This window comes from Kribbella speibonae (genome assembly GCF_004331375.1).
GTDB lineage: Bacteria > Actinomycetota > Actinomycetes > Propionibacteriales > Kribbellaceae > Kribbella > Kribbella sindirgiensis.
Map to the genome: position 1 here is coordinate 282,132 of NZ_SJKC01000005.1, position 109,071 is coordinate 391,202.

At 68.5% G+C, this 109,071-nt stretch carries 118 protein-coding genes (2 of these 118 running past the window's edge); 55 read left to right on the forward strand and 63 right to left on the reverse strand.

Annotation, left to right across the window (positions count from 1 at the left end; genetic code table 11):
- The 4 genes in view from E0H92_RS32565 to E0H92_RS32580 are tightly spaced (at most 10 nt apart) and all read right to left on the reverse strand, a layout consistent with a single transcriptional unit that may run on beyond the window.
- Nucleotides 1–668 carry the 5' portion of an AraC family transcriptional regulator gene (locus E0H92_RS32565; RefSeq protein ID WP_131498950.1) on the reverse strand. 199 nt of this gene lie to the left of the window's left edge, so only the first 668 of its 867 coding nucleotides appear in the window; the start codon lies at nt 666–668; the stop codon falls past the left edge of the window.
- 9 nt (nt 669–677) lie between these two features.
- Nucleotides 678–1,469 carry an alpha/beta fold hydrolase gene (locus E0H92_RS32570; protein ID WP_238152641.1) on the reverse strand — a complete coding sequence of 264 codons (792 nt, stop codon included), beginning with the start codon at nt 1,467–1,469 and terminating at the stop codon, nt 678–680.
- Nucleotides 1,466–1,885 (reverse strand): VOC family protein, encoded by a 420-nt coding sequence (locus E0H92_RS32575; protein ID WP_131461553.1) that lies wholly within the window; start codon nt 1,883–1,885, stop codon nt 1,466–1,468. Before E0H92_RS32575 ends, E0H92_RS32570 begins: the two co-directional genes overlap by 4 nt.
- Before the next feature lie 10 nt (nt 1,886–1,895).
- Nucleotides 1,896–2,852, reverse strand: a complete 957-nt coding sequence (locus E0H92_RS32580) for a helix-turn-helix domain-containing protein (protein WP_131498951.1) — start codon at nt 2,850–2,852, stop codon at nt 1,896–1,898.
- Between the two features lie 71 nt (nt 2,853–2,923).
- Between E0H92_RS32580 and E0H92_RS32585 the strand changes: the two genes are divergently transcribed.
- Nucleotides 2,924–3,910: a saccharopine dehydrogenase NADP-binding domain-containing protein gene (locus E0H92_RS32585; protein WP_131498952.1), complete on the forward strand. Its 987-nt coding sequence runs from the start codon at nt 2,924–2,926 to the stop codon at nt 3,908–3,910.
- A gap of 60 nt (nt 3,911–3,970) precedes the next feature.
- On the forward strand, nt 3,971–5,557 hold the full coding sequence (locus E0H92_RS32590) for a hypothetical protein (protein WP_131498953.1): 1,587 nt from the start codon (nt 3,971–3,973) through the stop codon (nt 5,555–5,557).
- A gap of 9 nt (nt 5,558–5,566) precedes the next feature.
- On the opposite strand, the gene E0H92_RS32595 is transcribed toward E0H92_RS32590, so the two are convergent.
- Nucleotides 5,567–7,018, reverse strand: a complete 1,452-nt coding sequence (locus E0H92_RS32595) for an amidase (protein ID WP_131498954.1) — start codon at nt 7,016–7,018, stop codon at nt 5,567–5,569.
- 60 nt (nt 7,019–7,078) lie between these two features.
- Between E0H92_RS32595 and E0H92_RS32600 the strand changes: the two genes are divergently transcribed.
- Genes E0H92_RS32600 through E0H92_RS32615 form a run of 4 tightly spaced genes read left to right on the forward strand, consistent with a single transcriptional unit; the run spans nt 7,079 to nt 10,816 of the window.
- Nucleotides 7,079–7,528, forward strand: a complete 450-nt coding sequence (locus E0H92_RS32600; RefSeq protein WP_131498955.1) for a DinB family protein — start codon at nt 7,079–7,081, stop codon at nt 7,526–7,528.
- Nucleotides 7,529–7,567: 39 nt separating this feature from the next.
- A complete protein-coding gene (locus E0H92_RS32605; RefSeq protein WP_131498956.1) occupies nt 7,568–8,011 on the forward strand; it encodes a helix-turn-helix transcriptional regulator in 444 nt (147 codons plus the stop codon).
- Nucleotides 8,012–8,021: 10 nt separating this feature from the next.
- Entirely contained in the window at nt 8,022–8,432 is a 411-nt protein-coding gene (locus tag E0H92_RS32610) for a VOC family protein (RefSeq protein WP_131498957.1), read from the forward strand.
- A 23-nt stretch (nt 8,433–8,455) separates the two neighbouring features.
- A complete protein-coding gene (locus E0H92_RS32615) occupies nt 8,456–10,816 on the forward strand; it encodes an ATP-binding cassette domain-containing protein (RefSeq protein WP_131498958.1) in 2,361 nt (786 codons plus the stop codon).
- Nucleotides 10,817–10,822: 6 nt separating this feature from the next.
- Here E0H92_RS32615 and E0H92_RS32620 read toward each other — a convergent pair whose 3' ends face one another.
- On the reverse strand, nt 10,823–11,386 hold the full coding sequence (locus E0H92_RS32620; protein ID WP_202873945.1) for an HD domain-containing protein: 564 nt from the start codon (nt 11,384–11,386) through the stop codon (nt 10,823–10,825).
- A 138-nt stretch (nt 11,387–11,524) separates the two neighbouring features.
- Here E0H92_RS32620 and E0H92_RS32625 point away from each other — a divergent pair, with 138 nt between their 5' ends.
- Nucleotides 11,525–11,869, forward strand: coding sequence for a VOC family protein (locus E0H92_RS32625; RefSeq protein WP_131461563.1), 345 nt, complete (start codon nt 11,525–11,527; stop codon nt 11,867–11,869).
- A 126-nt stretch (nt 11,870–11,995) separates the two neighbouring features.
- Nucleotides 11,996–12,613: an HAD family hydrolase gene (locus E0H92_RS32630; RefSeq protein ID WP_131498960.1), complete on the forward strand. Its 618-nt coding sequence runs from the start codon at nt 11,996–11,998 to the stop codon at nt 12,611–12,613.
- A gap of 1 nt (nt 12,614) precedes the next feature.
- On the opposite strand, the gene E0H92_RS32635 is transcribed toward E0H92_RS32630, so the two are convergent.
- Nucleotides 12,615–13,025 (reverse strand): Ohr family peroxiredoxin, encoded by a 411-nt coding sequence (locus E0H92_RS32635; RefSeq protein ID WP_131461565.1) that lies wholly within the window; start codon nt 13,023–13,025, stop codon nt 12,615–12,617.
- Between the two features lie 88 nt (nt 13,026–13,113).
- Here E0H92_RS32635 and E0H92_RS32640 point away from each other — a divergent pair, with 88 nt between their 5' ends.
- Nucleotides 13,114–13,905, forward strand: a complete 792-nt coding sequence (locus E0H92_RS32640) for a helix-turn-helix domain-containing protein (RefSeq protein ID WP_238173694.1) — start codon at nt 13,114–13,116, stop codon at nt 13,903–13,905.
- Here the strand turns inward: E0H92_RS32640 and E0H92_RS32645 are convergent.
- The 3 genes from E0H92_RS32645 to E0H92_RS32655 are packed head-to-tail and all read right to left on the reverse strand — an operon-like array spanning nt 13,902 to nt 16,390.
- Complete coding sequence (locus E0H92_RS32645) at nt 13,902–14,351, reverse strand: GNAT family N-acetyltransferase (protein WP_165550133.1); 450 nt, start codon at nt 14,349–14,351, stop codon at nt 13,902–13,904. The two genes, E0H92_RS32640 and E0H92_RS32645, sit on opposite strands and share 4 nt — an antisense overlap.
- 13 nt (nt 14,352–14,364) lie before the next feature.
- Nucleotides 14,365–15,813 carry a dihydrolipoyl dehydrogenase family protein gene (locus tag E0H92_RS32650; protein WP_131498963.1) on the reverse strand — a complete coding sequence of 483 codons (1,449 nt, stop codon included), beginning with the start codon at nt 15,811–15,813 and terminating at the stop codon, nt 14,365–14,367.
- Nucleotide 15,814: 1 nt separating this feature from the next.
- Complete coding sequence (locus E0H92_RS32655; protein ID WP_131498964.1) at nt 15,815–16,390, reverse strand: hypothetical protein; 576 nt, start codon at nt 16,388–16,390, stop codon at nt 15,815–15,817.
- A gap of 139 nt (nt 16,391–16,529) precedes the next feature.
- On the opposite strand from E0H92_RS32655, the gene E0H92_RS32660 reads away from it, so the two are divergent.
- Entirely contained in the window at nt 16,530–17,093 is a 564-nt protein-coding gene (locus E0H92_RS32660) for a TetR/AcrR family transcriptional regulator (protein WP_131498965.1), read from the forward strand.
- A gap of 38 nt (nt 17,094–17,131) precedes the next feature.
- On the opposite strand, the gene E0H92_RS32665 is transcribed toward E0H92_RS32660, so the two are convergent.
- Nucleotides 17,132–18,208, reverse strand: a complete 1,077-nt coding sequence (locus E0H92_RS32665; RefSeq protein ID WP_131498966.1) for an NAD(P)/FAD-dependent oxidoreductase — start codon at nt 18,206–18,208, stop codon at nt 17,132–17,134.
- Nucleotides 18,195–18,335: a hypothetical protein gene (locus tag E0H92_RS44400; protein ID WP_165550134.1), complete on the reverse strand. Its 141-nt coding sequence runs from the start codon at nt 18,333–18,335 to the stop codon at nt 18,195–18,197. Before E0H92_RS44400 ends, E0H92_RS32665 begins: the two co-directional genes overlap by 14 nt.
- A gap of 71 nt (nt 18,336–18,406) precedes the next feature.
- On the opposite strand from E0H92_RS44400, the gene E0H92_RS32670 reads away from it, so the two are divergent.
- From E0H92_RS32670 to E0H92_RS32680, 3 genes are all read left to right on the forward strand, one after another.
- Complete coding sequence (locus E0H92_RS32670; RefSeq protein ID WP_131498967.1) at nt 18,407–19,396, forward strand: GlxA family transcriptional regulator; 990 nt, start codon at nt 18,407–18,409, stop codon at nt 19,394–19,396.
- Between the two features lie 67 nt (nt 19,397–19,463).
- On the forward strand, nt 19,464–20,162 hold the full coding sequence (locus tag E0H92_RS32675) for a class I SAM-dependent methyltransferase (protein ID WP_238173695.1): 699 nt from the start codon (nt 19,464–19,466) through the stop codon (nt 20,160–20,162).
- A gap of 53 nt (nt 20,163–20,215) precedes the next feature.
- On the forward strand, nt 20,216–20,803 hold the full coding sequence (locus E0H92_RS32680) for a hypothetical protein (RefSeq protein ID WP_131498969.1): 588 nt from the start codon (nt 20,216–20,218) through the stop codon (nt 20,801–20,803).
- Here E0H92_RS32680 and E0H92_RS32685 read toward each other — a convergent pair.
- The gene (locus E0H92_RS32685) at nt 20,757–21,194 is read right to left on the reverse strand and encodes an NUDIX domain-containing protein (protein ID WP_131498970.1); all 438 of its coding nucleotides are present in this window, start codon (nt 21,192–21,194) and stop codon (nt 20,757–20,759) included. The two genes, E0H92_RS32680 and E0H92_RS32685, sit on opposite strands and share 47 nt — an antisense overlap.
- On the opposite strand from E0H92_RS32685, the gene E0H92_RS32690 reads away from it, so the two are divergent.
- Nucleotides 21,129–21,758: a DinB family protein gene (locus E0H92_RS32690; protein WP_238173696.1), complete on the forward strand. Its 630-nt coding sequence runs from the start codon at nt 21,129–21,131 to the stop codon at nt 21,756–21,758. The genes E0H92_RS32685 and E0H92_RS32690 overlap by 66 nt on opposite strands.
- A 222-nt stretch (nt 21,759–21,980) precedes the next feature.
- On the opposite strand, the gene E0H92_RS32695 is transcribed toward E0H92_RS32690, so the two are convergent.
- The 3 genes from E0H92_RS32695 to E0H92_RS32705 form a co-directional block, all read right to left on the reverse strand.
- Nucleotides 21,981–22,376: a DUF3592 domain-containing protein gene (locus tag E0H92_RS32695; protein ID WP_165550135.1), complete on the reverse strand. Its 396-nt coding sequence runs from the start codon at nt 22,374–22,376 to the stop codon at nt 21,981–21,983.
- Between the two features lie 87 nt (nt 22,377–22,463).
- The gene (locus E0H92_RS32700) at nt 22,464–23,606 is read right to left on the reverse strand and encodes an endonuclease/exonuclease/phosphatase family protein (protein ID WP_131461580.1); all 1,143 of its coding nucleotides are present in this window, start codon (nt 23,604–23,606) and stop codon (nt 22,464–22,466) included.
- Between the two features lie 158 nt (nt 23,607–23,764).
- Entirely contained in the window at nt 23,765–24,655 is an 891-nt protein-coding gene (locus tag E0H92_RS32705; protein ID WP_131498973.1) for an acetamidase/formamidase family protein, read from the reverse strand.
- A gap of 188 nt (nt 24,656–24,843) precedes the next feature.
- On the opposite strand from E0H92_RS32705, the gene E0H92_RS32710 reads away from it, so the two are divergent.
- Nucleotides 24,844–25,332 carry a GNAT family N-acetyltransferase gene (locus E0H92_RS32710; RefSeq protein ID WP_131498974.1) on the forward strand — a complete coding sequence of 163 codons (489 nt, stop codon included), beginning with the start codon at nt 24,844–24,846 and terminating at the stop codon, nt 25,330–25,332.
- A 138-nt stretch (nt 25,333–25,470) separates the two neighbouring features.
- Here E0H92_RS32710 and E0H92_RS32715 read toward each other — a convergent pair whose 3' ends face one another.
- Together E0H92_RS32715 and E0H92_RS32720 are read right to left on the reverse strand one after the other, a co-directional pair.
- A complete protein-coding gene (locus E0H92_RS32715; RefSeq protein WP_131461581.1) occupies nt 25,471–26,205 on the reverse strand; it encodes a class I SAM-dependent methyltransferase in 735 nt (244 codons plus the stop codon).
- An 89-nt stretch (nt 26,206–26,294) separates the two neighbouring features.
- On the reverse strand, nt 26,295–27,101 hold the full coding sequence (locus E0H92_RS32720) for an aminoglycoside phosphotransferase family protein (protein WP_131498975.1): 807 nt from the start codon (nt 27,099–27,101) through the stop codon (nt 26,295–26,297).
- Nucleotides 27,102–27,155: 54 nt separating this feature from the next.
- Between E0H92_RS32720 and E0H92_RS32725 the strand changes: the two genes are divergently transcribed.
- On the forward strand, nt 27,156–28,079 hold the full coding sequence (locus E0H92_RS32725; RefSeq protein WP_131498976.1) for a phosphotransferase family protein: 924 nt from the start codon (nt 27,156–27,158) through the stop codon (nt 28,077–28,079).
- On the forward strand, nt 28,076–29,002 hold the full coding sequence (locus E0H92_RS32730; protein WP_238173697.1) for a phosphotransferase family protein: 927 nt from the start codon (nt 28,076–28,078) through the stop codon (nt 29,000–29,002). The genes E0H92_RS32725 and E0H92_RS32730 overlap by 4 nt, the downstream gene beginning before the upstream one ends.
- Here E0H92_RS32730 and E0H92_RS32735 read toward each other — a convergent pair.
- Nucleotides 28,974–29,750: a phosphotransferase gene (locus E0H92_RS32735; RefSeq protein ID WP_131498977.1), complete on the reverse strand. Its 777-nt coding sequence runs from the start codon at nt 29,748–29,750 to the stop codon at nt 28,974–28,976. The two genes, E0H92_RS32730 and E0H92_RS32735, sit on opposite strands and share 29 nt — an antisense overlap.
- A gap of 3 nt (nt 29,751–29,753) precedes the next feature.
- Nucleotides 29,754–30,527 (reverse strand): class I SAM-dependent methyltransferase, encoded by a 774-nt coding sequence (locus tag E0H92_RS32740; RefSeq protein WP_165550137.1) that lies wholly within the window; start codon nt 30,525–30,527, stop codon nt 29,754–29,756.
- A 63-nt stretch (nt 30,528–30,590) separates the two neighbouring features.
- On the opposite strand from E0H92_RS32740, the gene E0H92_RS32745 reads away from it, so the two are divergent.
- Nucleotides 30,591–31,313, forward strand: coding sequence for a class I SAM-dependent methyltransferase (locus E0H92_RS32745; RefSeq protein ID WP_131498979.1), 723 nt, complete (start codon nt 30,591–30,593; stop codon nt 31,311–31,313).
- A 5-nt stretch (nt 31,314–31,318) separates the two neighbouring features.
- Here E0H92_RS32745 and E0H92_RS32750 read toward each other — a convergent pair whose 3' ends face one another.
- Complete coding sequence (locus E0H92_RS32750) at nt 31,319–31,654, reverse strand: HIT domain-containing protein (RefSeq protein ID WP_131498980.1); 336 nt, start codon at nt 31,652–31,654, stop codon at nt 31,319–31,321.
- A gap of 60 nt (nt 31,655–31,714) precedes the next feature.
- Here E0H92_RS32750 and E0H92_RS32755 point away from each other — a divergent pair, with 60 nt between their 5' ends.
- From E0H92_RS32755 to E0H92_RS32780, 6 genes are all read left to right on the forward strand, one after another.
- The gene (locus E0H92_RS32755; RefSeq protein ID WP_131498981.1) at nt 31,715–33,469 is read left to right on the forward strand and encodes an ABC transporter transmembrane domain-containing protein; all 1,755 of its coding nucleotides are present in this window, start codon (nt 31,715–31,717) and stop codon (nt 33,467–33,469) included.
- Entirely contained in the window at nt 33,462–35,195 is a 1,734-nt protein-coding gene (locus tag E0H92_RS32760) for an ABC transporter ATP-binding protein (RefSeq protein ID WP_131498982.1), read from the forward strand. The genes E0H92_RS32755 and E0H92_RS32760 overlap by 8 nt, the downstream gene beginning before the upstream one ends.
- Nucleotides 35,196–35,222: 27 nt before the next feature.
- Nucleotides 35,223–36,734, forward strand: coding sequence for a serine hydrolase domain-containing protein (locus tag E0H92_RS32765; protein ID WP_131498983.1), 1,512 nt, complete (start codon nt 35,223–35,225; stop codon nt 36,732–36,734).
- A 13-nt stretch (nt 36,735–36,747) separates the two neighbouring features.
- Nucleotides 36,748–37,071 carry a MazG nucleotide pyrophosphohydrolase domain-containing protein gene (locus E0H92_RS32770; RefSeq protein WP_165550138.1) on the forward strand — a complete coding sequence of 108 codons (324 nt, stop codon included), beginning with the start codon at nt 36,748–36,750 and terminating at the stop codon, nt 37,069–37,071.
- An 84-nt stretch (nt 37,072–37,155) separates the two neighbouring features.
- Complete coding sequence (locus E0H92_RS32775; RefSeq protein ID WP_131461593.1) at nt 37,156–37,482, forward strand: YciI family protein; 327 nt, start codon at nt 37,156–37,158, stop codon at nt 37,480–37,482.
- On the forward strand, nt 37,479–38,705 hold the full coding sequence (locus E0H92_RS32780) for an RNA polymerase sigma factor (protein WP_131498984.1): 1,227 nt from the start codon (nt 37,479–37,481) through the stop codon (nt 38,703–38,705). The genes E0H92_RS32775 and E0H92_RS32780 overlap by 4 nt, the downstream gene beginning before the upstream one ends.
- On the opposite strand, the gene E0H92_RS32785 is transcribed toward E0H92_RS32780, so the two are convergent.
- From E0H92_RS32785 to E0H92_RS32795, 3 genes are read right to left on the reverse strand one after another with little or no spacing between them, the layout of a single operon-like run.
- On the reverse strand, nt 38,690–39,430 hold the full coding sequence (locus E0H92_RS32785; RefSeq protein ID WP_131498985.1) for a DUF3626 domain-containing protein: 741 nt from the start codon (nt 39,428–39,430) through the stop codon (nt 38,690–38,692). The genes E0H92_RS32780 and E0H92_RS32785 overlap by 16 nt on opposite strands.
- Complete coding sequence (locus E0H92_RS32790) at nt 39,430–39,909, reverse strand: NUDIX domain-containing protein (RefSeq protein WP_131498986.1); 480 nt, start codon at nt 39,907–39,909, stop codon at nt 39,430–39,432. The genes E0H92_RS32785 and E0H92_RS32790 overlap by 1 nt, the downstream gene beginning before the upstream one ends.
- Before the next feature lies 1 nt (nt 39,910).
- Nucleotides 39,911–40,306: a tautomerase family protein gene (locus tag E0H92_RS32795; RefSeq protein WP_131498987.1), complete on the reverse strand. Its 396-nt coding sequence runs from the start codon at nt 40,304–40,306 to the stop codon at nt 39,911–39,913.
- Between the two features lie 104 nt (nt 40,307–40,410).
- Between E0H92_RS32795 and E0H92_RS32800 the strand changes: the two genes are divergently transcribed.
- Complete coding sequence (locus E0H92_RS32800; protein ID WP_131498988.1) at nt 40,411–40,875, forward strand: NUDIX domain-containing protein; 465 nt, start codon at nt 40,411–40,413, stop codon at nt 40,873–40,875.
- Here E0H92_RS32800 and E0H92_RS32805 read toward each other — a convergent pair.
- Nucleotides 40,864–41,694 carry a phosphotransferase gene (locus E0H92_RS32805; RefSeq protein ID WP_238173699.1) on the reverse strand — a complete coding sequence of 277 codons (831 nt, stop codon included), beginning with the start codon at nt 41,692–41,694 and terminating at the stop codon, nt 40,864–40,866. The two genes, E0H92_RS32800 and E0H92_RS32805, sit on opposite strands and share 12 nt — an antisense overlap.
- A gap of 72 nt (nt 41,695–41,766) precedes the next feature.
- Here E0H92_RS32805 and E0H92_RS32810 point away from each other — a divergent pair, with 72 nt between their 5' ends.
- Nucleotides 41,767–42,699, forward strand: a complete 933-nt coding sequence (locus tag E0H92_RS32810) for an aldo/keto reductase (protein WP_131498989.1) — start codon at nt 41,767–41,769, stop codon at nt 42,697–42,699.
- A 17-nt stretch (nt 42,700–42,716) separates the two neighbouring features.
- Here the strand turns inward: E0H92_RS32810 and E0H92_RS32815 are convergent, their stop codons facing one another.
- Nucleotides 42,717–43,226 (reverse strand): cysteine dioxygenase family protein, encoded by a 510-nt coding sequence (locus E0H92_RS32815; protein WP_131461600.1) that lies wholly within the window; start codon nt 43,224–43,226, stop codon nt 42,717–42,719.
- Nucleotides 43,227–43,300: 74 nt separating this feature from the next.
- Between E0H92_RS32815 and E0H92_RS32820 the strand changes: the two genes are divergently transcribed.
- Complete coding sequence (locus E0H92_RS32820) at nt 43,301–44,179, forward strand: LysR family transcriptional regulator (RefSeq protein ID WP_131461601.1); 879 nt, start codon at nt 43,301–43,303, stop codon at nt 44,177–44,179.
- Nucleotides 44,180–44,216: 37 nt separating this feature from the next.
- Nucleotides 44,217–44,858: an HAD family hydrolase gene (locus E0H92_RS32825; RefSeq protein WP_131461602.1), complete on the forward strand. Its 642-nt coding sequence runs from the start codon at nt 44,217–44,219 to the stop codon at nt 44,856–44,858.
- 32 nt (nt 44,859–44,890) lie between these two features.
- Here E0H92_RS32825 and E0H92_RS32830 read toward each other — a convergent pair whose 3' ends face one another.
- The 5 genes from E0H92_RS32830 to E0H92_RS32850 form a co-directional block, all read right to left on the reverse strand.
- Nucleotides 44,891–45,760: a metallophosphoesterase family protein gene (locus E0H92_RS32830; protein ID WP_131498990.1), complete on the reverse strand. Its 870-nt coding sequence runs from the start codon at nt 45,758–45,760 to the stop codon at nt 44,891–44,893.
- Nucleotides 45,761–45,764: 4 nt separating this feature from the next.
- On the reverse strand, nt 45,765–46,316 hold the full coding sequence (locus E0H92_RS32835; RefSeq protein WP_131498991.1) for a cysteine hydrolase family protein: 552 nt from the start codon (nt 46,314–46,316) through the stop codon (nt 45,765–45,767).
- 64 nt (nt 46,317–46,380) lie between these two features.
- Nucleotides 46,381–46,692 (reverse strand): DUF1905 domain-containing protein, encoded by a 312-nt coding sequence (locus E0H92_RS32840; protein WP_202873946.1) that lies wholly within the window; start codon nt 46,690–46,692, stop codon nt 46,381–46,383.
- On the reverse strand, nt 46,674–47,378 hold the full coding sequence (locus tag E0H92_RS32845) for an alpha/beta fold hydrolase (protein ID WP_131498992.1): 705 nt from the start codon (nt 47,376–47,378) through the stop codon (nt 46,674–46,676). Before E0H92_RS32845 ends, E0H92_RS32840 begins: the two co-directional genes overlap by 19 nt.
- Nucleotides 47,378–48,331, reverse strand: a complete 954-nt coding sequence (locus tag E0H92_RS32850; RefSeq protein ID WP_131498993.1) for a helix-turn-helix transcriptional regulator — start codon at nt 48,329–48,331, stop codon at nt 47,378–47,380. The genes E0H92_RS32845 and E0H92_RS32850 overlap by 1 nt, the downstream gene beginning before the upstream one ends.
- A gap of 93 nt (nt 48,332–48,424) precedes the next feature.
- On the opposite strand from E0H92_RS32850, the gene E0H92_RS32855 reads away from it, so the two are divergent.
- On the forward strand, nt 48,425–49,384 hold the full coding sequence (locus tag E0H92_RS32855; RefSeq protein ID WP_131294551.1) for a helix-turn-helix transcriptional regulator: 960 nt from the start codon (nt 48,425–48,427) through the stop codon (nt 49,382–49,384).
- A gap of 96 nt (nt 49,385–49,480) precedes the next feature.
- Here E0H92_RS32855 and E0H92_RS45300 read toward each other — a convergent pair whose 3' ends face one another.
- On the reverse strand, nt 49,481–49,783 hold the full coding sequence (locus tag E0H92_RS45300; RefSeq protein WP_238173700.1) for a hypothetical protein: 303 nt from the start codon (nt 49,781–49,783) through the stop codon (nt 49,481–49,483).
- Between the two features lie 15 nt (nt 49,784–49,798).
- Between E0H92_RS45300 and E0H92_RS45305 the strand changes: the two genes are divergently transcribed.
- Nucleotides 49,799–50,398, forward strand: a complete 600-nt coding sequence (locus E0H92_RS45305; protein WP_238173701.1) for an LppU/SCO3897 family protein — start codon at nt 49,799–49,801, stop codon at nt 50,396–50,398.
- A gap of 34 nt (nt 50,399–50,432) precedes the next feature.
- Here the strand turns inward: E0H92_RS45305 and E0H92_RS32865 are convergent, their stop codons facing one another.
- Nucleotides 50,433–50,867: a nucleoside deaminase gene (locus E0H92_RS32865; protein ID WP_238173702.1), complete on the reverse strand. Its 435-nt coding sequence runs from the start codon at nt 50,865–50,867 to the stop codon at nt 50,433–50,435.
- Nucleotides 50,864–51,715: an LLM class flavin-dependent oxidoreductase gene (locus E0H92_RS32870; protein WP_131498995.1), complete on the reverse strand. Its 852-nt coding sequence runs from the start codon at nt 51,713–51,715 to the stop codon at nt 50,864–50,866. The genes E0H92_RS32865 and E0H92_RS32870 overlap by 4 nt, the downstream gene beginning before the upstream one ends.
- A gap of 93 nt (nt 51,716–51,808) precedes the next feature.
- On the opposite strand from E0H92_RS32870, the gene E0H92_RS32875 reads away from it, so the two are divergent.
- The 3 genes from E0H92_RS32875 to E0H92_RS32885 are packed head-to-tail and all read left to right on the forward strand — an operon-like array spanning nt 51,809 to nt 53,901.
- The gene (locus tag E0H92_RS32875; protein WP_131498996.1) at nt 51,809–52,270 is read left to right on the forward strand and encodes an Lrp/AsnC family transcriptional regulator; all 462 of its coding nucleotides are present in this window, start codon (nt 51,809–51,811) and stop codon (nt 52,268–52,270) included.
- An 18-nt stretch (nt 52,271–52,288) separates the two neighbouring features.
- Complete coding sequence (locus tag E0H92_RS32880) at nt 52,289–53,128, forward strand: hypothetical protein (protein ID WP_238173703.1); 840 nt, start codon at nt 52,289–52,291, stop codon at nt 53,126–53,128.
- The gene (locus E0H92_RS32885) at nt 53,125–53,901 is read left to right on the forward strand and encodes an SDR family oxidoreductase (RefSeq protein WP_131498997.1); all 777 of its coding nucleotides are present in this window, start codon (nt 53,125–53,127) and stop codon (nt 53,899–53,901) included. Before E0H92_RS32880 ends, E0H92_RS32885 begins: the two co-directional genes overlap by 4 nt.
- Here the strand turns inward: E0H92_RS32885 and E0H92_RS32890 are convergent.
- Nucleotides 53,890–54,333, reverse strand: a complete 444-nt coding sequence (locus E0H92_RS32890; protein WP_131498998.1) for a MarR family transcriptional regulator — start codon at nt 54,331–54,333, stop codon at nt 53,890–53,892. The two genes, E0H92_RS32885 and E0H92_RS32890, sit on opposite strands and share 12 nt — an antisense overlap.
- Nucleotides 54,334–54,401: 68 nt before the next feature.
- On the opposite strand from E0H92_RS32890, the gene E0H92_RS32895 reads away from it, so the two are divergent.
- On the forward strand, nt 54,402–55,217 hold the full coding sequence (locus tag E0H92_RS32895; RefSeq protein WP_131498999.1) for an alpha/beta fold hydrolase: 816 nt from the start codon (nt 54,402–54,404) through the stop codon (nt 55,215–55,217).
- Here the strand turns inward: E0H92_RS32895 and E0H92_RS32900 are convergent.
- A complete protein-coding gene (locus tag E0H92_RS32900) occupies nt 55,204–55,635 on the reverse strand; it encodes an OsmC family protein (protein WP_131499000.1) in 432 nt (143 codons plus the stop codon). The genes E0H92_RS32895 and E0H92_RS32900 overlap by 14 nt on opposite strands.
- 40 nt (nt 55,636–55,675) lie before the next feature.
- A complete protein-coding gene (locus E0H92_RS32905) occupies nt 55,676–56,326 on the reverse strand; it encodes an SDR family oxidoreductase (protein ID WP_131499001.1) in 651 nt (216 codons plus the stop codon).
- Between the two features lie 17 nt (nt 56,327–56,343).
- Here E0H92_RS32905 and E0H92_RS32910 point away from each other — a divergent pair, with 17 nt between their 5' ends.
- On the forward strand, nt 56,344–57,123 hold the full coding sequence (locus E0H92_RS32910; protein ID WP_131499002.1) for an alpha/beta fold hydrolase: 780 nt from the start codon (nt 56,344–56,346) through the stop codon (nt 57,121–57,123).
- Here the strand turns inward: E0H92_RS32910 and E0H92_RS32915 are convergent.
- Nucleotides 57,088–58,974 carry a propionyl-CoA synthetase gene (locus E0H92_RS32915; RefSeq protein WP_131499003.1) on the reverse strand — a complete coding sequence of 629 codons (1,887 nt, stop codon included), beginning with the start codon at nt 58,972–58,974 and terminating at the stop codon, nt 57,088–57,090. The genes E0H92_RS32910 and E0H92_RS32915 overlap by 36 nt on opposite strands.
- A gap of 49 nt (nt 58,975–59,023) precedes the next feature.
- On the opposite strand from E0H92_RS32915, the gene E0H92_RS32920 reads away from it, so the two are divergent.
- Nucleotides 59,024–59,944: a threonine/serine dehydratase gene (locus tag E0H92_RS32920; RefSeq protein WP_131499004.1), complete on the forward strand. Its 921-nt coding sequence runs from the start codon at nt 59,024–59,026 to the stop codon at nt 59,942–59,944.
- Here E0H92_RS32920 and E0H92_RS32925 read toward each other — a convergent pair.
- On the reverse strand, nt 59,937–60,545 hold the full coding sequence (locus E0H92_RS32925) for a rhomboid family intramembrane serine protease (protein ID WP_131499005.1): 609 nt from the start codon (nt 60,543–60,545) through the stop codon (nt 59,937–59,939). The genes E0H92_RS32920 and E0H92_RS32925 overlap by 8 nt on opposite strands.
- A gap of 110 nt (nt 60,546–60,655) precedes the next feature.
- Between E0H92_RS32925 and E0H92_RS32930 the strand changes: the two genes are divergently transcribed.
- Nucleotides 60,656–61,855 (forward strand): Cmx/CmrA family chloramphenicol efflux MFS transporter, encoded by a 1,200-nt coding sequence (locus E0H92_RS32930; protein WP_131499006.1) that lies wholly within the window; start codon nt 60,656–60,658, stop codon nt 61,853–61,855.
- Here the strand turns inward: E0H92_RS32930 and E0H92_RS32935 are convergent.
- A complete protein-coding gene (locus tag E0H92_RS32935) occupies nt 61,797–63,206 on the reverse strand; it encodes an APC family permease (protein WP_131499007.1) in 1,410 nt (469 codons plus the stop codon). The two genes, E0H92_RS32930 and E0H92_RS32935, sit on opposite strands and share 59 nt — an antisense overlap.
- Nucleotides 63,207–63,246: 40 nt before the next feature.
- Here E0H92_RS32935 and E0H92_RS32940 point away from each other — a divergent pair, with 40 nt between their 5' ends.
- Both E0H92_RS32940 and E0H92_RS32945 read left to right on the forward strand, forming a co-directional pair.
- Nucleotides 63,247–64,200, forward strand: a complete 954-nt coding sequence (locus tag E0H92_RS32940) for a DUF389 domain-containing protein (protein ID WP_131499196.1) — start codon at nt 63,247–63,249, stop codon at nt 64,198–64,200.
- A gap of 166 nt (nt 64,201–64,366) precedes the next feature.
- Nucleotides 64,367–65,314 (forward strand): MarR family transcriptional regulator, encoded by a 948-nt coding sequence (locus E0H92_RS32945; protein ID WP_131461623.1) that lies wholly within the window; start codon nt 64,367–64,369, stop codon nt 65,312–65,314.
- On the opposite strand, the gene E0H92_RS32950 is transcribed toward E0H92_RS32945, so the two are convergent.
- Nucleotides 65,311–65,919: an HNH endonuclease family protein gene (locus tag E0H92_RS32950; protein WP_238173704.1), complete on the reverse strand. Its 609-nt coding sequence runs from the start codon at nt 65,917–65,919 to the stop codon at nt 65,311–65,313. The two genes, E0H92_RS32945 and E0H92_RS32950, sit on opposite strands and share 4 nt — an antisense overlap.
- Nucleotides 65,920–66,144: 225 nt before the next feature.
- Between E0H92_RS32950 and E0H92_RS32955 the strand changes: the two genes are divergently transcribed.
- A complete protein-coding gene (locus tag E0H92_RS32955) occupies nt 66,145–67,455 on the forward strand; it encodes an acetamidase/formamidase family protein (protein WP_131499009.1) in 1,311 nt (436 codons plus the stop codon).
- 108 nt (nt 67,456–67,563) lie between these two features.
- Here E0H92_RS32955 and E0H92_RS32960 read toward each other — a convergent pair whose 3' ends face one another.
- Nucleotides 67,564–68,325 carry a YaaA family protein gene (locus tag E0H92_RS32960; protein WP_131499010.1) on the reverse strand — a complete coding sequence of 254 codons (762 nt, stop codon included), beginning with the start codon at nt 68,323–68,325 and terminating at the stop codon, nt 67,564–67,566.
- A gap of 115 nt (nt 68,326–68,440) precedes the next feature.
- Entirely contained in the window at nt 68,441–69,385 is a 945-nt protein-coding gene (locus E0H92_RS32965; protein ID WP_202873947.1) for an aldo/keto reductase, read from the reverse strand.
- A gap of 34 nt (nt 69,386–69,419) precedes the next feature.
- Between E0H92_RS32965 and pepN the strand changes: the two genes are divergently transcribed.
- From pepN to E0H92_RS32980, 3 genes are all read left to right on the forward strand, one after another.
- A complete protein-coding gene (pepN, locus tag E0H92_RS32970; RefSeq protein ID WP_131499011.1) occupies nt 69,420–71,870 on the forward strand; it encodes an aminopeptidase N in 2,451 nt (816 codons plus the stop codon).
- Between the two features lie 205 nt (nt 71,871–72,075).
- Nucleotides 72,076–73,479 carry a septation protein SepH gene (gene sepH, locus E0H92_RS32975; protein ID WP_131499012.1) on the forward strand — a complete coding sequence of 468 codons (1,404 nt, stop codon included), beginning with the start codon at nt 72,076–72,078 and terminating at the stop codon, nt 73,477–73,479.
- Between the two features lie 27 nt (nt 73,480–73,506).
- Nucleotides 73,507–74,694, forward strand: a complete 1,188-nt coding sequence (locus E0H92_RS32980; RefSeq protein ID WP_131499013.1) for a hypothetical protein — start codon at nt 73,507–73,509, stop codon at nt 74,692–74,694.
- Here E0H92_RS32980 and E0H92_RS32985 read toward each other — a convergent pair.
- On the reverse strand, nt 74,691–75,644 hold the full coding sequence (locus E0H92_RS32985; RefSeq protein ID WP_131499014.1) for a BtrH N-terminal domain-containing protein: 954 nt from the start codon (nt 75,642–75,644) through the stop codon (nt 74,691–74,693). The two genes, E0H92_RS32980 and E0H92_RS32985, sit on opposite strands and share 4 nt — an antisense overlap.
- Before the next feature lie 234 nt (nt 75,645–75,878).
- Here E0H92_RS32985 and E0H92_RS32990 point away from each other — a divergent pair, with 234 nt between their 5' ends.
- Complete coding sequence (locus E0H92_RS32990; protein WP_131499015.1) at nt 75,879–76,286, forward strand: hypothetical protein; 408 nt, start codon at nt 75,879–75,881, stop codon at nt 76,284–76,286.
- 432 nt (nt 76,287–76,718) lie between these two features.
- On the opposite strand, the gene E0H92_RS32995 is transcribed toward E0H92_RS32990, so the two are convergent.
- On the reverse strand, nt 76,719–77,075 hold the full coding sequence (locus E0H92_RS32995) for a winged helix-turn-helix transcriptional regulator (RefSeq protein ID WP_131461631.1): 357 nt from the start codon (nt 77,073–77,075) through the stop codon (nt 76,719–76,721).
- 107 nt (nt 77,076–77,182) lie between these two features.
- Here E0H92_RS32995 and E0H92_RS33000 point away from each other — a divergent pair, with 107 nt between their 5' ends.
- Nucleotides 77,183–77,992, forward strand: a complete 810-nt coding sequence (locus tag E0H92_RS33000; RefSeq protein WP_131499016.1) for an NAD(P)H-binding protein — start codon at nt 77,183–77,185, stop codon at nt 77,990–77,992.
- Nucleotides 77,993–78,011: 19 nt separating this feature from the next.
- Here E0H92_RS33000 and E0H92_RS33005 read toward each other — a convergent pair whose 3' ends face one another.
- Entirely contained in the window at nt 78,012–79,166 is a 1,155-nt protein-coding gene (locus tag E0H92_RS33005) for a coiled-coil domain-containing protein (RefSeq protein WP_131499017.1), read from the reverse strand.
- 126 nt (nt 79,167–79,292) lie between these two features.
- On the opposite strand from E0H92_RS33005, the gene E0H92_RS33010 reads away from it, so the two are divergent.
- Nucleotides 79,293–80,411, forward strand: a complete 1,119-nt coding sequence (locus E0H92_RS33010) for a tyrosine-type recombinase/integrase (protein WP_165550140.1) — start codon at nt 79,293–79,295, stop codon at nt 80,409–80,411.
- Here the strand turns inward: E0H92_RS33010 and E0H92_RS33015 are convergent.
- Nucleotides 80,404–80,949, reverse strand: a complete 546-nt coding sequence (locus tag E0H92_RS33015) for a TetR/AcrR family transcriptional regulator (RefSeq protein WP_131461635.1) — start codon at nt 80,947–80,949, stop codon at nt 80,404–80,406. The two genes, E0H92_RS33010 and E0H92_RS33015, sit on opposite strands and share 8 nt — an antisense overlap.
- Before the next feature lie 91 nt (nt 80,950–81,040).
- Here E0H92_RS33015 and E0H92_RS33020 point away from each other — a divergent pair, with 91 nt between their 5' ends.
- The 3 genes from E0H92_RS33020 (at nt 81,041) to E0H92_RS33030 (ending at nt 87,361) form a co-directional block, all read left to right on the forward strand.
- Entirely contained in the window at nt 81,041–82,405 is a 1,365-nt protein-coding gene (locus E0H92_RS33020; RefSeq protein ID WP_131499019.1) for an MDR family MFS transporter, read from the forward strand.
- Between the two features lie 65 nt (nt 82,406–82,470).
- Nucleotides 82,471–86,265 (forward strand): glycosyl hydrolase family 28-related protein, encoded by a 3,795-nt coding sequence (locus E0H92_RS33025; RefSeq protein WP_131499020.1) that lies wholly within the window; start codon nt 82,471–82,473, stop codon nt 86,263–86,265.
- 7 nt (nt 86,266–86,272) lie between these two features.
- On the forward strand, nt 86,273–87,361 hold the full coding sequence (locus E0H92_RS33030; protein ID WP_131499021.1) for a Gfo/Idh/MocA family protein: 1,089 nt from the start codon (nt 86,273–86,275) through the stop codon (nt 87,359–87,361).
- Here the strand turns inward: E0H92_RS33030 and E0H92_RS33035 are convergent.
- From E0H92_RS33035 to E0H92_RS33075, 9 genes are all read right to left on the reverse strand, one after another.
- Nucleotides 87,347–88,657 carry a hypothetical protein gene (locus E0H92_RS33035; protein ID WP_131461639.1) on the reverse strand — a complete coding sequence of 437 codons (1,311 nt, stop codon included), beginning with the start codon at nt 88,655–88,657 and terminating at the stop codon, nt 87,347–87,349. The genes E0H92_RS33030 and E0H92_RS33035 overlap by 15 nt on opposite strands.
- A gap of 83 nt (nt 88,658–88,740) precedes the next feature.
- The gene (locus tag E0H92_RS33040; RefSeq protein ID WP_131461640.1) at nt 88,741–89,298 is read right to left on the reverse strand and encodes a GNAT family N-acetyltransferase; all 558 of its coding nucleotides are present in this window, start codon (nt 89,296–89,298) and stop codon (nt 88,741–88,743) included.
- Nucleotides 89,295–90,560, reverse strand: coding sequence for an ROK family protein (locus tag E0H92_RS33045; RefSeq protein ID WP_131461641.1), 1,266 nt, complete (start codon nt 90,558–90,560; stop codon nt 89,295–89,297). The genes E0H92_RS33040 and E0H92_RS33045 overlap by 4 nt, the downstream gene beginning before the upstream one ends.
- Before the next feature lie 56 nt (nt 90,561–90,616).
- Nucleotides 90,617–91,882, reverse strand: a complete 1,266-nt coding sequence (locus E0H92_RS33050) for an enolase C-terminal domain-like protein (RefSeq protein WP_131461642.1) — start codon at nt 91,880–91,882, stop codon at nt 90,617–90,619.
- Nucleotides 91,883–92,758, reverse strand: coding sequence for an NAD-dependent epimerase/dehydratase family protein (locus E0H92_RS33055; RefSeq protein ID WP_238173705.1), 876 nt, complete (start codon nt 92,756–92,758; stop codon nt 91,883–91,885).
- Nucleotides 92,755–93,636 carry a carbohydrate ABC transporter permease gene (locus E0H92_RS33060; RefSeq protein WP_131499022.1) on the reverse strand — a complete coding sequence of 294 codons (882 nt, stop codon included), beginning with the start codon at nt 93,634–93,636 and terminating at the stop codon, nt 92,755–92,757. Before E0H92_RS33060 ends, E0H92_RS33055 begins: the two co-directional genes overlap by 4 nt.
- Entirely contained in the window at nt 93,633–94,547 is a 915-nt protein-coding gene (locus E0H92_RS33065) for a carbohydrate ABC transporter permease (RefSeq protein WP_131461644.1), read from the reverse strand. The genes E0H92_RS33060 and E0H92_RS33065 overlap by 4 nt, the downstream gene beginning before the upstream one ends.
- 4 nt (nt 94,548–94,551) lie before the next feature.
- Nucleotides 94,552–95,949 (reverse strand): ABC transporter substrate-binding protein, encoded by a 1,398-nt coding sequence (locus E0H92_RS33070; protein ID WP_238152649.1) that lies wholly within the window; start codon nt 95,947–95,949, stop codon nt 94,552–94,554.
- Nucleotides 95,950–96,079: 130 nt separating this feature from the next.
- Nucleotides 96,080–96,853, reverse strand: a complete 774-nt coding sequence (locus E0H92_RS33075; RefSeq protein WP_131499023.1) for an alpha/beta fold hydrolase — start codon at nt 96,851–96,853, stop codon at nt 96,080–96,082.
- Nucleotides 96,854–96,934: 81 nt separating this feature from the next.
- On the opposite strand from E0H92_RS33075, the gene E0H92_RS33080 reads away from it, so the two are divergent.
- From E0H92_RS33080 to E0H92_RS33090, 3 genes are all read left to right on the forward strand, one after another.
- Nucleotides 96,935–97,414, forward strand: coding sequence for a GNAT family N-acetyltransferase (locus E0H92_RS33080; RefSeq protein WP_131461646.1), 480 nt, complete (start codon nt 96,935–96,937; stop codon nt 97,412–97,414).
- A 69-nt stretch (nt 97,415–97,483) separates the two neighbouring features.
- Nucleotides 97,484–98,515 carry a zinc-binding dehydrogenase gene (locus tag E0H92_RS33085; RefSeq protein WP_131461647.1) on the forward strand — a complete coding sequence of 344 codons (1,032 nt, stop codon included), beginning with the start codon at nt 97,484–97,486 and terminating at the stop codon, nt 98,513–98,515.
- Nucleotides 98,516–98,524: 9 nt separating this feature from the next.
- Complete coding sequence (locus E0H92_RS33090; protein ID WP_131499024.1) at nt 98,525–99,508, forward strand: sigma-70 family RNA polymerase sigma factor; 984 nt, start codon at nt 98,525–98,527, stop codon at nt 99,506–99,508.
- Here E0H92_RS33090 and E0H92_RS33095 read toward each other — a convergent pair.
- On the reverse strand, nt 99,505–100,560 hold the full coding sequence (locus E0H92_RS33095) for a DUF4185 domain-containing protein (RefSeq protein WP_202873949.1): 1,056 nt from the start codon (nt 100,558–100,560) through the stop codon (nt 99,505–99,507). The two genes, E0H92_RS33090 and E0H92_RS33095, sit on opposite strands and share 4 nt — an antisense overlap.
- A gap of 80 nt (nt 100,561–100,640) precedes the next feature.
- Nucleotides 100,641–101,039, reverse strand: a complete 399-nt coding sequence (locus E0H92_RS33100; protein ID WP_131499026.1) for a MarR family winged helix-turn-helix transcriptional regulator — start codon at nt 101,037–101,039, stop codon at nt 100,641–100,643.
- Between the two features lie 87 nt (nt 101,040–101,126).
- Here E0H92_RS33100 and E0H92_RS33105 point away from each other — a divergent pair, with 87 nt between their 5' ends.
- Both E0H92_RS33105 and E0H92_RS33110 read left to right on the forward strand, forming a co-directional pair.
- Nucleotides 101,127–102,062 carry a quinone oxidoreductase family protein gene (locus E0H92_RS33105; protein WP_131499027.1) on the forward strand — a complete coding sequence of 312 codons (936 nt, stop codon included), beginning with the start codon at nt 101,127–101,129 and terminating at the stop codon, nt 102,060–102,062.
- Nucleotides 102,063–102,152: 90 nt separating this feature from the next.
- Nucleotides 102,153–102,890 carry an SDR family NAD(P)-dependent oxidoreductase gene (locus E0H92_RS33110; RefSeq protein WP_238173706.1) on the forward strand — a complete coding sequence of 246 codons (738 nt, stop codon included), beginning with the start codon at nt 102,153–102,155 and terminating at the stop codon, nt 102,888–102,890.
- A 5-nt stretch (nt 102,891–102,895) separates the two neighbouring features.
- Here E0H92_RS33110 and E0H92_RS33115 read toward each other — a convergent pair whose 3' ends face one another.
- Complete coding sequence (locus tag E0H92_RS33115; protein WP_131461652.1) at nt 102,896–103,777, reverse strand: sulfurtransferase; 882 nt, start codon at nt 103,775–103,777, stop codon at nt 102,896–102,898.
- The gene (locus E0H92_RS33120) at nt 103,774–104,427 is read right to left on the reverse strand and encodes a thymidine kinase (protein WP_131461653.1); all 654 of its coding nucleotides are present in this window, start codon (nt 104,425–104,427) and stop codon (nt 103,774–103,776) included. The genes E0H92_RS33115 and E0H92_RS33120 overlap by 4 nt, the downstream gene beginning before the upstream one ends.
- Nucleotides 104,428–104,536: 109 nt before the next feature.
- Between E0H92_RS33120 and E0H92_RS33125 the strand changes: the two genes are divergently transcribed.
- Entirely contained in the window at nt 104,537–106,180 is a 1,644-nt protein-coding gene (locus E0H92_RS33125) for a S8 family peptidase (RefSeq protein WP_238152651.1), read from the forward strand.
- Here the strand turns inward: E0H92_RS33125 and E0H92_RS33130 are convergent.
- The 3 genes from E0H92_RS33130 to E0H92_RS33140 form a co-directional block, all read right to left on the reverse strand.
- Entirely contained in the window at nt 106,177–107,304 is a 1,128-nt protein-coding gene (locus E0H92_RS33130) for an alkaline phosphatase family protein (RefSeq protein WP_131461655.1), read from the reverse strand. The two genes, E0H92_RS33125 and E0H92_RS33130, sit on opposite strands and share 4 nt — an antisense overlap.
- 4 nt (nt 107,305–107,308) lie before the next feature.
- Nucleotides 107,309–107,923 (reverse strand): DUF5998 family protein, encoded by a 615-nt coding sequence (locus E0H92_RS33135; protein ID WP_131294470.1) that lies wholly within the window; start codon nt 107,921–107,923, stop codon nt 107,309–107,311.
- 68 nt (nt 107,924–107,991) lie between these two features.
- A protein-coding gene (locus E0H92_RS33140) for an FtsX-like permease family protein (protein ID WP_131499029.1) crosses the window boundary here: on the reverse strand, nt 107,992–109,071 show its 3' portion. The gene runs 570 nt beyond the window's last position; only the last 1,080 of its 1,650 coding nucleotides appear in the window; its start codon lies off the right edge, out of view — the gene reads right to left on this strand; the stop codon is at nt 107,992–107,994.

Here is a 109,071-nt window from a genome sequence, read left to right on the forward strand (position 1 = left end):
GGGGTCAGCTCGGTCACCGTGCGGAAGTGCCGGTGGAACGCCGACGTACTCATGCCGGCCATCGCCGCGAGCTCCTCGACCCGGAACGGCTCGGTGTAGTGGTCGCGGATCCAGCGGATGACGCGCGCGACGTGCGACAGGCTGCTGTCGGCGAGACCGATGTCGCGGACGGCGGCGCCTTGGGGACTGCGGAGCAGCCGCCAGAGGATCTCGCGTTGGACGAGCGGCGCCAGGACGGGCGCGTCCTCGGGTTCGTCGACCAGGCGGAGCAGGCGGATGACCGCGTCGACCAGCTCTGTCGACGCGCGACTCACGCTCAGGCCGCGGACCGGTGCGCCCGGTTTCTCGGCAGCGTCGAGCAGAAGCTCGGCGATGACGTCCGGTCTCAGTTCGAGACCGACGCCGAGGCACGGTACGGCGGGCGACGCCTCGACGAAGTGGCCTGTGACGGGTAGGTCGACCGATACGACGAGGTAGTCGCCGGCGCCGTACTCGAAGACCTGCTCGCCGAGCGCCAGCCGTTTGCGCCCTTGTGCGACCAGCGCGAACGTCGGCGAGGCGAGGCTGGACGTCGGTGGGGTCGGCGCCGTGACCACCGACAGCAGCAGTCCGTCGATGGCACCTTCACGGCCAACTGCTTTGAGGATCAGTTCAGCCAGTGGTTCCATCGCGCGTGGTCAGGCGTCGAGGAAGGTGGTGACGGTGTCGAGGACCAGGGGAGTGCGGGCGAGGCCGGTGAAGTGCGTCGTACCGGGGAAGATCGCCAGCTGCGAGGCGGGGACACCGACGAAGTCGCCGTTGACGTCGCCGCCGCGGAGCTGGTGGAAGCGGACGACGTGCTCGAGCTTCACCGCGTCCGCGTCGCCGAACGTCAGCAGCGTGGGCGCCTCGATACCGCGGATGTCGTCGTCGCTCCAGCCGCTGGTGCCGCGGTCGTAGCCGCCGAGCTTGTCGAGCAGCGTCTGCAGGTGCTCGTGATCGGGGTGCGGCGACTTCGCCAGGTAGTCGGCCTCCATCGGCGTACCGGCGATCATCTCCACCTTCATGTCGCCGACCGCCGCGGCGTTCTCGTCACGGTCGCCGGACGGGTTGAACGAGACCGACGAGATGACCGCCTTCCGGACCAGCTCCGGGTACTCGATCGCGAGGTACAGCGCGACCGCGCCGCCGACGCTGAACCCGAACAGGTCGGCCTTCGGTACGTCGAGGCGCGCGAGCAGCGCCACCACGTCGGAGGCGAGTTCCGCCGTACCGAGGGGACGGTCGATGTCGTTCGTGTACCCGTGTCCCTGGAAGTCGGCGGCGATGACCTTCCGCCCCGCCGACAAGCCTTCGAGCAGCTCGCCGAACTGCAGGTCGATGTTGAACAGTCCGCCGTGCAGCAGCACCAACGGCGTACCGCCCTCACCGTGCACCTCGTAGTACATGCGCAGCCCGTTGACGTCGGCGTACCCAGTCTGCTTGCTCACGGCTCTCCCACCAGTAGACAAAACGGATGTCCCGCCGGATCCGCCAGGACGAACAACGGCTCGCCTTCGTCGCCGGTCCGGTCGTACAGCAACCTCGCACCGAGCTCCTCGGCGCGCCGCCGATGCCGATGAAGCTCGTCCACCGACGGTACGGCGTAGTCGAGGTGCATCTGCTTAGGCACGTCGTCCGAAGGCCACGTGGCCGGCGTCAGCTCATGAACCGCATTGATCGCCAGCTGACGATTCCCTTCCTCGTCAACGAGCACCAGCCAACCGGCATCATCCACACTCCCGTCCGCCGGCGGCTCGTCACCCGCCCGATACCGCAACCCAAGCAACACCCGATAAAACTCAGCCAGCCCACGCCAATCCACAGCATCAAGCGCGGTATGCATCCGTCGCGGGTAGGTGTCCATGGCGGTAACCCTAGTCAGTCTCCGGTTGAGGGGAAGCTGTTCGGAACGAGCGTCGGTAGGTGTTTGGGGGTACGCCGACGACGCGTTGGAAGTGGCGGCGGAGGGTGGTGGCGGTGCCGAGGCCGGTCGTGGTGGCGATCTTTTCGATGCTGGTGTCGGTGGACTCGAGGAGTTGCTGGGCTCGGCGGACGCGTTGGGTGAGGAGCCACTGGAGGGGCGTCTGGCCGGTGACCGAGCGGAACTGCCGGCCGAGGTGCCGCGGGCTGGTACTTGCGCGTTTGGCCAGGTCTGTGACGGTCAACGGCTGGTCCAGGCGCTCCTGCGCCCAGGCAAGCAACTGCGCGAGCGAGTGATCGCCGTTGACCTGCACCGGCGTCGCCACGAACTGCGCCTGCCCACCAGTCCGATGCGGCGGTACGACGAGCCGCCGCGCGACCGTGTTCGCGATCGTCGCGCCGTGGTCGAGATGGATCAGATGCAGACACAGATCGACCGCCGCCGCCTTGCCCGCCGCCGTCAGCACGTTCCCGTTGTCGGTGTAGAGCACGTCCGGATCCACAACAGCCTCGGGATAGCGAGCGCTCAGTACGTCGGCGTGCGCCCAGTGCGTGGTGGCTCGGCGTCCGTCGAGCAGCCCGGCCGCTCCGAGCACGAACGCGCCGGTGCACAACGACGCGATCCGCGCCCCGGCCTCGTACGCCGCCCGCACCGCCTCGGGCAGTTCCCCCGGCACCGGCTCGTCGACATCCGCGAGCGCCGGCACGAGCACGGTGTCCGCCCGCGCGATCGCGTCGAGCGGCTCGGTCGGTTCGACCATGAACGGCCCGACCTGGACCGGCCCGGGTCCGCACAGGCGTACGTCGTACCACTCGTCGACCCCGAGCGGAGGGTTGCCGAAGATCTCGTACGCGATCCCGAGCTCGAAATGGAGCAGGTGCCCGACGGTGGCGACGGCTACGGTGTGCATGTCCGAAAGTGTACGGATGGTGTCGTTCCGGACTCTCACGCCGGTCGGTCGAGTCCGGCGAGACTCGTCCCATGAACGCAATCGTGGTGTACGGCGCCACCGGTCACACCGGCCGCTTCGTCGTCGAGGAACTCCTCCGGCAGAACCTTCCCACCGCCGTCTCCGGCCGCAACGCTGCCGCCCTGGCGACTCAGTGGGGTGACCTCGACGTCCGCCCGGCCGCGGTCGACGACCCGCGCGCACTCGACCTGGCCCTGAAGAACGCGGCGGCCGTGATCAACTGCGCCGGACCGTTCGCGAGCACCGCCGACCCGGTCATCGACGCGGCCGCCCGAGCAGGCATCCCGTACGTCGATGTCGCGGCCGAACTCGAGGCGAACCTGTCGACGTTCGCCCGAGAGAGTGCTGTCCCGGTCGTCCCGGCGATGGCGTTCTACGGCGGGCTCGGGGACCTGCTGACGACCGCGGCGCTGGGGGAGCGGACCGGCGCCGACGAGGTGCATGTGGCGTATGGGCTGAGCAGTTGGCACCCCACGCCGGGCACACGCGCCGCCGGTCAGGTCTCGCACGACCGGCGGAACGGGCAGCGGGTCCGCTTCAGCGGCGGCAGGCTGCAGTACCACCAGGACCAGCCGGTCCAGGAGGATTGGACGTTCCCGGATCCGCTCGGCCGGCGCCGCGTGATCGCGGAGTTCACGATGGCCGACGTGATCACGATCCCGACGCATATCGCCGTACCCGAGGTCCGCACGTACATGACGCTCGAAGCCGCCGGTGATCTCGCGGACTCGGATACGCCGGCACCCGCCGCGGTCGACGAGCTCGGGCGGTCGGACCAGACGTTCGTGGTGGATGTTCGGGTCCGGACCGGTAGCGAGGAGCGGCGGGCGACGGCGACCGGGCAGGACATCTACGCGATCTCGGCGCCGCTGGCGGTCGGCGCGGTCCGACGGATTCTCGCGGGGGAGACGCGCTCGTCCGGGGTGGCTTCCGCGGGGGCGATGTTCGACGCCGTCGAGTTCCTCAAGGATTTACCACTGACGCTCGACCTGCCGTAAAACGTTTTCCTGCGGGAGAATCGTGCTCCGGTGTCACCAACGAGCTGGAGGCCGCCCGCCATGCCCGACATCCGCCCGTCCCGCCGTGATCTCCTCCGTCTGACCGCTGCCGGTGCTGTCGCCGGAACTGTTGGGAGTGCTGTCGGCAGCGCGCGTCCCGCGTACGCCGACGGCATCGACTACACGGCCCGGAAAACGTTTGACGACTGGGATCGGCTGTTCCAGGAGGGCGGGCCCGGGCAGCCGGATCAGCCGAACGACAACACGAACCGGGACGGCCGGTCGGGCATGCTCGCCTGGAGCCAGTCGTACGTGCTGCTCGGCCTGGTCCGGATGTACGAGAAGTACCGCGACACCTACTACCTGGATCGCCTGATCGACAACGTCGACCAGGTGCTCGCGGTCCGTGACAGCGAACGTGGCGTCACGGACTACCGCGGTCTCTCGCTCCCCGCCTGGCGTGCCGACCACCCGTACACCACCGGCTACGCGACCCTTGCCGACAGCAACGGTCAGCCGCTGCTCGACCTCCGCGAGGCACTCCCGTACGCCGAGGACACGACAGTCACCGTCACCGCCGGTACCCGTCCGGACACGTTCACCGTCCAACTCGTCAACACCTTCGTGAACCGCACGGTCACGCTCACCGACCTCTCTCTGGACCCGGCCAGTCCTGACTACGCCGTGAGCCGGATCTATGCGGCCGCCCCTGGACCGCTGCAGCTCACCGCTGTCGATCGACGGCCGACGCCGCGCGCGGGCGACGTACCGCGGCTCGGCACGTACGAGATGCAGTGCAAGCCGGTGATCTTCGCCGTTCACACCGGGATGATCACGTACCCGATCGCGAGCTTCGTCCGGCTCGTCGCCGGCTCGCCGGTACTGCGTCGGCGCTACAAGCGGAAGGCAGCCGAGTACCTCATGGCCTGCCGCGAGGCGGTCGCCGTACACGACTGGGAGTACGAGGACGGCGGTCACCTGATCTGGCCGAAGGGGCAGCCGCTCGCGTACGACGGGTGCGAGCAGCCGATCAACCAGTCGGTGGGCCTCGGGCAGACGCTGGTCGAGCTCGCGCTGGCCACTGGAGACAGCGGCTACCGGCGGAAGGTCGCCGCGATGGGACGGATGCTCGCCGGCCAGCTCACCGTGGACGCTGCGGACGCCTATCTGTGGCATTACTGGCCGGCCGGCGGCCGCATCTACGAGGGGTTCATGAAGACGGGAAACCCGGAGACCGATGTCTCGATCTTCACGCCGTCGGGTGGGCCGGCGCGGCAGTTCGAGGACATCAGCCACGGCGCGATCGACGTCGAGTTCGCCGTCCGGGCGTTCCGTGCGCGGCTCGCGTTCACCGGCCGCGACATGGAGCGGATCGCGCGCACGTTCACCCAGAACGTCGCGACGACCGACGCCAACGGACTCCCCGCCGTACACACAACCGTCGCCGGCACCACGATCGGCGCGGCCTCGGTCGCACACCAGGCCCCGCGCTGGATGCAGATCAGCCCCTGGGACCCCAAGGTCCACGCACACTGCCTCGCCCTCTACAACCGCTACCAGCCAACCCCGGAACGCGACGGCCAGCAGGCAATCGGCTTCGGCTGGCTCCTGGCCAACGTCGCGTACCTCAACTGGGGAGCTCGATGACCTAGGTGTCTACCTTGGCGCCTGGAAACCTCCGAGCTTCTGTTCGAGTAGTTCGGCCAGGCGTAGTGGGGTGCGGTCCTCGAACATCGGGCCGATGAGTTGCACGCCTACCGGCAGGCCCTCGGGTGAGGGGCCTGTTGGGATCGCGGTGGAGGGCAGGCCGGGCATGGTGGCCAGGCCGGCCCAGACGAGTTGGTCGAAGTACGGGTGTTCGACGCCGTCGATGTCGATCCGGCGTTCCAGCACATTCGGGTTGTGGTCGTGCGGGAACGCGGGGGTCGGCGTGATCGGACACACCACCGCGTCGAACTCGGCGAAGAACTGCCGCCAGCCGTGACGGTGGAGCTCGCGACGGGTGGTGATTTCGATCCAGTCGCGGTGACTGAACACCATCGCGCGCAGCTGCGCCGCGGCGAGACTCTGGTCGTCCGCGTTCAGCCCGGCGGCGCGGAGCCGCAGCTGTTCGTACTCCTCGACAGGGAATCGCGCAACGGAGCCCGAGAACAGGAACTGCATGTAGAGGATCGCGGCCTCGGTCAGATCGGGCAGCAGGGAACTGTGCCGTTCGACGCGGGCGCCGCCGTCGGACAGCGCGTCGGCGACCCGGTTCACGCCAGCTCGTACCGCGGACCCGGTCGGAAGGAGCGGGTGGTCCTCGAGCACCAGGACCCGGAAGTCAGACAGCCGCTCGTGGCGCGCGGGCGGGAGCGTCACGTCGTACGCCACGCCCTGCGTCAGCGGATCCGGTCCGGCCATCACGTCGAGCAGAAGCGTGAGGTCGCGCGCAGAACGCGCCATCGGGCCGGCGACGGCCAGGTCGAGATCGACCGGCAGCGCCGGTTCCGGCGGCACGACCATGCCGCGAGTCGCCGTCAGCCCGACCGTCGGCTTGTGCGCGTAGACGCCGCAGAAATGCGCCGGGGTTCGCAACGAACCGGCGAGGTCGGAGCCGATCGACAATGCGCCGAATCCGGACGCCAGCGCCGCCGCTGATCCGCCGGAGGATCCGCCCGGCGTACGGCCGTGGTCCCACGGATTGTTGGTGGTGCCGTAGATCTCGTTGAAAGTCTGGATATCTTGCAGCCCCAACGGGACATTCGTCTGACCGAGCACCACCGCGCCCGCGGCCTTGAGCCGCGACACCTGTACGGCGTCCTCGGCGGGCCGGAAGTCCCGGTGCTGCGGAATGCCCCAGGTCGTGGGTAGCCCGGCCAGGTTGTACGACTCCTTGACCGTGACCGGGATGCCAAGCAGCGGCCGGTCCTCGCCCCGCGAACGCGCCTGATCGGCATCGCGTGCGGCGGCCCGCGCACGGTCGAAGTCCGGCTCACAGATCGCGTTGATCGCCTTGTCGTCCCGCTCGATCCGGGTGATCGCCTCGTCGGTCAGTTCCGCCGACGTCACGTCACCGGCACGCAAAGCAGTTGTGAGTTCTTCGGCCGTCTGAAAAGTCCACTCCATGAATCGGACCGTACCGACCCCCTGACGAGGACATAAAACGCGAATTCGCACAATGTCACCATGGCGACCGAACTCGAGCAATTGGTGGCGACCCTCGACGCCCTGCGCGCGGGCGTACTGAAGAAGCTGGCCGGCCTCAGCGAGACCGACGCGCGCCGCAGCACCGTCGATTCCGGCACGAACGTCGCCGGCCTGATCCAGCACCTGACCTTCGCCGAGTCCCTGTGGTTCGAAGAAGTCGTCGCAGGCGGTAAGGCGGCCCGGGGCAAACGCACCATGCTCGTCGAACCGGACCTGTCACTCCGGACGCTCCGCGCCGAGTACAAGGCCGCCTGCGCCGCGTCCAACGAGATCATCGCGAGGCTCGGCGACCCGGAAGCCCCGGTGACCCGCAACGGCAAGACGCACAATCTCCGCTGGGCGATCCTGGCCGTGATCGGCGAGACGTCCCGGCACGCCGGCCACGCCGACATCATCCGCGAACAACTCGACGGCACCACCGGACGCTGAGGAATGACTTCAGCCTGCTGACATGGCAGGATTCCTACGGTGAGTAGCGGAACGACGGACGAACAGCGCCTGCAGGACCTGGCGCGGCTGCGGCGGGTGAAGGACCGGATCGACCGGGAGTACGCGCAGCCGCTGGACGTCGACGCGCTCGCACGCGGCGCACATATGTCGTCCGGGCACCTGAGCCGCGAGTTCAAGCGCGCTTACGGAGAGTCGCCGTACGGGTATCTGATGACCCGCCGGATCGAACGCGCGATGATGCTGCTGCGGCGCGGCGGCATGAGCGTCACCGATGTCTGCTTCGCGGTCGGCTGCCAGTCGCTGGGCACCTTCAGCACCCGGTTCACCGAGCTGGTCGGGATGCCGCCGAGCGTCTACAAGGAGCACGCCGGCGACGCCACGCTCGGCATCCCGTCGTGTGTCGCGAAACAGGTCACACGACCGATCAGGAATCGAGAAGCATCTCCGACCTCCGGCAGCTAGGTTGACGCCCATGGAGATCAAGATTCTCGCCAGCTTCCTGCCGCACACCGACCCCGAGGAGTCGCTGAAGTTCTACCGCGACATCCTCGGCTTCGAGGTCCGTACCGATGTCGGGTACGGCGGCATGCGCTGGATCACCGTCGGCCCGGCCGGCCAGCCGGACACCGGGATCGTGCTCTGCCCGCCGTTCGCCGACCCCGGGATCACCGAGGACGAGCGCCGGACCATCGGCGAGATGATGGCCAAGGGCACCTACGCCACCGTGGTGCTGCAGACCGACGACATCGACGGCCTGTTCGAGCGGCTGCAGGCGACCGACGCCGAGGTGATCCAGGAACCGGTCGACCAGCCGTACGGCGTCCGCGACTGCGCGTTCCGCGACCCGGCCGGCAACCACGTCCGAATCAACCAGGCATCCTGAGCCCCTTCGCCGAGAGGTAGAGCATGAGCCGCGACGAGCATGTTGCCGACAGCCACGACCTGATCCGGGTGACCGGAGCCCGGGTGAACAACCTGAAGGACGTCAGCGTCGAGATCCCGAAGCGCCGGCTGACCGCGTTCACCGGGGTGTCCGGGTCGGGGAAGAGCTCGCTCGTGTTCGGCACCATCGCGGCGGAGTCGCAGCGGCTGATCAACGAGACGTACAGCGCGTTCGTCCAGGGCTTCATGCCGAACCAGGCCCGCCCGGAGGTCGACGTACTCGACGGCCTGACCACCGCGATCATCGTCGACCAGGAGCGGATGGGCGCCAACCCGCGCTCCACGGTCGGTACGGCGACCGACGCGAACGCGATGCTCCGGATCCTGTTCAGCCGGATCGCGAAACCGCATGCCGGTCCGCCGACGGCGTACTCGTTCAACGTCCCGAAGCGGACCGCGACCGGGTCGATGACCGCCGACAAGGGCGCCGGGGAGAAGAAGGTCGTCCGGGAGGCCGTGTACGCCGGCGGCATGTGCCCGCGCTGTGAGGGCATGGGCTCGGTGACGGACTTCGACCTGACCGCGCTGTACGACGAGAACAAGTCGCTGAACGAGGGCGCGCTGACGATCCCCGGCTACAGCATGGACGGCTGGTACGGCCGGATCTTCCGCGGCGCCGGGTACTTCAACCCGGACAAGCCGATCAAGAAGTACACCAAGAAGGAACTGCACGACCTGCTGCACCGGGAAGCGACCAAGATCAAGGTCGAGGGCATCAACCTCACGTACGCGGGTCTCATCCCCTCGATCCAGCGGTCGTTCCTGTCCAAGGACGTCGAGGCGATGCAGCCGCACATCCGCGCGTTCGTCGAGCGGGCGGTGACGTTCACGATCTGCCCGGACTGCGAGGGGACCCGGCTCAGCGCCGAGGCGCGGGCATCGAAGATCAAGGGCAAGAACATCGCGGACCTGTGCGCGATGCAGATCACCGACCTGGCCGCCTGGATCCGCGCGCTGAAGGAGCCGTCGGTCGCGCCGCTGCTGAAGGCGCTGGGCGACGCGCTCGACTCGTTCGTCGACATCGGCCTGGGCTACCTGTCGCTGGAGCGGCCGGCCGGCACGCTGTCCGGCGGCGAGGCGCAACGGACGAAGATGATCCGCCACCTTGGGTCGTCGCTGACCGACGTGACGTACGTGTTCGACGAGCCGACGATCGGCCTGCACCCGCACGACATCCAGCGGATGAACGAGCTCCTGCTGCAGCTGCGCGACAAGGGCAACACCGTGCTCGTCGTCGAGCACAAGCCGGAGACGATCGCGATCGCGGACCATGTGATCGACCTCGGTCCCGGCGCGGGCTCCGGCGGCGGCGAGGTGGTGTTCGAGGGCACGCTCGCCAAGCTGCGTACCAGCGGGACCCTGACCGGGCGGCACCTGGACGACAAGGCCTCGGTCAAGTCCTCGGTGCGGTCCGCCTCGGGTGCGCTGGAGGTCCGCGGCGCCTCGACCAACAACCTGCAGGACGTCGATGTCGACGTACCGCTCGGGGTGCTGGTGGTCGTGACCGGGGTCGCCGGGTCGGGGAAGAGTTCGCTGATCCAGGGGTCGGTCGCCGATCGTGAAGGCGTGGTGGCGATCGATCAAGGCGCGATTCGCGGGTCGCGGCGGAGCAACCCGGCGACGTACACGGGGCTGCTGGACCCGATCCGGAAGGCGTTCGCGAAGGCGAACGGCGTGAAGCCAGCACTGTTCAGCGCGAACTCCGAGGGCGCCTGCCCGGCGTGCAAGGGCGCGGGCGTGATCTACACCGAGCTCGGCGTGATGGCGACCGTCGAGGCCCCGTGCGAGGAGTGCGAGGGTCGTCGCTTCCAGGCGGCGGTGCTGGAGTACACGTTCGGCGGGAAGAACATCGCCGACGTACTCGCGATGCCGGTCTCGGAGGCGCTGACGTACTTCGCCGAGGGCGAGGCGCGGACACCGGCCGCGGAGAAGATCCTGGAGCGCCTGGCCGACGTCGGACTCGGGTACCTGTCGCTCGGGCAGCCGTTGACGACCCTGTCCGGCGGTGAGCGGCAGCGGTTGAAGCTGGCGACGCACATGGGCGAGCCGGGCGGCATCCTCGTCCTCGACGAGCCGACCACCGGCCTGCACCTGGCCGACGTCGAACAGCTCCTCGCCCTGCTGGACCGCCTGGTCGACTCCGGCAAGTCGGTCATCGTCATCGAGCACCACCAGGCCGTCATGGCCCACGCCGACTGGATCATCGACCTCGGCCCCGGCGCCGGCCACGACGGCGGCAAGATCGTCTTCGAAGGCACCCCAGCCAACCTGATCAAAAAGCCGAAGACGCTGACCGGAAAACACCTCGCGGAGTACGTCGCCTGACGCCTGTCATTCACCCCAAGCGCCGGCGGCCGCGGCTTGTTCTATGCGGGTGATGCCGTTGGTCTGACGTTCGCGGAGCAGCTCGGCCCCGAGTGTGTACGGCGGTGACGCGGCGGCACGCTCCACGATCGCGTCGACGAGTACCCGAGCCATCCCCAGCCTCGGGTACTCCGCGTGGATCTCCTCGTGCCATTCGGCGGCGACGTCCACACTTCCACCGAAGTCGACGCCGACCCCTGCCCGGGTCAGATACGCCAGCAGCCCCCGGCGCTCCGCAATGCCCGCCGAGGTGTGCAGCGCGATCGCCTCCCACACCAGGTCAACGTCCGCCTCATCGACCCCGTGTTCGCGGAGCAGCCCCGCCGCGAGATCAGCACCCTCCACCTCGAACCGCGCCTTACCCTCCGCGAGGTCCCCAGCTCCCAGATCATGCAGCACTGTCGCGGCGTACAGCAGCTCCCGGTCGTACGCCGGATCCTCCAGGCATCCTTCGCGGGCGGCGACGAGCTGAGCGAAGAAGAAGCTCCGAAGACTGTGGTTGGCGATCGCCGGCGGCTCGGAGCTGCGCACCGTGAACAGGATCGCTTCCGCTTATCGCCATGATCTCGCCAACCGATCAGGAATCGAGAAGCACCTGGAGGGCGTGCGAAATAGCGTTGGTGTCAGTCAACCAAACGGGGCTTGAGCCTCACGACACTGGAGATTGCAATGACCACCACGCTAGGCGTCAACACGATCCTGCACCCCGTCACGGACCTCGAGAAGGCGAAGCCGGTGTATGCCGCTCTGCTCGGTGTCGAGCCGATGGCCGACTCGCCGTACTACGTGGGTTTCGAGGCCGAGGGCCAGCAGATCGGGCTGGTCCCGAACAGCGACATGACCTCGCCGATCGCGTACTGGCACGTGACCGACATCGAGGCCAAGATCAAGGAGATCACCGAGGCCGGCGGCGCCCTCAAGGACGCACCGAAGGACGTCGGCGCCGGGCGGCTCGTCGCCACCCTGACCGACCCCGACGGCAACGTTCTCGGCATTCTCCAGGATCCGTCCTGATCATGTGCCACGTCCCGGAGGAGTACCGCGCGGCGCTGTTCGGCGTACGCCATCAGCCGGAGGAGACCGTCGCCGTCGAGGAAATCCCGGTGTGCGCCGACGAGCAGCTAGGGCATGATCTCGTGCATGGGCGACCCGATTCGGCACGTGCTGTTCGACGCTGACGGCGTACTGCAGGATCTTCCCGGCGGCTGGTACGCGGCGATGGAGCCGTATCTCGGCGACCGGTCCAAGGAGTTCCTCCACGAGACCTGGTCCGACGAGCTGCCGATGCTCGCCGGGCGTGGTGACTACCTGCCGGTGCTCGCGGCGTCGCTGCAGAAGTACGGCGTGAGCACACCGGCGACCGAGGTGTACGACGCGGTGTGGAAGAACATCGTGCTGATCGAGGAGTCACTCGAGATCGTGCGGACCCTGAAGCGCAACGGGTACGGCGTACACCTCGGCACCAATCAGGAGTGCTACCGCGGCGCGCACATGCGGCAGGCCCTCGGGTACGACGACCTGTTCGACGTCAGCTGCTACTCGTACGACCTCGGCGTCGCGAAACCCGACCCGGCCTTCTTCACCCGCGCCGCGGACCGCATCGGAGCCCCGGCCGATTCGATCCTCTTCATCGACGACACCCCCAAGAACATCACCGGCGCCCGCACCGCCGGCCTCCACGCCGAACAATGGGACGTCACCCAGGGCCACACCACCCTGCACACCCTCTTCACCCACCACGGCGTAGCGGCCGCCTAGGTCACTCGACGATCAGTTCGACGGGGATGTTGCCGTGGGTGGCGGTGGAGTAGGGGCAGATGGTGTGGGCTGCTTCGATCAGTTTGCGGCCGGGTTCGCCTTGGAGGTGGTCGGGGAGTTCGATCCGCAGTACGGCGGCCAGCGTGAACCTGCCGGCGGCGGGGACGAGGCTGACCTCGGCGGTCACGGCTACATCCTTGGCGTCCAGGTTCTGGGCCTGGCCGATGCGGTCCAGCACCGTGGAGAAACAGGCGGCCCAGCCTGCGGCGAGCAGTTGTTCGGGGTTGAGGCCGTCGCCGGTGCCGCCCAGCTCCTTCGGGAGGGCGAGCTGGACGTCCAGCTGCCCGTCGGCGGTGACAGCGCGAGCGTCGCGTCCTGACGAAGTCGCTACTGCTGTGTATGTGGGGTTCATGCCGACAACGATCCGTGGCGGCGGGGGAGCGGCTCAATTACCTCTTTGTTAATGGATGCGCGGCGAGCGCCCGCCGTACGCTGAGCTGGTGACCGTGCTGGAAGAGCCGCAGACCGCAGGGGAGATGCTTCGCTTCTGGCGGATGCACCGGAAGCTGAGTCAGCTCGAGTTGGCGCTCGATGCCGAGGTGTCGACCAAGCACCTGAGTTTCGTGGAGACGGGCCGCGCGCAACCGAGCCGGCAACTGCTGGTGCATCTGTCCAACCATCTCGATCTCCCGCTGGCCGAGCAGAACCGGTTGCTGCTCGCGGGCGGGTTCGCGCCGCGGTACCTCGACGAGCCGTACCACTCCGACGCGATGCTCCCGCTCCGCGAGCCGCTGCGCCAACTCCTCGACGCCCACCTGCCGAACCCGGCACTGATCGTCGACGGCCTCTGGAACCTGATCGACGCGAACGCGGCCGCGTCCTTGCTCTGGGACGGCGTCGACCCCGAACTCCTGAAGCCGCCCATGAACATGCTGCGCCTGGCAATCCACCCCGGCGGCCTCCCGAGCATCTCGTCGATGACCGCGGCGTGCAGCGTCCCGCTCATCCACCAACTCAAACGCAAGAGCCGCGACACCGCCGACCAACCCCTCGCCGACCTCCTCGACGAACTAGAGCCCTACCTCCCCGACCAGCCCATCACAGGCCCGTCCCAACAACCCATGGTCACCCTCGACCTCCAAACCCGCCTGGGCCCCGTCCGCCTCTTCACCCTGATAGCCACCATCGGCGCACCCCTAGAAGTAACAGCCGCCAACCTAGCCATCGAAACCTTCCTCCCCACCGACCCCACCAGCGCGGAACGCCTCCAGACTCTGGCGCAGTCCGACTAGCGGTGGCGTTGGAGGAGTTGGGGGGAGGACTCGAAGCCCAGGCGTTCGTAGACCGGGACTGCTTTGCTGCCGGAGTGGACGGTCACGTGGAGGGCGCCGACGGCGATTGCGTGTTCTGAGGCGGCCTTGACGAGTGCCGACCCGATGCCTCGGCCGCGGGCGGCCGGTAGGACGAAGACGCTCTGGATGTCAGCGGACATCCGGCTCGTCGCCCCGGGTCGCGGAACGCGCGGAACGAGCGCGACCCACGCCATCCCGACGAGCTCGGGCTGGTCGAGCCGCGCGACGTACGCCACATGTGCGTCGTCACGAGCGGCCCACCACTGCTCGAACTCGTTGGTGAACGCGTCGACCGCCCGCCGCTCCAGCTCCTCGTCGCTGCTGTTCAGCCACAGCAACCGCGCGAGCCCCGCCACATCGTCTGCATCAGCCTGACTGATCCGCACGGCTTGAAGTCTTTCATGAAACCCAGTGCGGGCGGTCCGTCTCGAGCAGGCGCAGCCAGATCTCGCTGATCGTCGGATAGGCGGGTACGGCGTGCCACAGGCGATCCAGCGGTACTTCACCCGCGATGGCGATCGTCGCCGCATGCAGCAACTCGGCGACGTCGGGCCCGACCGCGGTGAAGCCGATCAGGACGTTGCGGTCGGCATCGATCACCATCCGCGCCTGCCCCCGGTAGTCGTCGGCGTGCAGGGCCGCGCCGGCGACCGCTCCGAGGTCGTAGTCGACGATCCGGACATTCTTCCCGGCGGCCGCCGCGGCCTCGGCGGACAGACCGACGGCGGCGACTTCGGGATCGGTGAAGATCACCTGCGTCGCGGCTCGTACGTCGGCCGTGACCGCCTGCCGTCCCCACGGACCCAGATCGGGCTGCTCGCCACGCGCTCGTACGGCGATCGCGTCGCCCAGCGCGCGACCTTGGTACTTGCCGTGATGGGTGAGGAGAACACGCTTGTTCACATCACCCGCCGCGTACAGCCAACCATCACCGACGGGAATTCCGGCGGCGTCGACAACAGCGAGCGTGTCGTCGACGCGCAGCCAGTCGCCCGGCGCGAGGCCAACGTGATCCAGGCCGAGATCCTTCGTGTTCGGCGTACGCCCGGTCGCAACCAGAACCTCGTCAGCCTCGACGGTCGCACCGTCGGAGAGCGTCAGCCGTACGCCGTCCGCGTCCCGGCGAACCTCAGTGACCTCGACGTCCAGATGAAGTGCGACGCCCGCAGCTCGGAGGGCGGCCGTCACGTACTCGCCGGCGAACGATTCGACCCCAGGCAGCAGCCGAGTCTGAGACACCAGCGTCACCTGCGAACCGAGTGCGCTGAAGGCCGTCGCCATCTCGGAGCCGACGACGCCGCCACCGATGATGGCCAGCCTCGCCGGGATCTTCTGTACGGCGGCCGCCTCGCGACTCGTCCACGGCGCCGCGTCGGCGAGCCCGCGGATCGGTGGCAAGAAGGCGCTGCTGCCCGTGGCGATCACCACCGCGTGGCGCGCTTGCACGATGGTCGACGTACCGTCCGTCTGGGTGACGGTGACGGTACGGGTCCCGGTGATGCGGCCGTGTCCGCGGACCAGGTTGATCCCGGCGTGGTTCAGCCACTCGACCTGGCCGGCGTCGCTCCAGTTGGAGGCGAATCGGTCGCGGCGGGCGAGCACCGCGGTCGGGTCGAGGTCGCCGTTGACGGTTCGGCCGGCGGCCGGCAGCGCACGAGCGGCGCGTACGGCGGCGGCGTCGCGGAGCAGGGCCTTGGTGGGCATGCAGGCCCAGTACGAGCACTCGCCGCCGACGAGTTCGTGTTCGACGATCGCCGCGGTCAGGCCGCCCTGCACCACGCGGTCGGCGACGTTCTCGCCGACTGGTCCGCCGCCGATGATCACGACGTCGAAGAGCTTCTCCGTCATGTCAGCGGCCCTTCGCGGCGAGGCGCTGCAGGCGGATCGCGGAGATCAGGAAGAAGATGCCGCCCAGGATCGCGTACCCGGCAACGCTCGTGAGCGCGGGCTTCTCCCCGCCGGCCATCACGATGAAGCTGCCGCCCGCGAGGACCGAGATGCCGCCGCTCAGAATCATCGCCCACTGACCACCGAGCCGGTAGCGCAGAATCGCGACGACCAATTGGACGATGCCCGCGGTGATCGCCCACGCGCCCCACACCCGTAGCACGCTCGGGATCCCGGACCCGGCCGCGACGGCCAGCCCGATCGCGGTGAGCAGGCTCAGCGCCATGTTGACGTAGAGCGGCGTCTTCGGGCGCGTCGTCCCCGAGGAGCGGAAGTCGATCACCGCCGCCGCGACGTCGAACAGCGGGTAGATCACCAGGAGCGCGGTTGCGCCCGGGTTGATCTTCTTCGCGATCGCCATCATCAGGACCGCCCAGACGAGGGCGAAGCCGAAGCGGACGTAGTACAGCGTGCGCAGCGTCTTCGTACTGTCGGCGGCGGCCGCCGGGCCGGCGGTGGCTGTATAGGAACTGGACACCAGGTGCCTCTCAAAGGTGAGTAGATAGAACGATCGGTACACCTGGAGCGTGGCGCATCCGGTTGACCGTTGTCAAGACCGACCGTTCTATCTGCTAATCTCGGAGTACTGGCAGCCGATCGGAAAGGGGAGGCGGGGTATGTCGGAAGCGCGAACGCGACTGCTCAACACGGCGACCGGGTTGTTCTACGTCGAAGGCATCCGCGCTGTGGGTGTCGACCGCGTCATCGCCGAGGCGCAGGTGACCCGCGCGACGCTGTACCGGCATTTCCCGAGCAAGGACGACCTGATCGTCGCGTACCTGACCCAGGCCGACGAGGCGATCCGCGCCCAGGTGACCGCCGCACGGGCCGAGGACGCGACGCCGGACGACATCATTCGCGCGGTCAGCCGGTCGATCGCCGACGACATCCAGAGCGCCGGCTTCCGGGGCTGCGCGTTCCTCAACGCCGCCGCCGAGTACCCCGACCCCGCCTTCGCCGTCCACCAGGCGGTCCTCACGCACCGGCAGTGGTTCCTCGAAACGATGACCGAGCTCTTCACGAACCTCGGAAAGATCGACGCCGAACCCGCGGCCCGCCACTTCGTCATGCTCCGCGACGGCGCCATGGCCGCCGGCTGCCTCACCGACCCCAAGCCCGTCTGCGAAACCTTCCTCCGCGGAGTAGAAGGCCTCCTCACCTACCGCAGCCGCGAACCCTGAAACAGGCCTCACGTCTTGGGGGGGCTCGGGTGCGGGACTCACGGGAATCGCTCCGGGCGGAAGTCAGCGAGTAGGTCGCTTCTCTGCCCGCTGACGATCTCCGACGCGAGCAGCTGGCCGATCACCGGTCCAAGCGTGATGCCACTGTGCGAGACGGCCTCGTAGTAACCCGGCACGGACGGCGCCGCGCCCACCGAGGGAAATCCGTCGATCGGGATCGGCCGTTCGACAACGCGCGTCTGGGCGATGCGGGAGTCGCTCAGCTCGGGTACGACGTACCGCGCCGCCTCCTGCAGCCGGCCGGCGAGTGCGGCAGGATCTTCGCCGATGAGCGCGTCGACCTCGCGGCTGTGGAGAACCACCGAATCGTTGCCGTCAGGACGGATCTCGACGTGAGGTGCGTGCATGGCCCGGTGAACTGGGACCCGAGCACAGCTGACCCGCGTGACGACGCCAGGTTCGCGCCGCATCGGCAGCTGCCGTGAGATCAGCCCGGCGATGTGGGAGGCGCTGGGACCGGCCGCGTTCACGACAGCGGCGACGTGAAGACGCGTCCCGTCCGACAGCGAAACGGTCCACCCGCTCCCGTCGGCGTCGATCCCAAGGACCGCCATACCGAACCGATGCTCAGCGCCGGCCTCGCGAACCAAGCGGCTGACAAGCCGACGCCCATGAACCCAAGCCTCGTCGGGATAGAACGCGACGGGGACCTCGTCGGGAATCGCGAGGGCCGGCTCGAGGTGGCGGCGAACCTCGGCTCCCGTGCGCAACTCGACCCGATAGTCCCATCGAGCCAGCAGATCTACCGTTTCCAGAAGCTGTGCGGGATCGTCTGCCCAGCGCAGGTGGCCGCTGGGATGCCACCAGGAGCCTGGCCCGATGGCGCCGGCGAGCTCACGGTACGCCGCCATACCGGCGACATTCAGGTCGAAGTACGACCTCCGCACGGTCTTGTTGCTGGCGTTGACCCACGAGAACGACCAGTTCGTGACGCCTTCGCCTGGCTGACCCGCGTCGATGAAGACCACAGGCGCGCCGAGGCGGGACAGATTCCAGCCGACACAGGCTCCGAGGATGCCGGTTCCGATGACGGCAACGGGCTCAGGACTCGTCATGATCGTCCTTGCTGACAAGGGTTTTCGCCCACTGCTGGGCATGGTTGCCGAGAAGGTTGTCGGCGAGCCAGCCCGCCGCGACGAGCAGGCCGATGGATCCGGCCGTGATGAGTACCGCGAGCATCATGTGCCTCATCGTCGAAGAGATCGATGCACGGAGACAGTGGCAAGAATGCCGTTCTCCGATAGATTCTGGACATGCATCAAGTGGCGGTTCTGGCGGTCGACGGGATCCACAGCTTCGATCTGGCGATGCCGTTACAGGTGTTCAGTACGGCGCATTCGCTGCAGAAGGAGCCGGGCGAGATCTTCGGTCCGCGGCTCTACGACGTACGGGTCTGTGGTGATGGTCGCGATCTGATGATGGCCGGCGTCGGGGGAGTGGAGATGTACCGATTCACGCCGCCGTATCCGCTGGCGGCCGCGATCGACGCGGACACCATCGTGGTCATCGGCGTACCCGCGGGTCGCGAACCGCTGACCGAAGCGCTCGATCTGCTGCGCGAAGCGCACCGGCGTGGCATCAGGATCGCCTCGATCAGTGCGGGCGGTGCCAGCGTGATGGCGGCGAGCGGGCTGCTGGACGGCCGGCGGGTGGCGACGCACTGGTCGCGTGCGCATCTGCTGGCCGAGCGGTACCCGCAGGTGATCGTCGACACCGACGTGCTCTATATCGACCACGGCGACGTACTCGCGTCAGCCGGCGCGGCCAGTGGCATCGACATGTGCCTGCACATGATCCGTCAGGACTTCGGATCCGCGGTCGCCGCCGACGTCGCCCGGCACATGGTCGTCCCACCGCAACGCGACGGCGGGCAGGCGCCGTACATCGCGCACCCGGACCCCGGCGACGACCACGGATCGCTCGAGCCCACGATGCGGTGGCTGCGTGAACGGCTGGGGGAGCAGGTGCAGCTCGCGGACATCGCGTCGTACGCCGGACTGAGCCCGCGCACGCTCAACCGGAGATTCCGCGAACAGACCGGTACGACGCCACTGCAATGGTTGCTGCGGCAACGAGTGCACCATGCGCAGGAGTTGCTGGAGACCACCGACCTGTCCGTCGAGGAGATCTCCAGGCACTGCGGTTTCGGTACGTCGATCGCGATGCGCCAGCACTTCGCGAAACACATCAGAACGTCGCCGATGACGTACCGCCGTACCTTCCGCGCCCGCACCGACTCCTGAGAGCTCCGAACTTTGCCGGCCGTGGCGACGTCGACCGTTTGAAGCCCGAGACGAGAAGGAGCGTTTGGTGCCGAAGACCGACTATGACGAGTTCGCTGAGGCGTACTCTGCGGACAACGAGGTCAATCTGCTCAACGGCCACTACGAACGGCCGGCGATGGTGAGCCTTGCCGGTGAGGTATCCGGCCGCCGTGTCCTTGACGTCGGCTGCGGCTCCGGGCCGCTGATGGCGGCACTCGGTGACAAGGGTGCGATCGTGTCCGGGTTCGACCTGAGCGGGTCGATGATCGAACTGGCGCACCGGAGGCTGGGGGAGGACGCCGACCTGACCGTCGCCGACCTGGCCAAGCCGCTCCCGTACGACGACGCCGCCTTCGATGATGTTGTGGGTTCCCTGGTCCTGCACTATCTGAAGGACTGGACCGAGCCGCTGGCCGAACTCCGCCGAGTGCTCAAACCGGGCGGGCGCCTGATCCTGTCGCTGAACCACCCGTTCGTCTACACGGCGCTGAACCCTGACGGCGAGTACTTCGACGTCGCCGAGTTCTCGTTCGACGCCGAGCACGCCGGCCGTACGGTCGTGTACACGATCTGGCACCGGCCGCTGCAAGCGATGTCCGATGCCTTCACGGCCGCGGGTTTCCGGATCTCCGTCATCAGTGAGCCGCCGATCTCCGTGGAAACGCCGCCTGAACTGCGTCCGCCGAACATGTTGCATCCGGCAAGATTCATCAGCTTCGTGTTCTTCGTCCTCGAGGCATGCTGACGGATCGGGGCATGCTGACCGATCGGGGCACCGTGGTGCCGTAGGGTTCTGGCGTGTCTCAAACCGACGTGCTCGTCCTGCGGCCGGCTGCCGGTCCGCGCCGCGTGGTCCTGAGGTTCACGGCCGTGATCGCCGCGGCCCTGATAGTCGGCGGCGTCGTGGCCGGCGGCCGGGCTGCCCTGATCACCAGCATCGGTCTCGTCGTGCTGCTGGCCGTCAGCATGGCCGTGTACCTCTGGCGGTCCCGGATCGTCGTCACGCCGGCCGAGATTTCGGCGCGGGGGCTGACCTTTCACCGTCGCCGCGACCGCAGGCTCGCCGCCTCGGTGCTCCGGGCAACGGTGGTCCAGCCCGGGGCCGTCTCCGAGACAATCGTCGTACTGGACGCCGGCCAACGCGCCCTGCTGAGCATCAACGGCGCCCTCTACGCACAGGCCGATCTGGACCGGCTGGTGCACCACCTCGGCCTGCCCACCGGCGGTCCGTCCGGCCCGGTCACCATGGCGCAACTGGGTCGCGAACGCCCCGACGCCGTGAGCTGGGCCGGGCGCCACCCGATCGCATTCCCTCTGCTGTGCGCCCTCGGCTTCGCGATCATCGCGGTCGTCCTCGGAACCCTGATCGCAGCCCTGACCGGCTGACCTCTACAGCGTTAAGGATGCTCGGCAGGCTTTCCGGGTGGGCCATCCTCAGGTCCGCGAGCTCGTGCGGCCGGAACCAGCGCAGGTCGTCGTGCTCCTCGGGTGCGGCGTTGACCGGTTCTCCTGCCCAGTGCGTGACGAGGAACCCGTGCATGTGCAGGGCGGGATCGCTGACCGTCATCGGGATCGGCACGTGGTCGTGGATCTGGACACCGACCTCCTCGAGGCATTCCCGTCGTACGGCCTGCTGAGGCTCTTCGCCCGGCTCGACATGCCCGCCGACGAAGGCCCAGCAGTCGGGGTACGCATGACGCACTGAGTTGCGATGCGCCGCCAGCACGAGGCCGTCGCGCACAAGGACAGCGGTTGCGATCTGAATCCGGTCGACCATGCCGGCACCTTATGTGCGGCCACCGACAGATTTCGCACGGTGGCCCGGGGGAGTGCAAGGCTGACGGACATGGAGCGTGCCTTTCCTGACGGTGCCGCCGACGAACGCGGCGTGCTGACCGGGTTCCTCGACTGGCAACGAGCGACCGTACGCCGAAAAGTTGACGGGCTGCCGATCGAACTGGCCGATCGCGCCCTCCTGGACACGTCTCCGCGCATGACGATCGCCGGCGTCGTCTCGCACCTCCGGCAGATCGAGTACGACTGGTTCGCCGGCAGCTTCCCGTCCCTCGCAGACGAACCCTTCGAACGCGACCCGAACGGAGGCTGGTCGCCCGCTGACGGAGCAATCACCGATCTGCTGACCGCCTACGAAGCCGAATGCGCCCAATCGAGACGCATCGTCTCCCAACTGACCCTAGACACCATCCAGCACTTCACCCCACCACAGTTCGCCCCCGTTTCGGTCCGATGGATCCTCACCCACCTAACAGAAGAAACAGCCCGCCACCTAGGCCACCTAGACATCCTCCGCGAACAACTAGACGGCACCCGAGGCTACTGACCGAGCAAGCGAACTGGTGGACGCGGATGATGGGGGAGTCTGGAGAGGTTGTCGGAGGTCGCTGCCAACTTGGGGACCATCGCTGCGGCGTCGTCCGTACTTGATGGGTTATCCGTTCGTCTTGTGGCTTCTCCCTTCTAATAACAGGGGAGAAGCCACAACATCAGCGGATAGCCCCTGAAATGCGCGGTCGCCGGACAGCTCCACGGATCCAAGCTTGGCTTAACCCGTGATGGCCACTGTCCAGCTGATCGTCAGTAGGACGAGCCCGATCCCGAGGCAGGCGATTGCTCCGTGCCAGCCTCGGTAGCCGTGTACGTCGAGGTAGGCGCGGGTGGGATCCGCGGGGTCGTAGACCACCGGGACCTCGTCTCCCTTGCTGAACGGTCGGCCGATGCCGAAGTTCACCGGGCGGCTCACGTCGCGCCCTTCGAGAGTGCGGAAGTAGTACTTGCCGGTGGAACGATCGGGCTCGCCGGGGGACCTCGACGTTGTGGTGCGGATCTTTGTGATGCGCCCGTTCACCCTGACTGCGCGACGGCCGAAAGCGAACCGCTTGGCCGCGAGTCCGAGGCCCACAGCGACGACGAGACCGCCGACGACTCCGAGCCAAAGCATTCCGCGAACCCACGCCATCTCGAGGTCTCCCGCCCGACGGTGTACCGAGTAGAAACGGGAGTTGATGAACCGGGAGTAGCGGGGCGACTAGTTGGACACGGTCACCCTGATCTGAACCTTGTTGTGGTCCGAGGGGAACTGCTCGGGCGCCAGGTCTGCGTCGGGCAGCTTGTTGGTCCAGCCTTCTACAGCGACCACGTTGGTAGTTTCACCCTGCGCTCGGGAGACGTAGACCTGATCGATGTGGTTGCCGTTGCAACGGACGGTCGGAACCGAGGTGCAGCTCTGGCGCTGGAATCCGTTGAAGGTGTCGTACGCCGCCCCGGACTTCTCGACGGCCACATTGAAGGCATTGGTACGCAGCCGCGCGTTCCACAGGTAGTCGTTGAGCGGCCGCATGGTGCCGTCGCTGCTCTGGTAGGCGGCCGGGATCGTGACACCGACGGCCGCATCTGCCAGTGATGGGTAACGCGTGCCATTGGTGTTGAAGTCACCAGTGAGGAAGTCGGGGGAGTCGTGGCCTGCCCACGCGATGTAGCGGGCGTCGGCGAAAAGGTCGTCCAGCTCCCTGAAGCGCTGGATCTGACCCCTCACGGGGTCGCTGTCTTCACCCGGCCTGGTACCGCCACCCTGAACTGGCACATCCTTCGTGCTCGCGCACACGCCGTCACTGTTTACCGTGGCATCAAGGTCGTAAGTGGTGAGACCGCACTTCGACGACGTGAGATGAACGTTCGCGACGACGATCTCGCGCCCACTCGCGATGTGCTTGAGGGCGACCCAGCTCGCGGTCTTGCCGGCCGCTGCGCCCCCGACGACCACGGTCCCGGACGCGATTCTTCCACTGCTGTCCCTGAGGATCTGGAAGGTCGCGCTCTTCCAGTAGATCGGTCGGGAGTTCGTCGCATAGTCCGCCGCTGTCGTGTAGCCGTTGGCCTGCATGCCATTCCGGAAGTCGGTGCGCCTTGCGTCGTTGCTACCGGCTTCCTGGATACCGATCACGTCGGGAGCGTAGGAGCCGACTTCCCGGAGCAGGTTTGTCCTCTGGGACGGCCAGGTTGCGCTGTCCGTCCCATTGGCATGAATGTTGTAGGTCCCGACGCGGAAGGTGGCAGACGGTGCGGCCGCCGCCGCGGGACTCGACAGCCCCGACGTCGCCACCAGAGCCGTCGACATCAGTCCCGCTGCGACAACGCCCCTCAGCCACGACGACGCAAGCGGACGAGTCATTGACCTGTGTACCCGAGAGATGTTCACAGTTGGCCCTCAGCGATCGTGGGATGGTGCGCCCACCGTACAGAATCCGGCCCGGCTGCCCGACCGCTGTTGCATCTGATGAAACGCCCACTCTCAACTGGCAGGCACGAGAGTTGCTGAGCGCGTGCCCATCATCTAGGGGTGTAGGGCAGCAACGGCTTGTCAACGGTGAGGAGGTCTTCGATCGGGCCTAGCCAGCTCGAGGGGAGGAGGAGTTTGTAGGTGGGCGAGTGGGAGACGACGCTCGACACGCGGAGGTCGGCGATCAGGCTGAGGAGGGCGTTGGCCTGCTCGAAGCCGAGTTGCTGGGTGAACCCGAGGTGATGAACGGCGTCCGAGATGGCTTGGGTGTAGGCGTCTTTCTCGGTGAAGCGGCTGCAGAGGTGGACGGTCACATCAGAGGTGCGGACGATGGGACGGTGCGGCCGGGTGTCCGGGATTACCTCGACGGTCAGGTCGCACCAGGAAGCGATCTCAATGCCCTGGCCGCTGATTTCGCCATCGCCCATTGCGGCGTGCGCGTCGCCGATGACGAACCGGCCGGACCCGATTTCGTCGTAGAGATAGAGGGTCGAGCCTGGGGCGAACTCCTTGGTATCGAGGTTGCCGCCGTGGTCCCAGGGGTCGGCGATCAGGTCGGGCCGGACGAGGCCGAGCCAGCCGAGCATCGGGACAACTGGTACGACGTGATGGCCGTCGAGGATGGCCTGGTCACCGCGGAGCTCGGCGCGGCCGGCGTATTCCTGGTTCGCGGACTCGCGGAGGACGCCGCCCCACGGCTCCCAGGATTTGGTGGTCGTGGCGAAGCCGTAGTGACCTACGGGGTCCAGTTCAAGGGCGTGAAGGTGGAAGGCGAGGGTGTCGCCCGGACTCACGCCCTCGACGCGGAGCGGGCCGGTCAGGAAGGGGTAGTCCGAGCCAGGCCAGGTGCGAATCCGGGTTCTCCGACCGGGCTGAAGACTCGCGACGTCCGGAAGATCATGGCAGTCCAGATCGACAGGCGGTGCGGCGACGGGGTCCATCACGGCACTGTAGGACGATCGAAGCGATGTCACAGACGATTATCAGATGAGGCAAGTCCCGTTCTTTGACTGGTACCGGCCGGGTGTTGGAGTGCCGGGAGTCACTGGGACGCAGGAGCGGTGATCCTAGGAGCGATACGTACCAAATGGCTGGCGCTCGCCGCCGCGACCCTGCCAGGGTGCCGGATATGACCGAGGTTGTAGTACCGCTGACCGTTCGCGATCTGACCGAAGCGGACCTTGCAGCCTGCGGCTGGTACGGGACAGCGACGGACCTTGCGTACGTCGCTGAAGCGATTCAGCGTGCCCGCCGAGGCGAGGTCGACTACCTGGCCGTCTGTCCGCCTTCTGATCTGCCAGTTGCTGTTGGTGGCGTTGACTACACCAAACCGCCCGGCGGAGCGACGATCTGGCAACTGTCGGTCCAGGCCGAGCTGCGCTCATGTGGGATCGGCTCAGTCCTGATCGGCGCGTTGGAGCAGCGCGCTCGAGGCCGCGGACTCAGCTGGGTGGAATTAGGCGTGGACGACAGCATGTCCCGGGCCCGTGCGTTGTACGAGCGGTTGGGCTATGTGGTGAGCGGCAGCGAGATCGGCTCATGGGACCAGGAGGCTGCGGACGGATCGACGGTCCGCTACGAAGCGCGAATCACTCTGCTGCGCAAGCAACTGACCTAGAGGTTGGTCGCTCCGGTGATCGCCGATAATGAACATTATGTCAACCAGAGTCTGTGTCTTGCGCCAGGTGAATCAGCACGCAGCCGCGGAACCACTGCCCCTTTATCACGGGATCGACGGGCTTCTGCCCCGCGGCGGTCATCTGTCGCGTTCGGCGCTGATGATCAGGAAGTTCGGCAGCGCGACGTAGGACTCGATCGCCTCGATTCCGCTGTCGCGTGCGACCTGTGGATCAAGTCCGGGTTCGCACAGTTCAATCACGCGACACCCAAGACCGATGACCTCGTTGATGTAGGCAGACAGCGGGCGGTGGAAGTCGGGTGCATGACCCTCTGGCATCTCGTACTCATCGAGGTAGCGATCAAGCTGGCAATGACCGTGATCACGCCACGTTGGGTAGAGATTCTCAAACGCAGGATGAGTGATCGAGAACACGAACCGGCCGCCCGGCTTCAGCGCGCCGACGCACGCGGCCATCGCCGACTGCCACGCGGGTATGGCCAGCAACACCATGCTGCAGACCACCGCATCGAACGGCTGACCAACCTCCGGCAACGTCGAGAGATCAGCCTGCACGAACCTGATCCCCTGACGCCGATCCTGCTCGATCTTCTGAGAACGCGCCAGCAGTGCGGCAGCCGGCTCCACACCAACCACTTCAGCTCCGCGTTCGGCCAACAGCCGGCTCAAATAGCCTTCGCCGCTGCCTGCATCGAGGACTCGCCGACCATCGACGGGTCCCAGCATCCGGAGCAGGTTCCCATTCATCAAGTGGCGCTTGGGAAAGTCGCCCTGATCGTCGTACGCCTCAATCGCGTCAGTCGGCATCGCCGCCCACGCTGCGATCGCCTCTGAGTTGCTGATCGTGGACATGCGGTCACACCTCTCCGACGATAGATGAGCAGGGACAGCCATGTAACCTACCTGCCCGGTTGGGATCCGCCGTCGGGCATGGTGTGGCCTCAGGTTGTGAGTGTGTCCAGTGCCGTACGCAGGAATGTGTCGCGTCGTTGTGTTAGTGCCGCAGTGTCGAGTCGGCTTCCGTCGGTGGTGAAGCCGGGAAACCCTTTCAACTCGGTAGGTGTGTTCAGTGCGGCGATGGCATCCCAATAGGCAACCGATCTGGCTTCACGGCCGGCCTGCTCTTGCCAACCGTTCAGCACTTCGTCAGGTGCCTCCGGCCCGTACTGGATTGCCGTCTGCAGTCGAAACCCGCACAGATCCACACCCGGATCACCGACGCCGGCTGTCTTCCAGTCGATGAGTGCTGTACAGGTTTCGCCCTCGAACAGCATGTTTCCGGGCCAGGCGTCGCCATGGAGGAACACGTGGTCTCCGGTGGGAACTCCGTGCTTCCTGGTTGTCTCATCGGCGTGTTGCAGCAGCTCCGTGGTCGGCATCCGGCCTTCGCGCCGGTCAGCTGCGAAGTCATCGTCGGCGACCGGTCGCGGCCGGATCCGAAGATGCTGATGGCCTGGATCTGGAATGGCGTGGACCTTGGCCAGAGCCGCACCCGCGTTCCGTAGCCGGGTCTCCGATACGACCGGTGGTAGTGCACTGCTGCCAGGCAGCCAGGTCTCCAATGTCGCCACGGTTCCAAGGGCACGCCCGTCAAGATCGGCGGCCACCAGGCGCGGCGCCGGCAGACCGAATTCGGCCGCCAACTCCAAGGCTCGTGCGTTTGTCGCTACCATGCGCGGCCCGATCCACTCAGGGACCGGCACCTTCAGAACAAGATCGGTGAAACCGCCGCCAGCCTCCCCCGGCACCCAGACCGGCTAATTACGATGCGTCGATGGACCGTGCGGCCTAGATTGCGGGGGGTGAACCTTTCGCAGCTCGGTACGCCGGTCCGGCCGATGATCCGCGTCCACGGCGGGTTCGCCAACCGGATGTACCGCCTCGACACCGACCAAGGCTCGTTTGCGGTCAAGGAACTGAACGTCGTCGACCGCCGCGCGGCGTACCACGTCGAGGACGTGTTCCGGTTCGAGCAGGCGGCCTTCGCTGCCGGCGTCCCGATGCCGGAGCCGATCTCCGCGAGCGACACCCTGCTCGTCCACCGCTGGGCCGAGGGCGAAAAGGTGCCCGAGGCACCGGTTTCGGAGGCCTACGCGTTCGAGATCGGCGAGATCCTTGCGCGCATCCACAGCCTCGACGTCGACTGGCCGCACGAGCCAACCGAGGAACCGGTGTCACACGACTGGCCCGAGCTCGCGGAACGTGCGGTGGCGACCGGACAGCCCTGGGCCGACGAACTCGCCTCCCAGGTCGACACGTTCCTCGCGATCGCCCAGTTCGTCGACACCTGCGAACGACCGGGCCCCGTCGTACTGACCCACAAGGACATCCAGCCGTGGAACCTGCTCGCGCGCGACGGCCGGCCGGTGGTGCTCGACTGGGAGCTCTCAGGGATGCTCGACCTGTCCGGTGAGCTCGGTTCGACCGCGCTCGGCATCGCGAAAGGACCAGGCCTCGACTCCATCGAGCCGGTCATCTTCCGCGCTGTCCTCGACGGGTACGTCGCAGCGGGCGGAACGTTGCCGCCGCCGGGACCGAGCTGGTTCGTCTTCCTGATCGGCGGCTGGCTGGGGCACACCAGGTGGAACATCCTCCGCTGCCTGGCGGGCGCCGAGACGAACAGCGGTCCCGATCTCGCGCTGTCACAGGAGTCGGCGCGCAACGGCGTACGCGGCCTCCCCGAGCTTTTCGCCCGGCTTCCGGAACTCGTGAGGCTGCTGGGGTGACGACGCCACGCCCGATCATCGACTCGGTGGTGCGGTCGGTCTGCGGTCGCGATGTCGAGGGTCTGGTTCCGCTCGCCGGAGGCGGGATGAACGAGACGTACCGCGTCGACCTTGCCGGTGATGACGCCGTGGTCGTCCGGATCGCGCGGCAGAAGGTGCCGTGGTTCATCGACGAGGCGTACCTCATGACGCAGGCGCGCGCCGCGGGCGTGCCGACCGCAGAGGTGCTCGGCCTCGAGCACCTGGAGCACGACGGCGAACTGTTGTCGTTCTCGGTCCAGCAGTTCCTGCCGGGCCGTTCGCTCGACGAACTTGCTGACGAGTTGTCTGCCGCTGACCTCGAGCGGGTGGTCCTGGACGCCGGCGAGATTCTGGCGCGCCTGCACAGCGTGGTCCCGGACGACCAGCGAGGCATCCACCACGAACTACGGCTGCCCGAAGAGCGCGAAGTCACCCGAGTGGCAGGCATCGTCAGCGAAAGACTCAGCCCGGCAGCAGCCGCGATCGTCGAACGCGGCGCCGACCTCCTGCGCGAGGAGATCACAACCCGCGCCGCTCCCCCGACGTCGCTCGTTCATGGCGACTTCTGCCCGAAGAACCTCCTGATCCACAACGGCACGGTCGCCGGCATCATCGACTGGGAGTTCGCCGGCCGTACGTCGCCGGCGTACGACTTCGCGCAGTGGGAACTCGACGCCGACGAGGTGTTGCAGGACCGGCTGGATCTCGTACGCCGGGGCTACGCGCGGATCGCCGATCCCGAATCGGCCGAGGCGGGCTGGACCGCGGCGTACGCCATCGACTGGGCACTGGAAAAGCTCGGCTGGAGGAACCCGGCCACACCCGCGCAGTTCCGGCGCTGCGTCGACGTGATCGCCCGCTACACGGCCGCTGCTACAACGCTCGGTACAGAGCAGGGCTGATCGAGTCGAGGAGCCGGAGTTCGCGGGCGAGGAACTCCAGGGAGCCGGCGGCTCCGGCTGCGTCGATCGGCCAGTGCTGGACCTGCTCGACGACCTTCAGCTTCGCCTGCTGCAAGGCGGGAACGATCGTCGGCCGGTCGGTGAGACCGTAGGCGTCGACGAGCACCCGGAGGCGATGCGGCAGGTCGGGCAGCGGATCGAAACCGGTCTCGGCGAGCTGACGGTCGGACTCGACCGGCAGGAACGCCCAGGCGGCGGCTGCGAGATCGAGCAGCGGGTCGATCGGTCCGGCGGCATCCCAGTCGATGAAGGCGATCGGCGTACCGGCGCGATAGACGGTGTTCCACGGACCCAGGTCGCCGTGCGACACGATCTCGCCGCGATTCGGCGCGTGCGGATGGAAGCGGTACCCGGTGTGCTTCGGCCGGAAGCTGCGCGACGCCTCGTGCAGGTCGCGCAGCAACTCCCCCACAGCGGCCAGCGCATCGTCCGTCCGCGCGTACGCCGGGAGCGGGTTGCCACGCCCCGGTTCCCACTCCGGATCCGCGAGTACCTCGCCTTCGAGGAACGTCAGCACCTCACGGTCGCCCTCGATGCCGACGACCCGGGGTGCTCCGTGGAACCCGACGGATTCGAGGTGCTTCAGGTACTCGTGTACGGCGGGCGTCCACGGCCCGACCGGTCGAAGCAGGTGAGGACCGCGGCGCTCGAGACCGCTCGTCTGCCGGCCTCCTCGAAGGTCATCCACGGCTCAGCGGCCCGCTGCGAGGAGGTAGGTGGCGGGGATGCTCATGGACTGCTCCCCGAGGCCCGGGTACATCTCCTCGATCGGAAACTCCTGGAGTGAACGAAGAGTCAGGCCGGCGGTGAGGACTGCGGTGACGATGCTGCTGATGCCCCAGACGAAACTGCGGTGCGGAACATCCGGCGTACCTATTGTTCGGGTGATTTCCGGGGCTTTCAGCGGATCGTCGTACCCGTCGCGCTCGGTGCCGAAATAGTCGCCGCTGACGGACAACGCGTTGTCTCCGCGGACCGTCAGAATCTCCCACAGCGGATGATGCTCGCTGATCACCAGGACACCGCCGGCGTTGAGACGAGAGGCGACCATGCGCGTCCAGTCGGTGAGGTCGGGAACCCAGCACAGGCCGCCCCACGAAATGTAGATGACGTCGAATCCGGTGATCTCCGCATCGAGCGTCATCATGTCCTGCAGGACGAACCTGACATCGACTCCCACCGCCTCAGCCTTCGCTTGGCCGGTGGCCAGGTGCGACGGCGCGATATCCACGGCGGTGACCTCTGCGCCGAGCTGTGCGAACGTCAACGCCTCATCACCAACCGAACACGCCAGCTGCAGCACCCGGCGACCACGAACATCACCGATTGCCGCAAGCTCGTCGTCGGTGAGCGCCCTGCCGCCGCTCGAGAAGAACTCGACCGGTTCACCGTGACGATGTGGCGCCAACTGCTCCCAGTACTCGCTGTTCTGCCTGACGACCTCGGACACTCGCGACTCGGACACAGCGCCGACCGTATTCGGAACGGTGCGCCCGCGCATCAGGATTTGGGCAGCTAGGCTGCCGCAATGCGATCCGAGGGGCGGCCGGACAACTCACCGTTGGCTGACGGCTGGGATGCCAACGCCGGGGCCTGGATCGAGTGGACCAGACGAGGGCTCGACAGCTACAGCACCCACAAGCTCGCCTTCCTGCCGCTGATCCCGCCGCCCGGCCGGCTCACCGTGGACGTCGGCGCGGGTGAGGGTCGGGTCAGTCGCGAGCTGCGGGCACGAGGGCATCGCGTCCTCGCGATCGATCGGTCGCCGACCATGATTCGGTCGGCAGCGAAACACCCCGAGGAGCCCGTACCGGCGGTTGTCGCCGACGCCGTGCACCTCCCGCTGCCGGAGGCGGTCGCCGACTGTGCGGTCGCCTTCATGTGTCTGCACGACATCGACGACGTCGTACCGGCGATCGAGGAAATCGGGCGCATTCTCACCGTCGGCGGGAAGCTGGTGATGGCGATCGTGCACCCGCTCAATTCCGCGGGCGATTTCCACCAAGGTCAGAATCCGCCGTACGTCATTCCGGATTCGTACACCGAAGCCAGGCATTACACCAACACCCGCCAACGAGACGGCCTCTCGATGACGTACCACGGAATTCACCGGCCGCTGCAGACCTACACCGACGCCCTCGCCGACGCGGGCCTGGTGATCGAGCGGCTCCGGGAATACAGCTCCGATGATGCCGAGAACAAGTGGTACCGGATTCCGCTGTTCCTGCACATCGTTGCTTCCCGCCGCTGAACCACTCAGCGCTGCGGGCCGCTGTGGACGTGGATGTGCAGGTGCTTGGAGTCCTGGTACTCGCCGAGATTGGTCAGCACCGCGGCCGCCCCGGTGGTTCGCTCGGTCTCTGCCGCGATCGCCTGCACGACCGCGAACAACCGGCGGACGACGTGCTCGTCGGCCGAATTCACCGTGGTGAAGGACGCAATGTGCTGTTTCGGCACGACGACGATGTGGTGCGTCCAGTACGGCCGGGTGTGGTGAAACGCCAGCACCAATTCGTCCTCGTGCACGACGTCGAGGCGGCTCGGGTCCGGAATCGCCACGTCGCAGTAGAAGTCGTCGCCGCTGTATTGCACCGTCCGAGGATAGCGACTCCCCCTTGTGAAGACGATCACAAGGAACGATAGGGTGACCGGATGACGCGCGACGGAGCCCGGCGACGTACGGCGCGCGTCCGCGAGTGGCTGGACCGGACCAGCGAGACGGGGTACCCGGCGACCGCCAACGACCTGGCCGGACCGTTCCGCTTCCTCTTCTCGCTCGCGCGGTCCCAGTCGCGGCGCGTCGCGTGGGGCGGAGTGCTCGGCACCTGCTGGATGGTGGGCCTCGCTGTACCTCCGTGGGTGCTGTCCCATGCAGTTGACGAAGGACTCGTGGCGGGCGACACCGGCGCCCTGATCAGGTGGGCTGTCGTGCTCCTGGTCGTCACCGTCCTGAACGCGCTGGTGGGTATCGCACGGCACCGAACGATGACCAAGGTCCGGATGGACGCGTCGTTCCGCGCAGTCCGTGCGGCGGTCGAACACACCTCCCGCCTGGGCGCCTCGTTGCCGGGGCGCGTCAGCACGGGAGAGATCGTGACGGTCGGCATCGCCGACGTGTACACAGTCGCGATGGCGCTCACCGTCGCCGGCCCCGGCGTCGGCGCGGTCGTCGCGTACGCCGCGATTGCCGTCGTACTGTTCACCACTTCCCCGCTGCTGGCCGCGGTGGTGCTCGCCGGCGTTCCGCTGCTTGCTGTCGCGGTCGGACCGTTCTTGCAGCGCATCGAACGCACCGGCGGCGAGTACCGCGTCCACCAGGGACGGTTGACGACCCGCCTCGTCGATGTGTTGGCGGGGCTTCGTGTGCTGAACGGCCTCGGTGGGAAGGCGTTCGTCGCGGAGCGGTACGAGGAGCAGTCGCAGGGGCTGGTGGGCCACGGGTACCGCGTGGCCGGACCGGCGAGCTGGGTCGGCGCGTTGTCGACGGGCCTGCCGGCGCTGTTCCTGGCCGCGGTCGTGTGGTTGTCGGCGCGCATGGCTGCCACCGGATCCATCACGATCGGCGATGTCGTCGCCGTCTACGGGTACGTCGCCGTACTCGTCGTCCCGGTGTCCGCATTCATCGAGGGTGGCGGCGACATCGCCCGCGCTCGCGTGGCCGGACGACGCATCATCGACCTCCTGAACCTGCCGGTTGCACCACAGAACGACAGGGCGGTCCCGGATGGTTGCGGTCCGTTGGCCGACCCTGCCTCGGGCGTGATCGTTCGTCCAGGCGTGCTGACCGCCCTGGTCGCCGCTCGGCCGGCGGACACCAGGACGGTGATCGAGCGGCTGGGTCAGCTCGACGCCGACGCGAGCGTGACCTGGGCGGGTGCGCCGATCGGCGGTGTCGCGCGCGAAGAGTTCCGGCGCCGGTTGGTTGTTGCCGACAACGATGCCGAGGTGTTCGCCGGTACGGTTCGGGACGTTGTCGCGGGCCGGCTCGAGCCAGACGACGACCGGATCCGCGCGGCGCTCCGCGTCGCTGTGGCCGAAGACGTCGTGGAGGCACTGCCCGGCGGTCTGGACGCGACCATCGCCGCCGGCGGGAGCGATCTGTCCGGTGGGCAGCGGCAGCGGATCCGGCTCGCCCGCGCCGTGTACGCCGCGCCGGATGTTCTGCTCGCGGTCGAGCCGACGTCGGCCGTCGACGCGAACACCGAGGCGGCCATGATCGACCGGATCCGCGCAGCCCGGCGTGACACGACAACGGTGATCACGACGTCGTCCCCGCTGGTGCTCGATCGCGCCGACGAGGTCGTCGTACTGCTCGACGGCAAGACATCGGCGGTCGGGACACACGCGGAACTTCTGCGCGGCGACGCGTACTACCGCGACCTCGTCTCCAGGACGATCGATGAGTAGCCAGTTGCCGGTGGCCGGCCCCGCCGAGGTCCGGGCCGCGGCGCGACGTGATCTCCGGGCGGAACGACGTACCGTCGTCGGCCTCGTTCTGGTCAACGGACTCGCCTCCGCGGCAGGTCTGATCGGTCCGTGGCTGCTCGGCCGCATCATCGACACGATCCAAGCGGGCTCCGGGGACGTGCTCAGCACGGTCGATCGGCTGGCCTTCGGCGCTCTCGTGTTCACCGTCGTGCAGACGGTGCTGGCGTGGTGGGCGCTCAAGATCGGCTACCGGTTCGGCGAGCGTACGGCGGCGCGTGTTCGGGAGCGGTTCTTGCGCAGGACCCTGGCGCTGCCTCCGCGGGTCGCGGACCATCTGCCGGCCGGCGACCTGATCGCTCGCGGAAGCACCGATGCCTCGGTGGTGGCGTTCACATTGCGATCGGCTGTGCCCGAGGTTCTGGTGGCGCTGGTCCACGCACTGTTCCTGATCGTCGCGGTCCTCGTCCTGGATGTGCGGCTCGGGCTGTGCGGGCTCGTGTCTCTCCTCGGCGTTGCCGCGGCGGTGCGCTGGTACGTACGACGTGCGCGGCCGGCGTACCTCGCGGTTGCCGCAACCGGTGCGGACCTGGCCGACGTCGTCGCGAGCACGGCCAAAGGCGCCCGTACGGTCGAACTTCTCGGACTGGAACGTCGCCGTTCCGAGGTGACCGAAGCGGCCGTCACTCGAGCCCGCTCCGCGCGTCTGAGCGCACTGTGGTTGCGGACCGTGCTGTTTCCGTGGGCGGACGTGTCGCTGGCGCTCCCGGTGGTGGGAGTCCTGCTGATCGGCGGCGCCCTGTACACCAATGATCTGGTCAGCCTCGGGGCCGTGGTGACGGCCACGGTCTACCTTCGCCAGCTCGTCGGCCCGCTCGACACCCTGATGCTCTGGATCGAACAGCTGCAGGGCGCCGGTGCGTCGTACGCCCGCGTCGAAGGGCTGGCGGATGTCCCCACGACCGACTCCGAGCCCACCGGGAGCGCTGACGGCGACCGCATCCGGGTGGACAACGCGCACTACAGCTACACGGGCGCTCGCGACGTACTTCGGGGAATCGACCTCGTGGTGCAGCCTGGCGAACGTTTGGCCGTCGTCGGCACCTCCGGAGCCGGGAAGTCGACCCTCGCGCGGCTGCTCGCCGGACTCGACCGCCCGCACACCGGCTCGGTGACCATCGGCGGTACGCCGGTTGCGGACCTGCCGCCTGACCAGCTCCGCGAACACGTCGTACTGATCACGCAGGATCATCACGTCTTCCACGACACCGTGCGGGACAACCTGCTGATCGCGAACCCGGACGCGACGGACGACGAGCTGCGCGCGGCGCTCACCGCGGTCGGAGCCACGTGGTGGGAGGACCTGCCGCACGGGTTGGACACCGAACTAGGCGACGACCTCGACGACGCCGGCGCCCAGCAACTCTCGCTGGCCCGCGTGGTTCTCGCCGACCCGCACACCCTGATCCTCGACGAAGCGACCGCCCTCCTCGACCCGAAGACCGCACGCCGTACCGAGCAGTCCCTGGCCGCCGTCCTCCACGGCCGCACCGTCATCGCGATCGCCCACCGCCTGCAGACAGCGCACGACGCCGACCGAATTGCTGTCATGGAAGCCGGTGAACTCGTGGAGCTCGGCACTCACGACGAACTCGTCCAGGCCAACCACGTCTACGGCCGTCTTTGGCACACCTGGCACAAGTCGTAGACCGGCAACCTGCTGTAGAAACGGTATGTGCTGAACAAGCGGGTCATCGCTGGGCTGCAGCGACGTGTGGACGGTTTGTTGACGCAGCATCAGGTTCCGGGGATCGCGGTCGGGATCTGTGATGCGAGTTCAATGCTGTGGTCGGCCGGGTTCGGGAGTACGCGGGCCGGTGGTCAGCCGGTGACCGCGGAGACGATGTTCGGCGTCCAGTCGTGTTCGAAGATGTACACCGCGACGGCGGTTCTCCTCGCGGTCCGGGACGGGCTGGTCGACCTGGACGTTCCGATCGCCGAGTACCTGCCGGAGATTCGTCTCAACAGCTCCTTCGACGCTCGGCCCGAGCGTCTCATCACGCTGCGGCATCTCCTCAATCACACCGCTGGATTCACCCACGAGGCGCCGGTCGGGTCGAACTACGCCGTCGGCCGGGAGTCGTTCGGCGCTCATTGCCGCAGCATCGCCGACACCTGGTTGCGGTTTCCCGTCGGCCACCACTTCCAGTACTCGAATCTGGGGATCGACCTGGCCGGATACATTCTTCAGCGGCTCAGCGGAGTGCCGTTCGATCGCTTCGTACGCCGGGTCTTGTTCGAACCACTGGGCTTGCGGCGTACGACGTTCAACGCAGTGGAGATCCGGCGTGAGGAGGACCGGGCGATCGGTCATGCGTCGGGCCACGCGCACATCCCGGTGCGGGTCCCGATGGTTGCCGCGGGCGGGCTGTACACGAGCGTTAACGACGCCTGCCGGTTCATTCAGTACCAGTTGGGTGGCGGCGAGTTGCTTGCCGAGATGCACAAGGTGCCGGGCAAGGACCGAGGCTATGGGCTCGGTCTCGCGGTCACTCAGGCGCACGGTGTCCCCGTCCGTGGGCATGGCGGTGGCGGGTTCGGGTTCCTGTCGGACATCTACTGGGCGCCGGACGCTTCGATCGGCGTCGTCGTACTGACCAACTCGACCACGCATACGTTCCAGTGGGAGCTCGCCGCCGAGATCTTCCGCGAGGTCGTTCCGCACCGACCTGCGCGAAAGGTCAGCCCTCCCCCAGAGGTTCCTGCTGGACCGCTGACCGGTCTGGCGGGCAACTACAGCGGGTCCGACCAGGTCACGTTCGTCGTAGACGGAGACCGTGGCTTCCTGGTCCGGGGCGAAACCCGGCATCCGGTGCGGTTCGTCGGCCCCCTCGAGTTCATGGTCGAGCACGAGCGGTTCAGGTTCCGCGATCTCGACGACGCGGGACACCCGGCGTACCTCGAGGATGACGGAGGCGTTCGCTATCGCAACGACGTACCGGACCCAGCGCCGGCCGCCGCGGACGGGCCGTGGAACCGGGACTACGCGATCCGCGTGTACGGCGTCCGCGCCGCCACCGCGAGGCTCCGCAAGGAGAACGGCGTACACCTCCTCGACCACTGGGACGGCGGAACAGTCCGCCGACGCCGCCACCGCCCCGACCTGTACATCTCCGCAACCGGAGAAGCCCTAGACCTGACCCGCACACCCCCGACCTACGCCAACGTCCGCCTGCACCAGCTGTGACAGGGTGCCCGGTATGGAGTTTGCGCAGATGCGGGAGTCGGCGGTTGCGGTGCGGGAGCGGTATGCGGAGGTGGAGACGGCTCGGTACGGGCGGCCGTGGAGCACCGAGGAGATCATGCTGGGGTTCGTCGGGGACGTCGGTGATCTGGCGAAGCTAGTGCAGGGAAAGGCCGGGGTTCGGGATCGCGAGGACCTCGAACGCGCGTTGGCTCATGAGCTTGCGGATTGCCTGTGGAGTGTTCTGGTGCTGGCCGACGCGTACGGCGTTGACCTCGAGGCGGCGTTCGACAGCACGATGACGGCGATCGGGCGGTCGCTGGACGAGGCCGGCGATTGAATCTGGCTGAGTGTGTAGGAATGGCGGGGGTGGGTTCGTTGGGTGGGTGTAGGCAGGGTTTGGCTGAGTGGACTGGAGATCGTGATGCAGTATCTGATTTCTGTGATTGACCATCGGACTGGGTCGTCGACTGCGGACGAGGACGCGGCGATCGATGCGTTCAACGAGCAACTGGTGGCGGGCGGGCACTGGGTGTTCGCGGGTGGGTTGAGTGCGCCGAGCGACGCGACGGTGATCGACGCCCGGGGTGACGGCGAGCCGATCTTCACCGACGGGCCGTACCTGGAGTCGAAGGAGCACATGGCCGGGTTCTGGGTGTTCGAGGCGCCGGATCTGGACGTGGCGCTGAAGCTCGCCGCCGCGGCGTCGAAGGCGTGTAACCGCCGGCTCGAGGTGCGGCCGTTCCTGTGAGCGACGTCGACGAAGCGATCACCCGGGTCCACCACGAGGAATGGGCGCGGGTGGTCGCCTCGCTGACCCGGCGGTTCGGTGACCTCGACATCGCCGAGGAGGCGGCCGCCGAGGCGTTCGCGGCGGCGGTCGAGCATTGGCCCGCCGACGGCGTACCGCCCAACCCCGGCGCCTGGCTGACCACCACCGCCAACCGCAGGGCGATCGACCGGATCCGGCGCGAGAGCAAACGTGACGACAAGCAGAAGGAGGCTCAGATGTCGTACGACGAACCGCCCGAGCCCCTCGGTGTGATCGACGATGAGCGGCTCCGGCTGATCTTCACCTGCTGTCATCCGGCGCTCGCAATGGAGACCCGGGTGGCGCTGACGCTCCGGATGATCGGCGGCCTGACCGTACCGGAGATCGCCCGCGGGTTCCTGGTCCAGGAGACTGCGATGGGCCAGCGGATCACCCGCGCGAAGGCGAAGATCAAGGCGGCCCGCATCCCGTACCGGGTGCCGTCAGCGGAGGACCTTCCGGGACGCGTGTCCGGCGTACTCGCGGTGCTGTTCCTCGTCTTCAACGAGGGGTACCTGGCGACCGGCCCGGACACGGACCCGGTGCGTCACGAGCTGACCGCAGAGGCGATTCGGCTCACCCGCCTGATCCGGGTGCTGCTACCCGAGGACGGCGAGGTCGCCGGTCTGCTCGCGCTCATGCTCCTCATCGAGTCACGGCGTACCGCCCGCGTGTCGGCGACCGGCGAACTGATCGCGCTGCGCGACCAGGACCGCGGCGCCTGGGACACGGCGTTGGTTGCCGAAGGCCACCGTCTCGTCCGCGAACGACTCGCGACCCGGCAGCCACCGGGGCGCTATCAGATCCTCGCGGCGATCAACGCCGTCCACACCTCGGCCCGCGACGCCGCGGACACCGACTGGTCGCAGGTCGTGGCGCTCTACGACCAGCTCGTGCGGGTCGACCGCTCACCGATCGTCGCGCTCAACCGCGCGATCGCGATCGCCGAGCTCGACGGTCCGGAGGTTGCGCTGGCGACGATCGACCGGCTGAACGACAAGCTGTCCGGGTACCACGCGTACCACGCCGCGCGCGCCGACCTGCTGCGACGGCTGGGCCGCAGTCAGGAGTCGCGGGCCGCGTACGACGCCGCGATCGAGCTGGCCGAGAACACCGCCGAGGTCGCGTACCTGAGCCGCCGCCGCGATCAGTTGGTGAGCTGACGGCCGTAGCGCGCGAGGTAGTGCCAAACGTACTTGATCGACTGCGCCGGATGCGCGCGGACGGCTTCGCCGAGCAGGTCAGGGGTGAGTTCCGGGCCGAGCGCGCGGGCGAGGTCGACGATCTCCGCGCCGCGGTACGACGGATCGAAGGCGGCCGGGTCCGCGCGGAGGCCCGGGTGGTACTCGATCGGGCAGCCGATCTCGTGGGCGGCGGCTTCAACCGGCGTACCGATGAACGACGGGTCGAGAACCACCGCCTCGACGTCAGTCGCGAGACGGACCGCGCCGTGAACCTGTGCTTCGACGTAATCGTCCAGGTCGTCGAGCCGCGCCGCGTCGGCCAGTTGGCACAGCCGCGGCAGGACGCCGCGGTCGCCGAAGTCGGCCGGGGAGCGCGCGGAATCCGGGTAGCAGAACGTCGCGCGTTCGATCGTGCCGGGTTTCAGCCGCAGGTACGACGACCCGAAGCGGATTGCGCCGCCGTACACATCACGCCGCCGGTTCCACACCCCGTAGACAGGACGATCCAACTCCGGCTGGTCGTCGTACCGCCCGGAGAACAACCGGCTCTCCCACTCCCACCGGTCTCCCCCGCGGAACGCCGTCAGCCCGCCGTTGGAGATCCCCGTCGCGAACTGTGACCGATAGATCCCGTCCGCGGCGATCGACTCGATCACCGTCCGCGCACCGTGCGGCCAATTGGGATGGAACTGCACGGTGAGCATCAGAGCGGCCCCGTCTCGCGACCGTCGGCGTCGACCATGATGAATCGAAGCCGCTCGTCCAGCCGACCGACGCCGAGCCAGTGCGCGAAGGCGATCCGCGCGGTCGGCGGCATCTCGAGCGACGTCGGGTCCATCGTCAGATCGAACCACCGGAGGTCGCCCTCGGTGCATTCCGTCGGTCCGGGCACCGTGAGGTTTGCGGTGAAGTAGTACGTCGTACGCACCTCGTCGCCGGTGTCGCGTACGGCGACGTACCGCAGCGCGAGGTCGGTGAGTTGGTCGGCCGTGACACCGACCTCTTCCTTCAGCTCCCGGAGCGCGGCCACTGTCGGGTCGGTGAGCTCGTGCGGTTCGAGGTGACCGCCGATGCCGACCCAGGAGTCCGCGATCGCGCGCGATCCGCGGCGGTAGAGGAGCAGCACGCTCCCCTCCCGCACGAGGAAGACCGACGTGAGGTGCCGGGCCGAGCGGAGTGACACGTCAGACGTTGACGTTGAAGCCGAGGTCCAGGTCGGACGCGGCCTGGCCGCCGCGGATCCCCCAGTTCGAGGTCGGGTGGTCCCGGACGAGGATCGTCACGTGGTCCGCGCGGATCCCGAAGGGCTTCAGATTGCCGACGATCTCGGTGTAGAGCTTGCGCTTGGCGTCGACCGAGCGGCCGGCGAAGCAGTCGATCGTGACGAGCGTGAAGAACTCGGGCGTGGTCAGCCGCGGCGAGCACGCGAACCGATGCGGGGCATGGACGACCAGACGGACGTCCTTGTCCTGCGGCGGGATCTGGAACGCGGTGACGAGCGCACCGTGCACCGCCTCGATCAGTCCGGCCTCGTCGGCCTCGGAGTACTCACGACGAACCTCGATCTGCGCACTGGGCATCAACAAATCCTTCCACGATCGGCACCAACACCCCCGACCCCATCACGAAGCCCCCACTCCGGCGACCCAATATCTGTCGGTGGTGGCGGGCAGACTTCGTTGGCATGAGTGTGAGGATTCCGCGTGGGGCGGCGGTTGTGGTTGAGGCGGGGAAGGTTTTGGTGGTGAAGCGGTACCTGCGGCAGGGGGCGGCCGCGGAGTGCGTGATGTGCGAGTACGGCGACGTACCGGGGCCGCGGTGTGAGGGGCATCGGTACGCCGTACTTCCCGGTGGGCATGTGGAGGCGGGTGAGTCGGCGGCGGGGGCTGCGCTGCGTGAGCTCGAGGAGGAGACGACGCTCACCGGCACGCTGGACCGGTTGCTGTGGACCGGCACCCACAACGGGCGGCCCGCGTACTACTTCCTGGTCAGCGACGTGAACGGCGTACCGCGACTGTCAGGTGACGAAGCGGTGGAGCATTGTGCGACGAATCATTTCGAGCTGCGGTGGGCCGATGCGGCGGATCTGGAACGATTCGGCATCTACCCGGCCGAGCTGCGCGAACGTTTGACACGCCTACTTGAGTAAGGCCTCGGCGATCATTCGATGTCCTTGCTGCTCGAAGGACTCGTCGCCGACCTGGTGTGCCCATACCGCGGTGCTGATCGCCTCCCGCAGCCGGGCGCGCTGCCAGGCCGCCGGCTCGCGCGGATCCGAACCGTAGCCGGTGACGAACGCCGGCTCCAGACTCGGCTGAGTGCGGAACTGCTGCGCGGCGAGACGGACGAGGTCGGTGTACGCCGGACGCAGGTCGGCGCGGCCGAAGTCGATGACGCGGACGGTGCCGTTGTCGACGAGCCAGTTGCGGGGCTGCCAGTCGCCGTGGGTCGGTACGAGCGTCGCGGAAGGGGTCGGCCACGCCTCGATCGTTGCCCGGAGAAGGTCGGCCAGCTCCGGCGCGATCCGGTGCGGCCTGTCGAGTATCGCGAGCGTGCGCTGGTTCTCACGGGATTCGTAGGTGTCGTCCGGTTCGGCGGATTGCCGGTGAAATGCCGCGAGCAGTTCGCCGGCCTGCCGATAAGTGTCGAGGGCCCATTCGTACGGCGTTCCTTCGACGAGCTCACCGGGCAGGAAACGGGTCAGAAGCAGCTTGGCGTCCTCGTCCACGTGGACCATTTCGGACGCACTCCCCCGCACGGTCCACGGCCGCAACCAGTTGCGGTGGGCACGGATCTCGCGGGCGAGATGGTGGTCGGCGTCGTCGCCGGCCTTCGCGATGTAGCGCTCTCCCTGGTGCTCGAGCTCCAGGACGGAGGTCCCGATCAGGCCCCAGCTGTGGTCACGCACCATCACGGCGGACGGGAGCCACCCGTCGAGAAGTTCTTGCTGTCGCCCGGTGAGTCCCACGAGCACGAGAGTAGCGCAAGAAATCTGCGGGAAAGGGTGGACGAATTACTTGGAAGGATTTATCCTGGCCGAATGCAGAATTCACAGGAGAATGCGTCCCTACCAATTAACTTATCACCGGGAATTGCAGAAAGCAAGTCCGGCGAATTCTGGACACTCGGGGAGGTCGCGGTCCGGCGGATCGGGTTCGGCGCGAAGCGGCTCGCGGGCAGCGACGGCGGCGGGGCCGACGTGCAGGACCGGGCGATCGCGCTGCTGCGGCGGGTCGTCGAGCTCGGCGTGAACCACGTCGACACCGCGGCGTTCTACCCGAGCCACGGGCTGGCCGGCGAAACCCGGTTCGAGAGCCTGGGGTGGGCGAACGACGTGATCCGTCGCGCGCTGGCGCCGTACCCGGAGGAATTCGTGCTCGCGACAAAGGTCGGGCCGACCGATCACGGGCTCGCGCGGCCGGACGAGTTGCGGGAACTCGTCGAGAGCGACCTCCGCGTGCTCGGCGTGGACTCGCTGGACCTCGTGTACCTGCGGCAGATGGGCCTGGAGTCGATCGCGGAGCATTTCGGCGTCCTGGCCGAGCTACAGGCGAAGGGCATGATCCGGCACCTGGGCGTCTCGAACGTGCGGGTCGCGCAGCTCCACGAGGCGCGTGAGATCGCGCCGGTCGTCGCGGTGCAGAACCGGTACAGCGTCGGGTTCGGGCGGGTGAACGACGAGATCCTGCAAGTGTGCGGTGAGCTCGGGATCGCGTTCATCCCGTTCTTCACGCTCACCGCGGAGTCACGGGAGGCCGGTGGGGTGCCGGATTCGGGGCCCGTGCAGGAGATCGCGGATCGCCACGGGGCGACGGTCGCGCAGGTGCGGTTGGCGTGGACGCTGAGCCGCGGGGATCACGTGCTCGCGATCCCGGGTACGTCGAGCGCGCGCCACCTGGAGGAGAACCTGCGCGCCGGCGAGCTCACGCTGTCGGCCGAGGACTTCGCCGTCCTGGACGCGGTCGTCGACTGACCGATCCGGCTCGGGCGTCAGTCGTAGAACCGGCGGACGCTCGAGCCGATCCGGGTCACGTCGGTGCCGTAGATGTGCAGTGAGATCGCGGTCTCGGCGAAGGTGTTGTGGACCCGGTGGATGTCACCCGGCGGCGCGAACGCGCTCACCTCGCCGACGTGGTTGTCACTCGCGCCGATCCGCCGCAGGTCGGCGTCGAACAGCTCCTCGTGCTCCACGCCCTGGAGTACGCCGACCACGCACCAGGTCACGTGATCGTGAATCCGCGTCAGCTGCCCGGGCCGCCACACCACCGCGATGATCGAGAACGAGCCGTCCGGCTCGACGTGCAAGGTGTGGCTCTGGTAGCCGTCGGGCGACCCGAGCCGCTGTTCGGCGGTCAGTACGTCGGGGCTCGGAAAGTGCTCGCGCAGCTGGGCGCCGACGTGCTGCGCTGTCGTGTTCCAGTCGGAGTGCTGCTCGAGGGTCTCCCGGACGCCGGTGATCAAGTCGGTGAGCTCGCTGGTGGTGATCGCTGTTGTGGTCATGTCTTGAGCCTGCTCCGGTCAACCCATAACGTCTAATGCCAAGTTTCGTCCTCACCCATAGATGGAATTGATACATGCTCGATGTCACGAGGTTGCGCGTGATCGACGCGGTCGCACGGCACGGCTCGGTGACCGCCGCCGCGCGCGAGTTGCACTACTCCCAGCCGTCCGTCACGCATCACCTCGCGCGCCTGGAAGCCGAGACCGGCGCGCAACTGCTGCAGCGTGTCGGGCGCGGCATCCGGTTGACCGAGGCCGGGCGGCTGCTCGCGGACCGTGCCGCCGAGATCATCGGCCGGATCGACGCCGTCGACGCCGAACTGGCGGCGCATGTCGGACTCAGCGCGGGCCGGATCCGCCTGGCCGGCTTCTCCTCGGCGATCGGAGCACTCGTTCCGGCCGCCCTCGCCCAGCTGGCCGCGAAGCATCCCGGGCTGGAGGTCAACCTGGTCGACACGCATCCGCCCGAGGCGTTCGAGCTGCTCCGTACCGGGAAGGTCGACGTGGCGATCGTCTTCCGGTACGACGAGACCGCGCCCGAGCCACCCGGCGTACGGCTGCACCATCTCGTCGACGATCCGCTGTACATGCTGTCGAACGGACCGTCCACGCTGGCCGGCCTGCGCGACGCGACCTGGATCGCCGGGTGCGATCGGTGCCGCAGCCACCTGATCGCGTTGTGTGCCGCGGAGGGCTACGTGCCGCGGATCGGCTACACGTCCGACGACATGGTCGTGATGCAGGCACTCGTCGCGGCCGGCCTCGGCGTGACGACGATGCCCGGCCTCGCGCTGCGCACCCATCACGTCGACGGCATCACCGCGAGCGAACTATCCGGTTCCCGGCGGCACGTGTACGCCGCGACGTACGGCGAACCGCCCGATCCACCCCCGGTCGCTGCCCTTGTCAACGCCCTCCAGGAGTCCGCGGGACAGGACTCCGCTGGGCGGTGACGTACGATCACGCGGTCCGGACGAGAGGATCTGTGGGATGCGTGCTGTTGCGTTCTTCGACGTCGACGGCACCCTGGTGCCCGGGATCTCGTCGGCGGTGTACCTGGGTGGGTACCTCGGCCACCAGGAGGCGGTCGCCGAGGCTGAGGCGGCGTGGGACGCCGGCCTGATGGATCCACGGTCGGTCGAGGAACTCGACGCACGCGGCTGGGCCGGCACCAGCGAGGCGCAGATCCGGGAGTGGCTCGAGGACATTCCGCTGGTCGACGGAATCGCCGAGGTCGTCGAGTGGTGCCATGCGCACGAGGTCGTGCCGGCGCTGGCAACGCTCGCATGGCGACCGGTCGGTGAGTTCTTGTGCTCGCGATTCGGCTTCGTCGAGGCGTCCGGACCCACGCTGGAGGTGCGGGACGGGATCTACACCGGCATCTCGCTGACCGGCAGCGACGAGTTCAAGAAGCGAGACTTCGCCCGCGACTTCGCGAACCACCACGGTCTGACGCTCTCAGGCTGCGCAGCCATCGGAGACAGCCTCTCAGACCTCCCGCTGTTCGCCGAAGTCGGCCTAGCCATCGGCTTCAACGCCACCGAAAAGGCCCGAGCCCTCGCCCACACCAACCACACCGGCCCCGACCTCCGCGCAATCCTGCCAACCTTCGAGACCTGGCTCGAATCCTGAAACCAGGGAGCTGATTCAGGTTCTGCAGGTCCTCAGGCGCTGATCTCCTCGGTTGTGTGTGCGCCGGCTTCTGGGTCGTAGACGTAGGCTTCCGTGCCGGACTGGGGGTCGCGGGCCTGGAGGGTGTGGAACATGGGGCTGAAGGGTCCGCCTAGCTCGACGACTGTGGCGCCTGCGCCGAGGACGCCGCGGACCAGGGCGGCCGGGGCGGTGAGGTCAATTCGGGTGATGACGCCTGGTGTTACCCAGACGGGTTTGTTCGCCAGTTGGGCGGTCAGTTGGTGATGTAGGTGTCCGCACAGGACTGCCTGTACGTCGGTGTTGGCCAGGACGGCGCCTAGAGCCTCAGGTTCCTGAAGTACTGCGGACCGCTGATACGGCACGGCGTCGGTCCACACTGGCGGGTGGTGGAGTACGACGATCGACCCGGCCGGTGCAGGTGTGCTCAGCTCGGCTGCGAGCCAGTCCAGTTGGTCACGGCCGAGTACGCCGTACGGCTTGCCTGGGACGAGGCTGTCGAGCGTGATCACGCGCAGCCCGGCAACCGAGCTGACGGCCGCGATCACCTCGTCGATGCCGGCGGCGCGGCCGATCGGTGCGCCGTCCGGACCGAGGTGACCGTGGCCGAGTGCGGCCGTGAAACCTTCGCGGCGATCGTGGTTGCCGGTGCAGTACACGTGCGGGATGCCGCGCTCGGCGGCGAACTGCCCGACCAGGTCCCGGACCGTCGTACAGCCCGCTGCCGAGCCGTCGTCCGCGATATCGCCGCTGACCACCACCAGATCCAGATCCCGCCGTACGTCGTGCAGCAGACCGCAGAGCGCACTGACTCCGTCGGCTCCGTCCTCGTCCGGGCCGGTTCGGCTGACGTGGGTGTCGGACAGGTGCAGGATCCGGACCATGCGGTTAGCCAAAGGTCAGCTCGTCGGTCTTCTGGACGGCGGCGGTGCGGCCAGGGGCCCGGTGGTTCTCCCAGTAGAGGTTGGTGTGGGCGATGACCTTGTCGGGGGTCGGTGCGCCCCATTCGGTGAGGTCCTCGGTGGTGTGGGCGTCGCCGACCAGGGTCACGTCGTATCCGCGGACCATCGCGCCGTGGATCGTCGAGCGGATGCACTCGTCGGTCTGCGCGCCGCTGACGATCAGGTGACCGATGCCGGCGCGGGCGAGGACGTCTTCCAGGTCGGTCGCTTCGAAGCTGTCGGCGTACGTCTTGTGGACGAGCGACTCCGAGCCGTCCCGGGACAGTTCGGGCACGAGTTGCCACTCGGCGCTGTCCTTGACGAGGTGCTCGCTGGAGTGCTGGACCCAGACGACCGGGACTCCCCCGGCGCGGGCCTTGCCGACCAGGGTGCTGATGTTGGCGACGACGCGGTCCCGCTCGTACGCCTCCCCCACGACACCGGTCTGGACGTCGATCACGAGCACGGCCGTGTGCGGCCGGTCGGACAGCGTGGACATGTCGGCTCCTCCCGCCACTTACCTTGTACGGCGGAACGTTAGACCCACCCGCCGACAGTTTCCGTCACGTCCAGCTCCGCAACCGCAGCCGAACCGTGGGTACGTCGCCGTCGTCGAGATCCTCCGCCCGCCGTACGGCGGCCTTCACCGGCAGGATGTACCGCCCGTCCTTGGGAAACATCGACGTGTCCCAGACGCTCGCGCCGATCTCCGCGGTCACCGGGATCATTCCCCACCCGTACGTGACGAAGTTCGACTCTGCCTCGAAGTAGGCGCTCTCCTCGTCCGGGACCGTGATGAAGTACCACGGCGCCGGCCCTCGCCAGTACCAGATCTCGCCCGAGAACTCGATGTCGTTCAGGTCGCTTCCAGCCACTCGTCCAGCACCCCCATGAACTCGTCGAGATGTCCGTACCACACCGAATGCCCCGCACCCGGCACCGTCCGGACCCAGAATCCCATCTCTTCCAGTTCTCGCGCCCGCTCCGGCGAGACGTAGCGGCTCGGGTCGGCCCGAACCACCAGCGAGGGCACCGCCGGCTTTTCGACCGAGTGCCCGAGGTACGAAAGCTCAAGCGCAACCGCGGTCTCGACGTCGAACCGAGCAGCCGCCTCAGCCTCGACCCGGCAGTCTTCGGCGGACCAACCGGGTCGGGTCGCCAGCCGTTCCACAGTGCGTGCGGCGCGCGAGGTCGTGAAGCGCTCGCGCAGCTCGTCAGCCGGCGCCGGCGGGTCCGTGGACGGGCCGGAGAAGGGTACGTCGACGTACACGGCGCGACTGGGCCGGAGGCGAGGCAGCGCGTGGGACAGCACGATCGCGCCGAGCGAGTGACCGATCGCGAGCGCGGGTGGCGTGTCGACGGCTGCGAGTACGGCGTCGACGAACAGGTCCATCGTCGCCTCAGGAGCACGTGGCGCGGAGCCGTGACCGGGTAGGTCGATCGCGACCGCCCGGTATCCGCGAGCCGCGAGCGCGGGGCCGACCGCGTGGTACTGCGAAGCGGCGCCGAGCATGCCGTGGACGAGGATGGCCACGCGGTCGCCGGATCCCCAGGTGAGCATCAGGTGTGAGGCTCTGTGCTCGCGGCGAGCAGGCGTCGTGCGAGGAACTGGGCGGCGGCCAGGAGTTCGGGGCCGCCGATGATGCGGAACGGGGCGCGGATCTCGGCGAGGTGGGCGGCGTACCAGTCGGGCTCGTCGGTGCTGGCCAGGAGCCGGGTGCGGTTGTCGTCGATCGGTTCCAGGCGACCCATGCTGCGCGGGATCCAGCAGGCTGCGTCGGCGAGAGGTGCGTCGATCTCGACCTCGATCGGGTACCGCCAGCCGAGCGCGAGGTGTTCCTCCACGGCAGCCAGCGGATCGAGATCGGCCGGCGGCTCGAACGACGCCGGCTGCGCCTCGACCTTGGTGATCTTGTCGACGCGCAGCACCCGCCGGGCGTCCTTGGAATGCGACCAGCACAGCAGGTACCAGCGGCCCCGGCGTACGACGACCGCCCACGGGTCGACGTCCATCGACCACTCGTCCTGGTGCCGCCGGTACCCGATCGTCACGCGCCGCGCGTCCGCGCTGTGCGACACGAGGGCCGCGGTGATCTCGGGATCCGGGGTCCTGGCCCCGGGATCGGGTCCGCGGGCGGGGACCCGGCGGATCGCGTCGGTCGACCGGGCGACGGCCTCGGGCAGCACCCGGACGATCTTCCCGAGGGCGTCCTCGACCGGATCCATGGCGCCGCGCGGTCCCTCGAGCACCGCCATGACCAGGCCGAGCGCCTCGGTCGGGCTGAACATCAGCGGCGGCAGCCGCAGACCGCGTCCGACCCGGTAGCCGCCGTACGGCCCGCGCACGGACTCGATCGGGATGTCGGCCTCGCGCAGGATCGCGACGTACCGGCGGGCCGCGCGCTCGGAGACGCCGAGCTTGTCCCCCAGTTGCTCCGCGGTGATCCCGGGGCTGTTCTGGATCAGCTCCAGGACCATCAGGGTCCGCGCCGTCGGGCTCACGTCGTACGCCATCAGTCACCATTCCGGAAGAAGTCCGTCCGGATCTGAGGGTAGCCCGTTTTAACTGCTCAGACGGTGAGCGGTTTGTCTGCGACGATCGGGGGCATGCGCGCGGATCGGTTGGTGGCGGTGCTGTTGCTGATGCAGGCCCGGGGCCGGGTGACCGCGGCCGACGTCGCGGCGGAGCTGGAGATCTCGGTGGCCACCGCGCGCCGGGACCTGGAGGCGCTGTCGACGGCCGGCATCCCGGTCTATCCGCAGCCGGGACGCAACGGCGGCTGGCAGCTGGTCGGCGGTGCCCGGACCGATCTGAGCGGGCTGACGGCGACCGAGGCGCAGGCGTTGTTCCTGCTGGTCGGGCCCGCGGCATCGATCGCGCCGGACGCGAAGGCGGCGCTACGCAAGCTCGTCCAGGCGCTGCCGGGCACCTTCCGCGAACACGCGCAGGCCGCGGCCGAGGCGGTCGTGATTGACCCGGCCCGCTGGGGCGAGCACGTGAAGGAACGTCCGGAGCTGGTACGTCGCCTGCAGGACTCCGTCGTACGCCGGGAACGGGTCCGGCTGGTGTACTCGGGACGCGGCCGGGAGACGTCGGAGCGGGTGGTCGATCCGCTCGGTCTCGTGGACAAGGACGACGTCTGGTACCTGATCGCGTGGACGGAGAAGGGGCAGCGGACGTTCCGGATCGACCGGGTCGTCGACACCGAGGCGACCGGTGAGACCTTCGAGCGGCCGGACGGGTTCGAGCTGTCGTCGGCGTGGGCCGAGATCGTCGAACGGATGGAGGAACGCCGATCGGGGCTGACGGCAACTGTTCTGATGGACGAGCGGTTCGTGTGGGTGATGCGGGACCGGCTCGGCCGCAACTGCGAGGTCGACGGGACCGACGGCGACCGGGTCCGGCTCAAGGTGACCGCGCCGACGCCGTTGATGATCGCGCAGCATCTGGCCGGTTGGGGCGGGTCGATCGAGGTCGTGGATCCGCCGTCGGTGCAGGCGGAGCTGGCGCGTCTTGGCCGGGAATTGACGCAGCGCTATGCCGCGGTGGACCACCGGGATGAGTAAGGTGCCATGGTTCATCGTGTCCCGACACCGCCCCTCAATCAGCCTCAGGAACCATCCGTGACCACATCCCCTCCCCAGCCGCCGCAGAACCCGTACTCAGGTCAGCCGGACGGCTACGGTCCGCCACAGCAGCAGTTCCCGCAGTACAGCCAGCCGGGCCAGCCCCAGCAGCCGGGTCAGCCCCAGTACGAGCAGCAGGGTCAGCCCGGTCAGCAGCAGTACGCCGGTCAGCCGGGTCCGTACCAGCAGCCGTACGGCGGCCAGCAGCAGTACCAACAGGGCCAGACGTTCCCGCAGGACGGCGGTCAGCAGTACCCGCCGCAGGGCCAGTACCCGGGCCAGCAGTACCAGGGTCAGCAGCAGTACCAGCAGGACCAGTCGTTCCCCCAGCAGGGGCACGCGCCCCAGGGCCAGATGGCCTGCCGCTTCTGCGGCGGCTACCCGGCGACCGAGGCCACCGTGCGCGGTCACCAGGGCCTGATCATCATCATGCGTTTCCTGAAGCTGCAGGGCCCGTTCTGCCGGACGTGCGGGATCGCGTCGGTGCGCGACATGACCGCGAAGAGCCTCTGGCAGGGCTGGTGGGGTATCGGTTCGTCGATCATCAACCCGATCACGATGCTGATGAACATCGGCCCGATGCAGAAGTTCAAGGGTCTGCCCGAGCCCACGCCGGGTCCGGGCCGGCCGATGGATCCGGGCAAGCCGCTGTTCCAGCGGCCGGCGATCCTCGGTCTGCTGCTGCCGATCGCGCTGATCGGCGCGATCGTGTTCGCGAACCTGAACTCGACCGAGTCGAAGGCCAAGATCGGCGCCTGCGTCGTCAACCAGGGCACGTCGGCCAACCCGGACGTGAAGGTCGTCGACTGCGGGTCCTCGGAGGCCGAGTACAAGATCGTCGACAAGATCGACGACTCGACCGACGACAGTCAGTGCGGCGAGAACGCCGAGGCGTCGTACGTCTACCAGAGCGGTTCGACGAAGTACACGCTCTGCCTCACCCCAGTGAAGTAGCGAGTGTGGGGTCCCGGCGACGGGACCCCACACCTCAGCTGTAGTACCCGTCGACCGGCACGCGCGCCTCGTCGTACAGCGCCGGGCCCTCCAGCGGTACCTCGGGGAAGCCGCCGGCCGGCTTGAGTCCGTCGAGCTGTTCACCCGACAGGGCGAACACGACCTTGCCGAGGCCGGACCTCGCGAGCGCTCCCGAGCACATCCCGCACGGCTGGCAGCTCGTGTACATGGTGGTGCCGGCCGCGACCTCGGGCGAGAGCTGCTGGGCCGCCCAGACCGCGAGCTTGAGCTCCGGGTGGAAGCTGATGTTCCCTTCGGTGAGCGTGGTGTTCCGCTCCTCGCTCAGGACGGTGCCGTCCGGGCCGACCAGCAGCGAGCCGAACGGCGGGTTCCCGTCGCTGCGTGCCTCCGCGGCGAGCGCGATCGCACGGCGCAGGAATCCTTCTGCCTCAGGTGTCACAGGTGTCACGTGGTCTCCATTTCAGTTCGTCGCGCGGCGATCGTCGCCAGCGCCTGCCAGGCCGTCTCGGGCCGTTCGGTCTCGTCAGGATCGCCGACGAACGGATCGAGTACGACGCTCTGCGCGCCGAGCTCCCGCAGTACGGCGAGGTCTCGCATCACCTGGTCGATCGAGCCCTCCCCCGCGACCCGATCATCGTCCGGCAAGGGCTCGTCCGTCAGCCGGAGCAGGATCCGCGGCGCGAACCCCGGCAGCGGCCGGTCCTCCGCCGCCGCGACCGTCCGCAGACGATCCAGCCCCGACCGGAGCTGCTCAATCGTTTGCCGCAGCGGATGCCACGCGTCGCCGTACCGCACCGTCCGGCGCAACCCCGCCGTACTCGAACCGCCGACCCAGATCGGGATCGCTCCGTCGCCGTAGTCCGCCTTGTCGGCCCAGACGCGCCGCAGTTCGGCAAGCAGCTCGTCCGTGTCCCGGCCGCGGCGCGCATGCTCCGCGCCGAGCGCCTCGAACTCCTGCCGCGCCCAGCCGACCCCGACGCCGAGCACCAGCCGCCCACCGCTCAAGGCGTCGAGGTTCGCCGCCATCCTTGCCACCAGCAACGGATGCCGGTACGGCGCGATCAGCACGGTCGTGCCCAGCCGGACCCGCTCGGTGATCCCGGCCAGCCAGCTCAGCGTGGTGAACGGCTCGTAGAACGGCGCGGGGTACTGCTCCGCGACATCCGGCGTGATCACCACATGGTCCGACACCATCAGAAGGTCGTACCCGAGCCCCTCGACGACGCGCGCCCAGTCCCGCAGCCGCGCCGGATTCGTCCCCGGGCCGAAGTTCGGCACATTCACTCCAAGTTCCACGCCCTCAGGCTATCCAGGCGGCGACCCACTTCTGAAGACACTCCTCCCGGCGTACGTCGTCGTTCGCCGGGGAATCGCCGGTAGATTGTGCGTATGACCGAGAGTCTCGATCCGACCGACTGGGCGATCCTCACCGAACTGCAGGACGACGCGCGGCTGTCGCTGACGCAGCTCGGTAAGCGGGTCAACCTGAGCGCGTCGGCCACCACCGAGCGGGTCCGCCGGCTGGAGTCGATCGGCGTGATCACCGGGTACCGCGCCGAGGTCGACCTCACGAAGGTCGGCTACCCGGTGCTGGCCGTCGTCCGGCTGAAGTACCCGGGCAACAAGCACGAGCCGCTGCACCGCCTGCTGGCCGAGCGGCGCGAGATCCTGGAATGCCTGCGCACCACCGGCGACGACTGCTACACGCTGAAGGTCGCCGCCGCGTCGATGCCGCACCTCGAGGAACTCGTCAACGAGCTGACCGACTTCGGCAGCACGACCACGAACCTCGTCTACTCACAGACCCAGCGCTATCGCGGCCCGCAAAAGCCGGTGACCGATCAGGGGTGAGGATGAGAACGTTGCCCGGTGCTGAAGGTGCTGGGGATCGACGTCACGTCTGACCTGCTGGAGCGATGGGTCGACTGGCTCGCGCCGGACGAGCAGCCGTTCTTCGTCACGAGGAAGCAGGCGACCGCCTGGAAGCTGACGACGGACGATCGCGAGCCGAGCCGGGAGGACCGCGACACCTACCGGACGTACGCCGTTGATCCCAAGGCCGCCCGGACCGCTTGGCTGAGCCAGGAGAAGTACGACGCATTGCCGAAGGCGACGCGGGCGGCGCTGGTGCGGGCGCAGGTCGGCTACGACCGTGGGGCGGTTCCCACGGTGCGGAAGTGGTCGCGGATCGTCGGGCCGGAGGTACGGCAGCAGGCGGACGGGCATCGGTTCGTCTGGTGGAAGTCGCTGCTGCGCGAGCCGGCGCGGGTGCTGCCTGGCGTCGTGAGCGAGGACCTAGGACCGAGCCGGCATGCCGAGGTCAGGACCTGGCCCGAGGCGCTGCCCCGCGTGCGCGAGCTGGCCGGCACGTTTCCGGACGGCAGCGGGCCGAACTGCTTCGGCACCGTGATGGCGGCCTGTGGCGTCGACGGCGCGGAGTCGGTGTGGATGGTGCGCGAGCCGTTCGAGGAATGGTTGGAGAACCACACCGAGCGCGGCGGCAAGGATGACGTACCGGGCACTGTGTTCGTCTGGCGTGACGCGGCGCGGCTGGTCCAGCACGCGGCGCTGACCATTGGGGACGGGTGGATGCTGCACAAGCCGTCGCAGTCCTGGATGACGCCGCGGAAGGTGCGGACGGTCGCCGAAGTGAAGCGCGCCACGCGGACTGCCGGCTGGCGGTTGGAGCGTCATAAGCTGGTCGCGTGAGGTTGCTCGTCACTGGGGCCACTGGTCTCCTGGGGCGTGAACTCCTGCGCACGGCCACCCACGAGGTGGTCCCGACGTACCACTCACACGTCGTGCCGGGTGGGGTGCAACTCGACGTACGGCGACGCGACGCCGTCCGCGACGTGATCCGCAGCGTCCGCCCGGACGGGATCATCCACACTGCCTACCAGCAGGACGACTGGGCGACCACCGCGGAAGGCGCCGTCAACGTCGCGCTGGCGGCCGACGGCGCGAGGCTCGTCTTCGTGTCCAGCGACGCGGTGTTCGGGCCCCGGGAAACGCCGTACGCCGAGCACGAGTCACCGTGCCCGATCACGGCGTACGGCGCGGCGAAGGCGGCAGCCGAGACGGCGATCCGCGCCATCACACCGGACGCGATCATCGCGCGGACCTCGCTGATCATCGGATCGGACGGTCACTCGGAGGAGGAACGGCGCGTACGTCGGCTCGCGGCCGGCGAACCCGGTGTGTTCTACACCCGCAACATCCGCTGCCCGGTCCACGTCAACGACCTCGCGACGGCGCTGCTCGAGTTGCTCGTGTCAAGCGTCATCGGCATCACCCATGTGGCCGGCCCGGAAGCGCTGAGCCGACTCGACCTCGGCCGACTGATCGCCGTTCGCGACGGTCTCGACCCACAGGCGCTGCCGTTCGCGCCCGGTACGCCGTCGGACATCCGGCTGGACAGCAGCCGTACCCAGGAAGTCCTGAAGACCCGGCTTCGGCCGGCGAGCGAGTTCCTACTCCCCTGACTGCCGCAGGTCGCGGGCGAGTTCCTGCAGGGTGTGCGCGATCTCCGCGACGCGCGCGGAGTCGTCGGTCCCGAGCGCCGCGGCGAGGGCCGGCTCGATGCTGGTGGCGCGGACCTGAGCCAGGCGGTCCGAGACACCGGGCGCCTGGCTGGCGAGGGCACGGCGACGGTCGGCGGGATCGGTCGTCGTGATCACCGAGCCGGCCTCCTTGAGCCGGGCGATCGCGGTCGACACCTGGCTTTGCGGCAGGCCGGTACGGGCCGCGATCTCCCCCACCGCGCTCTCCGGGTGTTCGGCGATGTCACTCGCGACGATCAGCACCATCCGCGCGCTGCCGGCGTACTTCGCCGCGCCGCCCGGCGGTTCCGGTAACGCGTCCTCGCCGATCTTCATCAGCGCCCGCCCGAGCAGGAAGAGCTCCACACCGTTCATCCCGAAGAATCTACATCAAGGCAGATACATCTTGCTAGATACATCGAATCAGATGTAATCTCCGAGGCATGACGACGATCGAGGTTCCCGGAGCAGTACTCCACTACCAGCTCGAAGGCCGCGGGCCGCTGCTGCTGATCTCGCAGAGCGGTGAAGGCGACGCCGACCGCAGTACTGACCTCGTTCGGCATCTCGTCGGCGACTACACCGTGCTCACCTACGACCGCCGGGGCCTGTCCCGGAGCAAGCTCGACGTGCCGGGCGCCACGATCGCCGACCACGCGGACGACGTACACCGACTTCTGGCGCACGTCACCGACGAACCGGTGGCCATGCTCGGCTGCAGCCTCGGCGCGGTCATCGGCCTGCATCTGACCGTGAAGCATCCGGCACAACTGCACACCCTCGTCGCGCACGAACCGATCGCGCCGTGGCTGCTCCCCGAGCCCACGCCCAAGCTGCACCGCGACGAACTCGCCGAACTCCGCGACCAGTACCTGGCCAACGGTCTTCGGGCCACGATCCCGGCGATCGCACGCTCACTGGGCATCGACCCGTCGCATGGCGAACCGGGCCGCACCGACTTCCCGATGGACGCCAGCCGGCTCGCGAACTTCGACTACTTCATCCGCCACGACTTCCTCGCCGCCGCGAACGACGATCTCGACGATCTCGACCTGGCCGCGCTGCCGGCAACCGGCGTGCGGATCATCCCGGCCGCGGGGACGACGACGCCACGCACCGTGTTCGACTACCAGTGTGCCGAAGCCCTGGCCGAGCTCGTCGGCCAGGACCTACAGAGCTTCCCGGGCGGCCACAACGGCAACCTCAGCCACCCGAAGGCCTACGCGCAGCGCCTCCGCGAACTGCTCAGGCGTCGTTGACCGTCGTGGTGACCGGCGTGCCGAGCTCGACGGTCCGGCTGACCGTGCAGAGGCGGTCGTGGGACATCTTGACGGCGCGCGGCAGGGCCTCGCGGGCCTTGTCGCCGTCCTCGCCCTCGGGGAAGTTGATGCTGAACTCGACGGCCAGGTTCTCCATCCGGTTGCCTTCTTCGGCGTCCCGGATCTTGTCGCCGCGGACCACCGCGCTGAACTCGGTCGGCTCGGCCCGCCGGCTGACCACGATGTCGACGTCGATCGCCGAGCAGGTCCCGATCGCGGCCAGCAGCAGCTCGACCGGTGTGAAGTCGGTGTCCGCACCGCCCGAGCCGACCGTGATGCTCCCGCCGCGGGCGTTCCGCACCTCGTAGCTGCTGTTCGCGAGCCGCTCGAAAGTTACCTGCCGGAGGGTGTCAGCCATGTCCCGTCACATTCTGTTGCTTGTGGCAACGCCATAGGGGTCAGAGGTTCTCGAGCGCCTCGGCGACGGGGGTGTCCCCGCCGATCAGCTCGAGCGTCCGGCCGATCGCGGCCGGGGTGTCACAGAGGCCGGCCAGCACCAGCGCGACGTCGTCGCGGGTGATCCGGCCGCGACCGGTCTTGGCGGCGAGGTACACCGTGCCGGTCCCGGGGTCGTCGGTGAGACTGCCGGGCCGCAGCACCGTCCAGTCCAGGTCCCGGGCGCGGAGATCCTCCTCGGCGGCCCATTTGGCGCGGAGGTAGATCGTGAACGTCTCGTCGTCGGTCAGCGACGGGGCGAGGTCCGCGCCCATCGAGCCGACCTGGATGTGCCGCCGTACGCCGGCCTGTTCCGCGGCGTCGGCGAACAGCGCGGCCGCACCGCGGTCGACCGTATCCTTGCGCGCGTTCCCGCTGCCCGGACCGGCGCCGGCCGCGAAGATCGCCACGTCCGCGCCCGCCAGTACCTCGGCCACGGCGCCGGAGTCGGCCTGCTCGAGGTCCAGTACGGCGGCCTGCCCGCCGGCCGCGGCGATGTCGCCCTCGTGGTCCGGGTTCCGCACGACTCCGACCACCTGATGCCCGTCAGCGCTCAGCAACCGCGTCAGCCGCAACGCGATCTGCCCGTGTCCACCCGCAATCACGACTCGCATACCCGCAGACTATCTCTGTGCACGCAACGACCGTTGACGGGACGAGGATCGCGTACCAGGTTCGGGGCACCGGGCAACCACTTGTCCTGCTCGCCGGGCAGTCCAACAACCACACGTGGTGGGATCCGATCCTGCCGGACTTCGCGGGACGACGGCTCATCACCCTGGACTGGCGAGGAACCGGCGAGAGCGACAAGCCGGACGACGTCTACACCACTCGCGGCTTCGCACAGGATGTGGTCGCCGTCCTCGACGACCTCGGGTTGGACACAGCGAACGTCTACGAGACTTCCATGGGCGGGCGAGTCGCGCAGTGGCTGGCGATCGACTATCCCGAGCGGGTCGATGCCCTGGTCCTGGGTTGTACCTCACCCGGCGCGGCCCACGGGTACGAGCGCAGCCAGGAGATCCGCAAGGCGCTGGCCGATCCGGCGCGCACTGATCGCGTGCTGCTCGAGCTGATGTACAGCCCGGCGTGGCTCGCCGAGAACCCCGGCCCGTACTACGTGCTCGGTGACCCGACCATGCCGTCGTACGCGAAAGGCCGGCACCTGGTCGCCAGCAACAGGCACGACGCGTGGGACGGCCTGCCGACCATCACCGCGCCGACACTGATCCTGCACGGCACAGACGACATCTTCAGTCCGGCCGCGAACGCACAGCTGCTCGCCGACCGGATCCCGGGGGCACGCGCCGAACTCATCACCGGCGCCCGGCACGCCTATTTCCACGAGTTCCGGTCGGTCGCGAGTCCGGCGGTCCTAGCCTTCCTGGCCGCCGCGCAGGACAGGACGTAGCGCGTCCAGGACGGCGGGGTCCTCGATCGTCGACGGCACCGGTTCGTCGCGGCCGTCGGCGATCCCGCGCATCGTCCGGCGCAGGATCTTCCCGGAGCGGGTCTTCGGCAGCGCATCGACCACCGACACGTCCCGGAACGCGGCGACCGGCCCGATCTCCCGTCGTACGGCGGCCACCAACTCGTCCCGCAGTACGTCGTCCTGCACCGTCGCGCCCGCCTTGAGTACGACGAGTGCCCGCGGCAACTGCCCCTTGAGCGCGTCGTGCACGCCGATCACCGCACACTCCGCAACGGCCGGGTTCGCCGCGACGACCGCCTCGATCGAGCCCGTCGACAAGCGGTGCCCGGCGACGTTGATGACGTCGTCGGTGCGGCCCATCACGAAGATGTAGCCGTCGTCGTCGATGAACCCGCCGTCGCCGGTCAGGTAGTAGCCGTCGTACTCCTTGAGGTAGCTGTCGATGTAGCGCTGGTCGTCGCCCCACAGCGTCGGCAGGGCGCCCGGCGGGAGCGGCAGCTTGATCGCGATCGCGCCCTCCTCGTGCGGCAGCAGTTCCTTGCCGTTCGGGTCGAGGATCTGTACGTTCCAGCCCGGCATCGGCACGGTCGCCGAGCCCGGCTTGGTGGGCAGCGGCTCGAGCCCGCGCGGGTTCGCGGCGATCGGCCAGCCGGTCTCGGTCTGCCACCAGTGGTCGACCACCGGTACACCCAGATGCTCGTGCGCCCAGTGGTACGTCTCCGGGTCGAGCCGCTCGCCCGCCAGGAACAGCGTCCGGAACGTGTCCAGCGGGTACTTCGCCAGCTCGGCCGCCTCGGGATCGACCTTCTTGATCGCGCGGATCGCGGTCGGCGCCGTGAACAGCGCCTTCACGCCGTGCTCGGAGATGACCCGCCAGAACGCGCCCGCGTCCGGCGTTCCGACCGGCTTGCCCTCGTACAGGACCGTGGTCGCGCCGGCCAGGAGCGGCGCGTAGACGATGTACGAGTGGCCGACGACCCAGCCGACATCGGACGCCGTCCACCACACGTCACCTGGTCTGATGTCGTACACGTTGCGCATCGTCCAGGCGAGAGCGACCGCGTGGCCGCCGTTGTCGCGGACGACGCCCTTCGGACGCCCCGTCGTACCGGAGGTGTAGAGGATGTAGAGCGGATCGGTCGCCGCGACCTGCACCGGCCCGGCCGGCTGCGCCTTCGCGGTCAGCGCCGTCCAGTCGAGGTCGCGCTCGCCCAGCTCAGCCCGGGCCTGCTCGCGCTGGAACACGATCGTGTGCTCAGGCTGGTGCGACGAGATCGCCAGCGCCTCGTCGATGATCGGCTTGTACTCGACCACGCGGGCGGGCTCGATCCCGCACGACGCGGCGACGATCACCTTCGGGCCGGCGTCCTCGATGCGGGCGGCGAGCTCACGCGGGGCGAAGCCGCCGAAGACGACCGAGTGGATCGCGCCGAGGCGGGCGCACGCGAGCATGGCGACGACGGCTTCCGGGATCATCGGCATGTAGACGATGACGCGGTCACCTTTGCCGACACCGAGGGAGGCCAGCGCCCCGGCGAACTGCGCCACCTCGTCGCGGAGCTGGGCGTAGGTGTATGTGCGACCCGTTCCGGTGACCGGAGAGTCGTAGATCAGCGCCGTGCGGCTGCCGTCGCCTGCTTCGACGTGCCGGTCGAGCGCGTTGTACGACGTGTTCAGCACGCCGTCGGGGAACCAGTGGAAGATCGGCGCACCGGTCCCGTCCAGCGCCTGGGTCGGCGGTCTCGTCCAGGAGATCGCCTCGGCCGCCTCGAGCCAGAACCCGTGCGGGTCGTCCAGGCTCCGCCGGTAGCTCTCCTCGTACCTGCCCATACCCTGGCCTCCATCTGTCGGCTGTTCCCCATCGTGGCAGGGTTGGAGCATGACGGTAAGCCTCGACGACGTGCAGCAGGCCGCGGAACGGATCGCCGGGCGGGTACGCCGTACACCGGTGATCGAGGTGGCGCCGGGGCTCACGTTCAAGCTGGAACTGCTGCAGCACACCGGCTCGTTCAAGCCGCGCGGCGCGTTCAACCGGTTGCTGGCGGCGAAGGACAGCGGCGAGCTGACCGGTCAGGGCATCGTCGCCGCGTCCGGTGGCAATCACGGGCTGGCGGCGGCGTACGCGGCGCGCGAACTCGGCGTACCGGCCCGGATCTTCGTCCCGGAGACGACCCCGGCCGCCAAGCTCGGGAAGCTGCGCACCCTCGACGCGGACATAGTGCAGGTCGGATCGGAGTACGCCGAGGCGTACCAGGCGGCGCTCGCGGCACGGGACGAGACGGGTGCGTTGCTGGTGCACGCCTACGACCAGCCGGAGGTCGTCGCCGGGCAGGGCACGGTCGGGCTCGAACTGCTGGAGCAGGCAGGCATGTTCGACACGGTCCTCGTCGCGGTCGGCGGTGGTGGCCTGATCGCCGGCATCGCGACCGCTATCGGCGACAACGCGCAGGTCGTCGGCGTCGAGCCGTCACAGGCACCCACCATGCACCGGGCCCTCCAAGACGGAGCACCGACAGACGGCCCGGTAGGCGGCGTAGCAGCCGACTCGCTGGGCGCACGCCGACTAGGCGCCCTCGCTTTCGGCGCGGTCCAGGACCATCACGTGCAGTCCGTGCTCGTCGACGACGACTCGATCGTTGCCGCCCGCAAGCAGCTCTGGCGCGACTACCACCTGGCAACTGAGCACGGCGGAGCAGTCGCCTGGGCGGCCCTCGCGTCCGGCGCCTACCGGCCGGCCGCGGGCGAGCGTGTGGTTGTGGTCGTCTGCGGGGCGAACACTGACCCCGCCACGCTCATTTGACGCGTTGCTGCTTGTCGTCGGCCAGGACCCAGGCAGCGAGCGCACCGGCGATACCGCCGAACAGGTGACCCTGCCAGGAGATCCCGTCCTGCGGAAGCAGCCCGCTGAACAGTGCGCTGCCCCAGACCATCACGACGATGATCCCGAGCAGCACCTGACCGAGCCGGCGGTTGAACAGCCCGCGGAGGATCAGGTACGACGCGTACCCGAAGACGAGCCCGCTGGCGCCGATCGTGATCGTGTTCGGCGGTGAGATCAGCCAGGTCCCGAACCCGCCGATCACCGTCACGATCGCGGTCACCGCGAACAGCCGGGCCGCGCCGCTGACCGCGATCAGGGCGCCGAGCGTGACCAGCGGCAGCGTGTTCGAGACCAGGTGACCGAACCCGAGGTGCAGGAACGGCGCGGTCAGGATCCCGATCAGGCCGCGCGGCTCGCGGGAGATGATCCCGTACTGGTCGAGCGCGCCGTTCGTCACGGTGTCGATGACCTCGCTGAGCCACATCAGCCCCACCAGCACGACGAGCAGCTTCAGCCCACTGCCGATCCGGGCGGTGTCCACAGCCCGTCCGGTGCGCTTGGCCGGAGTCTGGTAGCTCATACCTCAACGATGCCGTATCGGCGCAAATCTCAGCCTGTGACAGGCGCGGCGACAGCGGACAGTGATCCCTGAGACACTGGGAGTGGCACTCGTCGAGGTGAGGGGGAACGATGCCGATAGCTGTCTATGTCCTCGGGCTGAGCATCTTCGCGCAGGGCACGTCCGAACTGATGCTCGCCGGACTGCTTCCGGAACTCGCGACCGACCTGCACGTCTCGATCCCCCAGGCAGGGCTGCTGATCTCCGCGTTCGCGGTCGGCATGCTCGTCGGCGCCCCGGTCCTCACGGTCGTCACGCTCACCTGGTCCCGGCGCACGGCGGCACTCGCGTTCTTGGCGATCTTCGTGCTCGCCCATGTCGCGGGGGCCCTGACGTCGAGCTACGCCGTACTGTTCGCCACCCGGATCGTCGCCGCGTTCGTGTACTCCGGGTTCTGGTCGGTGGCCGCGGCGACCGTGGTGGTTCTCGTACCGGCGAATCGCCGCGGCCGGGCGATGAGCGTCGTCACCGGCGGCCTCACGATCGCGACCATCGTCGGTCTCCCGCTCGGCACCGTCCTGGGGCAGCACCTCGGCTGGCAGTCGGCGTTCTGGACCGTCGCCGGCATGTGCGTACTCGCGATGGCCGGCGTCCTCGCAACCGTGCCGCCCGACCGGCCCGACGCCGCAAGCACACCGCGGCTCGCAGACGAGTTCCAGGCTCTCCGCAGCACGAGACTGTGGCTGGCCTTCGCCACCACAGCCCTGGTCACCGCCACGATCCTGGTCGTCTTCAGCTACCTGGCCCCGCTGCTGACCCAAACTGCCGGGCTCTCGTCCGGAGCAGTCCCCGCCGTCCTCGCCCTCTACGGTCTCGGGTCCTTCATCGGGATCACCATCGGCGGCCGATTCGCCGACGCGCTGCCGTTCCACACGTTGTTCATCAGCATCTCCGGGCTGATCGTCCTGTCGGCCGCACTTGCGCTGACGGCGGGCCTCCCGGTGGTCGCGATCGCCGTCATCGCGCTGCTCGGCGGTTTCGGGTTCGCCGCGAACCCGGCCCTCAACGCCCGCGTGTTCAGCCTGGCCGGGGACGCGCCGACGCTCGCGACAGCGACCAACTTCTCCGCGTTCAACGTCGGAATCACGGCCGGGCCGTGGCTCGGTGGCCTCGCGATCGACGCCGGCGCGGGGTACCCCGCGCTCGGCTGGATCGCCGTCGGCACCGGAGCCGCGGCCCTCGCGACCGTACTGCTCGCCGCCCTGCTCCCGGTCAGTTCACCGGACCCTGCGGGTCGAGGTGCGACGGGTCGAAGTCGGCGTGCCGGTTGAACACGTACTTGTTCAGCAGCCAGGTGAGGATCCACAGCCCGACCCCGACGAGCATCAGCCAGCCGGCGATCTTGTAGTCCGCCGACGCCCGCCCGGACAACGGGCTCGCGAGGTACACGCACAGGACGACGCCCAGCACCGGCAGCACGGTCGGCGCGTGGAAGTGCTTGTGCTCGACCCGGTCCCGCCGCAGCGCCAGCACCGCGACGTTCACGATCGCGAACACGCACAGCAGCAGGAACGCCGTCGTACCGCCGAGCGCCGCGAGATCGGCGTACCCGATCAGGATGAACGCGAGCAGTGTCGTGAACAGGATCGCGATCCACGGCGTACGGCGCTTGCGCAGCACGCGGCCGAGCGGTCCGGGCAGCACCTGCTCGTGCGACATGCCGTACAGCAGGCGGCTGGCCATCAGCATGTTGATCAGCGCCGAGTTCGCGACCGCGAACATCGTGATCCACGCGAACAGCTCGAGCGGGAACCCGGGCGCACCGGCCTGGACGACCTTGAGCAGCGGCGTCGCGCCCTTGTTCAGCTCGTCCGGCGAGACCAGCGCGACCGCCGAGATCGCGACCAGTACGTAGATGACGCCGGTGATGCACAGCCCGATCAGCATGATCTTCGGGAAGATCCGCACCGGGTCCTTGGTCTCCTCCGCCATGTTCACCGAGTCCTCGAACCCGACCATCGCGAAGAACGCCAGCGCGGTCGCGGCCGTCACCGCGCCGAAGGCCGAATCGCCCTCGGGGGTGTGGAAGTCGGTCAGCCGCGAGGTGTCGCCGTCGCCGCCGATCAGCGCCCAGGCGCCGATCCCGATCACGATCAGCAGACCGCTGAGCTCGACGCAGGTGAGCACGACGTTCGCCTTCACGCTCTCGCCGACACCGCGCAGGTTCACCAGTGCGATCAGGGTCATGAAGGCGAGCGCGGTGATCATCAGCAGCGCGCCGCGGTCGGGGTCGATGTGCGCGGCGGAGAAGAAGTTCGCCGCGAACGCCTTCGACGCGCTCGACGCCGACGTCAGGCCGGAGCACATCACCGCGAACGTGAGCAGGAAGGTGAGGAAGTGGATCCCGAACGCCTTGTGCGTGTAGACCGCGGCGCCACCGGCCTTCGGGTACTTCGTGACGAGCTCGAGGTAACTGGTCGCGGTCAGCAGGGCGACCACGAACGCGCACAGGAACGGCAGCCAGACCGCACCGCCGACCTCACCGGCGACCTTTCCGGTGAGCGCGTACACCCCGGTGCCGAGGATGTCCCCGACGACGAACAGCAGGAGCAGTCCGGGCCCCATGACCCGCTTCAGCTCAGGACGCTCACTTGTTTGCGCTACTGCGGCGGAATCACTCATGAAGGCTCCCCGGAGTCTGTCTGACAGCATGTGGGCCGTGATGCACCTTCGACTCATCGTCCCATCGGACCGCAGTGAGCGCGTCCTGAACACGCTCGTAGCCGACCCTCGAGTCACCAGCATCGTCCGGCTGCCCGGCGCTGCCCGCCGTCCCGAAGGCGATGTCATCGAGTGCGACGTGACCCGCGAGGCCACCTCCGACATCCTCAGCTGGCTCAAGAAGCAGGACCTGTACGACGACGGCGCCGTCGCGCTGGCCTCCGTGGACGCGGCCCCGTCGCGGAACGCCCAGGCCGCGGAGAAGGCGGCGCCCGGCGCACCCGACGACGCGGTCATCTGGGACGCCGTCGTGGACCAGGCGTACAACGAGGCCGGCGGGTCGTGGGTGTACTACGTCTTCCTGACGCTGGCGACGATGATCGCGTCGGTTGCCGTGATCACCGACTCCGCGATCCTGGTCGTCGGCGCGATGGTGGTCGGCCCGGAGTTCGGCGTCGTCGCCGCTCTCGCGGTCGGCCTCTTCCTGCGCAAGGGCGGTCTCACCCGGAGGTCGCTGGCGCTCCTCGTGAAGGGGTTCGCGCTGGCGATCGCGCTGACGGCGGTGGCGGCGTTGCTGGCTCGTGCGGTCGGCTGGGTGGACGTCAGCGACGTCACGGCGGCGCGGCCGCTGACCGGTTTCATCTGGCGACCGGACAAGTGGTCGGCAGTCGTCGCCGTACTCGCGGGATGTGCCGGGGTGCTGTCGCAGACGGCCGGCCGCGGCAACGCGCTGGTCGGCGTGTTCATCTCGGTCACGACGGTTCCCGCCGCGGGCGACCTGGCGCTGTCCGTCGCGCTGTGGGCGCCACATCAGATCGGCGGGTCCGCAGCGCAGCTCGGCATCAACCTCGCCGGGATGACCGCCGCCGGGGTGGTCACCCTGCTGCTGCAGCGACTGATCTGGCGCAGTTACCTGAAGGTGAAGCGAAGGACGGGCGCGCGCGTTGAGGCTTGACCAGACGTCCCCTGTCCGATCCGCGCGCGCCCGGCATCGTCAGACATACCCCACCTGAGGGGTCCCCGCACCTGGCAGTCGGTTGCGGGGTGCTGACGTATCCCGGACATGGCGCGAAGTAGCCAAACCGGTCGAGTCCGTCCAACCGACGAGATAGCCTGATCGGATGCTGGAGTCGGTTGGGGTGGAGCCGTCCGATGAGGAGGCCTACCGCGCGCTGCTGTCGGCGCCGGGCTGCGGCGTCCGCGAACTCGCCGACCGCCTCGGCCGGGACGAGCAGGACGTCGTGGCGACAGTCGGCCGGCTCGAGAAGCTCGGTCTGCTGACCAGCACCTCCGACGACCCGGTGCGCCTGCTCCCGACCCGCCCCGACGTCGCGGTCGACGCGCTGGTCGCCGTACGCCGTGCCGAGCTCGACCGGGTGCGCGCCGAGGCCCGGGTGCTGCTGTCCGAGCTGAGCACGCAGGAGCAGTACCGGCCCGAGAACCTGGTCGAGGTCATCGTCGGCCAGGAGGCGATCGCCGCCCGGTTCGCCCAGCTGCTGAACGGGACCGATCACCAGCTCCTCGTCCTCGACCGGCCGCCGTACGCCGCGCAGGCCGCCGAATCGGACAGCACCGTGCGCGGACTGCTCGGCGACGGGGTCGTCGTCCACGGCATCTACTCCCCCGACTCACTCGACATCCCCGGCGGCGTCGACGAGGCGTACAGCGCGGCCGACGCCGGTGAGACCTCGCGGGTGCATCCGCAGGTGCCGATGAAGCTGGCCGTGTTCGACGGGAAGATCGCGCTCCTGCCGCTGTCGGTGGACCAGTTGGTCGACAGCGCGCTCGTCGTCCACCCGTGCGCGCTGCTGGACGCGTTGATCGAGATGTTCTGGCTGCTCTGGGACCAGGCGGTGCCGGTGGTTCCGGCCGCCAAGGCGGACCCGACGGACGCGCGGCTGATGACGCTGCTCGCGGCCGGGTTCAAGGACGACGCGATCGCGCGGCAGCTCGCGTTGAGCAGCCGCACCGTCGGCCGCCGGGTGGCCGAGCTGATGGAGACGCTGGGCGCGCGGACCCGGTTCCAGGCCGGCATCCACGCCCAGCGCCGCCACCTGCTCGAGGACTAACAGGTCCCGAGCATCTGCGTCAGTGCGGTCTTCTCCGCGGACTGCAGCGACAGCTTGTAGGTGTACTTCACCCAGATCCACTCGCGGGCGTAGATGCAGTGCACCGAGGCGTTCGGCGGCTTCCACTCCGACGGGTCCTTGTCACCCTTCGAGCGGTTGCTCGACGCCGTCACCGCGATCAGCTGCGAGATGGTCAGGTTGTTCGCGAACTCCTGACGCTTGGCCGTGGTCCACGCGCTCGCACCCGACTTCCAGGCCTCCGACAGCGGCACGATGTGATCGATGTCGACGTCCGAGGAGTCGTTCACCCAGGTCGAGTCGTACACGCTGTACCAGCGGCCGGCGGTCGGCTGGCAGCTGCTGTCCACGGTCACGCCGGAGCCGTCGCGCTTCAGCACCTCTTCGCGGGTGTCGCAGGTCCCGGATTGGTTGATCCAGTGCGGGAATTTGTCCCGGCTGTAGCCGTCGCTCGAACCCTCCGTCTTCACGGTCAGGCTCGCCAGCTGGGTCGCGGCGGTGCTCGCCGACGGCGGCGTCGGCGGGTACGCCAGCGCCGGTCCGGCACTCAGCGCCCACGCGGTCGCTGCCGCCGCCACGGTTGTCACTAGAGCAGTCGTACGTCGCATCGGTCAGGCCTCCGAGGGTTAGGGCGGATCCCCCCTGACGTTGCTGCCCTACAGCCTTCCCCGATCACAGGCGGTAAGAAACCACCGCGCGATGAAGGCCGTATGAACGTCACTGTCATACCGCGTTCACGCGGCTTCACGGCACCGAAACGCCGGAACGGTATACAGGCGACACCATCCAGTGAGGCGAGTGAGGAGATGCCGATGGCAACCTTCGGTGAGTACGCCGCGTCCCTGCTGCGCTCAGGTCTCGGCCGCCGCGACTTCCTCCGGGCCACCGCGGCTCTCGGCGGTGCGGCAGCCACCACCGGTCTGACAGCCGGTACGGCGACTGCCGCCGTACCCCGGGAAGTGCTGCAACCGGGCAAGGGCCCGATCCACGGGCGTCACTACCTGCCATCGACGCCGGACCAGGTCCGCTGGGGTTACGTGCCGTCGATCGGCAGCGACCCCGTACTGCGCATGCGGTCCGGGGAGACGGTCACTGTCGACACCGTCTCGCACGAGGGCATCCTCGAAGACCAAGGACGCGACCCGGTCGGGTACTTCGCCGGGCACGGCGTCCGTAGGACATCGGTGCTGGACGACGCGGTCGCCATCGCGCGCGACTACGACCGTACGGCGCGGAACTTCGACGTCGACGGCCCGCACGTCGTCACCGGCCCGATCTTCGTCACCGGTGCCGCACCTGGCGACGTCCTCAAGGTCGAGATGCTGTCGATGCTCCCGCGCGTGCCGTACGGCGTGGTGTCGAGCCGCCACGGCAAGGGCGCACTCCCCCGGCTCGCGGGCGGCGGCGTCCCTGCCGGCATCACGATCGACGAGATCATGCCGCCGGTCGGCACGGACGGCCGGGCGACCGGCGATCCGGAGCGGTACGGCAACGTCTCGGTGTTCACGCCGATCCGCGGCCGGCGGGGTGTGATGGGCAAGGTGTCGTTCCCGCTCAACCCGTTCATGGGGCTGATGGGGGTCGCGTTCGTGGAGGCGACCGTACCGACCGCGGCCGAGCTGAACTCGATCCCGCCGACCCTCGGCGGCGGCAACATCGACATCAACCTGCTCGGTGAGCGCTCCACGTTCTACCTGCCGGTGTTCGCCGACGGCGCCCTGTTCCACGTCGGCGACCCGCACTTCGCGATGGGCAACGGCGAGGTCGCGCTGACCGCCCTGGAGGGATCGCTGCGGGCCATCTTCCGGCTGACCGTCTGCAAGAAGGGGTCGGGTGACGCACCGTCGGTCGCGTTCGGCTACCCCTTCGCGGAGACGCCGGACGCCTGGGTACCGATCGGCCTGTCCGACCCCGACGGCAGCCAGAACGGACAGGGCAACGACCTGAACATCGCCATGCGCCGAGCCGTCGTCAACGCCCTCGACTTCCTCGAAACCGACCAGGGCCTGGACCGCGCCGTCGCGTACGCGTACCTGTCAGCGGCCGCCGACTTCGAAGTCTCCCAGGTCGTCGACCGCACGACAGGCGTCCACGGAGTAATCCGCAAAGCCGACTTCGCCTAGTGTCCTGCGCCGTACACCCCGCCCGACCCCATCTTTGAGAAGCCACCAACCACGCGAGGGCGCCAAAAATGGTCGGTGGCTTCCCAAAGATGATCCGATGGCAGGGCGCTAGTCCCTCTCCACCACGGTCAGGGTCCAGCCGGACGCTGCGCGGTCGAGTTCGGCGTTCCAGCGGTCGCTGATCAGTTTGTGGAGCGACTTCGGCGTGCCGGGGTCCTTGCCGGACTCGAGGAGGTGGCGGGCTACCAGGCCGCGGGTGTGTTTGGCCATGTGTGACACGACCGAGCGGACGCCGGCGCGTTCGCGGACGACGTTCACCGATACCCACTTGTCCGCCTGATCGCCGGACGGGCGCCACGCGGCGACGTACGTCGAGGAGCGGCAGTCCACGATCACGCCGTCGACGTCGGCTAGTGCGGCATTCAGCGGGTCGCGCCAGACCGACGCCAACGGTCCGTGGCCCGGCAGCGTCGTACCCATCGACAGCCGGTACGGCGGGACGCGGTCGGCGGGACGCAGTGCGCCCCAGGCCGCGGAGATGACGAGCAGGCGGTTCGCGGCGCGACGCTTGGTACCGGCGGAGAGCGTGGCGTAGCCGAGGGCGTCGTACAGGACACCTGAGTACAGCTCGGAGACCGGTACGGACGGTTCGGTGCGCCACCTGGTGTTCCGCTCGACCTCGTCGCGCAGCGAGGCCCCGACCTCCAGTACGTCGTGCGCGTCTGCGGAGGCGGACACCTTCGCCAGCGTCTCGAGCACCTCCTCGCGGACCGGGTTCAGCTCCGGGAACGACAACGTGCCGAAGTCGACGCCACGACCACGCGACCGCCCGGTCTTGCCTTCGGACGGCGGCAAGAGGATCTGGGTCATGGGGCCTCCCGTCCTGGACTGAGGAGCGGAGGGAGCGAAGCGACCGGAGCGACGAGGGAAGGACGGGAGTTACAGCCCCATGACCCGCCGCGCGGCAGCGCGGCATTCAACACCGTCACGTGAGTTCGTCCAGGGCGGCCAGGTCGGCGGCGGTCGGGTCCCAGCGGCCGGCGGCGACGTTCTGCGTGATCTGCTCGGGCGTGGTGGCGCCGGCGATCACCGAGGCGACCGCGGGCTGCGCGGCGAGGCCGCCGATCGCGACGTCGATCATCGACAGGTTCCGCTCGGCCGCGAACGTCTCGAGCGCCTCGATCTTGTCGAAGTCGGCGCGCGCCAGCCGCTCGGGCTGGGTCGCGAGCCGGGAGCCGTCGGGCGCCGCCGTACCGCGCTGGTACTTGCCGGAGAGCAGACCGGAGGCGAGCGGGAAGAACGGCAGGATCCCGAGGCCGAGGTGCTCGCAGGCCGGGGCCAGCTCGTCCTCGACGTCGCGCTCGAGCAGCGAGTACTGGTTCTGGGCGCTGATGAAGTGCTCCAGGCCGTTCGACCGGGCGGTCCAGTCGGCGTCGACCACCTGCCAGGCCGCGAACTGCGAGCTGCCGATGTACCTGACCTTGCCCTCGGCAACCAGTTCGGACAGCGCCGCGAGGGTCTCCTCGATCGGCGTCACCGGGTCCGGGAAGTGCAGCTGGTAGAGATCGATCCAGTCGGTGCCGAGCCGCTGCAGACTCGACTCGACCGCCTTGCGGATGTACCGGCGGGAGCCGCGGACGCCCCAGTCGGGCCCGTTGACACCGCCCAGGTCACCGCCGAACTTGGTCGCGATCACGACCTCGTCGCGGCGCGCGCCGAGCGCCTTGCCGAGCAGTTCCTCGCTGAACCCGTGCTCGCCGCGGTAGATGTCCGCGGTGTCGAACAACGTGATCCCCGCGTCGACCGCGGCGTTCACCACCGCGTCCGTCCGGCCCGCATCGAGCCGCCGCCCGAAGTTGTTGCACCCCAGCCCCACGACGCTGACAGTCAGCCCAGAGTCGCCCAGTTGCCGGTACTCCATATCACCCATGTGCTCAGACTAGTCTCGGCATACAGTGGCCCTCATGCCGAGTCTCACCGTCGACGGCGCCCGCACTCGGGCCGCCGCGCTTTCCGTCCAGTCGTACGACGTCGACCTCGACCTCACCCAGGGCGAGCGGACGTTCGGGTCCACCACCACGATCAGGTTCAGCGCCACGGATTCCTCGAGTTGGGTGGACGTGAAACCCGACGAGCTGATCTCCGTGACCCTCAACGGTACGGCGGTCGACGTCGCCGGACTGAACGACGGGCGGCTCGAGCTGACCGGACTGCAGCCGGAGAACGAACTCGTCGTGGTCGCCTCGATGCTGTACTCGCACGACGGCGAGGGACTGCACCGCGCGGTCGACGCCGCCGACGGGCTGGCCTACACGTACGCGATGTCGTTCCTCGACGCCGGCCCGCGGATCTTCGCGTGCTTCGACCAGCCGGACCTCAAGGCGCCGTACCGGTTCAAGGTCACCGCTCCGCAGGAGTGGCTCGTGCTCGGCAACGGCGCCGCGACGCAGGTCTCCCCCGGTCGCTGGGAGCTGGCCGAGACCAAGCCGCTGTCGACGTACTTCGTCACCGTGGTCGCCGGGCCGTACCACCAGATCACCGACGCGCACGACGGCATCGCGCTCAGCGTCGTCTCGCGGCAGTCGCTCAAGGACGCGCTCGAGCGGGAGGCCGCGGACATCTTCGAGGTCACCAAGGGGTCCTTCGACGCGTACCACCGGATGTTCGGGTACCGGTACCCGTTCGGGGACTATCACCAGGCGTTCGTACCCGAGTTCAACGCCGGCGCGATGGAGAACCCGGGCTGCGTCACCTTCCGGGACCAGATGGTGTTCCGCTCGGCGGTCACCGACGGCGAGCGCAGCCAGCGCGCGCGGACCATCGTGCACGAGATGGCGCACCAGTGGTTCGGCGACACCGTGACGATGAAGTGGTGGAACGACCTCTGGCTGAACGAGTCGTTCGCCGAGTACATGGCGCACCGGGTGTCGACCGAGGCGACCCGGTACTCCGACAACTGGATCGACTTCGCCTACATGCGCAAGTGGTGGGGCCTGCAGGCCGACCAGCGGTCCTCGACCCACCCGGTCGCCGCGGACGCGGTCAAGGACGCGCTCGCCTCGCTCGACGACTTCGACGGGATCTCGTACGCGAAGGGCGCCGCGGTCCTCAAGCAACTCGCGGCGTACCTCGGTGACGACGTGTTCCTGGCCGGCGTGAACGCGCACATCGCCGCCAACGAGTTCGGCAACGCGACGTTCGCCGACCTGGTCGCGAAGTGGACCGAAGCCGGCGCGGTCGGTCTGGACGACTGGGCGCAGGCCTGGCTGCGGACACCCGGCCTCGACACGATCAGCGTGTCCCGGACCGCCACCGGCTTCAAGCTGCACCGGAAGGCACCCGAGGCATACCCGGCAGCTCGGCCGCACAAGCTGACGGTCGGCGGGTACGACGCCGAGGGCCGCCGTACGACCGTCGAGGTGCTGATCGATGCCGACGAGGTGGACGTCGACCTGGACCCGTCGCTCGCGGTCGTGATTCCGGACGCGGGTGACGACAGCTGGGCGAAGATCCGGCTCGACTCCGTGAGCCTGGAGAACCTGGCGGCGTTGCTGCCGAAGATCGAGGACGGTGTCACGCGGGCCGTCATCCTGAACAGCGTGCGGGACTCCGTCGCCGACGCGGAGCTCGACCCGAGGACCGGGTTCGACGTCGTCCTCGGGATGCTGCCGACCGAGACCAGCGACATCGCGGTCGGGACGCTGCTCAACTGGTCGAACACCCACCTGCTCGGCGTCTACCTGCCGTACGAGCCGTACCGCGGGCAGCTGGCCGACGTACTGAGTGCACGGCTGGAGACCGTCGAGACTGGCAGCAGTGTGCAGCTGTCGGTGGCTCGCGGGTTCGCGCGGTTCAGCGACGACGCCGCCCGGTTGCAGGGCTGGCTCGCGGGCGACGGCGTACCCGACGGCGTCACGATGGACGCCGACCTGCGCTGGATCGTGACGCTGCAGCTCGCCCGCCTCGGCGCCATCGGCGAGGCCGAGATCGACGCCGAGCTCGCGCGGGACTCTTCGTCCGAGGGCATCGTCCACGCCACACGGTGCCGGGCCGCGTTGCCGACGGCGGCCGCGAAGGAACGGGCGTGGACGCAGATCACCACGGACGCCGACATCGCGAACTACGAGCTGTACGCGGCGGCCGAAGGGTTCTGGCACCCGACACAGGCCGAGCTCACCGCGTCGTACGTCGACCGGTTCTTCGCCGAGATCCCCGGCACCGAGAAGCTCCGCTCCGGCTGGGTCGTGGGGACCAGCGCGCAAGGTGCGTTCCCGCGGTACGCGATCGAGCAGCGGGTGGTCGACCGGGCCGCCGACCTGATCGCCGACGAGTCCGTGGCGGCCGCGATCCGGCGGGCCGTCGGGGACCGCGCGGACGACCTGAAGCGTGCGCTTGCGGTGCGATCCGCCTTCTGAACGAGCCGCAGAGCTGACGAGTGGTTAGCGGTCACACCGTGTTGTGACTAATGTGACTGGTGTGACCAGGAGGACCCTGGTGACCAGGCAAGATGGGTATTCGTGACGTAACCTCCACAATGACCGCGCGGCACGGCGCGCCGGTCTTGGTCAGGCAGTACGTCCCGGGAGAGACTGTCGAGAACCGCACAGGAGAACAAGGTCAATGCGCGAGGCGAGGCTCGTCGGTCTGAGCCAGGATGGGAAACAGCTCATCCTGGCGATGGCAGAGACGGGTGAGGAGTTCGCCGTACCGGTCGACGACCGGTTGCGTGCGGCCCTCCGCGGCGACCGTGCCCGACTCGGCCAGCTGGAGATTCAAATGGAGAGCGCGCTGCGCCCACGAGACATCCAGGCTCGTATCCGCGCCGGCGAAAGTCCCGAGGCGGTCGCTGCCATCGCCCAGATGCCGATGGAACGCGTGATGGCGTTCGCCGGTCCGGTGCTGGCCGAGCGGGACCACATCGCCAGCCTCGCGCAGCGTGCCTCCGTCCGTCGGCGTGGTGGCGGTGACGCGCCCACGCGGAACCTCGGCGCCTGGGTCACCGACCGGCTGCGGACCCGGCAGGTCGACCCGGCCTCGGCCGAGTGGGACGCGTGGCGGCGCGAGGACGGCCGCTGGGCGGTCCGGGTCTCGTACTTCGTCGAATCCGAGGACAGTGCCGATACTGGGGCGGAGCAGAAGGACGAGAAGATCGCCATGTTCGCGTACGACGCCCCCGGGCGGTACGCGGTGCCCGACGACGACGAGGCGCGATGGCTCGTCGGTGAGCAGGCGCAGGTGCTGCCGACCACGCCGGTGCAGCCGCAGCCTGGTGAGCGGCGGCTGGCGGCGGTCGCCGACATCGACCCGCTGATCGCACCCGACCACGGCGCCGACAGCTACGAAGCAGGCTTCGAGGACACGGTTGGCCTCCGCCGCCGCAACCACCCAGCCACCGGCGACGGCCGCGAGTTCGGCCTCGAAACCCGCGACGTACTCCGCAACACAGGCCGCGACAGCCGCCACGAAGGACGAGACGACGCTCGCGACTTCGGGCGTGACACCGGCCGGGACGCCCGCGACGGCGCCCGTGACGCTCGCGACGGTGGACGGGATGCTCGTGATGGTGGACGGGACTATCCGCGTGAGGTTGCGCGGGAGAGTTCGCGCGAGGCGGATCGCGGTCCGCGGCGGGTGCACTCGGTGCCGAACCCGGACGAGGAGCCGACGCTGATCGACGTACCGGTCGACCAGCCCCCGGCCCCGCGCCCCGCCGTACGCGCCGTCGAACGCCCCGCCGACCCACCCGCCTTCGCCTCCCCCGCCGACGACCGCCCAGAACCGCGCCGCACCCCAGAACGCTCGGAACCAGCAGCCCGTACGCCGGAAACCCCTCGCCCGGAGCCCGAGCCGAAAACACCCGAGCAGCCGGCAGCAACCACCCAACCGAACCAGCCGGACAGCACCGAAACCACCGAACCAGCAGCCGACGACACGACCGAGCCGAAGAAGAAACCGGCCCGCCGTGGCAAACGCGCCAGCGTCCCCAGCTGGGACGAAATCATGTTCGGCAAGAAAGCCGACTGAACCTGCAGCCCAGTAGGTTCATCGCCCGTGCCTACCGACCTCGAACAAACCGCTGCAGCAGCCGCCGCTCTCGCCGTACAACGCGATCCGGCTGCGGCCGAGGCGATCGAACGGTGCAGGCACGAACTGGCCGAGCCCAAGCCAGGCGGTCAACGCGCCGCCCTGCTTGTCGGCTGGGGCTACCTCGCGCTCGGTGAACCGACCGAGGCCTGGGAGTGCATCCGTGCAGCCGTCTCGTACGAGACCGAGCGGCACTTGACGGACCGAGCCGCCCTCCTTGCGGGCCTGCTGGCCGCCTCTGCACTCGAAGCACCCGCACTCGCCGGCGCCTGGTACCGCGCTTCACCCGACCTGATCGCCGTCCTCGACCAGATCAACTTCACTGATGACCTGACCACCCAGTTCACCGACGACCTCATCTGGCCTGATCACTCAGAACTGCGCGCCGATGTTCTCCCCCGCCTGGTGGCGCAGCTCGACGCACGGAGCCGATCCCTGTCGGCCCTCGCGCTCTACGCCGTGCACCACGCCCACGGTGACCCCGACGCCGCCGTTCGAGCCGCCTGGCAGGTCGTGCACCTCGGCCATCCGACGTACCTGGCGGCCGCCTGGCTCGGGATCGCAGAGGCGATGGTCAAGCAAGGCAACGACCCGACGGCCGCGAAGGCCTGCCAGGAGGCTCTCACCGCTCCCGGACAGTTCAGCGCAAGGCTCCTGCTCGGGCTCGCTGAAGGCCCGGAGCCCGACGTACAGACTCAGGCAGGCATCCTCCTCGGCAGGCTGCAGCGGGACGCTGGCGACCTCGAGTCAGCCCTGGCGACCCTGACCGCCGCAGCGCATGCTGATGATCCCGCGGCGCTTCTAGCCCTCGCGCAGACCCGCGACCTCGCGGGCGACGCGGCAGCCGCTCAGCCCGTCTACGCGAAGCTGGCCGAGCACGAGCTGTCCGAGCAGTACCAGGACGCGATCTTCAACCTCGGACTCCACGCAAAGGACCGGCGTGATCTGCCCGAGGCGACGCGGTGGTTCGGTCAGTACATCGAGGCGGGTTACGCCGCGCATCCGCTGGCGGCGGCGCATCTCGGCGAGCTGGCGTACTGGGTGGGTGACAAACAGGCCGCGCTCCACTGGTACCAGTACACACTGGACCACACCGACCTTCCCGTCCTGGTCGAGGAAGCCGAGCAACGGATGGCCGAACTGCTCGCGCCCTAGGTGGCGCTGAGGCGACTGAGTGACTGCATCGCGTCTCGCTCGATCCGGGACAGGTCCGTGAGAATCGAGCCCGCCTTCACCAGGTACTGCGGATCGCGTGACTCGCCGGCCGTGGCGATCAGCCCAGCTACCTCGGTCCACAACGTGGCTGCTTCGCCGTAGAGCCGGTGTCCGGTGCGTAGGTCGGCGGTGTCGAGTAGTTCGGTGCACTCGCCGAGGAAGTCGCGGTAGAGGTTGCGGAACAGAGCGCCGCCCGTGCCGGCCTTCTCCATCAGGAGCGCGGCCTGGGGCAGGTCGCGTGCCGGGTCATCGGTTCGGTCGAGCCAGGTGCGTACGAGCTTGCCGGCCTTCTCGATACCGCGGTGACCTAGGTTCGCGATCGGCGGGTGGAGGAACGCGTCGGCGCACGCCGTGATCGCGGGAACGATCTGCAACGACGGCTCCGTGGGAGCGGACAGCGTGAAGGACCGGTGCTTGGCGGTCATCGGTCCGCGCGCCGCCCTGGCCTCGGCGAGGCTGGTCCGGCTGGTCGATACCGCTCCGCCTTGCTGGTCGGTGTCCAGCAGGTACGCGTTGTGGTCGTCGTACCCGTGCATCTCCACGACATGACCACCGAAGTGCACCTTCGAGCTGAAGTACTCCAGGTAGTAGCTGTCGAGCTGCAGGCCGACCGGTTGACCGGCGTCGATCGCGGCCGCCACGTTCTCCCACGCCTTCCGCGGCGACGTCGTCTCCTGGACCACGAGCTCCAGCCCGAGCCGTCCAGCCAGGTTCCTCGTCAGCTCGAAGGGCTTCACCCGGCCCCCGAGGAACGGAAAGCCCAGGTTCTTGCTGTCCCAGTAGACGAACGACAGACCAGAACCCAGGCCGAAGAGCATCGGCTCCGAGAGATCCACGCCTTGGTGCCGGAGCAATGCGCCGAGCGCCGTCGTCTCGCAGTGCATGACCATCCCAGCATCATGGGCCCTCCGGCGACCGGAGAGTCCAGGCGGCTTGCTGACACATCACGGACAGTCGTCCCACATCGCGGACCGTGTTTGGTGGTGAGCCCGGTGGGCTGTCATGATCTTCGGCATGCAGATGCTGTGTTGTTGCTGTTGTCGCTGACGCGCGCCGACTCCCGGCGCACGAGGCCCTGACCTTTCCGTGGCCCGCCCGCCGACACAGCACTCACAGGAATTCGCATGAATCTCCCGGCTCTCGCCGATCTGCTCGCATCTCGTGGTCTCCGGCTCCTTCCCGGTTCGTACGCCGTACCGGTCGAGCTGCTCGTCCAGCTGCCCGACGCCACGATCGTCCAGTTCACCGCTCGCGGGACGACGCTGCGGCTGCGCAGCTACTCCCCCGACGCACTGACCGCGATCACGATCCCGGCCGAGTGCGGCTGCGGCGATCACCACCCGCAGGCCGGCCCGTCCCGCGTGACGCTCAGCCGGTACGCCGTACCGCTGGCCGAGCGCACTATCGACGGCGAACTCGAGTTCGGCTGGCGCCACCACGAAGCCGGCCTCCTCCACCTGGCCGACGCCACCACCCACTTCTTCACCCTCCTCGCCAACCTCCGCACCCGAGAACTCGCCGGCGTCGCCTAACAACACCAGGGGCCATCCCCTCCTGTTGAGGGCTCTCCGTTGGTACGCGAGGGGAGAAGCCACCACGCGAGGGGATATCCGGCTCTTGTGCTGCCTGTGTGGGTGGGCTGGACCGATCCGGCCGCAGCACCCGCGGTCCCCGAATCGTGGATCTCGGCGGCCAAACGCAGCCTCGATCCACGACTCGACGTTCCAGTGGCCAACCAAACGCCACGACTCGACGGGTGGCGGCGGGACGACCGGCCGGAGCCGCGGGGGACGGAGGGGCGACGGGACAGGTGCTGGTGACTGCGGACAGGTAATACCAGGTTCGGACCCACGACTACCTGTCTGACGACCCCGGAACGGGCTGATCACGTGACCGAAGATCCGGATATCCCCTCGTGTGAACGCGCTCGGGGATGGGTGGGTAGTGGTCGGAGGGGCCGGCGGTTAGGGGCGGCGGTGGGCGGGGGCTTGGGTGTCGAAGGACTTGCGGGCTGCTTCTACCTTGGTGAGGTTGGGGGACCAATCGGCGAGGGAGTGGAAGAGTGGGGCGAGGGTGCGGCCGAGGGGGCTGATTTCGTACTCGACACGTGGCGGGACCTCGGCGTGATAAGTGCGGGTGACCAGGCCGTCGCGTTCCAGCTGACGCAGGCGCTGGGTGAGGACCTTCGGTGTGATCGTCCCGATCCGGCGCTGCAGCTCGACGAACCGCTGGCGCCCGTACTCGTTCAGCGTCCACAGGATCGGCGTCGTCCACCGGCTGAAGACCAGGTCGACGACCGGCGCAATCGGGCAAGCCTGCACCGGGTCGACCGCTGTACCAACTTCTGTACTAACTACTGTGGTCTCGCTCACAAACCCAATACTATCCTCTAGGTACCTACTATCCCGCGACCACTAGCGTCGTCGTCATGATCGTGATCACCGGTGCCACCGGCAACGTAGGCCGCCCGCTCGTCCAGACCCTGATCGCCGCCGGCGAGGACGTCGTCCCCGTCTCGCGCCATATCGAAAGCCCAGGCGCAGGCCACCAGGCCGACCTGACCAATCCCGCAACCCTCGAGCCGGTCCTCGACGGCGCGAAGGCCGTCTTCCTCCTCACCTCCGCCGACTTCCTTGCCAACGGCAACCTCCAGGACGTCGTCGACGTGATCCGGTACGCCGGCGTACCGCGCGTGGTCCTCTTGTCGTCCCAAGGCGTCGGCACCGAACGCCACCCGGCGGTCCACGAGGACGCCGTCACCGGATCGGGCCTCGAGTGGACGATCCTGCGCCCCGGCAACTTCGCCAGCAACGCCTTCGCCTGGGCCGAGTCGATCCGCACCCAGCGCGCGATGGCCGCGCCGTTCGCGGACGTCGCCCTTCCCGCCGTCGACCCGCAGGACATCGCCGAAGTGGCCGCCGCCGCTCTCCGCGAGCCCGGCCACGCCGGCGCCGTCTACACGCTCACCGGACCCGCCGCCATCTCGCCCCGTCAGCAGGCCGGGGTGATCCAGACAGCCATCGGTACGCCGGTCAGCTTCACGGAGCTGACTCGCGATCAGGCGCGCCTCGGCATGCTCGACTTCATGCCGGAACCCGTCGTCGAGGCAACCCTCGACGTACTGGGCTCCCCCACACCGGCCGAGCAGGCGGTCAGCCCCGACGTCGAGAAGGTACTGCACCGGCCGCCGCGCACCTTCGCCGACTGGGTCAGCCGGAACCTGCAAGCCTTCCGCTGACCGCTGTCGGACTGCTCGTTCAGTTGCCTGGGGCGACCTCCCCCGCTTCCCCCTCGCCGCGATCGGTGGCCGGAGGCGGGGCGGGGCGGGTCTCCAGCTGGTGACGGAGGGCCTCGGCGACCTGTTCGGCCGCACGCTGAGCGGCGGTGAGCGCGGAGAACCGATCTTCGGCGGCCTTCTTCACGTCGGCCAGTTGGGACTGGTGGTCGGCACGTAGCTGGTCGCGGTCGCTCCGATGCTCACCGCGAAGTGCCTCGAGCTCGGCGCGGTGCAGCTCGCGCTCCTGGCGCAACTCCGTGTGCAGTTGGTCAGCGGCCTGCTGGGCAGTGAGCCGCTCGGCCTCGGCCGCATCCCGAGCAATCCGCGCGGTCTCGATCTCGCTCCGGGCCTGGCGGAGCTGTTGCTCAGCCGCGGCCTGCGCGTCACGAATCCGGTGCTCTGCCTCCGCGCGCACCCGCTCCACCTCGGCCGCGGCGGCCGCACCGGCGGCCGCCACTTCCTCCCGGGCCTTCTCCAGCTCGGCGGTGGCGCTCTCCCGGACGGCCGCGGCGTCCCGTCGAGCCTGTTCTGCCGACTCAGCGGCGACGGCCGCGTCGACCCGGGCCTCTTCGAGGGCCGCAACGGCTTCTTGAGCGGCCTCGTCGGCCTCTTCCCGAGCGTCCTCGGCTTCGGCCGCTCGCTGCTCCGCCGTACGTCGGCGATGCTCTTCCTCGCCTCGCTGCCGCTCGACGTCGGCGAGCTGGGCTCTCGACGTCGCCTGCAACTGCTCGACCTCGGCCGCCACTGCTTCCGCGTCGCCGTAGGTGCGGACCGCTTCCGCGATCTGCGCGAGGTACCCCTCCAGTTCCTCCATCAGCCGCGGCAGGTTGCTCTTCATCAACTGCTCGAGGGTCATCCGAGCCGCGGTCACCGGCCCCTTCGCCGCCTCGGAGCCGGCCGGCGCGGCCTCCCGACGTACCGGTTGTCTGGCCAGACGGTTCTTCGCAGCCCAGGCGTTCGCCTTGTTGTGCACGACCGGCTTCCCGTCCACGCCCGCGCCTTCGCGGCCGCAGTACTTCGGCGGGCGGCCCGGCGTACCGGGATCTATCTGCTTCGGGTTCGCACAGCTCACTCCCGGGAACTCGCACAGCCCTTGCCGGCGCTGTGCGATGGGCTCCGCCTCCGTGGTCGTCATACATCTCACCCTACCGGATTACGTCGATATCGTACGCCTTTAAGTTCCGTTTCCGTCTACGCCTTTAGACTGAACGGAACCGAACTGAAATAGCGCATAATCCCCGTTATGCGCTATCTTCTCGCTGTGGACGATCCTCCGGAAATGCTCGTGTTTCGCCCAACAGAAACTGTGGTCGAGCTGCCTGCCCCCGATCGGGTGACCGAAGCCGCCGTACGCCGCTCCCTCGGACGACGTCGGCCGCTGCGCGATCCAGGAGCGGATGCCGTCGACCGGCTCGACCTGCTCGCCGAGGCACTCACCCCAGAGCTGACCGCACTGGTCGTGCTGTGGCTCGGTGGCACCCGGCGAGCGAGCCGCGACACCCGGATCGGCTATGCCGACGACCTGCTGCTGTGGGCAGACTGGGCCCGCACCGAGCTCGGCCGCGAGCGGTTCGGCCTGGACGTGCAGCGCGGCGAGGTGACGATGTGGCTGACCTGTCAGCAGGATGCCGGAGCGGCCGCGTCCTCGATTTCGCGCCGGCTGTCGGCGCTGTCCAGTCTGTATCGGTACGCCGCGGGCTGGGGCGTACCCGCGGTCTGCCCGATCTCAGACGACGATCATCGGCCGAAGTTTCATCGCGGCCGGCGCGCGACGTCGGCGCGCGTCCTGGACGCTGATCAGATCGAGGCGCTGCTCGCGGCAGCGGGAGACGTCCGCGATGCGCTGATCGTCGGCCTGCTGTACACCGGCGCGTTGCGAGTGTCCGAGCTCTGCGGGGCCGATGACGTCGATCGCCACGACGAGGGCCGGCGCACGTGGCTCGTCGTCACTCGGAAAGGCGGAAACGCGGTGCGCGTGCCGCTTGAGACCACCGTCGCCGAGCTCCTCGACCTGTATCGCGCGACGCGCCCGGTCTGGAACGGCGCGGGACCGGCTCCCCTGATCGCCGATGCCGCGGGCGATCGGCTCGACCGCCACGACGTCACCCGGGTGCTCCGCCGCCTGGCCCGGGCAGCCGGCATCCCCCGCCCGCAGACGATCGGACCACACTCACTGCGCGCCACCGCGATCACCGACCAGAAGCGTCGCGGCCACAACGCCGAGGACCTCCAGGAGCTGTCCGGTCACGCGGACGTCCGCACGGTCATGATCTACATCGACGACGACGGCCGCCGCGAACGGGTCGCCGCACTGACCGACGACCTCGGCCGTGTCATGACCGCCGTACCCCGCCACCTCAAGTCCCCCGGCGTCAGCTGACCAACGGCAGGAACACGTCGTCGACCAGTGACACGAGAGTCGAGGCCGGCACCGGGTCACGGGTGAAGAGCATCTCGTGACGCAGCAGGTTGGTGGGCGCGGTGAGGACCCGTTCGGGAACGTCCGCGGTCGGGATCTCACCGCGCTCCGCCGCCTGCTTCACGATGGTCGCCATCACGCCGACCATCCGCGTGAACGCCTCTTGATCCAGGTCCGGCGCCTCGGAGAGCAGTCCGTGAAAGATGTCCGGCCCGATGACCGCGAACCGGTCGGCCATCCGCTGCAGCACTTCGAGTACGTCGTCCCGCAGGCTGCCCGTGTCCGGGATGTCGTCGATGATCGAGCCGGTGCGGTACCGCATCGCCGCGATCACCAGCTCCGCACGGTTCCGCCACCGCCGGTACAGCACCTGCTTGCCGGTGTGCGCCCGCGCCGCGACGGCCTCCATCGTGAGCCGCGCGTACCCGGACTCCAGGACCTCGTCCCAGGCCGCGTCGAGCAGCGCCGCCTCGAGTTCCGCCCCGCGCCGCCGCTCCATGCACCCTCCAAAAGGAGACCTTGCGTCTCTTAACGGTTCGAGCCTACTCTGAAATCCGTAAGAGACGCAACGTCTCTAAGGAGTCGCTCGAATGACCACCACCACGGACCGCCTCGACCGGTCGGTCCTCAAACTCGCCGCCGTCCTCGTCCTCGGCGCCCTCGCCCCGCTGCTCGACAGCACGATCGTCACCGTCGCGATCCATACCCTCGGCGCCAACCTGCACGCCTCGGTCGCCACGGTCCAATGGGTCAGTACGGCGTACCTGCTCGCGCTGGCGATCGCGGTGCCGATCACCGGCTGGTCGGCGAACCGCTTCGGCGCCAAACGGATGTGGATCGTCGCGCTCGGACTGTTCCTCGCGGGCTCGATGCTGTGCGGTGCGGCCTGGAACATCGGCTCGCTGATCGCGTTCCGCGTCCTCCAGGGCATCGGCGGCGGCCTGATGCTGCCGATCCTGCAGACCTTGCTGATGCGCGCCGCCGGCCGCGAACGGATCGGCCGCCTGATGGCCGTCGTCACGCTGCCCGCGACGCTCGGCCCGATCCTCGGACCGGTGATCGGCGGTGTCATGGTCGGTCATCTCGACTGGCGCTGGATCTTCTATGTCAACGCACCGATCTGCCTCGCCGCGATCATCCTCGCGGTACGTACCCTCACGCCCGACCCTCCGGCGACCGCGGCGCGTCTCGACGTCCTCGGTCTGCTGCTGGTCTCCCCCGCCCTCGCCGCGATCATCTACGGCCTCAGCCAGGTCAGCGACCACGGCTTCGGCCAGCCCGCCGTACTCGTGCCGCTCGCCGTCGGCGTACTGCTCCTGATCGCCTTCGTACTGCGACGCGCCGCCGAGCCGCTCATCGACCTCGCACTCTTCCGCACCAGATCGTTCGCCGCCTCCACCGCGCTCATGTTCCTCACCGGCTTCGGTCTGTACGGCGCGATGCTGCTCCTCCCGCTCTTCTACCAGCAGGCCCGCGGTGAGACGGTGACTGCCGCCGGCCTGCTCCTCGTACCGCAGGGAATCGGCAGCCTGCTCGCCCGTACCGCCGGTGGCCTCACGGATCGCCTCGGCCCGCGACCGGTCGTCCTCGCCGGGATCGTCCTCACCACCCTCGGGACCATCCCGTTCGCGGTCGACGGCGCGTCGTACTGGCTGCTTGGATTCGCGCTCGTGATTCGCGGCGCCGGGTTGAGCGGGGTCAATCTCGCGGTGATGGTCGGCGCCTTCCGCGACCTCGAGCCGGTGCAGATCCCGCACGCGAGCAGTACGACGCGGATCATGCAGCAGCTCGGCGGTGCGTTCGGCGCGGCGACGCTCGCCGTCGTCCTGCAGAGTCAGCTCACCGGGCACCACGCGTCGACGGCGTACGCGCACAGCTTCGGATGGGCGATCGGGTTCACCGTTCTGGCCGCCGCACCGGCGTTCTTCCTGCCCCGGCGCCGGACTCTTGAATAAGTAACACGCTTGGTTTAACTTATCCGCGCAGTTGATCTTCCGGTCCGCCACCTGGAGGTTTCAGCATGTCCAGACTTCTCGCGCGGCTTCTTCCCGTCGTGCTGCTGACGAGCGTCCTCGCCGTACCGACGGCGCACGCCGCCACCATGTATCCCAGCGGGGTCGGCGCCGATCTCGGCCCGGTCCCGACCACGCTCGGCGCGCAGCCCGCCGCCGGCGACGACCCGGCCGGTCTCCGGACCGGCGCCGAACAAGGTCGCACGTACTGGCAGACCAACCAGGCCGCCGGCACCGGCTACCTGGAATTCGACGTCGACAGCGACTACGTGGACGAGATCGGCACCGACGACGTCCTGGTGACGGTGACCTATCTCGACTCCGGCACAGGCACGCTCGAACTCCAGTACGACGCCAAGGCCGACCCGCAGCAGGACACGACCGCCGTCCCGCTCACGAACACCGGCCAGTGGAAAACCGGCGTCTTCTCGCTCACTGACATCGCGTTCACCAACCGCCTTAGCGATGCCGACGTTCGGCTGTTCGGCGGCAGTGCCGACATCACGATCGCCGGGCTGCGGATCAGTACGGCGGGCGCGTCGGTGCAACTCGGCGCGACACCGGTCCAGAACGGGATCAGCCCGCGGGCCGGTGACGACGCATCGCACCTGGTGACCGGCGTCCAGGACGGTCGCCCGTACTGGCAGACCGACCGCACCGCGCCGGCGCCGGGCACGAACTTCTTCTACATGAACGTCGCCGACACCTACCTGTACGACAACCGCGGTCTGGTGCTGGTCAGCATCGACTACTTCGACGAGGGCAGCGGCCAGTTCGGTCTGCACTACGACTCCCCCGGCGAGACGATCCCGGACAAGTTCAAGAACTCCGAGGTGGTGCGGTACGGCGACACCAAGACGTGGAAGACGTTCACGTTCGCACTGCCGGACGCCGTCCTGACGAACCGCTCGAACGGCGGCGACTTCCGGATCCACAACGGCGACGGCGCGGTCGATCTCAAGGTCGCCGCGGTCCGGGTCGCCAAGGTCGCGACCGTCCTCGACGTCACCGAAGGGCTCGTCGACCTGATCGGCCAGGCCACCCGTACCGAGAAGGCGGCCCGTGAAGGGACGCGCGACGGGCAGTACCCGGCCGGCAGCCGGGCCACCCTGCAGGACGCGATCGACAACGCTCAGGCGATCGCGTCCACTCCGGGCGTCACCGACGTACAGGTTAAGGCCGCGCTCACCACGTTGCAGGCCAAGCTGGACGCGTTCACCGCGTCGGTGGTGGACACCAACTTCGCGGACGACGGTACGGCGACCGCGAGCGGTGGGACCGGGGCCGATCAGGTCAACGACAACAACCACCAGACTGCCTGGACCGGTGGTGCGGACTCGTGGTTGCAGATCGATCTTGGTACCAGGCGCCCGGTGAACGACGTGCGGGTCGAGTGGGCCGAGGCGTTCTCCCCGGACTACTCCGTACAGGTGTCGAACGACGGTCAGAAGTTCGTCGGCGTCGGCCGGATCGGGTCGCCGGGCGGAAACCAGGTCAGCCGGACGCGGTTCGCGACGGTCAGCGCGCGGTACGTGCGGGTCGCGATGACCGGGGCCGATGCGTTCGCCGTCAAGGAGCTGCAGCTGCGGCTGACCCCGGTCGTGACGCCGAAGCCGCGCCTCGTGTCCACCAGCAACCCGACCGAGGACGGTGTGGTCGCAGACTTCGACGCGACGCAGTTCGGCGCCGATCGCAGCGGTCGGCGGGACTCCACCAAGGCCATCCAGCAGGCGATCTACGCGTGCCAGGACGCGGGCGGCGGCACGGTGTGGCTGCCGGCCGGGCAGTACAAGGTGACCGACACGATCGAGGTCCACGCGTTCTGCAGCCTCCGCGGTGATCACGGCCAGAAGCTGGGAACCGGCACGGTGATCGTCGCCGACCTGCCGTCCGGAGACGACGGGCCGAGCCTGTTCCGGATCGGCGGCAGCGCCGGCGTTATCGGCGTGACGACGTACTACCCGCACCAGAACGCGAGTACGCCGGTCCCGTACAACTACACGTTCGAGATCCCCGGCGGCGCCTGGATCGGCAACGAGAACTACATGATGGCGACGGTCTCCGACGTCACCATGCTGAACTCGTACCGCGGGATCGGCATCAGCACGATGCCGAACGATCGAGGCAACGCTCCCAGCTCGGGTCAGGTGCACGAGTCGACGACGATCCGCAACGTCCGCGGTACGGCGCTGTTCGAGGGCGCCCGCGCCTACAACGGCGCCGACGTCGGCACCTGGGAGAACGTTTCCTTCAGCAACTCCTACTGGGCGTCGGCGCCCGCTGCGTACCACCCGCCGTCCCGGGCCGTGATCGACGCGTGGACCCGGGCGCACGGCACCGGCCTGGTGCTCGGCGACCTCGAATGGGACCAGTTCTACCGGATCGCGCTGGCCGACTACGCCGTCGGCATCCACGTCGTCGCGGGCCAGCGGGCCCAGTTCACCGGCAGCTTCCTCGAGCCCGACGTACGCCGGGTCGGGACCGGGCTGCTCGTCGACATGATGGACGACCGCTGGGGCATGACGCTCGCCGGCGGGCGCGTCGAGGGCGGCATCACCAACAACTCGCGGGGCTACGTGAAGATCACCGGGACCGAGGTCACCGGCGCGCAGAGCGGGATCATCCACCACATGTCCGGCACCGCCCCGACGTACCAGCAGGAACCACTGCCGAAGCCGGCGCAGAAGCTGTACGTCGTGGATGCACCGCACGGGGTCAGCTACCTGCCGGACGCGGACGCGACCCGCGCGGTGCAGAAGGTGCTCGATCGCGCCGGACGCGAGGGTGGCGGGATCGTCTACCTGCCCGCCGGGTGGTACCGGATCAGTACGCATCTGAGTGTTCCGGCGAAGGTCGAGCTGCGGGGTGCGTCCGCCGTACCGAACCGGGACCAGGGCGGCGCGAGCGGCGGGACGGTCCTGCACGCGTTCGAGCGCAACACAGAGACCGCGCTGATCACCCTCGGCAGCAAGGCCGGTGTGCGCGGGCTGCGGGTGTTCTATCCGGAGAACAACCCTGCCAACGACGTCGTGCCGTACCCGTACGCGATCCGCGGGCGAGCCGGTGCGAACTACGTGATCAACGCCGGCTTCCCGAACGCCTGGAACGGCATCGACCTGAGCGGCGACGGCGTCGTGGTGCGCAAGGTCGCGGGCGCGTTCTTCGACCAGGCGATCGCGATCGGCCCGGGACGCGGCGGCCGCGTCGAGGGCGTGCTCTCGAACGGGAACGCGGTCACCCGGGTCGGCTACCAGCAGCCGTACTGGATGAACGAAGGACGCATCTTCGAGCTCGTCATCGACAAGTACATGCGGAAGACCGCGAAGATCGTCACCGTCGACGGGGCGCGCGGGCTGACGCTGCTGAACGTGTTCGCGTACGGGTTCCACGACGGCCTCGTGGTGAACTCCGGGCAGGTGGACGCGTTCAACCTCGGCACCGACAACCTCGGCGGCGACGGGCACACCGTCCGGGTCGTGACCGGCGACGTCGAGGCGACGAACCTCGCCCGCTACAACGGCGCGACACTGAGCGGTCCGGCGACGTTGCACAACGTGATGGTGATCAATGTCGTCCAGCGCCGGATCAGCGTCGAGGCCGCCGGGAACGGTACCGCGACGATCTCCGGGAACGAGTCCGAACCGGGAACGTACGAGGTCGGCGCGCAGGTCACAGTGACGGCGACGCCAGGATCGGATAGCGTTTTCCGTGACTGGACCGTGGACGGGACCGTGGTGTCGACCCTGCCGTCCTACACCTTCACCGTCTCGACGGACCAGGCACTGACCGCGAACTTCAAGTAGGAGCGAGATGGCTGACACACAACAGCAGGTCGCGATCGTCGGGTGCGGCATCATCGGCCGCACCCACGCCAAGACCATCGCGGAACGGCCGGACGCGATCGTCACCGCCCTGGTGGACGGTGACGCAGCGGCCCGGGAGGCACTCCAGGCGCAGCTGGTCGAACTCGGCCAGCCGGAGCCGAAGGTGTTCGACGACCTGACCGCGGCGCTGAGTGGGTCGGACGTCTCCCTCGTCGCGATCTGCACCCCGAGCGGTACGCACGCGGCGCTGGCCGAGCAGGCGCTGAACGAGAAGAAGCACGTCGTGATCGAGAAGCCGCTCGACGTCGACCTGATCCGGGCCCGCCGCCTCGGCGCGGCGGCCACCCGGGCCGGGAGCCACGGCGTGCTGTCGTCGGTGATCAGTCAGCACCGCTTCGACGCCGGCAGCGCCGTCGTCAAGCAGGCGATCGACGCCGGCCGGTTCGGGCAGCTGACGTCGTCCGTCGCCACGGTCGCGTGGTGGCGCAGCGACGAGTACTACGCGTCGGCGGGCTGGCGCGGGACGTGGACGCAGGACGGCGGCGGCGCGCTGATGAACCAGGGCGTCCACACCGTCGACCTGATGCTGTGGTTCATGGGCCGCCCGGTCAGCATCCAGGCCCAGGCGCTGCGGGCCGCCCACCACGCGATCGAGGTCGAGGACACGGTCGTCGCCACGATCACGTTCGAGAACGGCGCCGTCGGCACCCTGCACGCCACCACCGCGGCCTTCCCCGGCGGCCGGACCCGCGTCTCTGTGCACGGCACCCAGGGCGGCGCGGAGGTCGAGGACGACCGCCTCCGCCGGCTCAACGTCGACGGCTCGAACGACGACCAGCCCGTCGACGCGGGCGAGCCCGGCGGCCACAAAGCGCAGTACGACGACATTCTGACCGCAATCGCCAACAACACCCCACCAGCCATCACCGTCCAGGACGCCATCGACGCCCTCGCCACAGTGCGAGCGGTCTACATCGCCTCCACCCTCCAACGCCCCGTGAAGTTCGTCGACGTCCTGGAGGGCCGCTACGACGACGTCGACGTCTCCCGCGGAATCGGCCTACCGCCCAACTAGCCCGTCCTCCTTCCACTGGCCGGCGACATAGGTGTAACTCTTTCCGGGCCCGGCGCCGACGACTTCGAACGGAACAATGCTCGAAGCGTCGGCGCGGGACTCGCCGACCAGCCGTGCGGAGGCGTCGACAACCACTGCCTTCATCGAGTCGCCGGATTTTATGTCCAGTTCGAGATGCCATTTGCAGTAGCAGTTCTCGGCAACCGCGGAAACGTTCAGCATGTGGTAACTCTGGTAGTTCTCGGGATTCCGCGCCGGGATGAATCGAGTGGTTTGGTCGTCGAGATTCACCATCAGGGTGTCGGTGTCCTCCGGGGCCCTGACCTCGACCCGGCCGGGGCACTTGAGGCGCGCACCCGCCACCAGCGGACGACGCTCGTCGACGATCAACCGGGCGCCGCCGACGCTGACCTTGGTCCGGTAACCCGCGGAGCCGATGCTGATCCGCAAGGAGGTCGAGGTTACGGGTAGACCGGCACCCGCGATCACGGCGCGCTCGAGCGCTTTCGAGCAGTTGTCGCCCCGTACCGCAGGCACTCTCGGAAGGGCTCCGACAGGCACCTGGATCAACCATGTCCCCTCGTCGGCGGCAGGGCCGACGCTGGTATAGACGGAGACGTCCTCGCCACGGACGTCGGGGTTCAGGTAGAAGAAGTACCCGAACCAGGCGACGTACGCGGTCGCGGCACCGGCGATCACATACGCGCGCGGTCGGTGCCCCAGGAAGATCTTGTTGATCATCTGCCACAGCCGGCTGACAGTCGGCGCTCCGATCTCCACGTCCGGCAGGGGAGCTTGGATGGCGAGGGCCGGGTCCCCGTCGACGATCAGCAGGTAGTCGACCCTCTGGTGACGCCCGAGCGCACCTGGCCCGACCCGGAGCTTGCTGCCGTCGAACGAGGCGGTGGGAGCCGCGTACGACGGCGGTTCCGAGGTGGCCTCGAGCAGCTCGACGATCGTGGCGGGCGACAGGTCGAACTCGATCGGTCCGCCGTCGAAATCGGTGCTCCGGATACTGTGCCGGCCGTCCGAGATGACCGAGACGGTGACTGTCTGGGCCTTGGACAGCGGTGTTCCGTCGTAGACCAGGCTGAGCTTGTCGGTCAGGCCGAGGCTGGTCGTCGAACCCAGCTCGTACCGCAGGACCTTCTTCAGTTGGCCACGCCAGGAGATCAGCAGGCCGACGATACTGACCGCCAGGCCGACGAGAGCGATCACAGCTCCGATGACCTCGGGCGGTGGCAGCTCCCCCACGATCATCCACCGAACGAGCAGTACTGCGCAGTTGCCCGGCATACGCCGCCCCCTTGCCGGCCCGTTGCCAGGCCCCCCTCGCTCCACGATCGCAAACGTCCGCGACAGTGTCGAGAGCCTCGGCTCTACGCGCCGGGGGCGCGGGTGTTGAGGATTCGTTGGTAGAGGTTGCAGTCTTGCCAGTGGCCGTTGATGTGGAGGTACGTCGGGGCCATGCCGATCTGGGTGAAGCCGGTGCGGTCGAGGACGCGCTGGGAGGCCGTGTTGCCGGTGAGGGTACTGGCTTCTATGCGGTGGAGTTTCAGGTTGGTGTCGGCGATGTCGGCGACTGCTTCGACGGCGCGGGTGGCGAGGCCTTGGCCGAGGGCGTCGGCGGCGAGCCAGTAGCCGAGGGCCGCGCTGCGGAACGGGCCGGGGACCAGGTCGCTCAACGTGATCTGGCCGACGATGCGGTCATTTGCGGCCAGCACCCACGGGACGACCTGGCCGTTCTTGTAGCGCTCGAGCTGGTACGTCATCCGTTCGGCCTGTCCGACGACGGTGAACCACCGCTCGTCCCGGACCGGCTCCCAGGGCCGGAGATGTTCGCGGCTCCGGGTCTGTGCGTCGGCGAGGGCGGGGGCGTCGGCGAGGGTCGCGATCCGGAGCTCGACGTCCGGCGTCAGCGGGCGGGGTTCGATCACTTGGGCAGCCTACGGGCCTGACTCGATCCCGAGACCCGAGGGGTGAACGCGTCGTGGAAGATCGTCGACGCCGCCCCGACGGCGGCCGCGTCGGTCTGCAGCATCGACTCCTCGACCGCGACCGGACGGGTCTCCCGCGCCACCGGATGCGCGTTCACCGCACGCCCGATCTCGGTCAGCAGGATCTCCGAGATCTCCTTGCCGTACGCCGGCCCGCCGAGCACCACGAGGTCGATGTCGAGCAGATCCACCAGGCCGACCGCGCCCTGCCCGATCACGCGCGCGACCTGCGTGACAGCCTGCACCGCCGCGGCGTCACCGTCGGCCGCCGCCTTGCACACGGCCCGGTACCGCTTGGCCTCGTCGGTCGCGGCCGGATCGGTCTCGACGTACCCGAACTCGCCCGCGATCACCGGCAGCGACGCCGTCGGGTTGCACTCGGGAATCATGCGGGGACCGTCGACCGGGTCCCACTCCCCCATCCGCAGCGCCGCAATCTGCCCGAACTCGCCGGCGTTTGCGGTGCCGCCGCGGTAGATCGAGCCGTTCAGGATCAGGCCACTGCCGACGCCGGTGCCGAGATAGAGGTACGCGAAGTCCCGCGCCCGCGCCGACCGGCCGATCCACCGCTCGCCGATCGCGGCCGCCGTACCGTCCTTCTCGACCAGCACCGGATGGTTGAGCTTCTGCTGCAGCAGTTGACGGATCTTCAACCCGCGCCAGGCCGGCTGCAGCGGCAGGGCGAGCAGCGTCCCGTCCGCGTCGATCGGGCCCGGTACGGCGACGCCGACGCCGAGCATCGACGCGAGGTCGACCTGGCTGATGCTGAGCGCCGCGTTCACCGTGGCCGCGGTCAGGTCGATCAGCTTGTCCGCCGCCAGGTCGTCGGCGAGGTCGACCGTTTCGCGGCGCACGATCGTGCCGTCCAGGTCGACCACGGCGACCGTGAGCAGTTCGGGGTCGATGTGGATGCCGACCGCGTGCGCGGCGTTCGACCGCAAGCGCACCGGCGTGCGCGGTTTGCCGAGCCGCTCGGCGCGTTCCTGCGCCTCCTCGACCAGCAACCCCTGCTGGAGAAGAAGGCGCAGGATCCGCGACACCGACTGCTGGGTGAGGCCGGTCCGTCGGGAGATCTCGGTCCGGCTGATGATGCCGGCCAGCCGGATCGTCTCGATGATCACGGCCTCGTTGAACGAGCCCAGGTCGTACTGGTTCGCGCCCGCGCGCCGCAGGTCCGCGAGTCCTTCGACCGAATCGCTCATCTTCACCTCCCCGTCTCGTCCCTACTGGCCGTGATCGTACTGCCCGGCGCCCGATGTCACGGTGCTTCGAGTGCTCCGTCGATGCGCCGTACTCCGGCCGCCCACTCGTCGTGACCGGACAGTTCCGCCGGATAACGCGCCGCTGCCTCCAGGTCGACGTCGATGCCCCAGCCCGGCGCCTCGTTCGGACGCAGCCAGCCGTCCTCGATCCGCAGCGTTCCGGGGAACACCTCGTACGTCGCCTCGTTGTAGATGTGTCCCTCTTGGATGCCGAAGGCAACCGACGTCACGTCCAGCGCGACGTTGGCCGCGGCGCCGATCGGCGAGGTGTCGCCGGGACCGTGCCAGGCTGTCCGTACGCCGGAGATCTCGGCGAGATCGGCCAGCTTCCGGGCCGGGGTGAGACCGCCGATGTCCGAGACGTGCGAGCGGATGAAGTCGACGCCGCCGTCCCGGATCAGCCGGACCGCGTCACCGAACGACGTCGTGAGCTCGCCGACGGCCAGCGGGACCGGGGAGGCGGCCCGGACCTCGGGCAGCCGGTCCCACAGCTCCGGCGCGAGCACGTCCTCGAGGAAGAACAACCGGTGCTGCTCGAGCGAACGAGCCAGCAGCACCGCCTCCTTCGGCGTCAGCCGCGAGTGCACGTCGTGGAGCAGTTCGATGTTGTCGGGCAGCGCGTGCCGCGCCTCCGCGAACAGCTCCGGGGTCGTCCGCAGGTAGTCCCGAACGGACCAGCCGTTGCGGTACGGCGAATCCGGGTACAGCGTCGGCACCTGCGGAGCGCCGTACCCGCCGCCGCCCGGTGTCGAGACCTGCAGGCGGATGTGCCGCCAGCCCTGCGTGATCAGCTTCTGCGCGTGGTCGATCGTGTCCTCGATCGTCTTCCCGCTGGCGTGGATATAGGTGTCGGCGGCCGCGCGAACCTTGCCGCCGAGCAGCTCGTACACCGGCATGCCGGCGCGCTTGCCGGCGATGTCCCACAGCGCCTGGTCGATGCCGGAGATCGCGTTGTTCGTGACCGGTCCGCCGCGCCAGTACCCGGAGTACGACGCCAGCCGGGTCAGGTCGCCGATGTCACCCGGGTAGCGGCCGACGAGCAGCCGCGACAGGTGCTCGTCGACGAACGTCCGCACCGCCTTCCAGCGCTGCGTGAAGGTGGCGCACCCGAGCCCGTACAGGCCCGGTTCGGTGGTGTCGATCTTCACGACCACCAGCGGGATGCCTTGCGGTGCCGTGACGATCGCCTTCACCTCGCGGATCCGGATGTCGTCCCGCGCGGGCCACGGCTGGTCGAAGTTCGCCGGAATTTGGTGCGGCATTCAAATCTCCAGGGAGAGGGTGGGTAGGTCGAGTTCGTGCCGGGCCTCGAAGCCCAGCACGGTCCGTACGGCGGTCAGGTCGATCGGCACCTCGCGGCCGGCGAACCGCCGCGAGCGCGGCACGTCCGGCGCGTACGCGTCCAGCAGATCCTCGGTCGGGTACGGCGCGTTGGTCGTGCTCGCGGTGACGAAGAAGGTGTGGGCGCCCGACAGCGGAGCCGTCAGCCCGAGCTCGACGGCGTACGCCGCGTCGCGGGTGTCCAGGTAGCTCCAGCCCTCCCGCAGTCCGCTGCCCGGATGCGCCCGGACATGGTCGGACATCTGCTGCAGCACCTCCAGCGAGTTCACGTGCGGAAATCGGAACGCGACCACGTCGATCCCCCACCGCCGCCAGGCCATCCGTGCGGTGTTCTCGTCGTTCTGCTTCGACAGCGAGTACGCGTCGCCGACATCGCTCGCCGCCAGCTCGTCCCACGGGAAGTACGGCGGCGCGATCTCGTGCGGGTTGAACGGTACGCCGGTCGCGTTGATGCTGCTCGCGATGACGGCGCGGTCGATGCCGAGCGCACCGGCCTGGGCCAGCACATTGAACGTCGACACGACGTTGATCGAGTACACCTCGTACGGCGTACCGGCCGAGGGATGCGGGAGCGCTGCCAGGTGCACGACGTACTCCACACCCTCGAGGGCGTGCGCCACATCCGTCTCGGACCGGGTGTCGCCGATCAGCACCCGGTCTGCCTTCAGATCCGGGTGCTCGACGTTGGTCAACGCGGTCACCTTCGCGCCCAGTGCGTTCAGATGCTCAACCGTCGTCAACCCGATCCGCCCAGCGGCCCCCGTCACCAGCACCCGCCGGCCGTTCAGTGCACTCACTCTTTGATGCCTCCTGCCATTCCCACGCCGCGCAGGAACTGTTTCTGGAACACCAAGAACAGCACGACAGGTATCAGAACCGCGAGGAACAGCGCGCTCATCTGCAGGGAGATCTCTGTGGTCTTGGCCACCCGCGGCAGCGCGACCGAGATCGGCTGCAGCCGTGGGTCCGGCAGCACCAGCAGCGGCCAGAGGTAGTCCTTCCACGAACCGATGACGGTCAGTAGCGCGACGACTCCGACGATCGGCTTCGACAACGGCAGGATCAGCGCCGTGAACAGCCTGATGTTGCTCGCCCCGTCGATCCAGGCGGCCTCGATCAGCTCCCGCGGGATCGAGTCGAAGTACCGCTTGATGACCAGGAGATTGAACGCGCTGGCCGCCGACGGCAGCCAGACCGCCCAGAACGTGTTCTGCAGGCTGACGCCCAGTACGGGCATCTTCAGCACGGTCATGTAGAGCGGGACCAGGGAGATCACCCCGGGCAGGAACAGCGTCGCCAGGACGGCGCCGGTGATGACCGGTCCCCACTTCGGCCGCAGGATGCTCAGCACGAAGGCGCCCGTCGTACACACGAACAGCGTCGAGATCATCGAGCCGATCGCGATGAACGCGGTGTTGCCCAGGTACGCGCCGATCTGCACGCGGTTCCAGGCGTCGGGGATGTTCTGCGGCCGGATCCCCGACGGCCACAGCTGCATCGGGCCGCGCAAGATGTCCTGGCTGGTGGAGACGCCGGACTTGAGCAGCCAGAGCAGAGGTCCGACGCCGGCGATCACCACGCCAATGAACAGCAGGACCTGGATCGCCGGCAACCCGTAGCGGACCGCCGAAACTTTCCGGTCGGCGAAGGAGATGATTCCGCGTTCATGACTCATGTGGTGCTCCAGCGCCGCGTGACGAAGTGGTAGACGACCGACAGCACGCACAGCACCCCGGCGAGCAGCACGCTGAGCGCGGTCGCGGCGCCGAAGTCGCCGTTGATGAACGCGTACCGGTAGATCAGCAGCAGGATCGTCGTGGTCGCGTTGTTCGGGCCGCCGCCGGTGAACAGGAACGGTTCGGTGAACACCTGGAACGTCCCGATCAGCTGCAGCAGCATCATGATCAGGATGATTCCGCGGATCTGCGGCAGCGTGACGTGCCAGACCCGGCTCCGGATGCTCGCCCCGTCCAGCTCGGCCGCCTCGTACAACTCCGTCCGTACGCCGGTCAGCGCCGCCAGGTAGATGATCGACGTGGCACCGGCGCCGGCCCAGGTCGCCTCGAGCACGATCGCCGGCATCGCCAGGGTCTGCGAGTTCAGCCAGGCGAACGGCCCGAGCCCGAACCAGCCGAGGATCGAGTTGAACACGCCCGCCGTACTCGGGTCGTAGAAGAACGTCCACAGCAGGATCGCGGCCACCGGCGGTACGACGGCCGGCAGGTACGACAGCACGTTGTAGAGCCAGCCGGTCTTGCGCAGTTCGCTGATGAACACCGCCAGGAACAGCGGCACCGGGAAGCCGAAGACGAGGGCCAGCAGGGCGAAGTACAACGTGTTGAGAGCCGCCTGCGGGAGTTGCGGGTCGGTCAGCACGTAGCTGAAGTTCGACATCCCGACCCACTCGGGCGGGGCGACGAGGTTGTTCTTCTGGAAGCTGAGCACCAGGCCGCGGACGATCGGGCCCCAGGAGAAGTACAGGAAGATCAGGACCAAGGGCAGGGCGAAGAAGACTGCGCTGAGCCCGCCGGAGCGATACCAGGTGGTAACGCTCCGGCCGGACTTCTGCGTTCGTTGCTGGAACATTGGGCTACCGGGCCAGACGCGCGTCGATCTTCGAGGCGGTATCGCTCAGCAGCTTGTCGATGTCCGCATCCTTCTTCGTCAGCACCTGCTGCACCACCGGGTCGAGCAGCGAGTAGACCTCCTGGCCCTTGTTCGACGGCTCGGGCAGCAGCTTCAGCGTCGTCGTCGAGTCGATGTAGCCCTGGAACTGCTTCACCGGGACGTTCACGTACGGCTCACGCCACTTGTTGTACTGGTCGTACGTCTCCTGGCTCAGCGGGGTGATGCCGGGCCGGCCGACGAAGCCCTTGTCCGCGATCGTGGTCTTCGCGTCCTGCACGGCGAGCGCCTCGGTCGTGTACTTGTCGAACTGGTCGAACTTGATCCACTTCAGCGCGGCGACGACCTCGTTCTTGGTCGCCTTCGGGCTGATCATCTTCAGCGAGCCGCCGGTCAGCGTGCCGTGCGGGCCGCCGTCCTGCGGCAGTGCGCCCTCCCCGAAGTCGGCGGGCTTCATGCCGAAGTTCTTCACGCTCATGTCGTACGCGTCCGGCGCCTGCAGGACCATGCCGATCTTGCCGGCCGCGAAGTCCTGCCGGACCTCCTCCTGGTTGTAGAGGAACCGGCTGCCCATCGAGTTGTCGGTCCAGCGCATGTCCTTGAGCAGCTGCAGCGCCTTCTTGGTCGGCGCGTCGTTGAAGGTGCTCTTCTTCCCGTCCGGGCTCTCGACGGTGCCGCCCATGCTGTACGTCATCGTGGTCAGCATCCAGCCGCCGGTGTTGTTCGTGGTCAGCTGCGCGTACCCGGCCTTACCGGTCTTGTCCGCGATCTGCTTGGCGTACTGCCGGACCTCGTCCCACGACGTCGGCGGCTTGTCCGGGTCCAGGCCGGCCTGCGTGAACAGCGCGCGGTTGTAGGCGATGCCGACCGAGAAGACGTCGATCGGTACGCCGTAGATCCGCCCGTTCGCGTCCTGGACGATCTTCAGCACGTTCGGGTTCAGGTCCTTGGTCAGGTCGACCAGCTTCAGCTCGTCGGTGATGTCCGGGAGCTGCTTGTTCGGGATCATGTTGGCGGGCTCGGTGAAGCTGATGTTCATCACCGTCGGCAGCGTGCCGCCGGCCACCTGGGCCTGGAAGGTCTGCGCCTCCCACTTGGTCTCGGTCGACTTCACCGTGATGTTCGGGTACTTCGCCGTGAAGTCCTTGATCTTCTGCTCGAACGCCTTGATGTCGTTCGGCTTGTCAGGGGTCGGGCGGTCGCCGATCGTGATCGTGACCGGCGCCTTCTCGTCGATGCCGGCACCGGCGCCACCGCCGCCGGACGCCGCCGGATCCGCTTTCGCACACCCCGCCGCCGCGAGCATCAGCCCGGCCACGCCGAGGGCAGTCCCGCGCCTGCCCCACCTGCTCACTCTCGTCATCGGAACTCCTCAGGTTTCCGGATGCCGCCGATGTGCTCTGAGCCACACACCGGCCAGGTCCCGAGTAAGTTAAACCAAGCGTGTTACTAACTCAAGACCTAGATCGAGATGTCTGCGGTAACGGTTTCGCTTACGGGTTCAGATCGCCCATCGGCATGAACTTCGCCGGCTGCGGCTCCGCCAGGAAATCCAGCAGGAGCCGGCTCACCAACTCAGGCTTCTCCAGCGGCAACCCGTGCGACGCACCAGGTACGACGGCCACCTGCGCGTCCGGGATCGCGCGAGCGACCTCCGCCGTGTGCTCGATCCGGACGCAGTCGTCGTCGCCCTGCATGAGCAGTACCGGCATCGGCAGCGTCCGGAGAGCGGCGAGGTCGACGTCCGGGAGGGTCTTCCACATCTGGGTCCACTTGGCGAAGACCACGTCGAAGTGGTCGGGGCCGTCCGGTGAGAGCGGCTCGTACTGCGGGCGGAAGGCCGCCGCAAGGAAGTCCAGGCCGCCGGGGTCGAGGAGGGCCTGGTTGGCAGTGGTCCCGCCGGCGTGGGTCAGTTCGGTGCCGATGAGGACGAGCTTGCGGACGAGATCCGGCCGGGACAGCGCCAGACTCATCCCGACCTTGCCACCGTCGCTCCAGCCGACCACGTGCACCGGCCCGAGTTCGAGCGCCTCGACGAACGCGGCCGTGTCCGCGGCGAAGATCTCCATCGACACCGGCCCGTCGACATCCGGAGTCCGGCCGTGCCCACGCCGTTCCGGGACCAGAACCCGGTACTGCGCAGCCAACGCCGGCACCTGCCCCTGCCAGCTGTCCGCGGTCACTCCCCCACCGTGCAGCAGCAAGACCGGCTCCCCCGTGCCGAGCTCGTCGTAATACGTCCGCACACCCTCCGCATCGACCTCCATGACCGTCGAACGACCCGCACGTACTCCGGCGTTCCCGAAACGGGGTGGAGGTGGTGGGTCGCTTGAGGCGAGGATGGGTGCATGCATCTGCGTCCAGCGACCGCTGCCGATCTTCACTTCCTGATCAAGATGTTGCTCGAGGCGTGTAACTGGGACGGGACGCCTTGGTACGACGAGGCGAAGGCGCGGGGTGACGATCACGCGTGGCGGTACCTCGACGGGTGGCCGAGAGGGAGTGATTTCGGGGTAGTAGCGGAGATCGACGGCGAACCGGCAGGTGCAACGTGGGCGCGGTGCCTCACCGCGGACCGGCCCGGGTACGGATACATCGCGGACGACGTACCCGAGCTGACCCTGGGTGTGGCGGCCGGCTATCGGCGGCGCGGGGTCGCGCGGGGCGTGCTGACCGAACTGGTCACGCAGGCGCGCGCAGCGTCGTACGGACAGCTCTCGCTCAGCGTGGACCCGGACAATCCGGCCCGGAACCTCTACGAGTCGCTGGGTTTCCGGAAGGTCGGCGTCGTCGGCACTTCCGACACGATGGTGGTGGCCCTCCGGTAGCCGATTCCTTTCGGCGGCGGCCGGGATCTACCTGGTGTGAGGTACACCGAGATCGAAAGGCCTTCGCCGATGAGTATTCCCGTGACCATGTGCGCGCTGCAGCAGACTTCTCTGACCGGCCCACAGGACCTGCGCCTGATCACCGACGCGCCGGTGCCGAGCCCTGGCCAGGACGAAATCCTGATCCGGGTCGCCGCGGCCGGCGTCAACTTCGCCGACCTCTCGAAGTCCCACGGGACCTTCGGGGACGGCCCGCAGCCGCCGTATCTGGCCGGATTCGAAGCCGCCGGCGAGGTGGTCGCGATCGGCGCGGCGGTGACCGACCCGGCGCGGGGAGCCACGGTTGCCGGCATCGGGACCGGCGCTTTCGCGGAATACATGGTGGTGCCCGCCGCGGCGGCGATGCCGGTGCCTGCGGGGTGGACTGCCGACCAGGCCCTCGGGCTGGTGGTGAACTGGCCGACCGCGTTGGCCGCACTCAAGCCGCTCGGCGGCGTCACCGCGGGGCAGACAGTGCTGGTCCACGCCGCGGCAGGCGCGACGGGTCAGGCCGCTGTGACGCTGGCCAAGTACTACGGCGCGACGGTCATCGCGACCGCGTCACCAGGCAAGCAGGAAACGGTGGTGGCATTGGGCGCCGATCACGTTCTCGACTCCCGGGGCGGCGACATCGCGGGCGAGGTTCTGCGGCTGACCGGTGGCGCCGGTGCCGATGTGGTGCTGGAGTCGGCGGGCGGCGCGACCTTCGGTGCCAGCCTTGGCGCGGCCAAGCGGGTCACCGGCAGGGTCATCGTCTACGGCCTGGCCGGCGGCGATGCCGCGATCACCAACTGGGAGCTGGTGTACAAGCATCAGGTCCACCTCATCGGCCTCAATCTCGGGCTGCTGATCCAAGCCGCGCCACAGGTCTTCGGTGAGGTCATGCGGGAACTCTCCGGCCTCGTCGCGGCCGGAGTCGTGCGACCCGGCCGACCCACCGCGTACCAGCTCGCCGACGGTCCGAAGGTACTCGCGGAGCTCGAGTCCAGGGCGACCATCGGCAAGCTCGCCCTCGTACCGCCGCGCACCGATGGCCAGCAGCCGTTCGTGGTCCAGGGCTAGGCTCGCTGCGTGACAGCGCGGGAGCCGCAGACCCGGGACCGATTCAGCGCCGAGACCGAGCCGTTCCGCCGGGAGCTGTTGGCGCACTGCTACCGCATGACCGGTTCGGCGTCCGACGCCGAGGACCTGGTCCAGGAGACGTATCTGCGCGCGTGGCGTTCGTACGCCGGGTTCGAGGGGCGGGCGTCGATCCGGTCATGGCTCTACAAGATCGCCACCAACGTCTGCCTGCGAGCCCTGCAGCCGCGACGGATCCGGGTCCTGCCGTCCGGGCTGCAGGGCCCGTACGACGGACCCGACCGCGCACCGCGTCTCGTTCCACCCGGCGAAGTCTCGTGGCTGGAGCCCTTGCCGGATGCCTGGATCACCCCGCCCGCCGACGATCCAGCCGCGGTGGTGATCGCGCGCGAATCGGTGCGACTGGCCCTCATCGTCAGCCTGCAGCACTTACCCGCCCGGCAACGGGCGATCCTCCTCCTGCGCGAGGTACTCACCTTCTCCGCGGCAGAGACCGCAGAGATCCTCGGCACCACGACTGCGGCGGTCAAGAGCGGTCTGCAGCGCGCTCGGGCGCGGTTGGAGGAACTCGGGCCGGAGCCCACCGAGTTACTCGCGCCGACCGACCCGCGGGCACGCGCTCTGCTCGACGGCTACATCGCGGCCTTCGAACGCTCCGATGCCGGTCTGCTGGAAGAAGTGCTGCGCGCGGATGCCACGCTGGAGGCGACGCCGTTCCGCGACTGGCAGTCGGGCCGGGCGACGTGCCTCCACGTACTCCGGGCGTATGTTCTGGGTGCGCCGGGCGACTGGCGGATGATCCCGACCACCGCCAACGGCCAGCCCGCCGCCGTCGTCTACCACCGGGCAACGGACGGCGTACTCCGAGCCGACGGCGCAGTGGTTCTGGAGCCGACGGCCGGCGGCGTCTCCCGGGTGATCAAGTTCCACGATCCCGCCGTGGTCCCGGCCTTCGGCTTCCCGGACGTCCTCTAACCGAATCCGCGGACGCGGAACTGCATGACGCGGTACGGCCAGCCGTTGTCGGTGTTCCACTGGCTCACGGACAGATGCATGTCCGCGAGGGTGGAGCCAGGGATGACGTACCCGCCGTACAACTGCGCGACGTGGTTGTCGTCCTCCGAACCCCAGGCGCCGCCGTAGATCAGCGTCTGCCGGTACGCCGTGTAGAGGTTGGACGTCGGCGTGTCCATGATCATGCCGTCGATCCGGTAGTCGCCGGCGTTGAACCACGTCAGCACCCACTTGCCGCCGAGCGGCCGCAGGCTCATCTCGCCGAAGCTCCCGCTCAGGATCGGCGTCGCGGGGTTGCCCCACGCCCAGACCCCGTCACGATAGCCCCAGGGTTCGTACGCCGCCGGGTTCGCGATCTGCTCCTGGCGGACGCGCTTCAGGATGATCGGCTTGTTGCGCTGGAACCCGGTCGAGTAGACGTACACGTATCCGTCGTTGCCGAGTCCCCAGGTCAGCAGCTGGAACATCCCGCCGTCGATGTTCGGGGCGAACTTCGCGCCGGTGTGGTACCAGCTCGCACCGGAGTTGTCCGAGCGCCAGATCTCTGTCCACACGACGTTTCCGAGGCCCTTGTTCACCATCGCGTGCAGGTACATCGACCCGCCGATCGTGATCACGTCCGACGGCAGCACGGTCGAGAACGTCGGATTGTCGTGCGGGTAGTCCCACAGTTGCTGCGCCGCGTCGCCCCCGACCGCGCCGGACCACCGCACGCCGCCGTTCAGGTCCGTGGTCGTCGACCACAGCGCGACCGGAGACCGCCACCAGCCGCCGCCGACGCGCGCCTCCTCGAAGGTGTCGCCGAACATGAACAGCAACCGCCCGTCCGGCGTCCGCGCCGGAATCCCCAGGTCGGTCGCCGCCATCCGGAACCGGTCGGTCAGACCCGGCCCGGTCAGATCGGCCACTTTGTTGGTCAGCACAGCCTGGCTGCTCCCGAAGGCCCGGCCCGGTACGGCGGCCAGCAGGCCGGCGCCGACGGCCGCACGCAGGAACGTGGATCGCTTCATCATCTGACTCCCAGGGGCGGTGAGATTGGAAATCGATTTCTCGCCAACCATCCCGTGCCGCTCCGGTGAAGTCAACCCTTTCGTTATCCGTGCACGAGCACGGTCGCGAGCTGCGTGAACTGCTTGCGCTGGGTCGCGTTCAGCTCCTTCATCAACTCCGTCACGCGCCGGGCGATCTGCGCCTCCCCCGCCTCGGCGAGCCGGCGGCCGGCGGGCGTCAGCGCGACCAGGACACCACGACCGTCGTGCGGCGACGGCATCCGCTCGACCAGCCCGCGCTTCTCCGCCCGCGACACCAGTCCGGTCATCGAGGACTTGTCGAGACCGAGATGGTTGCCGAGTTCGAGCATCCCCGGCTGCCGGTCGCGGAGGATGCCGAGCAGCCGGATCTGGATGATCGACAGGTCGTGCTCGGCGCCGACCGCGGCGAGGATCCGCTGCACCCGGAAGGACAACTGCACGACGGCGTCCACGGTGTTCATGCTCCGGAGTCTAGTTGACGTAGTACGTGAGACAAACTATCTTCGAGCAGTAGTACGTGAGACAAACTACTTTCGTGGGGGTATGTGATGCGGGCAGCCGTGGTGCGGTCCTTCGACCGGCCGCCGACGTACGACGATCATCCGGAACCGATCGTGTCCGACGCGGACGAGGTGCTGGTGCGCGTGATCGCCGCCGGTCTGCATCCGCGGGTGCGGTCAGCGGCCGACGGGTCGCACTACACGTCCGAGGGCGCGTTGCCGATGGTGCCGGGGATCGACGGGGTCGGACGAACCGCGGACGGCGAGCTGCTGTACTTCGTTGCGGCCGACGGCGCTGTCGGCACGATGGCGGAGCAGGCGGTCGTCGATCGGCGGCGGGCCGTCGTACTGCCTGAGGACACCGACCCGATCGCCGTGGCGGCCGCGATGAACCCGGCGATGTCGTCGTGGATCGCGCTCCGCCGACGCGCGAACTTCCAGCCGGGCGGTTCGGTGCTCGTCCTCGGTGCGACCGGGAACGCCGGACAGCTCGCCGTACAGCTCGCCAAGCAACTGGGCGCGTCGACGGTGATCGGCGCCGGCCGCGATCCTGAACGGCTGGAGCTGCTGACCGCGCTAGGCGCTGATGAGGCAGTCAGCCTCGATGCAGTGGGCAAGTCGGCCGCCGACGTCGACGTGGTTCTCGACTACCTGTGGGGCGCGCCCACGGAGCAGGCCATGTCCGCTCTCCTCCACGCCCGCACCGACAGGGCCCGTCCCCTCACCTGGATCCAGATCGGCTCGATGGCCGGCCGCGAGCTGACACTCCCGTCGTACCTGCTCCGAGCCGCTGCCCTGACCATCATCGGCAGCGGCCAAGGTTCGGTCCGCACCAGTGACATCCTCGCGGATCTCCCCGCGCTGGCCGCGCTCATCACCTCGGACCAGCTGGCGATCAACCCCCTCCCGATCGCACTCGCCGACGTTGAGGGAGCGTGGACCAAGCCGGTGCCGGCCGGGGTGCGGGTGGTGCTGGTTCCCTGAGCGGTGACTCACCTCACGTGGGGCGGCTGTCACGGGCGAGACCATTGCGGCATCTCGTGGTCGAACAGTCGTTTCCACTGGAGGAACATGATGACGGAGCAGACCACGGTACTGATCACCGGCGCGAACAAAGGGCTCGGCTATGAAGCGGCTCGTCGGCTGGGTGTGATGGGTTGGAAGGTGTTCCTCGGCTCGCGTGACGAAGGGCGCGGGCGGGTCGCCGTTGAGAAGTTGGCGGCTGACGGCGTGGACGTGGTCCTGGTGCCGCTGGACGTTACGTCCGACGAGTCCGTGGCCGGCGCTTTACAGGTCGTGTCCAGCCACACCGGGCGGCTCGACGTACTGATCAACAACGCGGGTGCGCCGGGGCGGGCCGTTCACCCGGGTGAGGCTACGGCTGATGAGCTGCACGGTGTGTACGACGCCAACGTGTACGGGCCGGTGCGGGTCACACATGCGTTCCTGCCGCTCCTGCGGGCGGCGAGCAATCCTCGGGTGGTGATGGTGTCCAGCGGCGGCGGGGCCTTCAGCGTGGTGCTGGACCCGGAGCAGCCGGTTTCCAAGATGCACGAGCTCGCGTACAGCTCGTCGAAGGCGGCGCTGAACATGCTCACGGTCAGGTATGCGCAGGCGCTGCCGGGGATCAAGTTCAACGCGATCACGCCTGGTGAGACCGCGAAGCACACGTTCGCGGCTACCGACATGAACAATCACAAGGGTCAGCTGACTGTTACCGAAGGCACTGACGCCATCGTCCGGATGGCCACGCTGGGGCCCGACGGGCCTACCGGGACCTTTGAGGATCGGCTCGGGCCTGTGGATTGGTGAGCGGGTCAGTCCTTGCCGGTGGCTACTGGGCGGGTGGGGTCGGTGATCCACTCGGACCAGCTGCCGATGTAGACCGTGGCGGGGAGGCCGGCGGATTCCAGGGCGAGGGCTTCGTGGGCGGCGGTTACCCCGGAGCCGCAGTAGACCGCGGTTTCGGTGTCAGGGGTGACGCCGAGTGCGGTGAAGCGGGCCTGGAGGTCGGCGGGTGGGAGGAAGTGGCCGGTTTCGTCGACGTTCGCGGTGGTCGGGGCGTTCACGGCACCCGGGATGTGACCGGCCACCGGATCCATCGGCTCCACCTCACCCGCAAACCGCTCCGGAGCCCGAGCATCCAGCAACACACCCTTCGCCGCCACTGCCGCAGCCCCTTCAGCATCCAGAACAGGAATATGCCCAGGAGTCGCAATAAGACCGCCGGCAACTTCGCTGGTGGTCCCGTAGCCACCGGCGGAGTTGGTGATAGAGCTCTCCGTCGACTGCTCCCCGGTAGGCGCTTCCGTTGTCAGTTCTCCCCCGGCGGTTCGCCAGGCGGCTAGGCCGCCGTTGAGGACTTGGACGTTGGTTAGGCCGAAGTAGCGGAAGGTCCACCAGGCTCGGGCGGCGGACATTGAGGTTGCGGCGTCGTAGACGACGACGGGGGTGTCGGTGGAGGTGATGCCTAGGCGGCGGAAGGTCTCCGTGACGGTGGTTGCGGCGGGCAAGGGGTGGCGGCCGGGGCCGGGGGTGGATGCTAGTTCGGTGTCCAGGTCGACGAAGTACGCGCCGGGTAGGTGGCCTGCGTCGTACGCCTGCTTGCCGGGTGGGCCTGCCAGGTTCCAGGTGACGTCGACCAGTACCGGCGCGGGGTCCAGCGCCCGCAGTTCGTCAACGGAAATCAACGGGCTCATGACGCGGCTCCTCCGAACGGCAGGACTTCAGGTGACAAGGTGGCGCGGGCGCGCGCCTGGGTGAGGCGGCGCCGGTGATGCCGGCGACAGAGGACCTCGTACGCAACCTCGTGGTCCACCGACACGATGTCGCCCACCACCAGTTGCTCGCCCTCGGTCACCATCTCCCCACCGATCGTACGGGCGTTGTGCGTGGCCCGTTCACCGCACCAGCACAGCGCCTCGACCTGGAGCAGCTCCATCCGGTCCGCGAGCTCCACCAGCCGCGCCGACCCCGGGAACAGCGTCGCCCGGAAATCGGTCAGGATGCCGAAGCAGAACACGTCGATCTGCAGCTCGTCGACCAGCCGCGCGAGCTGCTCGATCTGCAGCGGGCTGTAGAACTGCGCCTCGTCGCAGACCACGTAGTCGATCCGGCCGCCGCGCGTCAGCTCGTTCACGACGTAGTCCCAGAAGTCGAACTCCGGGCGGACCTCGACCGCGTCCGCGGACAGTCCGAGGCGCGACGACAGTACCGACTCCCCCGCCCGGTCGTGGCTGGTGAAGATCCTTCCGAGCCTCCCGCGTGCCTTGTGGTTGTGATCCATCTGCAGCGCCAGCGTCGACTTGCCGCAGTCCATGGTCCCGGTGAAATACAGGAGCTCCGCCACGGGCGAACATCCTGCCAAGTCAAAGGTCCGGTCCGCACCTCGGGGGCACTCTGGGGTGTGTCGGAGGGGCGGGGTTGGGTTCTGAGCCTTGGTTCAGCTTGAATGGATTGTGCGCAAAGTTCTGTTCCTCGTCCTCGCGGCCTTCCTGGTCGCCGCCGCCGCGACGCTTCCGGCCGGTGCGGCGCCGGCCCGGTCCGAGGCGGGACTGCGGGCGTACTTCGTGATCACCGCGCCGAACCAGACCGCCAAGGTGACCGGCGCGATCACGCAGAACGGCGGCACCGTGTACGCGACGTACGACGCGATCGGCGTGATCGTGGCGCACTCGACGGCTGCCGGCTTCGCGGACAAGCTGCGCGCCGTCGAGGGCGTGCAGAAGGCCGGCGCGACCCGGACCTCCGACCTCCCCGCGGACGTCGCGAACCCGGCCGTCCCGCCGGCGGTCCCGGAGACCCCGACCGCGCAGCCGGAGTCCGACCGCGCGGACATGACCCAGATCGGCGCGGACCGCGCCTGGGCGAAGAACCCGGGCTCGAAGAGCATCACCGTCGGCGTCCTCGACACCGGGGTCGACGACCTGCACCCGGACCTGAAGGCGAACTTCGACGCGACCCGTTCGGCGTCCTGCGCGTACGGCAAGGCCGACACCCGTGCGGGTGCGTGGCGGCCGGTCGGCGAGCACGGCACGCATGTCGCGGGCACGATCGCCGGCGCGAAGAACGGCATCGGGATGGTCGGCGTCGCGCCGGGCGTGAAGGTGTCGTCGATCCGGGTCGCCGAGGCCGGGAGCCAGCTGTTCTTCCCGGAGAACACGGTCTGCGCGTTCATGTTCGCCGCCGACAAGGGCGTCTCGGTGACGAACAACAGCTACTACGTCGACCCGTGGCTCTACAACTGCCCGACCGACAAGGACCAGGACGCGATCGCCGAAGCGGTCCGCCGGTCCGTCGCGTACTCGGACAGCAAGGGCGTGGTGAACATCGCCGCGGCCGGCAACGAGAACGACGACCTGGCCAACAAGACCGAGGACCCCTCGAGCCCGGACGACTCGACCCCGACCGACCGCACCGTCACGAACGACTGCATCAGCCTCCCGACCGAGCTGCCGAACGTCGTCGTCGTCGCGGCGGTCGACCCGACCAGCGCGAAGTCGCCGTTCTCGAACTTCGGTGAGGGCAAGATCAGTATCGCCGCCCCGGGCCAGGCCGTGTACTCGACGGTGCCGGGCGGCGGCTACAAGGTTCTCGACGGTACGTCGATGGCGTCGCCGCACGTCGCCGGGGTCGCGGCCCTGCTCCGCAGCGTCGACCCGAAGCTGAACCCGGCGCAGGTCCGCGCCCGGCTCGCCCAGCAGGCCAACGACCTCGCGTGCCCGCCCGCGGCATCGGGCGAGTGCTCCGGGTCCGCGGGCAACAACTCGTACTACGGCGAAGGTCTCGTCGACGCGGCCGAGGCGGTCGGTGCCGCGGCTGCCCAGCCGCAGGGCGCGATCTCGGTCACCCAGCCGTCCGAGCAGCTCGGCGTCGGCGGCATCCCCGCGATCCCGCTGCTGCTGAAGGGCACCGGCGGCACCGGCGACATCAGCTACTCGGCGACCGGTCTTCCGCCGGGCCTCACCATCGACGCCGAGCGCGGCTGGATCACCGGCGTCCTGACGCCCGGCGCCGGCCGGTACAAGGTGACTGTCACCGCCCGCGACGGCGAAGCGAAGACCGCCAGCACCAGCTTCTTCTGGGACGTCTGGAGCTTCTAGTAGCCGGTGTCGACGAGGAGTGGGATTTCCATCTCGTCCGGGGTCAGTGAGCCGTGCAGGCCGATCAGACCGGCCTCCTGCGCGTGGCGGCGACTGGCTACCAGCGCGACCGGTCCGAGCGCCGCGACTATGACGTCCCCGAGGCGCGGTGACACCCGATCCTCGACGACCGCACCGAACCAGCCACGCGCGATCGCCTCGGAGCGGCTCAGCACCAGCGCCTTCTCACCCAGTCGTTCCTTGTAGACGGCGAGTACGTCGGCCTCGGCACCGGGAACGCAGTACAGGTGCCGGAAACGCGACTCCCCGCCGATGAGGGTCAATCCCTCGGTCAGGGCCGGATCGGCGTCGAGGTCCACGCGGTGCTCGGGCGCGACGTCGATCATGCCGTGGTCGGCGACAACGAGCAGTACGGCGTCCCGCGGCAGCGCCGAGCGGACCTGTTGGGCGAACGTGTCCGCCGCACCCAGCTCCTTCTGCCACTGCCAGGAGTCGCAGCCCTGCTGGTGGCCGATGTAGTCGAGCTGCGAGTCGTACACGTAGACCAGCGACGACTTCCCTTCGCGACTCGCGAAACGGGTCGCGTCCAGCCGGTCTTCGACGGTGTCGGCGCCACGGTGCGCGCTCCCGCGGAACGCGGCCGCCGTCAGGCCCGACGTGTCGAACCGTGCCTTGCTCACGTTGCGCGTGGCAACACCTGCTGCCGCTGCCCGGTCGAACACGGTCCCGTGCGGTTGCCACCGGCGTGGGTCGACCGGCGCGTCCCACGACAGCGCGTTGAGCAGGGCGCCGGTCTCCGGGACGATTGACGTATAGCCGACGATGCCGTGCGCACCCGGCGGCAGGCCCGTGCCGAGGCTCGTGAGGCTGACAGCGGTCGTCGACGGCACGCCGGCGGTCAGACTGCGGCTCTTCGGGATCAGCGACGACAGGTACGGCGCGGCGTCGCCGTACCGCTGGAGGAGATTCCAGCCGAGTCCGTCCAGCAGGAGGACGGCGTACCGGGAGGCGGGCGGCAGGCCGAGGAGGTTGGTCTCCCCCGGCACCGACAGCGCGCCGGCCACGGACGGCAGGACGTCGGCGAGCGCGCCGCCGCCGTACTGCGGCGAAACCGGCTGGATCACGGCACTACCTGCTGCTGGTCGCGAACGAGAGTGCCTTCGCGAACTCGAGCACCTGCTGGATCCCGGCCGGGCCGTCGGCCGCGGCGCTGATCCGCAGTGAGATGTCGTCGGCCGCGACCGAACCGGTGTACCCGTGGTCGGCCTCGCAGTTCGGGTCGGCGCAGACGGCCGGCTCCAGGTCGATCCGGTTCACCATGCCCCACCCGATGGTCAGCACGACCTCGCCGCTGCCCGCCACCGCCGGGTCGGCCTTGCCGGTGGCGTAGCCCGCCGGGTTCGGTACGACGCGGTTGACCACGACGGCGTTCACCCGGTGCAGCGGGATCGCCTCGGTCGAGGTGGACGCGTACGGCGCGCGGATCAGCTCGTCGGCGGCGTGCTCGTCGGTGTGGCCGACGATCAGCCGGGTCGGGGTGAGCGCCAGGATCGTGATGTGCCGCCGGACCTCGTCCCGGTCGAACGTCGGCTCGTGCTGCAGCACATAGGCCCGGATCGGTTCGCCGGCGATCGCCACCTCGAGCGAGTCGGTCACCACGTCGGGGTAATAGCCGCACCGATCGATCGCGTCGCGCAGGTCCGCCGACGCGTCCGCGAGCTCCGGTGTATTCAGGTCACGCATGCCCTCATCCTCGCACGATCGCGACCCAGCGCGTTTCACCCTTCGACCAGACCTGTGGACAGCCGCGATCAGTTCGCACTTGCCTTCCTCAGCACCGGCGCACCGGCGGCGCCCGCGACGGTGACCAGGACGAGCCCTCCGACGACCTGCCCGAGCAGCAGCAGTACGCCGGAACTCCCCTCGGTGATCATCTTGCCGCCGCTCAACGCCAGCCCGCACAGCGCGCCGAACCCGACGACGGGCAGACCGACACCGACGACCGGTACGACGGCTGCCACGCGGGCCGCTCGTTCGATCACCGACAGCGGTACGCCGGACCGCCGGAGCGCCCGCGCAGGAGCTGCTTGATCCAAAGCGGTACCCACTGCGCCGGCTGCAGTCGAGGCAGCCACGGTGAGGAAGACCAGCGAGAGCAGCAACGCGACACCGATCCGCATGTCGTTGAAGCTCGGGTCGTCTTCGCCAGAGGGCATGAACACCGAGATGAACCCAGTGACGAAGCCGGACAGCACCAGTGCGGCGACAGGCCGGAAAGCGCCCTTCGGATCGTCTACCAGGCGTCGACCCGCCAGCAACGTCACAGGTCCGTTGGCGGCCTTCACCATCGCCTTGCCCACCAACTGCACCGCCCACGGCCCTACCACGCGTACGGCGAGTGCCGCGAAGCCGATCGCGATCAGCAACGGCAGCAGCGCCGCCCGCATCCCGTAGTACGCCAGCATCACCGGACCGATCACCAGGAGTCCGATGCGCAGCACACTGAGGCCCTTGCGCGTTTGTCCGCGTACGACGCCCAGCGGGGTGATGCTGACGCGTCCGAGGCCGATGAGCGCACTGATGACCGACAGGACAGGTACGGCGACCAGTACGACCAGGACTGTCCACCACTGCACGGTGATGTCACCGACGTACCAGCGGCCGCCGCCGAGTGGGATCTGCGCGATCAGCGGACTCAGAACGGTGTAGCCGACCACACCGACGACTGCACCCGCCGCAGCGAGCACGGCTTGTTCTACTGCGCTCAGCCACAGCACTTGGGTCCGTGTGGCGCCAGCAAGACGCAGTGCGGCCAGTCGGTGCTCGCGACGCTTGGCGGCGACACCAGCGGCCTGTCCGACGAGGCTCAGGATCGGGAACAACACCAGGAT

Excerpts from the sequence above, each read along its gene's own strand:
- E0H92_RS32575 (WP_131461553.1), bottom strand. The coding sequence starts at position 1,885 with ATGGACACCTACCCGCGACGGATGCATACCGCGCTTGATGCTGTGGAT.
- E0H92_RS32580 (WP_131498951.1), bottom strand. The coding sequence starts at position 2,852 with ATGCACACCGTAGCCGTCGCCACCGTCGGGCACCTGCTCCATTTCGAG.
- E0H92_RS32585 (WP_131498952.1), top strand. The coding sequence starts at position 2,924 with ATGAACGCAATCGTGGTGTACGGCGCCACCGGTCACACCGGCCGCTTC.
- E0H92_RS32590 (WP_131498953.1), top strand. The coding sequence starts at position 3,971 with ATGCCCGACATCCGCCCGTCCCGCCGTGATCTCCTCCGTCTGACCGCT.
- E0H92_RS32595 (WP_131498954.1), bottom strand. The coding sequence starts at position 7,018 with ATGGAGTGGACTTTTCAGACGGCCGAAGAACTCACAACTGCTTTGCGT.
- E0H92_RS32600 (WP_131498955.1), top strand. The coding sequence starts at position 7,079 with ATGGCGACCGAACTCGAGCAATTGGTGGCGACCCTCGACGCCCTGCGC.
- E0H92_RS32610 (WP_131498957.1), top strand. The coding sequence starts at position 8,022 with ATGGAGATCAAGATTCTCGCCAGCTTCCTGCCGCACACCGACCCCGAG.
- E0H92_RS32615 (WP_131498958.1), top strand. The coding sequence starts at position 8,456 with ATGAGCCGCGACGAGCATGTTGCCGACAGCCACGACCTGATCCGGGTG.
- E0H92_RS32625 (WP_131461563.1), top strand. The coding sequence starts at position 11,525 with ATGACCACCACGCTAGGCGTCAACACGATCCTGCACCCCGTCACGGAC.
- E0H92_RS32630 (WP_131498960.1), top strand. The coding sequence starts at position 11,996 with ATGGGCGACCCGATTCGGCACGTGCTGTTCGACGCTGACGGCGTACTG.
- E0H92_RS32635 (WP_131461565.1), bottom strand. The coding sequence starts at position 13,025 with ATGAACCCCACATACACAGCAGTAGCGACTTCGTCAGGACGCGACGCT.
- E0H92_RS32650 (WP_131498963.1), bottom strand. The coding sequence starts at position 15,813 with ATGACGGAGAAGCTCTTCGACGTCGTGATCATCGGCGGCGGACCAGTC.
- E0H92_RS32660 (WP_131498965.1), top strand. The coding sequence starts at position 16,530 with ATGTCGGAAGCGCGAACGCGACTGCTCAACACGGCGACCGGGTTGTTC.
- E0H92_RS32665 (WP_131498966.1), bottom strand. The coding sequence starts at position 18,208 with ATGACGAGTCCTGAGCCCGTTGCCGTCATCGGAACCGGCATCCTCGGA.
- E0H92_RS44400 (WP_165550134.1), bottom strand. The coding sequence starts at position 18,335 with ATGATGCTCGCGGTACTCATCACGGCCGGATCCATCGGCCTGCTCGTC.
- E0H92_RS32670 (WP_131498967.1), top strand. The coding sequence starts at position 18,407 with ATGCATCAAGTGGCGGTTCTGGCGGTCGACGGGATCCACAGCTTCGAT.
- E0H92_RS32690 (WP_238173696.1), top strand. The coding sequence starts at position 21,129 with ATGCGCCGCCAGCACGAGGCCGTCGCGCACAAGGACAGCGGTTGCGAT.
- E0H92_RS32685 (WP_131498970.1), bottom strand. The coding sequence starts at position 21,194 with ATGGTCGACCGGATTCAGATCGCAACCGCTGTCCTTGTGCGCGACGGC.
- E0H92_RS32695 (WP_165550135.1), bottom strand. The coding sequence starts at position 22,376 with ATGCTTTGGCTCGGAGTCGTCGGCGGTCTCGTCGTCGCTGTGGGCCTC.
- E0H92_RS32700 (WP_131461580.1), bottom strand. The coding sequence starts at position 23,606 with ATGACTCGTCCGCTTGCGTCGTCGTGGCTGAGGGGCGTTGTCGCAGCG.
- E0H92_RS32705 (WP_131498973.1), bottom strand. The coding sequence starts at position 24,655 with ATGGACCCCGTCGCCGCACCGCCTGTCGATCTGGACTGCCATGATCTT.
- E0H92_RS32710 (WP_131498974.1), top strand. The coding sequence starts at position 24,844 with ATGACCGAGGTTGTAGTACCGCTGACCGTTCGCGATCTGACCGAAGCG.
- E0H92_RS32715 (WP_131461581.1), bottom strand. The coding sequence starts at position 26,205 with ATGTCCACGATCAGCAACTCAGAGGCGATCGCAGCGTGGGCGGCGATG.
- E0H92_RS32745 (WP_131498979.1), top strand. The coding sequence starts at position 30,591 with ATGCGATCCGAGGGGCGGCCGGACAACTCACCGTTGGCTGACGGCTGG.
- E0H92_RS32755 (WP_131498981.1), top strand. The coding sequence starts at position 31,715 with ATGACGCGCGACGGAGCCCGGCGACGTACGGCGCGCGTCCGCGAGTGG.
- E0H92_RS32760 (WP_131498982.1), top strand. The coding sequence starts at position 33,462 with ATGAGTAGCCAGTTGCCGGTGGCCGGCCCCGCCGAGGTCCGGGCCGCG.
- E0H92_RS32770 (WP_165550138.1), top strand. The coding sequence starts at position 36,748 with ATGGAGTTTGCGCAGATGCGGGAGTCGGCGGTTGCGGTGCGGGAGCGG.
- E0H92_RS32775 (WP_131461593.1), top strand. The coding sequence starts at position 37,156 with ATGCAGTATCTGATTTCTGTGATTGACCATCGGACTGGGTCGTCGACT.
- E0H92_RS32785 (WP_131498985.1), bottom strand. The coding sequence starts at position 39,430 with ATGCTCACCGTGCAGTTCCATCCCAATTGGCCGCACGGTGCGCGGACG.
- E0H92_RS32795 (WP_131498987.1), bottom strand. The coding sequence starts at position 40,306 with ATGCCCAGTGCGCAGATCGAGGTTCGTCGTGAGTACTCCGAGGCCGAC.
- E0H92_RS32800 (WP_131498988.1), top strand. The coding sequence starts at position 40,411 with ATGAGTGTGAGGATTCCGCGTGGGGCGGCGGTTGTGGTTGAGGCGGGG.
- E0H92_RS32810 (WP_131498989.1), top strand. The coding sequence starts at position 41,767 with ATGCAGAATTCACAGGAGAATGCGTCCCTACCAATTAACTTATCACCG.
- E0H92_RS32815 (WP_131461600.1), bottom strand. The coding sequence starts at position 43,226 with ATGACCACAACAGCGATCACCACCAGCGAGCTCACCGACTTGATCACC.
- E0H92_RS32820 (WP_131461601.1), top strand. The coding sequence starts at position 43,301 with ATGCTCGATGTCACGAGGTTGCGCGTGATCGACGCGGTCGCACGGCAC.
- E0H92_RS32825 (WP_131461602.1), top strand. The coding sequence starts at position 44,217 with ATGCGTGCTGTTGCGTTCTTCGACGTCGACGGCACCCTGGTGCCCGGG.
- E0H92_RS32830 (WP_131498990.1), bottom strand. The coding sequence starts at position 45,760 with ATGGTCCGGATCCTGCACCTGTCCGACACCCACGTCAGCCGAACCGGC.
- E0H92_RS32835 (WP_131498991.1), bottom strand. The coding sequence starts at position 46,316 with ATGTCCACGCTGTCCGACCGGCCGCACACGGCCGTGCTCGTGATCGAC.
- E0H92_RS32845 (WP_131498992.1), bottom strand. The coding sequence starts at position 47,378 with ATGCTCACCTGGGGATCCGGCGACCGCGTGGCCATCCTCGTCCACGGC.
- E0H92_RS32850 (WP_131498993.1), bottom strand. The coding sequence starts at position 48,331 with ATGGCGTACGACGTGAGCCCGACGGCGCGGACCCTGATGGTCCTGGAG.
- E0H92_RS32855 (WP_131294551.1), top strand. The coding sequence starts at position 48,425 with ATGCGCGCGGATCGGTTGGTGGCGGTGCTGTTGCTGATGCAGGCCCGG.
- E0H92_RS45305 (WP_238173701.1), top strand. The coding sequence starts at position 49,799 with ATGGCCTGCCGCTTCTGCGGCGGCTACCCGGCGACCGAGGCCACCGTG.
- E0H92_RS32875 (WP_131498996.1), top strand. The coding sequence starts at position 51,809 with ATGACCGAGAGTCTCGATCCGACCGACTGGGCGATCCTCACCGAACTG.
- E0H92_RS32890 (WP_131498998.1), bottom strand. The coding sequence starts at position 54,333 with ATGAACGGTGTGGAGCTCTTCCTGCTCGGGCGGGCGCTGATGAAGATC.
- E0H92_RS32895 (WP_131498999.1), top strand. The coding sequence starts at position 54,402 with ATGACGACGATCGAGGTTCCCGGAGCAGTACTCCACTACCAGCTCGAA.
- E0H92_RS32900 (WP_131499000.1), bottom strand. The coding sequence starts at position 55,635 with ATGGCTGACACCCTCCGGCAGGTAACTTTCGAGCGGCTCGCGAACAGC.
- E0H92_RS32905 (WP_131499001.1), bottom strand. The coding sequence starts at position 56,326 with ATGCGAGTCGTGATTGCGGGTGGACACGGGCAGATCGCGTTGCGGCTG.
- E0H92_RS32915 (WP_131499003.1), bottom strand. The coding sequence starts at position 58,974 with ATGGGCAGGTACGAGGAGAGCTACCGGCGGAGCCTGGACGACCCGCAC.
- E0H92_RS32920 (WP_131499004.1), top strand. The coding sequence starts at position 59,024 with ATGACGGTAAGCCTCGACGACGTGCAGCAGGCCGCGGAACGGATCGCC.
- E0H92_RS32925 (WP_131499005.1), bottom strand. The coding sequence starts at position 60,545 with ATGAGCTACCAGACTCCGGCCAAGCGCACCGGACGGGCTGTGGACACC.
- E0H92_RS32930 (WP_131499006.1), top strand. The coding sequence starts at position 60,656 with ATGCCGATAGCTGTCTATGTCCTCGGGCTGAGCATCTTCGCGCAGGGC.
- E0H92_RS32935 (WP_131499007.1), bottom strand. The coding sequence starts at position 63,206 with ATGAGTGATTCCGCCGCAGTAGCGCAAACAAGTGAGCGTCCTGAGCTG.
- E0H92_RS32940 (WP_131499196.1), top strand. The coding sequence starts at position 63,247 with ATGCACCTTCGACTCATCGTCCCATCGGACCGCAGTGAGCGCGTCCTG.
- E0H92_RS32945 (WP_131461623.1), top strand. The coding sequence starts at position 64,367 with ATGCTGGAGTCGGTTGGGGTGGAGCCGTCCGATGAGGAGGCCTACCGC.
- E0H92_RS32955 (WP_131499009.1), top strand. The coding sequence starts at position 66,145 with ATGGCAACCTTCGGTGAGTACGCCGCGTCCCTGCTGCGCTCAGGTCTC.
- E0H92_RS32960 (WP_131499010.1), bottom strand. The coding sequence starts at position 68,325 with ATGACCCAGATCCTCTTGCCGCCGTCCGAAGGCAAGACCGGGCGGTCG.
- E0H92_RS32965 (WP_202873947.1), bottom strand. The coding sequence starts at position 69,385 with ATGGGTGATATGGAGTACCGGCAACTGGGCGACTCTGGGCTGACTGTC.
- pepN (WP_131499011.1), top strand. The coding sequence starts at position 69,420 with ATGCCGAGTCTCACCGTCGACGGCGCCCGCACTCGGGCCGCCGCGCTT.
- sepH (WP_131499012.1), top strand. The coding sequence starts at position 72,076 with ATGCGCGAGGCGAGGCTCGTCGGTCTGAGCCAGGATGGGAAACAGCTC.
- E0H92_RS32985 (WP_131499014.1), bottom strand. The coding sequence starts at position 75,644 with ATGGTCATGCACTGCGAGACGACGGCGCTCGGCGCATTGCTCCGGCAC.
- E0H92_RS32990 (WP_131499015.1), top strand. The coding sequence starts at position 75,879 with ATGAATCTCCCGGCTCTCGCCGATCTGCTCGCATCTCGTGGTCTCCGG.
- E0H92_RS33000 (WP_131499016.1), top strand. The coding sequence starts at position 77,183 with ATGATCGTGATCACCGGTGCCACCGGCAACGTAGGCCGCCCGCTCGTC.
- E0H92_RS33005 (WP_131499017.1), bottom strand. The coding sequence starts at position 79,166 with ATGACGACCACGGAGGCGGAGCCCATCGCACAGCGCCGGCAAGGGCTG.
- E0H92_RS33015 (WP_131461635.1), bottom strand. The coding sequence starts at position 80,949 with ATGGAGCGGCGGCGCGGGGCGGAACTCGAGGCGGCGCTGCTCGACGCG.
- E0H92_RS33020 (WP_131499019.1), top strand. The coding sequence starts at position 81,041 with ATGACCACCACCACGGACCGCCTCGACCGGTCGGTCCTCAAACTCGCC.
- E0H92_RS33025 (WP_131499020.1), top strand. The coding sequence starts at position 82,471 with ATGTCCAGACTTCTCGCGCGGCTTCTTCCCGTCGTGCTGCTGACGAGC.
- E0H92_RS33030 (WP_131499021.1), top strand. The coding sequence starts at position 86,273 with ATGGCTGACACACAACAGCAGGTCGCGATCGTCGGGTGCGGCATCATC.
- E0H92_RS33035 (WP_131461639.1), bottom strand. The coding sequence starts at position 88,657 with ATGCCGGGCAACTGCGCAGTACTGCTCGTTCGGTGGATGATCGTGGGG.
- E0H92_RS33045 (WP_131461641.1), bottom strand. The coding sequence starts at position 90,560 with ATGAGCGATTCGGTCGAAGGACTCGCGGACCTGCGGCGCGCGGGCGCG.
- E0H92_RS33050 (WP_131461642.1), bottom strand. The coding sequence starts at position 91,882 with ATGCCGCACCAAATTCCGGCGAACTTCGACCAGCCGTGGCCCGCGCGG.
- E0H92_RS33060 (WP_131499022.1), bottom strand. The coding sequence starts at position 93,636 with ATGAGTCATGAACGCGGAATCATCTCCTTCGCCGACCGGAAAGTTTCG.
- E0H92_RS33065 (WP_131461644.1), bottom strand. The coding sequence starts at position 94,547 with ATGTTCCAGCAACGAACGCAGAAGTCCGGCCGGAGCGTTACCACCTGG.
- E0H92_RS33070 (WP_238152649.1), bottom strand. The coding sequence starts at position 95,949 with ATGACGAGAGTGAGCAGGTGGGGCAGGCGCGGGACTGCCCTCGGCGTG.
- E0H92_RS33075 (WP_131499023.1), bottom strand. The coding sequence starts at position 96,853 with ATGGAGGTCGATGCGGAGGGTGTGCGGACGTATTACGACGAGCTCGGC.
- E0H92_RS33080 (WP_131461646.1), top strand. The coding sequence starts at position 96,935 with ATGCATCTGCGTCCAGCGACCGCTGCCGATCTTCACTTCCTGATCAAG.
- E0H92_RS33085 (WP_131461647.1), top strand. The coding sequence starts at position 97,484 with ATGAGTATTCCCGTGACCATGTGCGCGCTGCAGCAGACTTCTCTGACC.
- E0H92_RS33095 (WP_202873949.1), bottom strand. The coding sequence starts at position 100,560 with ATGATGAAGCGATCCACGTTCCTGCGTGCGGCCGTCGGCGCCGGCCTG.
- E0H92_RS33100 (WP_131499026.1), bottom strand. The coding sequence starts at position 101,039 with ATGAACACCGTGGACGCCGTCGTGCAGTTGTCCTTCCGGGTGCAGCGG.
- E0H92_RS33105 (WP_131499027.1), top strand. The coding sequence starts at position 101,127 with ATGCGGGCAGCCGTGGTGCGGTCCTTCGACCGGCCGCCGACGTACGAC.
- E0H92_RS33110 (WP_238173706.1), top strand. The coding sequence starts at position 102,153 with ATGACGGAGCAGACCACGGTACTGATCACCGGCGCGAACAAAGGGCTC.
- E0H92_RS33115 (WP_131461652.1), bottom strand. The coding sequence starts at position 103,777 with ATGAGCCCGTTGATTTCCGTTGACGAACTGCGGGCGCTGGACCCCGCG.
- E0H92_RS33135 (WP_131294470.1), bottom strand. The coding sequence starts at position 107,923 with ATGCGTGACCTGAATACACCGGAGCTCGCGGACGCGTCGGCGGACCTG.